Genomic DNA, 102,528 nt, shown 5'->3' with positions numbered 1-102,528 from the left:
GCCAGGTCGTCGGTATCGTCGCCAACCAGCCGCAGTCGCTGGCCGGGGTCCTGGACATCGAGGCGTCCGAGAAGGCCGCGCGCTTCGTCCAGATGTGCGACGCCTTCAACATCCCGATCATCACCCTCCTGGACGTCCCCGGCTTCCTGCCGGGCGTCGACCAGGAGCACGGTGGGATCATCCGCCACGGCGCCAAGCTCCTGTACGCCTACTGCAACGCCACCGTGCCGCGGATCTCGCTGATCCTGCGCAAGGCCTACGGAGGCGCGTACATCGTCATGGACTCCCAGTCCATCGGGGCCGACCTCACCTACGCCTGGCCCACCAACGAGATCGCGGTGATGGGCGCCGAGGGCGCGGCCAACGTCGTCTTCCGCCGCCAGATCGCCGAATCCGACCAGCCCGACATCACGCGTGAGCAACTCGTCAAGGAGTACAAGGCTGAGCTGATGCACCCCTACTACGCGGCCGAGCGCGGCCTCGTCGACGACGTGATCGACCCCGCTGACACCCGCTCCATGCTGATCAGCGGACTCGCGATGCTGCGTGCCAAACATGCCGACCTCCCGGCCCGCAAGCATGGGAACCCGCCGACGTGACCACGACCCTGCCCGAAGCGGGCTCCACCGACCTCGTACGGGTGCTCCGGGGCAACCCCACCCCCGAGGAACTGGCGGCGGTGACCGTCATGCTGGTCACCCTCGCGTCCAGACGGGGCGAAGCGCCACCGGAGCGGCCCCCCGTCGGCGCCGCCTGGCGGCCCGGGATGCCGACGGGCTGTTCCTTCCGGTCCTGGAAGGCACACCGCTGAATGAGCGGCAGACAGTACGAGGAACGGCGCGTGGAATTCCGGATCCTCGGACCGACCGAGTTACTGGTCGACGGAGTGCCGGTCCCGCTGACGGCCCCCAAACTCCGCACGGTGCTCGTGGCGCTGCTCCTCTCCCGCGGCCGCGTCGTCTCGGACGCGTCCCTCAGCGAGCTGCTGTGGGGCCCGTTGCCGCCCGCGACCATGGCGGCGCAGCTCTACACCTACATCTCGCGGCTGCGCCGGAGCTGTGAGCCGGGGCTCGACGTGCTGCGCGGACTGCGCGGCTACCGCCTGGACATCGGGGCGGCCGGATTCGACCTGCACTGCTTCCAGCGCGCTGCCGAACGCGGGCGGCAGAGCCTGCGGGACGGCCGGTACGCGACGGCGGCGGGCCAACTGGCGTCCGCGCTGGCCCTGTGGCGCGGACCGGCCCTCGCGGACGTGACGGAGTCCCTGGCGGTCGCCGAACTGCCGCGCCTGGAGGAGAGCCGCCTGTCCGTCCAGGAGGACCGCATCGAGGCGGACCTGGCGCTGGGCCGCCACGCCTGCGTCCTGACCGAACTGATGGGACTGGTCGCCGAGCATCCCGTACGGGAGTCCCTGCGGGGCCAGTTGATGAAGGCCCTGTACCGCGTCGGCCGGCCGGCCGACGCGCTGCGCGTGTACGAGGAGGGGCGCCGCCTGCTCAAGGGCGAGCTGGGCATCGACCCCGGCGCGGTCCTGCGCGACATCCACCGGGCCGTCCTGCTGGAGAACCTCCCGGAGCCCGTCTCTCGCGCACCGGTGGCGGTGCACGCCCCGGAGGCGAAGGAGCTGCGGCCGGCCGGCGACGCGGTGGTGACGGACGACCTCTGGGGCGGACTCGTGCCCGCCATGCTGCCCATGGACGTCGGGGACTTCACGGGACGGACGGACGAGCTCGCCGAGACGCTGGCGACGCTGCGCGGACAGCGGGACGGCAGAAGAGGCGTCATACTGACCGGGGCGGCGGGCATCGGCAAGTCGGCCCTCGCCATCCACGCCGGCTACGCCTGCCGGTCGGACTTCTCGCAGGGCCAGCTCTACATCGACCTGCGTGAACAGGACGGCGGGCCGAAGGACCCCGTGGACGTGCTCGGCGGCTTTCTGCGGGCGCTGCTCCCCGGCCGCCACGAGCTGCCCGCGACCCTCGACGAACGCGTCCAGCTCTACCGCAGCCTCCTCGCCCAGCGCCGTGTGCTCGTCGTGCTGGACAACGCCTCGGCCGACTGGCAGGTGCGTCCGCTGCTGCCCAGCGGCGACAGCAGTCACGCCGTGGTCACCAGCCGCTGCCCGATGCCTTCTCTGGAGGGGATCCACGCGGTGCGGCTCGGACGTCCGGACGAGCCCGCGGCCCGGGCTCTGCTGGCGGGGGTCGTCGGGGGGCGGCGCGTGGCGGACGAACCGGGGCCGGCCGCCCGGGTCGTGGAACTCTGCGATCGACTGCCGCTGGCTCTGCGGGTCTGCGCCGACCGGCTGAGGAACCACCCGGACTGGCGGGTGGCCGATCTCGTCGACAGGCTGATGTGCGAGGAGAGCCGGCTGGACCTGTTGTGCGAGGGAAGCCTGGACGTCCGGGCCCGGCTCCTTACCAGCGTCATGGAGCTCGACCCTCCGTCGCGTGACGCCTTCCGGGCCCTGTCGCGCGGGGATGCCGCCCCCTTCACGACGGCCGAGGCCGCGGCCCGCCTGGGCGTTTCACCGCGGCGGGCCCAGGTGCTGCTGGACGCGCTGGTCGCGTCCTGGCTGCTGGAGGCCGTTCCGGCGGACGACGGCCGGTCGGTCCACCGGTTTCCTCCCCTGGTGGCGCTCCTCGTCCGCGAGCAGCCCCACCAGGGGTGACGGTACGCCCGGTGTCAGCCGCAGCCGCCCGCGTGCCCCCCGTCGAGGCTCGCGGCCATCACGGCTATGTCGTCCTCCAGCGTGGCGAGCGTGCCGTTGTCGACGGCCTCGATGTACATGGCCAGCAGATTGGCCCAGCGCAGACCCATGTCGCCGCTCAGTGTGGGTCCCTGGAGCTCGTCGACGTTCAGCTGTTGCATGGCCGTGGTCCTCTGATTGTCCATGTTCCCCTCCTGCTCATGCGTCGGCCTGGAACGGCCGTTGTCCACGATGGGGCAGGCCCCTATGCCTTCTCTATATTCATTTCGCCGAATCACGGTCTATGCGCGTCAATTCACCCGAGGAGGATGTATCCGGAAGGTCCTGATGTCGTCGTGCCCGGCGGCCGCGAGCGGAGCGGAGCCTCAAAAAGTTGGATACGGCGTTGAGGGCTCACGCCGGTCTCGCCTTCAATCGCTACTCCATCTATCGGAGGTAGGAAATGAAGCTGGTTCACGTATTGGCTTCCGGCGTGGCCGCGCTCGGGCTGCTGGCGGGCGCGCAGGGCGTCGCCCAGGCCGAGGGTGTTCATTCCGTGCCGAGCTGTGTGGAGGCCGACTGGACTCCGCTGCTCGGCATCCACGTCACCATCACCAACAACTGCTCCACCACTCAGCAGGTGAATGTCCAGTACTCCTTCAACGGCGCACCGTACGTTCCTGACAAGTGTCACACCGTCGCCCCGGGTGCGACGGTCACGACCAGCGAACCGGTGTGGAAGGCCGGCCGGTTCGAGGGCCTCATCCCCTGCTGACGCGTCAGTGACAGGGGTCCGGGACGGCTCGACCGGTCCCGGACCCCTGCTCGGCTACCCCGTTCGCCTCATCCGGGTGCCTCACCCGGATACGCGCTCTCGAACGCCGAGTGGAACAGCGCCGTGACGTCCTGCCCGGTGAGCCCCTCGGCGCGGGCCCGGTCCAGCCAGTCGGCGAGGGCGGTGCGCAACGGGGAGCCGGGGCCGGTCCGGGGCTGGGCCAGGGTGCGGGTGATGAACGTGCCCGCTCCCTGGCGTACCTCGGCGAGGCCCATGCGTTCCAGTTCGCGGTAGGCCTTGAGGGTCGTGTTGGGGTTGACCTTCGTGGTCGCGGCGACCTGGGCCGCGGTGGGCAGCCGGTCGCCCTCCTCCAGCGCGCCCATGCGCAGCGCCTGCTCGACCTGCCGGACGATCTGGAGGTAGGTCGCCACCCCACTGCGCCGGTCGATGCGGAACACGACCACGGACTTCACCTTCCGCTCGATTGCCGACACTTTACGTAGAGGAGGGGGCGGGTGGTCACAGCGGGCGGCGCGAGGTCCACCAGAGGGTGAACGCCGTGAGCAGGGCCGTCCCGGCGAGCAGGATGCCTGACGCGAGCCACTGCATTCCCGCCATCTGGTTGTAGCCGATGTACTCGATCACGTCGTTGACGATGCCGTGCTCCTTGATGCACGCGTCCGTCGCCTTCTCGGTCGCCTCGGCGCAGCGGCCCCAGTTGTACAAGGTGCCGTCGGCGCTGCCGACCCAGCGGTCCACCTCGTACGCGTCGTTGAAGCGCGCGGGAAGTTCGGTGTCCATCGGGTACGTGAACATCTTCGGGGAGCCGAGCCGTACGCGGACCTCGTCCCAGACGAACAGGCTGGTGACCGCGGTGAAGAGGAACGCGCCCACCATGGCCGGGAGCACCCGGCGGGCCAGGGCGCCGATGGTGATGCCGGCGGCGGTGAGGAAGAGCAGGAAGGCGGGCAGGACGGGGCCGGTGTTGTCGAAGATGACGCCGTCGATCCACTCGCTGAGGAAGAGCGAGCGGTGCGGCTTCCACCACCAGGTGAACAGCGCCGAGACCACCAGGCCGGAGACCAGCGCGAGGGTGTAGGCCAGGCCCAGCTTGGCGATCAGCCACTGGCGGCGGGTCACGGACTGGGTCGTGACGAGCTGCGCGGTGCCGCTCTCCTGGTCGCCCGCGATCAGCGGGGCGCCGACGAAGACGGCGAGGATCAGCGGCAGGCCGTTGATGATGCTGGTGATGTATTCGTAGCCGCGGTCGTCGTCCATCGGCCGGCCGGGGTCCTTCTCCGGCCAGCCCTTCGCGTCGAGCAGCTGCACCAACTCGTGGCGCTCGTACAGGATCCAGAGCGCGGTGAGCACCGTGAGGCCGAGGACGCAGGCCAGCGCGATCCGGTGCTGGCGGATCACGAGCCACGGGAGACCGCGCAACAGACGGCGTCCGGAGCCGAGTTCGGAGGGCTTCCCGGGCTTCCGGGGCTTTCCGGGCTTCTCGGTGAGGGTGGTGGTGCTCATGCTGCCTGGGTCCCTTCGGCATCGACGCGGGCGCCCTGGGTGTAGAGCGGGGGCGCGTCCGGGGAGCGGAGATGGGCGAGGAGGACTTCCTCCAGCGAGGGTTCGGCCCTCTCCCAGTCGGCCGGGAGCGGGCCCGTCGGCCGGACCATCGCCTGGAACTGCCGTCCCTGTACGCGGGATTCGACGACGATGTGGCCGGTCAGCTCGGGTGGCAGCGAGCCGTCCCGGGACACCCCGGTGACCAGGGTGTGGGCCGGTACGAGTGCGTCGGCGTCACCGGCCATGCGGATACGGCCCTCGGAGACGACCAGCAGGTAGTCGCACATGTCCTCCAGCTCGGTCAGCATGTGCGAGGACATCACCACCGTGGTGCCGCGCTCGACGGCCTCCGCCATCAGCAGGGTGCTCATCTCGTCCCGGGCCAGCGGGTCGAGGTCCGACATCGGCTCGTCCAGGAGCAGCAGGTCGGGCCGCTTGCCGAAGGCGAGCGCGAAGGCGACCCGGGTGCGCTGGCCGCCGGAGAGCGTGCCGATCCTCGCGTCCGCCGGGACGTTGCCCGCGCGGACGATCCGTTCCGCCGCGGCCGCGTCCCAGCCGGGGTTCAGCTCGGCGCCCATCCGCAGCGTCTCGGCCACGGTGAACCGCTTGAACAGCGGCTTGTCCTGGCCGAGGAACGCGACCTGGGGCAGCACGGCGGGGTCGTCGACCGGTACGCCGAAGACGCGCAGGTCGCCGGTGGTCGGCTGCACCTGCCGGGTCGCCAGCCCGAGCAGGGTGCTCTTGCCGGCTCCGTTCGGGCCGACCAGACCGCAGATGCGGCCGGCCGGGATCCGGAAGGAGCAGTCGCGCAGCGCCCAGCCGCGCCGGTAGTGCTTGCCCAGGCCGCGGGCCTCCAGTGCCCAGTTGCCGGACGTCGCGTTCGGGGTGCTCGTGTCTGCCACGCGCCTCACCTCGGTTCCGTGATCCGTGATCCGTCGATCCGTCATCGTGATTCCATGAATCAATTAATGGAATCATGGAGTTGTGGCGGGATGACTGTCAAGCCGGGGTGGTGGGGTGCGTGTGCCTCCACGGCGTCGGCGTGAGCACGCTCGTGCTCCCTCCGCCCAGGGCTTAGGCTCGCCCCATGGGCAGTCACCCGGAACGTCTTCCGAACCCGACCACCCCGGCCGGCCGCGAGGGGCTCGACGCCGTTCTCGCCCGGCCCGACCGCGCGGTCGTCGCCCTCGACTTCGACGGCACGCTCGCCGACATCGTCCCGGACCCCGAACAGGCCCGCGCCCACCCCGGCACCGTCGAGGCGCTCGCCGCGCTCGCGCCGAAGGTCGCCGCCATCGCCGTGATCACCGGCCGCCCGGCGGGCGTCGCCGTGCGCTACGGCGGCTTCGCGGGCGTCCCCGGTCTGGAGCACCTCGTCGTGCTCGGGCATTACGGGGCCGAGCGCTGGGACGCCGTGACCGGCACGGTCCACGCCCCCGCCGCACATCCGGGCGTTACGGCGGTGCGTGCCGAACTACCCGGCGTACTGCACGAGTTCGGGGCCTGGAACGGCACCTGGATCGAGGAGAAGGGGCAGGCCGTCGCCGTTCACACCCGGCGGGCCCAGGACCCGCAGGCGGCCTTCGAGTCGCTGCGCGGGCCCCTCGGGGAGCTGGCGGCGAAGCACGGGCTGATCGTCGAACCGGGGCGGCTGGTCCTGGAGTTGCGCCCGCCCGGCATGGACAAGGGCGTCGCGCTCGCCGGGTTCGTCGCGGAGCTGGACGCGGAGTCCGTCATCTACGCGGGCGACGACCTCGGGGACCTCGCCGCGTTCGCCGCGGTGGAGAAGCTGCGCAGCGAGGGCCCGGACGGCATCCCCGGTCTCCTGGTGTGCAGCGGCAGTGCCGAAGTCCCCGAACTGGCCGAGCGCGCCGACCTGTCGGTGCCCGGCCCGGCCGCCGTGGTGGACTTCCTGGCGGCTCTGGCCGAGCGGCTGTAAGGCCGCAAGAGGGCCTCACTCCTGCCGCAGCGCCCGGCAGAGGGGGTCTCACTCCTGCCGCAGCGCCTCCAGCTGGTCCAGGAACCACTGCTGCGGCGGGAGCGCGGTCGCCGCCTCCGCCAGGCGCTTCGTGCGGCCCGAGCGCTCGTCCCCGCTCATCGTCAGCGCCTCGTGCAGGGCCTGGGCCGTGCCCGTCACGTCGTACGGGTTCACCACGATCGCGTCATCGCCCAGCTCCTCGTACGCCCCCGCCTCCCGCGACAGCACCAGCGCGCAGCCGTGGTCCGAGACGACGGGGACCTCCTTGGCGACCAGGTTCATGCCGTCGCGGATCGGGTTGACCAGGGCCACGTCCGCCAGCCGGTACGCGGCCAGCGAGCGGGCGAAGTCGTCCTTGACGTGGAGGACGACCGGGGTCCAGCTCTCCGTGCCGTACTCCCCGTTGATCTCCGTGGCCAGCGACTGCACCGCCGCCGTGTAGTCCCGGTAGACCGCGAGGTCCTGGCGGGAGGGGTAGGCGAACGCGATGTGGACGACGCGCTCGCGCCACTCGGGGCGGGTCTCCAGCAGCGTCCGGTACGCGTGCAGGCCCCGCACGATGTTCTTGGACAGCTCCGTGCGGTCCACCCGCACGATCGTCTTCCTGCCCTCGCCCACCTGCTCCCGCAGCGCCGCCATCCGCTCGTCCACATCCGCCTCGTGCGAGCGGCGGCGCAGGAAGTCCGCGTCGGCCCCGAGGCCGTGCACCCCGATCCTGGTGCGGCCCGTGCCGCCGAGGATCTCCGTGCAGCAGCCGATGAACGCGTCCGCCCAGCGCCGGGTCAGGAACGCGGCCCGGTCCGCGCCGAGGATGCCGCGCAGCAGCTGCTCGGCGATGTCGTCGGGCAGCAGCCGGAAGTAGTCCACCGGGGCCCACGGGGTGTGCGAGAAGTGGCCGATCCGCAGGTCCGGGCGCAGTTCGCGGAGCATGCCGGGGACCAGGGCCAGGTGGTAGTCCTGGACCAGGACCGCCGCCCCCGGCCCCGCCTCCTGGGCCAGTGCCTCGGCGAAGGCTTGGTTGTACGTCTCGTACGCGGCCCACTGCCGCCGGAACTCCGTGTCGAAGACCGGCTCGACCGGGGTCTGGTACAGCAGGTGGTGGACGAACCACAGCACGGAGTTCGCGATGCCGTTGTACGCGTCGGCGTGCACCTCGGCGTCGATGTCCAGCATCCGGACGCCCGGCTCGCCGACTCCGCGCCGCACCGCCTCCCGGTCGCCGTCGCCGAGGGCCGCGCAGACCCACAGCTTGTCGTCGACGGCGCTCAGCCCGGAGACGAGACCGCCGCCGCCGCGCTTGGCGTCGAGCGTCCCGTCCTCGCCGAGCGTGTACGTGACCGGGCCGCGGTTGGACGCGACGAGGACCTGGGCGTTCGAGGAAGACGTGTGCTCGGAGACCATGTAGCGGAACCTAGCCCGTTCGGGAAGCCGCCAAACGCCCGTCCGGGGGACCCACCGGTCACGGCCTCAGCCGCGCCCCCTCGCGCCACCCGCTCACGCCGCGTGGCGCTCCGCGTACTCCGCGATCTCCCGCATCGGCGGCCGCTCCTCCGTGTCCACCGCATGGGTGCGCGGCACGAAACCGTCCTCGCCACGCTCGAACTGGGTCAGCGCCGGCCGCACGAGATGGCCCCGGGAGAGCCGCAGCTGGGCCGTGCGGTAGATCGCCGCCGCCATCCGGCCCAGCGCCTGCCCGTCCTGGTGGCGGTGGACGCGTACGCCGACGTCGACCTGGCCCAGCGCGTCCAGGCCCACCGTGTGCAGCGCGTCGACCAGCAGGCCCAGCTCCACTCCGTAACCGACCGGGAACGGCAGCCGCTCCAGCAGGGACCGCCGCACCGCGTACTCGCCGCCCAGCGGCTGGACGAAACCGGCCAGCTGCGGCCAGTGCAGATTGAGCAGCGGGCGTGCCACCAGTTCGGTGACCCGGCCGCCCTGACCTGCTCTGTCGCCGAGGGGGCGGTCGTACATCGCCTTGACGAACTGGACCGTGGGGTCGGTGAGCAGGGGGCCGACCGTGCCCGAGACGAAGTCCGCCGAGAAGTCCTTGAGGTCGGCGTCCACGAAGCAGACGATCTCGCCGCTGGTCACCAGGAGTGACCGCCACAGCACCTCGCCCTTGCCGGGCAGGGCCGGGATCCGGGGCAGGACCGCGTCCCGGTGGACCACGCGCGCGCCCGCCGCCCGGGCCACGGCCGCGGTGGCGTCGGTGGAGCCGGAGTCGATCACCACGAGTTCGTCGACGAGCCGGACCTTCTCCATCAGCTCGCGGCGGATCACCGCCACGATCGCGCCGACCGTGGCCTCCTCGTTCAGCGCGGGCAGCACCACGCTCACGGACGTACGGCGCGGGTCGGCGGCCCGGGCGTCGGTGAGCCGGTTCAGCGGGCGGTCGCCGGACGACCAGGAACGCCTGGTCAGCCAGCGTTCCACCTCTTCGAGCACGGTCGGCACTCCCTGTGTGTGATCCATCTCGCGGTTCGGACGACTATCTCAACGGTCCGGTGCTTCGGTTACAGTCTTGAACAACGCGGATGACCGTCGCATGTCGGGGTCGGACCGCACATAAACGCCTGGATCGAAGATCCAGCGCCATAGAGCTCATCCAGAGGGACTGAGGGAACGGCCCGTTGAAGTCCCGGCAACCCTCCTGCCGACCGCGAGGTCACGGTGGGGAAGGTGCCAATTCCGTCTTGCGGCGAAATGCGTCGCGAGGAAGATGAGGAGAAAGGGCCTCCGCCATCATGGCTGTTCAGACCGTCGCAGGTAATGCCACCACCGCTTCTCCGGACCTGGGTCCCGCCGCGGCGCTTTCCTGCCGCGAGTGCGGCGAGCGATTCGAGCTCGGCCCCCTTTTCGCCTGTGCGTCCTGTTTCGGGCCGCTCGAAGTGGCCTACGACCTGCCCACCGGCTCCCCCGAGGAGCTGCGCAAGCGCATCGAGTCCGGTCCGGACAACATCTGGCGCTACGCCCCGCTGCTGCCCGTCCCCGCCGACGTCGCGGACAAGCCCAATCTGAACCCCGGCTTCACCAAGCTGGTCAAGGCCGACAACCTCGCCCGTGAGCTGGGCGTCACCGGCGGCCTGTACGTGAAGGACGACTCCGGCAACCCGACGCACTCCTTCAAGGACCGCGTCGTCGCGATCGCCGTCGAGGCCGCCCGCGCCTTCGGCTTCACCACCCTCTCCTGCTCCTCCACGGGCAACCTGGCCGGAGCCGTCGGCGCCGCCGCCGCCCGCGCCGGACTGCGCTCCTGCGTGTTCATCCCGCACGACCTGGAGCAGGGCAAGGTCGTCATGGCCGCGGTGTACGGCGGTGAACTGGTCGGCATCGAGGGCAATTACGACGACGTCAACCGCTTCTGCTCCGAGCTCATCGGCGACCCGCTCGGCGAGGGCTGGGGCTTCGTCAACGTCAACCTCCGCCCGTACTACGGTGAGGGCTCCAAGACGCTGGCGTACGAGATCTGCGAGCAGCTCGGCTGGCGGCTGCCCGACCAGATCGTCATCCCGATCGCGTCCGGCTCGCAGCTCACGAAGATCGACAAGGGGCTCCAGGAGCTGATCAAGCTCGGGCTGGTCGAGGACCGGCCGTACAAGATCTTCGGCGCCCAGGCCGAGGGCTGCTCCCCGGTCTCCGCCGCCTTCAAGGGCGGGCACGACGTCGTCCGGCCCCAGAAGCCGAACACCATCGCCAAGTCGCTGGCCATCGGCAACCCGGCCGACGGCCCCTACGTCCTCGACATCGCCCGGCGCACCGGCGGCGCCGTGGAGGACGTCACCGACGAGCAGGTCGTCGACGCGATCAAGCTGCTGGCCCGCACCGAGGGCATCTTCGGCGAGACGGCGGGCGGCGTGACGCTCGGTGTGACGAAGAAGCTCATCGAGGCCGGTGTCATCGACCCGACGCTCACCACCGTCGTCGTCAACACCGGTGACGGCCTCAAGACGCTCGACGCGGTCTCCGCCACCTCGCAGGCCACGGCCACCATCAAGCCGAGCCTGGACGCGTTCCGCGCCGCGGGCCTCGGCACCGCCTGACCACCCAGCACGAACGAAGGAAGAAGGGCACCACCATGAGCGTCAAGGTCCGCATCCCCACCATCCTCCGTACGTACACGGGCGGCCAGGCCGAGGTACCGGCGGAGGGCGCGAAGCTCTCCGAGGTCATCGAGTCCCTGGAGAAGGACCACCCGGGCATCGCGGCCCGCGTCCTGGACGACCAGGGCAAGCTGCGCCGCTTCGTCAACGTGTACGTCAACGACGACGACGTGCGCTTCGAGGGGGGCCTGGACGCGGCCACCCCGGACGGCGCCGGCGTCTCGATCATCCCGGCGGTGGCCGGCGGCTGCTGAACCGCCCGGGCCACTCCCGGCGGCCCCCGCCGGATCCCCACCGCACCTCTGTGTGACCCCTGTTGCCCCCTCCGCGAGAGAAGCGGAGGGGGCAATTCTGCATGGTTGAGCGCGGTACAGTTGGGGAAGCCCCATCCGCTGCCCGTGCCGCCCGCATATGAGAATGCGCCCGGCCCCGATAAGAAGCAGCCAAAGTGCGTGAACCTCTTGCGGCATAAGTGCCCTTTGCCTGGCCCGACTTGCCCGTAAATCTCAGCAAACCCGCATATTCGCGTGTTCCGCCGTGCCCAGAATTCTCGTCCGATTGACCTGTTGCAGAGGGCAGTTGGGCGGATACATTCGGCCGCGGTCGACGCGCTGCGGCGCCGCGCACCCTCTCCTGTCGGAGGGTGAGTCACGACCCGGGGCCGCGAAGTGCGGTCCTGCGCAAGGGCCAGTAATAGGGGAGTTGGGCATGGCTCAGGGCACCGTCAAGTGGTTCAACGCGGAGAAGGGGTACGGCTTCATCGCGGTCGACGGTGGTGCGGATGTTTTCGTCCACTACAGCGCGATCCAGATGGACGGGTACCGCACCCTCGAAGAGGGTCAGCGAGTTGAATTCGAGATCTCGCAGGGCCAGAAGGGGCCCCAGGCCGACATGGTCAAGCTCGCCGTCGGCTGAGCTCGGCGCGGTCGTCCGACGACACCACTCACGCACGTAGGGCCCGACCCCTGGAATTCGCCGATCAGGGGATCGGGCCCTACGCGCGTCCGGAGTGCGAAGCCCTGTGCGCGTCCGGGGCGCGGGCACTGTGCGCGTCCGGGAGCCGGCCGTGCTCCGCGCCCTCGACCGCATGGCGGGCACCGGCGGGAGGCGCTTGCACTCTCGGGGGTCGAGTGCTAATCATTGGCGTTAGCACTCTCCAGGTGAGAGTGACAGAACTTGGACCGGGCCGGTGAGGCCCGCAGGTGTGACGGGGCAAGGAACCGTCACACGCGCAGGCCGTCCGTCGCGGGCGCCTCCCGGTCCGGAGAAATCCACCCCTGTCCGGGAGGACCACTTCACATGGCCAAGATCATCGCGTTCGACGAGGAGGCACGGCGCGGTCTCGAGCGCGGGATGAACCAGCTCGCCGACGCCGTCAAGGTCACCCTCGGCCCCAAGGGCCGTAACGTCGTCCTCGAGAAGAAGTGGGGCGCGCCCACGATCACCAACGATGGTGTTTCCATCGCCAAGGAGATCGAGCTCGAGGACCCGTACGAGAAGATCGGTGCGGAGCTGGTCAAGGAGGTCGCCAAGAAGACGGACGACGTCGCCGGCGACGGTACGACCACCGCCACCGTTCTCGCCCAGGCGCTCGTCCGCGAGGGTCTGCGCAACGTTGCCGCCGGCGCCAACCCGATGGCCCTCAAGCGCGGTATCGAGAAGGCCGTCGAGGCCGTCTCCGCCGCTCTGCTGGAGCAGGCCAAGGACGTGGAGACCAAGGAGCAGATCGCTTCGACCGCCTCCATCTCCGCCGCCGACACCGAGATCGGCGCCAAGATCGCCGAGGCGATGGACAAGGTCGGCAAGGAAGGCGTCATCACCGTCGAGGAGTCCCAGACCTTCGGTCTGGAGCTGGAGCTCACCGAGGGTATGCGCTTCGACAAGGGCTACATCTCGGCGTACTTCGCCACCGACATGGAGCGTATGGAGGCGTCGCTCGACGACCCGTACATCCTGATCGTCAACTCGAAGATCGGCAGCGTCAAGGACCTGATCCCGCTGCTGGAGAAGGTCATGCAGTCGGGCAAGCCCCTGCTGATCATCGCCGAGGACGTCGAGGGCGAGGCGCTCTCCACCCTGGTCGTCAACAAGATCAAGGGCACGTTCAAGTCCGTCGCCGTCAAGGCCCCGGGCTTCGGCGACCGCCGCAAGGCCATGCTCGCGGACATCGCCATCCTCACCGGCGGCACCGTGATCTCCGAGGAGGTCGGTCTCAAGCTGGAGAACGCCGGCCTGGACCTGCTCGGCCGCGCCCGCAAGGTCGTCATCACCAAGGACGAGACGACGATCGTCGACGGCGCCGGTGACAGCGACCAGGTTCAGGGTCGCGTCAACCAGATCCGTGCCGAGATCGAGAACTCCGACTCGGACTACGACCGCGAGAAGCTCCAGGAGCGCCTCGCGAAGCTGGCCGGCGGCGTGGCCGTCATCAAGGCCGGCGCCGCCACCGAGGTGGAGCTCAAGGAGCGCAAGCACCGCATCGAGGACGCGGTGCGCAACGCCAAGGCCGCCGTCGAGGAGGGCATCGTCGCCGGTGGTGGCGTGGCTCTGCTCCAGGCCTCGGCCGTCTTCGAGAAGCTCGACCTCACGGGCGACGAGGCGACCGGCGCCAACGCCGTGAAGCTCGCGCTGGAGGCCCCGCTCAAGCAGATCGCCGTCAACGGTGGTCTCGAGGGTGGCGTCGTCGTGGAGAAGGTCCGCAACCTGGCGGTGGGTCACGGCCTCAACGCCGCGACCGGCGAGTACGTCGACATGATCGCCGAGGGCATTCTCGACCCGGCGAAGGTCACGCGCTCCGCCCTGCAGAACGCCGCGTCCATCGCCGCGCTGTTCCTCACCACCGAGGCCGTCATCGCCGACAAGCCCGAGAAGGCCGGCGCGGCCGCTCCGGGCGGCATGCCGGGCGGTGACATGGACTTCTGATCGGTTCCGGCTCCGCGCCGGTCGATCGAGGTTCCGCGTACGCCGAGTACGTCCAGTACGTCGAGTGCGCAGGTACGTCCCACAGGGGCGGCATCTCCTTCACGGAGGTGCCGCCCCTGTGGCGTGTCCGGGTGTCCGGGTTGCTCGTGCCGTGCCCGGGTTCCTTGGGGCCGGTTCCGGGTTTCTTGGGACAATGGGCGTGACCGGACGGTCGTACGGACACGGGGGGCGGGACGGGCATGAGCGTGAGTGCTACGGGGAGAACGGGCGGCCGAGGGCGGCTCAAGGGGGTCTCGCTCGTCGTGGGCGGGGCCGTGCTGTTCGCGGCGGGGCTGTTCGTCGTGGTGACCGGGACGGGCCTCTCCGGCGTCCTCGGCATGCGGGTGGAGACCTTCGGCCACATCCAATGCCACGACACCCGCGCCGAGAAGGGCCAGACCGTCTGGCACTGCTTCGGCGTGACGCCCGCCCAGCAGCGCGCCAACGACGCCGAGCGCAAGAGGGTGGCCCAGGAGTCGCTGCGCGCCCATGTGGACGGCACGCCCGAGCGGGCGGAGTTCCAGCGCGTCAGGATCCTCTTCGCCGACCACGACGGCCGGACCGACCCCGAAACGATCACCGCGACCCAGGTGTTCGACGACGGACGCTGGTACGCCCACTCCTCGACGCTCGTCGGATACGGCATGATCCCGCTGCTCCTGGGCGCGGGAACGGCGGCCTGGGGCGGCTACCTGCTGCGCCAGAGGTAGCGGCGGGGCGGTTGCGGGGCGTCGCGAGGGCGCTGCGGGGGCGCTGGCGTGGCCGAATGCCTCCTTGCCGTGGCCACGCCCGTACGGCAGCGCGTTTCGGGGCGGTTGTACCGAGGGCGGTGGCGCGGCGGGGTTCCCTGGGGTAAGGCGGGCGCGCGGTCCGCACCGGGGCCCGTTCCGGCCGGTTCGCCGGTTCTCCCGGCGGCTGTTCCCCCTCCTGCCAGCTCACTGCCCGGTCCGGCGACCGCATGCAGCCATTGGTCCAGTCCACGACGGGCCTCGGCGGGAGCGGTGTGCGACTGCACAGGGTGGCCGGTGGTGCGACCGACTCCGGCCGGAAGTGTCCCGGATCGGTCCGCTCCGCAGCTCGCGGCTCGCGCTATCCAGCCAACTTCGCACGGTAAGTCGGAATCATGCGTACCGGTTCGACGGCCGGACATGATGGCTCTGGTGTTCGCATGACGAACACCAGCCGCACGAATAACTCCAGTTATGCATACGTCAGTTGGGCATAACGGCTGTCAACCGCACAGAAGGGAAGGTGTCATGAAGCAGCAGAAGCAGCAGAAGAAGGCTTACGTGAAGCCGTCGTTGTTCCAGCAGGGCGACTTCTCGAAGAAGACCGCCGGCTACTTCGTCGGCTCGTACAAGGAGTACTGGAGCCGGCGGATCATCTGATCCGCCGATCCGTCTCCTGTGCACCGCGTGAGAACTTCCGAAAGGTGAAGATGCCCGGCCAGTTGCGTGACTACTTCGTCGTCCTGCCGGACAGCGCGGCGGGAGCGGCAGCGGCCGGGCAGCTTCCCGTACCGGGAGCGGCTGCCGGGCGGTCCGCCGCGCCGGGCGCCACCGGGTCCGCCCGGGAGGTGGGCGGCACCCTGACCGTCGCCCACCCCTCGGGCCGGCCCTGGATCGTCGCCCGCCCGCTGGTCCGCAAGGTCAGCCATCTCGCCCGGGGCGAGGACGCCCTCGTCCTCATCGGCCCGGACCGCGTCCCCGACGCCGTGCTCGCCGGGATCCTGGAGGGCACCCGCGACCGGACCGGCCTGGAACACCGCCTCGCCCGGCTGCCCGGCCTCTACCACGTGGTCGCCCGGCTGTCCGGGCGGAGCTGGATCCGGGGCACCGCCACCGGACTCCGCCGGATCTACCACGCCCGGCACCCGACGGCCGGAACCATCGCCTCCGACCGTCCCGCCGTCCTGGCCCGCCTGATCGACGCACCCTTGGACGAGAGCGCCCTGGCGCTGCGGCTGCTGGACTTCCTGCCGCACCCCCTGAGCCGCCGCCCCGTGTGGCGGGGCGTCCACGAGACCGGTGCCGGGTACGGCCTGGCCCTGCCCGTCGCAGCACCGGGCACGGCCGCCGTCCCCGGTCCCACGGAGCACCGCTGGTGGGAGCCGCCGCCCGGCGAACTGCCCCTGGCGGACGGGGCCCGCAAGGTCGGGGACGCCGTCGCGGCCTCCGTACGGGCCCATGTCGGCGGCCTGGACCGGATCAGCTGCGAACTCTCCGGCGGGCTGGACTCCACCGCCCTCGCCTTCGCCGCCCGCGACACCGGCCCCGCGTCGCTGTCCCTGCTGACCGTGGCTGCCCGGGACCGTTACAGCGAGGACGAGACCTGGGCGCGCCGAGCGGTCGAGGCGGCAGGCGGCACGGCCGCGACGACCACCCGGACCGACGGGGCCGCGCCGGCCGCCCGGAACCACGGGGCCGCGCCGGCCGCCCGGAACGGCCACGCTGCCCCCGCCCCGGACCACCGTGCCGCCCCCGCCCGTGGCCGCCACCCCGCCCCCGCCCTGGACCACCACGTCGTCCCCGCCGCCGACGCCCCCTACTTCTACGCCGATCTCGCCTCCACCGCAGCCGAGTTGAACGACGAACCGCTCCCCGTCGCCCCCGGCCGGGCCCGCGCGGAACTGCTCCTCGGCCGCGCCCGTGCCACCGGCTCCCGCTACCACCTCACCGGCTACGGCGGCGACGAGATCTTCCTCGGCCTGCCCCACGCCTACCAGGACCTCTTCCACGGCAACCCGTTCACCGCCTGGAGCCACTTCGGCGGCCTGCGCCACCAGCTCGGCTGGCCGCTCCTGCCCACGGTGAAGGCCCTGCTCGACCGTTCGGCGTTCCCCCGGTGGCTCGCCGGGGCGGTCACGGCCGCACCCCAGCCCGTCGCCCGGACCCCGCTGCTCTCCTGGGGCGTACGGCAGTCCCTGCACCCCTGGCTCACCGGGCACGCGACCGCCCTGATCGCCGAGGAGTTCCGGGCCGCCGCCGAGCACGCCGAACCGATCGACCCGTGGCGGGGCCGGCACGTCGACATCGACGGCGTACGGATGGGAGCCCGGCACTTCCAGGCGATGGAGGACATCGGCATGACGATCGGGCTGCCGGTCGCCGCGCCCTTCTACGACGACCGGATCCTGGAGGCGACCCTCGCCGTACGCCTGCCGGAGCGCATCAGCCCCTGGCGCTACAAGCCGCTGCTCGTCGAGGCGATGCGCGGGGTGGTGCCGGACGCGCTGCTGGCCCGGACGACGAAGGACCACATGGCCTCCGACGAGCACCAGGGCCTGCGCGAACACGCCCCGGAGCTGACCGAGTTGTGGACCGGATCCCGCCTCGCCGAACACGGCCTGGTGGACTCGCGCCAGCTGCTCCGGCTGGCGGCCGAACCCTTCTCGCCGGTCCTGGTCGAACACTCCATCAGCTCCACCGTGGCCGGGGAGACCTGGCTCCGCACGGCCGAGAACGCCTGGTCCGCACCCCAGTCGACCCTCTGACGACCACCACCCCCAGCGAGGCATCCCTGTGAAACTCAGAAAAGGCATCGCCGTCACGACCACCGAGTACGGCGGCGTCCTCCTCGACGAGAAGAGCGGCAGCTACTGGCAGTTGAACGACACCAGCGTCATCGTCGTCGAGACCCTCGCGGCGGGCCGTGCCCCCGAGGCCGCCGTCGAGCGGATCGTCGCCGAGTTCGACGTCGAGCGGGCCGAGGCCGAGTCGGACGTCGCGGAGCTGACCCGCCGGCTCGTCGAGGCGAAGATCCTGCGCCCATGACCACCGAGATGACGATGCCCCGCCGGGGCGCTGGAGCGGGCGGGACACGGCTGCGCGCCGCCATCGCCGCCGCGTTCGTCCTGGCCCGGCTCAAGCCCGGCCGGCTCCGCCGGGTGCTGGGCCGGTGCGCCCGGGGCGCGCGCCCGGCCTCGTACGCCGAGACGCTGGAGGTGCTGGAGGCGGTCACCGCCACCAGCCGCCGCTGCGCGAGCCGTTACGGCTGCCTGCCCCGCTCGGTGGCCGTCGCCCTGGCGTGCCGGATGTCCGGCGTCTGGCCCGACTGGTGCGCGGGGGTGTGGGCGACCCCGCCGTTCTCCCCGCACGCCTGGGTGCTGGCGGAAGGACGTACGGTCGGGGAGCAGGCAGAGGCCGCCGATCTGCGTCCTTTGATGGTGGTGACGGTACGCGAGGGGGTTCAGGGTGAGCGCGGTGGCGGGGACGACGGCGGGGGCGGGACAGGCGGATCCGGGCCGGGGCCCGGTCCCGGGACCGGGCAGACCGCCTGAGAGCACGGAACGGCCCGGCCCGGAATCTCCGGACCGGACCCCGCTTGCCCCGGCCGCCCCCTCCACGCCCCCGCCTGCCTCAGGCCCGTCCCCCCTCCGCCTGCTCCTGGCCCGGGTCCGTGCGCACCGGGGCGTCCTGATCCGGGCGGGCCTGCTCTCGCTCGCCGGATCCGGGGCGGGTCTTGCGATGCCGCTGATGGCGAAGCACGCGGTGGACACGTTCGCCGACGGCCGGTCGCCCGTGGCCCCGCTCGTCGTGCTGACCGCGCTCGTGCTGGCCGGGGCCTGCCTGTCCGCATACGGAAGCTTCCTCATGTCCCGCACGGGAGAAGGCGTCGTCCTGCGCGCCCGCGACCAACTCGTGGGCCGCATCATGCGGTTGAAGGTCCCGGCGGTGGACCGGCTGACGCCCGGCGACCTGCAGTCACGGGTCACGAGCGACACGACCCTGCTCCGTACGGTGCTCTCCAGCGGACTCGTCGAATCGTTCAACAGCGTCCTGATGCTGCTGGGCACCATCGCCCTCATGGCGTACATGGACCTGACGCTGCTCGGCGTGACGCTGGTGGTCGTCGTCGGCATCGGGGCCGTGACGTCCCTGCTGATGCCGCGCATCCAGCGGGCGCAGCTCAAGGCGCAGGAGTCCGTGGGCGCGATGGGCGCGGCCCTGGACCGGGTGCTCCAGGCGTTCCGTACGGTCAAGGCGAGCGGGGCGGAGGAGCGGGAGACGGCGGCGGTCGCGGCGGCGGCGCGCCATGCGCACGACCGGGGCGTGTCGGTGGCGAAGTGGGCCTCGGTCACCGAGGTCACGATGACGATGTCGATCCAGCTGGCGTTCCTGGCGGTGCTGGGCGTCGGCGGCGCGCGGGTCGCCTCCGGGGCGCTGGAGATCTCCTCCCTGATCGCGTTCCTGCTGTACCTCTTCTACCTGATGGGCCCGATCGGCGGTCTGGTCGAGGGCTGGACGGGCCTGCAGAGCGGGTTGGCGGCGGTGCGCCGGATCGATGAGGTGGAGTCGCTGCCGGGCGAACCGGCCGAGAAGTCAAGCGAGTTGAAGAGGCAGAGGGGTGGCGGCCCGCTCGGGGTCACCTTCCAGGACGTGACCTTCGGGTACGGGGACGAGCGCGCCCCCGCCCACCAGGGGGTGACGTTCGACGTGCCGGCCGGCGGGATGGTGGCGCTGGTGGGCCCGTCCGGGGCGGGCAAGTCGACGGTGTTCAGCCTGCTGGAACGCTTCTACGACCACGAGGCCGGCACGATCACCGTGGGCGGCCGGGACATCCGCGACTGGCCGCTCGCCGAGCTGCGGGGCTCGCTGGCCTACGTGGAGCAGGACGCGCCGGTGCTGGCCGGGACGCTGCGGGAGAACCTCCTCTTCGCCGCCCCCGACGCCGAGGAGAAGGAGCTGACGGCCGCGGTCGCCCGTACCCGGCTGGACGCCCTGGTCGAGCGGCTGCCCGAGGGTCTGGACACGGCGGTCGGCCACCGGGGCGTCACCCTCTCCGGCGGCGAACGCCAGCGCATCGCCATCGCCCGGGCCCTGCTGCGCCACCCCCGACTGCTCCTCCTCGACGAGGTCACCTCGCAACTGGACGCGGTCAACGAGCAGGCGTTGCGCGATGTGATCCTCGAACTGGCGAAGCAGGCAACGGTGTTGGTGATCGCTCACCGCCTGTCCACCGTCCGGCACGCGGACCGCATCGTGGTCCTTGAGGAGGGCCGGGTCCGCACGGCGGGCACGCACGAGGAGCTGATCGCCGGGGACGAGCTGTACCGCGAGCTGGCGACGACGCAGCTGGCGGCGGACGAGCGGTGAGGGGCCCGGAAGGCGGGGAGCCTGACACGGGCGACGAGTTCGAAGCGTGCGGGGCGGCGGGTCAGCCGGAGTAGTTCTTCAGCTCCTCGCTCTCCAGGGTGATGTCGACCGGACCGGGGAGGGGCACGGTGTCGCCGTACCCGTATGTGGTGCGGTGCCGGTAGCGGCCCTTCTCCGGCTCGCTGTACACGACGAGGGTGTCGTGGTCGCGGTCGATCAGGAGATAGACGGGGATGCTCGCCGCGGCGTATCCGTCCCGCTTCTCCGTGCGATCGCGGGTGTCGGTGTCATGGTCGTGCGACGTCACTTCGACGGTCATGAGGATGTGGTCCGGGCTCGACCACTCACCGTCGCCCGCGAAGCGTCCCGCACGGGCCAGTGTGCCGTCCGGGCGGGCGCGCCCGCTGCGGTACCCGCCGATCCGGAGCCCGCGCTCGCGGTACAGCCGCAGCTCCGGCTGCTGCTGCATGCACTGCATCGCGACCCACATGATGATCTCGTCGTGATCCCCGTCCGGCACGGGCTTGACCTCTAGCTTTCCGTTGATGAGCTCAAGCGTCACGGTCTCGGGGGACGTGCGGGCGAGCTGCTCGAACTCCTCGACGGACATCTGGGCCTGCGGTGCGTGATCGGCGGTGCTGGGGGTCATGGCGTCGCCTCCTCCCCTCCATCGTGCCCTGTCCGGTCTGTGAGCGAGCTGCACAGCCATCGGTATGCCCTTTCGGATCGTCACCCATTTGGTCCAGGTCCTCCGCACGCCAGGGCGCTGCGACTGTGTGTCGCAACTCGATCGCAAATTGTCAACTTCGCAGATGGGGAGGGTAGGTGGGGCGGCGAAACCTGTTGGGGGAAGATCACGGCATGACGCACACAACCCCTTCTCCCGCGAAGCAGTCCCCCGAGCTGTCGTTCCGGCGGGCCGGGGAGAGCGACCTGGCCGAGCTCGTACGTCTCCGGGACGACGCCGCGCGCTGGCAGATCGCACGGGGCATCGACCAGTGGAAGCCCGGGGAGCTGGGCCCGGAGCACTTCGGGGCGCGGTTGCGTGCGGGTGAGGTGTGGATCGCCACGGCGGGTCCCGGCGGGCCGAGCGCCGGGGCCTGGGAGCTGTGGTGGGACGACGAGCCGGCCTGGGGTGTCCAGCCGCCGGTGGCGGGCTACGTCCACCGCCTGATGACCGACCGGACTACCGCCCCGCCCGGAGCCGGGCGCGCGTTGCTGGCGGAGGCCGAGCGCCGGATCGCCGCGTCGGGCCGCCCGCTGTGCCGGCTCGACTGCCTGACGTCGAACACCCGGCTCCGCCGCTACTACGAGGAGGCGGGGTACGTGGTGGTCGGCGAGCAGGCGGGGAAGAACGGCGACGGCGGCCGGACGTACGGGGTCACATTGCTGGAGAAGCGGCTGCGGGAGGGCTGAGACCCGGCCGAACGGGGGGCCGGGAAGGGGCCGAGCGGGGGCTGTGACGACCGTCACCCGCGATTCTTCGTCGGTGGTGTCGACCGGATGCCCGACGGCGGGCGTATACCCGGTGAAGCGAAAGATCCGGGAGCAACTTTTGACCGTCGAGGAGTTCGAAGAGTTCTACGCCCAGGCGGTCGCACGTCTCACCGGCCAGTTGTACGTGATGACCGGCGACCTCCAGGAGGCGCAGGACGTCGTGCAGGAAGCGTTCGTCAAGGCGTGGGTCCGGCGGGGGCGGCTGGAGCGGGACGGGCAGCCCGAGGCGTGGATCCGCACGGTCGCCTGGCGGCTGGCGGTGAGCCGTTGGCGTTTCCGGCGGCGGTCGGCGGACGCCTGGGGCCGGGGGAGCGGTGGGGCGGAGCACGTCGCGCCGCCGGACCCGGACCATGTCGTCCTGGTCGACGCGCTGCGGGAGCTGCCCGCCCAGCAGCGGCGGACGCTGACCCTGCACTACCTGTGCGACCTGACGGTCGAGCAGATCGCCGGGGAGACCGGGCTTTCCAGCAGCACGATCAAGACGCATCTGGTCCGTGGACGGGCGGCACTCGCCCACCGTCTGCGGGACCCCCGGATCGAGGAGGCTCCTGATGTCTGAACCGCGGGATCCGAAGGAGCCGCAGGATCCGCTGCGGTCCCTGTTCCGGGAGGCCGGTGAGTTCGGGCAGGCCCTGACCGCCCCGGACACCGCGGCGGGCATCACCCGGCGCGGCATGCGCGCGCAGCGACGCCGGATGGCCGTGGTCGCGGTGGGGGTCTGCCTGGTCGTCGGCGGGGGCGGCGCGGTCGCGGTGGGCCTGCTGCCGGTACGGCCGCAGCCGGTGGCCCCGGCCACGAGCCCGTCGCCCAGCTACCCGTCGCCCGTACCGTCGGAGGGCCTGCCGACGGAGCCGCCGTCCCCGCCGCCGTCGCCGAGCACCACGATGCCGGGGAGCACGGGGACGGAGGGGCCGTCGGGCCGGACCACCGAGCCGGGCGGACCGCCCACGCCCACGCGTACCAGTACGAGTACGAGGACGACGCCCCCGACGGCTACAGCGACGGCATCGGCGACGGCATCCGCGACGGCTGACGGGGACGCGCCGACGCCCTGACGCCGCCGCGCGGCCCCCGCCCCCCTTCCCCTTCCCCTTTCTTCCCTCTTCCCTCTTTCCCCTCCCCTTCCGTGACCCGGCGGCTTCCCGGGCGATCCGGCGCGCCCCGACGTACCCGCGAGGCACGCCCGAAAGGTGCCTGCGTTGTCCACGCTCTCTCCCGGGCTGCGGCCTCCGCCCGTCCGTCCTGCGGCAGCCGCCGCCGCGCCCGAGCCCCGTGCGGCGCGGTTCCGCCTGAGCCCCGCCGACCGCGGTGTCCTGTGGCTCTACCTCCTCACCCGCATATCCCTCTGGATCACGGCCCACTTCGCGCGCTGGCTGTTCCCTGCCCAGTCCGGCGTACGGGAGGCGGCCCCGGTCCTGGCGCCCTTCCAGCACTGGGACGCGAACCACTACCTCCATATAGCGCGCGACGGCTACTTCCCGGCGGGCGCGGGACCGGGGACGAGCGGCTGGGACAACCGGGAGGCGTTCTTCCCCGGCTACCCCTTCCTGCTCCGCGCCGTGCACACGGTCGTGCCGGACTGGACGGCGGCGGGGCTGCTGATCTCGTTCGTCGCGGGTGCGGTGGCCGTACTGGCTCTGGCCCGGATCGCGCGGGCGTATCTGCCGGAGGAGGGGGCGGGTCACCGTACGGCTGTCCTCTTCCTGCTCTCGCCCTGCGCGGTGTTCCTGGCGGCGGGTTACACGGAGGCGCTGTTCCTCGCGTTCGCCCTGCCCGCCTGGCTCGCGGCGATGAAGCACCGGTGGGCGCTCGCCGCCGTACTGACCACGTTCGGGACGGCGGTACGCGTCTCCGGCTTGTTCCTCGCGGCGGCGATCGGGCTGCTGTTCCTGCTGTCCGCCCGGACGGGGAGGCACTGGCGGTCGGCGGGCTGGACGCTGCTGCCCGCGCTGCCCCCGGCCGCGTACAGCTGGTATCTGCACGCGCACACCGGTGACTGGATGGCGTGGAAGCACGCGCAGGAACGGGGCTGGTACCGCACGTTCCACCCGCCCTGGGAGGCGTGGGCGAACACCTGGACCGGGGCGTTCGGCGGTACGCAGTCGACCGGCTACGCGTTCATGTTCCAGGCGGAGTTGGCGGCGATGGTGGTGGGTCTCGCCCTGGTGGCGCTGCTGGTACGCCGACGCCGCTGGCCGGAAGCGGTGTACGTCGCGCTCAGCCTGTGGGCGCTGGGAACGTCGTACTGGTACACGTCCGTCCCGCGCGCGACGCTGCTGTGGTGGCCGCTGTGGATCGGCCTGGCGGCGCTGAGCCTGCGGCGGCCGTGGTTCAGGACGGCGTACCTGTGCGTGGCGGCACCGGTGACGACGCTCGTCGCGCTGACGTTCCTGACGGGGAGATGGGCGGGGTGAGGCGCGGGCCGGCCGCGCCGGTGGCTGCTGCCGGAGTACGTGTCAGAGCGCGGCCAGCCGTTCCACCAGGAGATCCAGCCGCTCCCCGGCGCCCTCCGGCAGGATCCGCCCCGCCCGGGTCAGGGTGGCCAGCCCGTGCAGGGCCGACCAGAAGAGCTCGGTGAACAGTGCCGGGTGCACTCCTTCCCCGGCGACCTCGCCGAGCGTCTCCAGCAGCGCGGCGAAGGCGTCCTTCAGCGGCTCCGGGGTGTCCTCGCGAGCGAAGGCCAGCCCGCCGTCGAGCTGGAACAGGGCGTCGTAGACCGCCGGGTTCCGCTCGGCGAACTCCAGGTACGCGTGGGCGAGGGCGGCGACCCGGGCGCGCCGGCCGTCCGCTTCGGAGGCGGCGGCCCGCAGCGCCGCGGCCATCTCGGCGGCGCCTTCCAGGGCCACGGCGCCGATGATCTCGCGCTTGCCGCGGAAGTGGCTGTAGAGGACGGGCTGGCTGTACTCGATGCGCTCGGCGAGTCGGCGCGTGGTGACCGCGTCCCAGCCCTGCTGCTCGGCGAGTTCGCGAGCCGTCGCCACGATGAGGCGCTCGCGGTTCGCCCGTTCCCGTTCCTTGCGTTCCTGTACCGACATGCCTCGATCCTAGCATCGCTAGACAATCGAGCGTTGGCAGGTCTAGCGTTGCCTCATCATCTAGCGCCGCTAGATTTCAGGAGGGGTCATCATGCTCGACGCACTTGAGATCGTCACCACCGTGACCGTCGGACTGCTGGTGGGGGTGGAGTTCTCCGTCGCCTTCGTCATCAACCGGATCCTCGACGCGCTCCCCGGCGACAGCGCCCAGCTCGGGCGAAGTCACGGGGGCAGGATGCTGGGGGCGTTGATGCCGTTCTGGTACATCGGCTCACTCACCCTGAGCGCGATCTGGGCCATAGCCGGATGGGGGGAGGGGGGCGTCGGCCTGGTCGTCGCGGCGGGCGCGCTGCTGCTCCTCAGCGTGATCATGTCGCTTCTGCTGCTCGTGCCGATCAACGACCGGGGCAAGACGTGGACCCCGGAGAACCGGCCCGAGGACTGGAAGGAGCAGATGAATCGCTGGGACCGTTACCACTACGTCCGCGTGGCCGTCCTCATCGCCGCCTTCGCGTCGCTGGTCGCGGCTCTCGCCTGAGGCGGGCCCGGCGTCCCGCAGCACGTCCCAGCCCGTCGGGGCCAGGGCGTGCCCCCGGCGCGCCTGCGATGACGTCCGGTGGAGCGCACCGTCACCTGCCTGCGGTTCAGAGTCCGGCGTCGACGAGGACCCCTGCCCCGGCGAGGGCGAAGACGCCTCCGATCACTCTGCACGTGATGACATTGCCGGGCCACGATCGGTAGGCGTAGGACATCGCCTGGAACCGGTCGGCCGCCCCTCGGACGTTGGCGGCCAGGAGCCCCCCGCCCACGAGAGCGACACCACCCCACATCAGATCGAACACCTGGCTGTTCACGACTGCCCGTCCTGCCTTCTCTGAATTCGGCGAGCCTCGGCAACGAGTTCCGGAGGGGGCTGGGGTCCTGCGCACGCGTAGTCGATCAGCAGGTTCCGGTAGGTGGTGTTGGTGAGCGAGGGGGCCAGATCGATCAGGGCCCTCAGGTCGTCGGCCGAGCCGTGAAGGCGTGTCCGGTAGGCGGCGCTCGCCGCGCGCAGGGTGACTTCGCGAGGTTCGTGGTCCAAGCCCTGGTCGACGAGGCTCGCGGCTGCGGCGAAGTCGCCCTGCTCGGCCCGCAGGTCCGCCAGGTCCAGGTAGAGGGACCAGTTGGCAGGATCCAGGCGCAGGGCGCGTTCGAAGGCCGCAGCGGACTGATCCAGGTCGCCCATCGCGCGCCAGATGGCCGCTCGCGCGAGCGCTGTCCACATGACCGGATCGACGGTATCGGCACGGTCGCACAGAGCGAAGGACAGTTCGTACCGGCCGCAGGCCCGGGGCAGCCGGGCCATGGCGGCCAGCGATTCCGGCACGGGGTCCCGTTCGGACACCACGTCGAGGGCACGGAACCAGGGCGCGAAGCGCTCGCGCATCTCGTCGGTGTCCAGGTCGCGGCCGTAGTCCAGCGTCCGCAGACACGCCTCGGCCAGCGCCGCAGCACTCACCGCACCGAGAAACCGCGCATCGCCGAACCAGGGTGCGGCACCCCAGGCGACGTCGGGCCGCACACCCGTGACCGAACCGAGGGCCATCACCGCGTTGTCCATGTCCCCTTCGAGGAACAAGAAGTACGCCTGCGCCGGCACGGCACTCAAGGAGCCGCTCTCTTCGAGGCTCTCCTTAAGGCCGTCCGAGCGGCGGTCCTGCCACAACTCCGCGAGGGCCGCATAGGGCTCCGGAGCCGCCGGCGCAGAGGCGATCGCCCCCACCAGAAGCTCCACGGCGCCCACCGGGTTTCCGCCGCAGTGCGCCATCACACCGGCGAGACCGACTCCCGCCGCCACTGACTGATTCGACATCGCCAGAGAATACCCATGGCCAAAGGTTCCGCCTCGTCGGTCAGGCCTCAGACGGGTTTGAGGAGGGTGCGGAGGTTGGCCATGTGGGTTTTGACGGCGGCGATTTGGGTGGCGTCGGGGGATGTGGTGTTGCTGCCTGTGGTGTGGGTTTGGTGGCAGGGGCGGCAGAGGCCGTCGGGGAGGGCTTCGGGTTGGCCGGGGCGGCCGCAGTCGGTGCATTCGACGAGGAGGCGGCGGGTGGGGGTGGGGGTGTCGGTGGGGGTGTTTGGGGTGGTGGCTGGGAGTTGGGGCGGCAGTTTGTCGATGAGGCGGCGGCGGAGGAGTCCGATGGGGGAGTCGACTTGGGCAGGGAGTCCTGCGGTGAGGGCGTTGGTGAGGTAGTCGGTGGTGACGCCTCGGTCGAGCCATTGGGTGGCGAGGGGTTCGAGGGTGGTGCAGTCGTCGGCGGAGAGTCCCAGGCGATGGTCGTCGCGGCCGAGGCGGGCGAGGGCGAGGTAGGCGGGGGAGGGGGTGGCTTCCCGGGTGGGCGGCGCGGGCTCGGCGGTCGGTGCCTGGTGTGGGGTGCGTTGGTGCGGTACGGGGGCGGGGGCCGAGGGTTCCGCAAGCGCTGCGGGATTTGGTGAGGCGGGTGCTTCCGGCGTGGTGGTGGGTGCTGCGGTCTGGGTGGCGGTTTCGGTGGCGAGGTAGGTGTTCCACCACTCGTTGTCGTGGGCGGTGCGGGACCAGAAGGTGCGGAAGACCCAGCGGGTTTCGTCGCCCGCGCCGACGGAGCAGCGGACGCGCCGCAGGTGCCCGGCGATGGACAAGGCCTTCAGGGCGGTGGAGATGGCCTGCTGCCCGTAGAGCGGGAGCTGTTTGGCGAGCTGCTTCACGCTCATCTCAGCGCCGTCGGGGAGGTGGTCGACGAACCCGGCGACGTAGCGTTCACGAGTCGGGAGCAGGGCGAAGTCATCGCGCGTACGGGGTTGTTGGTCGGGTGCGGAGCGTTTGCCGTAGCCGGGCTTGGCCATCGGGTAGGCAGGCGAGACTGCGGGGACGGGCAGGGCGGAGCTAAAGTGCTGGGTAGCCAATGGATCGTTCTTTCTAGGGTGTCGATCTTGCGGTTAGACCCCGGCCTGGTGTGGCAACACCGCGTCGGGGTCGTTCAGTTCTCGCACCGTAAGCGGCCGTCACGCTCCGCCGCAAGCTGTCACGATTAGTCATACTGGCTCGCCGTGGCGGGGTAGGGAGGTGGGGAGGTTTTCCCAACCCCCCTTCTTCTGCCGCCCGGTTAAAGAAGGAGCTCGAACCTCGGGGCTCGCATCCTGAAGCCCGAGTCACGGCACCCGAGCTTCGGGCCGGAGCCCCGTCCGCGTACCCCCGGAAGAGTGCACCGACCCGTCCCCGAAGCCCGGGTCTCGCAGCTTGAGACCCGAGCTTCGGGGTTCTACGCCTTGCCCTCGCCCAGGGCTGCCCGCAGCCAGTCGAGGCTTCCTTGCGCCAGGAGTTCTTCGGCGAGGCGGTTGGCGGTCTTGGTGACGAGTCGGCCTCGGCTGTTGTCGATCCACCGCTGAGCGTTCTCGTAGCCCTGGGCCTTGTACTCGATGCCTTGCAGCAGGCACTCCAGCTTGTCCGCGTCCCGGGCACATACTGCTTCCGGCGACTCCCTCGCCTCGTACTCCGCAACCAGTTCACGGACCGCCGAGGCCAACGCCGCGGGCATTCCGGCAGTTTGGTCGGCGGTGACCTGCTGGGGGTCGCCGGCGGGGGAGTACTTCTTCCCGAGGTGGTTCACGTCCCCGGTCCGGGTTTCTTGCGTGTCGTGCCAGACGGCGAGGTACGCGGCGCGGGCGGGGTCCGCGCCCTCCAGCTTCGCGATGATCGTGGCGATCAACGCCGTACGCCACGAATGCTCAGCCACGCTCTCCGGATCGCGCACTCCGGCCATCCACCAGCCGGTGCGCCGCGTCTGCTTGAGCGTGCCCGCCTCGTACAGAAAGCGGCCCACCGCGGCCAGGTCGTCGGTCACGACCCTCTCCTCTCACGCCTCGCTGAGGCGGATCGCATACCGGATGCCTTCCAGCTCTCGACGTGTCGGTGTCGACAACTCCCGACTATCCAACATCACGGGAAGGGATGCGCGTAGTTCGTTCCTGACCACGGATCCGGGACGCAGCAGGTGTGGTCGCGCAATGAGGAGAGTCCAGATGGTGTGAACGTTCAAGTCGAAGAACCCGTGGTCCGGGGTCAGGCCTCGCACCAGGTGGCGCATCAGCTTGTCGCCGGGCCACGAGCCCGGGCTTGGATGAGCGATGAAGTCGTCGGAGAGCTGGGCGTGCGGAGTTTCGCCGATCCAGTAGGCCCAATAGTTGAGGTTTGCTGTTTCGCCTGTGTCGTCATCGTCGAGTGCCGTGGTGATGAAGTGCCTCATGCGGTCGCGGTCGCCCTGTCTGGCGGCGACGGCCGCGACGGAGCGGGCGTTGAGCCAGCCTGCCAGCCATCCGTCCGGGCGCTCGATCCGTTGCTGCTGAGCCAGCCAGTCGGAGGTGTCCGAGGCTCTGTCGTACCCAGCCAAATACAGGGACTGGCGGCGCAGCAAGAATTGATTCCTGCCTCGTGATTGCTCAGCGGCTCGGCGCATGCGTGAAAAGAAGAGCTTGCGGTCGGCAACGGGTAATTCCGGCCCTTGCGGCGTGGGACCTCTGCGCGGCCGTGCGGGGGTGGACAAGGCTCGCAAGGGTGTCGGAGTCACCCCGTTGAGTGGCCACGAGAGCAGCTCGACCAGCTCGCGCTGCATAACCCACGCACCGATCGGACTGTCCTCAATGCGGACGTCCTCGTTGAGAACGGACGCCAGCAGTACGTCGGCCTCTGTGGCTCGTTCCAGAGCTACGAGCAGGGCGGGAAGACTTCCCAGGCGCAAGAGCTGATGGCGGTGCACGAGCATCTGCCCGACCGGTACGGCGGTCAAGGGGCGACGGCCCGATTCCCACCCTGCGACGGTGTCGGGCGAAACGCGCAACTGCTCCGCCAGGGTCGTCTGCGTGTGGTTCAACTGCTCGCGGATCAGGCGGAACACGTACCCGGACACTGTGCCGCTGAGGCGTCTCGAAGGCGTGCCCTGACCGTCGGTCAGGGTAGTGCGTGAACCGTTGCCCATGGTGCCCCCCTTTGCCCGTGTGCCGTGGCTGGACACCCGTACCCGCAGTCAGTTCAAGCGGTGACTGCTGCTCCGTACCGTCATGAATGCAGTGACGAACCCGCGACTGAGGGTAGTGGAAGGCGGTTGCCGTGGCGATGACGATCAAGGTGTACGAAGTGGATCGGGAGGGCCGTACTCAGGTCATCCGACCGGAATCCGAGGTGACCCCGCTGAAAGAACCGGAGTATTCGCACGCGTTTCCCGCCTGCAAGTGCCACACCTGCATCGAGGGTATGTCGTGAAGACCATTACCTCGGGGGACACCGCGTACCGGACGTGGCTTGGCCACACCCAGAACTGTCCCACCTGTCGTGCCGGAGTCTCCTGTCCGACAGCTGTGCGGTTTGGCCGCGCTTGGCGGGAGGTGCGGCGCGGATGAGGTGCTACGTGGACAGCGACAAGCATGAATTCCCGGTCGAGGACCAAGCGGGAGCCTGCTGCCCGGACCATGGTGTGACGTTGCTGTGGCGCGGTGATCCGATCACCCCTGCTGAGACAGCCAGAGGGGCGATCCTTCCCTTGGACGGGCTGTCGGCGGGCGCTGATGGGCCGTGCAGCGTTGTGTGCCGTAGTGGGCTGGTGACGGACCTGGCCGAGGTGCACGCTCTGTGCCGTCTGCCGGGGTGTGCCTGCCCGTGCCATGCGGTGATCACTGTTTTCGGGAAGCCGGACGGCCCTGATGTGACTGCCGGGCGGCCCTGTTGACCAGTCAGTTGTATCGATCAGAGGAGAGGGACGATGACCACTACACCGGTACTGGTTGAGGCCGGAAAGCATGGCGGGGCTCCGTCGGACAAGCCGTGGACTCCGCCGCAGGAGCCGAAGCCGTCGCCGGACGGCAGCCGCCCTCAGTGCTTCCCGCAGTCATGAGTACCGCACAGGAGGTTCCTACCTACCCGGACCTCCTGCGGGATCTCGCCGATCGCGGGTTGCTCACCGGTCGTTGGAGGCGGGTGTTCGACGCCGTGCCGCGCAGCCGGTTCGTCCCGGCCGATGTCTGGCGGCAGCTCCCTGACCGGTGTGAGCCGGTGGTGGGGGCGGATGCGTGGCTGGCGCTGGTGAACAGTGATGAGCCGGTGGTGACGCAGCTTGACGACGGGGCCGAGGGCGGGCCTGGTGTGGCGACGTCGTCGAATTCGATGCCGTCGATGGTGGCCCGGATGCTCGGGCTGCTCGACGTCGAGGACGGGCAGCGGGTGTTGGAGATCGGGACCGGGACCGGGTACGTGTCCGCGCTGCTCTGCGAGCGGCTTGGTGATGATCTGGTCCACAGCGTGGAGCTGGATCCGGTCGTGGCCCGGCAGGCGGCCGAGGCGTTGGCCCAGTCCGGATACCGGCCACACCTGCGCGTCGGGGACGGCGAGCAGCCCTGGCCCGGCCTGGGGCTGGTGGACCGGCTGATCGCCACGTGCGCGTTGCGGTACGTCCCGTACACGCTGCTCCGCCAGGTTCGGCCCGGCGGGATCGTCGTGGCCCCGCTGGCCCGCGAGTTCTGGTCGGGCGCACTCGTCCGGCTTCAGGTGCAGGCGGACGGCACCGCGTCCGGCCCGTTCTGCGGCGGGGCCACATACATGCCGATGCGCGCCCACCGCCTGCCCGACCTCCACGATGTCCGCGGGAAGGGGCGGGCCCGGGCAGCCGGCCTGGATCCCGCCCGGCTCCTCGACCTCGGGTTCGCCCTGTACGCCGGGGCTCGGCTGCCTGGCGTACGGCTCATCCACAAAGACACCGACGGAGGTGTTCAGGTGTGGGTGACCCGTGAGGACGGAGCCGCAGCCACGGCCGCCACCGGTGAGGACGTGTGGCAGTACGGGCCCGGGCTCCTGTGGGAGGAGATCGAGCAAGCCTGGTGGGAGTACGAAACGGCCGGGCGGCCCGACGCGGACCAGTTCGGGCTGACCGTCACCGACCGGGGGCAGCAGGTATGGCTCCGCGACCCGAGCGACGTCGTCGGGCCGGGCAGGGGACGGCCTGCGCGCCGGAGCGTCACACGATCCGGGGGACGACCTCGTCGCGCTTGGTCGACCAGTTCGTGACGATCGGCTTGTCCACCGTGGGGGAGTCGGGCAGCTCGACCTCGGCGGGGTTCGGGTCGTCCTCGGCCGTGGCGATGATGACGTGCTCGAACTGCTTGCCGCCTTCGCCCTCCGTGGTCTTGACGTTGATACCCGCGTATGCGACCGAGGTGCCGGACAGCTTGATGGGGTCCTCGCCGCCCTGGCCGACGGGCGAGGCCACGCCGTCGGCGCCCGAACCGAAGGAAACGCTGGGCGTGTTGATGTCCAGGTAGCAGGTGATGCCGGACTTCGCCTTCGCGGTGACGAGGTAGTGGCTGATCGGCTGGGCCTCCCAGGTGACCGTGAAGTCCAGGTCGTTGGTGCCACAGGACTGGCCGTAGCCGCTCTTGTCGCCGCTCGCGGAGTCGCCCTTGTCGCCCCCGGAAGGGGACTCGGTCCTGCCCTTGCCGTCGCCGTTGTCGCCGCTCTCCGTGCCCTTGGTGGGAGTGGGCGAGGATGTGTTCTCGGAGGGGGCCGCGGCACCCGTTTCCGACGGGTCCTCGGGGCCGCAGGCGGTGGTGGCGGCGAGGGCTGTCACGACGGCGGCGGCCAGGACGAGTCGGGTGGAACGGGTGGCGGGACGCGAGCGCATGGTGAACTCCAACGGCGGTCGACTGCGGTGCTCTGTGCTGACATCGACGACGTTAGGGTCGGCTCCATCCCTAAATGATCCTGCGTATGTCCAGGTTCTGTTTCAGCGAATCCGTTCCATAAAGGGGCGCATTTTTTTTGCGCCATATTCCTGGACTGTCGTTGTCAGTCGGCCGTGCAGGACTTCAGGCCTTCTGTCGCCCGTGCGTACTCCTCGGCGTGCGTGCGGGAGTCAGGTACGGCGAGCGCGGTCCGGAACTGCTCGCACGCCTCGTACGGGTGGCCCGCCTCGGCGTAGGTCTCACCCAGTCGGCAACGGATGTGCATCTCCGCCCAGTTGTAGTGCGGCTCGGCGAGCGGGTCGAGCAGTCCGTGCTGGGAGAGCGCATCGCGGTAACGGGAGATGGCGCCCGTCGTGTCACCTGCCGCGGCCTCTGCGGTGCCCAGCCGGGTCAGCGTCAGCGCGTACAACAGCGGGCTTCCGCTCTGCCCGGCAAGGGCGGAGGCGCGGTGGAGCAACTCGCCTGCCTCGCCGTGGTTTCCGAGGTCGATGTGGACATCCGCGATGCAGGCGAGGGTGCGGCTGAGCGTATGGGGCCGGCCTTCGCTCTCGACATGGGAGTAGGAGCGCCGGAAACAGTCCAGCGCCGCGTCGGGGTTCCCTCGGAGCTGGTTGGCCGTGCCGAGGAAGGACAGCGCCGTCGAGGCGAGCCACCTGTCACCGATCTTCTCCGACGAGTCGACCGACGTGGTGAGTTGAGCCATCGCCTCGTCGCCGCGGCCCGTGTTGAGATTGACGGCACCCAGGCCGGCCAGGGCGCGGGCCTCCTCGCGTCGGTCCCCGTTCGCCCGGCTGACCCGCAGCGCCTCGGTGAACCAGGCGTGGCCCTCGGCGTACCGCCCCTGATAGGAGTCGACCATGCCCATGCCGTTCCGCAGAGCCGGGTCCATCCGGCGTTCGGTGGCCCGGTCCGCGCAGGAGAGCGCGGCCTCCAGGGCGACGCGGCACTCGTGATAGCGGCCGCGCCGCAGGAAGTAGTCGCAGAGTGCTTCCGCGATCCAGCAGGCGTGGTCCGGCTCGCCCAGTGCCGCCGCCTGGACGACGACATCGGGCAGCTCACCGCCGACCGTGTCCAGCCAGTTCTCCGCCTCCCGCCAGTCCGTGAACGGCGATCCGAGGGACCGCGGCCCGGTGGGGAACCCGGAAGGCCCCCAGTCGCTGGCGAGGCGGCCCGCGTCCAGGTAGAGGCCGAGCGCGGCTGTGCGTGCCGTCGCCGCCTCCGTGGGCGCGGTCCGGGCGAGCCGCCGCGCGTGGACGCGGACCAGGTCGTGCAGGCGGTAGCGGCCCGGGCGGGTCTGGTGCAGCAGACTCGTGTCGACCAGGCTCTCCAGTGCTTCCTCCGCGTCGGCGGGCGAACACCCGAGCATGGCCGCCACCGTCAGAGGGTCGACCTCGACCGTGGGGGCGAGCCCCAGAGCGCGGAAGCCCCGGCGCAGCCGCTGCGGCAGCTGGTCGTACGAGAGGGTGAAAGCCGCTTCCACACTGCGCTCACCGGCGTTGAGTTCGCCCAGTCGGCCCTCGTCACCGGTCATCCGCTCCACCAGGTGCGCCAGCGTCCACGCGGGACGGGTCTGCAGACGTACTCCGGCGATCTGCAGCGCCAGCGGCAGGCCGTCACACAACCGGGTCAGCTCCCGGGTCGCTTCCGGCTCCTTGTCCGCGCGTGCCGCCCCGGCCAGCTGCCGGAGCAGGGACACCGCGTCGTCGGTTCCCAGGGGCTCCAGGCTGACCCTGCGGTCGACGTCGAGTTCCACCAGCCGCTGCCGGCTGGTGACCAGCACTCTGCTGCCCGGCCCGGCGGGAAGGAGCGGCGCGACGTCCCGGGCGCTCACGGCGTCATCGAGCACCAGGAGGAGCCGCAGGGAACTCGTCGCGGAACGCCACGCCGCGGTGAGCTCGTCGAGGTCGTTCGGCACCTCGCTGTCGGGTGCGCCCAGGGACCGCAGTAACCGTCGCAGGACGCGCTGAGGCGTCAGGCTCCGCCGGGACGTGCTGTGAGCCCGCAGGTCCACGTACAGGCAGCCGTCCGGATGGCCGGTGTGCAGGCGCTGGGCGGCGTGGACGACGAGCGTGGTCTTGCCGACGCCCGCGGGGCCGTCCACCGTGGCGATCGACACGGCGTCGGGCGGGGGCGGCGCGGTCAGCAGGCCGAGTTCCCGTGCACGTCCCGACAGCCGGCCGGTGACGCCCGGCAGGTCGTTCACCGCGCGCCGCGACCGGGCGGGCGGCGGTGGGACCGGACGCGCGGTCGGTGGTGCGGGCGGGCGGCCGAGGAGCCGGACGTCGTCGCGTCGGAGTACCGCTTCGTGGACGCGGCGGAGTTCCTCGCCCGGGTCGACGCCCAGCTCGTCGCGGAGGCGCGCACACACGGACGCGTACGCCTTGAGCGCCTCGCCCTGCCGTTCGACTCCGTACAGAGCACGCATCCGCAGGGCCACGAGCGATTCGTCGAGGGGGTCGGACGCGGTGAGCGCGGTCAGGTCGTCGAGCGCGTCACCGTGGCGTCCGAGCAGCACCAGGCACTCGGCGGTCTCCGCCCGCAGCATGCGTCGCCGGTCCGACAGCCGCTGCCGCTCACCCAGGGCGAACGGACCCGGCAGCCCGGCCAGCGGCTCACCCCGGAACAGGGCGCAGGCAGCGGTGAACCGGGCCAGGGCCGTTGTCAGGTCGCCCGCGGCTCTCGCCCGCCGTGCCGAATCTGCGTGGTCGTCCAACTCCGCCGTATCCAGCAGGACATCGTCGAGGGCGAAACGGTATCCGCCGCCGCTGCCGCGGATCACCGAACCGGCGGGCCCCGCCCCCTCCGGATCGAGTGCCTTGCGCAGCGGGTAGACGTAACTCGGCAGAACGCGCCGACCGGAGTTCGGCGGCTCCGTGCCCCACACCCTGTCGAGCAGTTGCTCATGGCTGACCGGCGTGCCCCCGGCCAGCACCAGGGCCGCCAGTACCGCCTGGCGCCGTACCGGACCGACATCCAGAGGTGTCGGGCCCCGCCAGGCCGCGACGGTCCCGAGGATCTCGACGCGCATCCGCTGAGGGGCTCCCGGCCACCGCGACGCCTCCGTTCCCACGCTCTCCCACCCCGCACATCATCGAAATTTCATCTGCATTGCAGCGTCCGGGTTCATGGTTGGCAAGCCCGAGACCGGCAGGGCAGGCCGGATCCGCACGGAGCGACAGACGTGCGGTCACGGTCGCCCCACCGGGCGACGGACGTTCGCACGACGACGGGGATGCACGGACATGCACGGAAACGCACGGGGGTGCGCGGGGGTGCACGGAGATGACAGGGACTGAACTGCATGGCTGAAACCAAGGGTGTTCTCCTGCCGGCCTATGTACTGGCCGACGAGTCGGGCTCGATGGCACCGTACGAGGAAGACCTGTCCCGTGGCGTGATCTCACTGTGCGAGGGGCTACGGGCGGAGCCGATGGTCGCGGCCAAGCTGTGCCTGGCCGTCTTGGGCTTCTCCGACGACGTGGAGGTACGGCTCGCCGTGGCCGACATGCGCCACGAGACCAGCCTGCCGAAGATCGAGATCCGGGGCCTGACCAACTACCACGCAGTTTTCGACGATCTGTTGGGGCGTATCCCGTCCGACATCCAGTGGCTGCGTGGTGAAGGCTACAAGGTGCATCGCCCGGTGGTGTTCTTCCTCAGTGACGGGCAGCCGACCGACGGGGGGTCCTGGCGGGAGCCGTACGGCCGGCTCGTCGACCGGGCGCGGACGCCGACGGCACCGAACATCGTGGCGTGCGGGATCGGGGACGCCGAAGCCCGCACCATGGTGGAGGTCGCGACGCGGCCGGAGTTCGCCTTCGTGGCCAAGCCCGGTACGGACATCGGGCAGGCGATCGCCGAGTTCTTCCACGCCCTGACCGCGAGTCTGGTCGCCTCGGGGAACGCACTGAACTCGGGCTCCCCGCAACTGGTGGTGAACCGCCCGGACCAGTTCAGCATGGCGATCGACGAGGTCGGCTAGTGGGTACGCACGCCCGTCGCGGCGGGGCCGGAACACCGGCTCCGCCCTCCGTCCCGCCCCCGCCCACCGTGTCTCCGCCTGTCGGGCCACCGTCGGTCACGGCGCCGCCGTCGCCCACCGGGCCACTGTCGGCGACCGCGAGCGCCGCGCCGTGGCAGCGGATCGACGTCGGCGTCGCGGGCCCCGAATTCGAGGCCCAGCCACCGGGGCAGTACGCCTTCGACTTCCCCGACACCGAATGCGACGGCTGGTCGACACCGTCCCTGTGCCTGCGCTTCGCCTCCGTACGCGGCGCGAAGCACCGCTACTACCGGCAGCCCCGCCAGGACGCGGCCCGAGCCGCCGTTCATGAGGCGACCGGCAGCATCGCGTTCGCCGTGGCGGACGGGGTGTCCAGCGCCGCACATGCGGAGTTCGGCGCCGTCGAGGCGTGCCGGGCCGCGGTGGAGCGGATGCTGCACCTGCTGTCGTCGAGCGCGGGTGAACTGGACTTCCGGGATGTGGTGCGGCACGCCGCCGAACGACTGCGGGAGCTTGCCGTGTGGCGCCTGGGCGGCCGAGAGCCCGATACGGATGAGGTGGCATCCCTGTACGCGACGACTTTGGTGGCTGGTGTGGTGTCCCCCGGTCCGGAGGGGGCGACGGTCGAGCTGTGCCGTGTCGGGGATTCGGCGGCCTGGTTGCTGGACCGGGCCGACGGTGCCTACCGGCCGCTGTTCCGTACCAAGACGGGCTCCGACACCGTGGTGGTGTCGAACGAGGTCATCCCGCTTCCTCACGTGCCCGATCCGGTCGAACAGGCCCGTGAGCGGCTGAACTTCGGGCAGCTGCTGCTGGTCGCCACTGATGGCTTCTCGGATCCGCTCGGCGACGGGGACGGGCAGGTCGGCGCTCTCTTCGCCCGCAGTCTGGCCCTGCCGGTGTCGCCGGTGTGGCTCGCCCACCTCCTCGACTTCTCCCGGGAGACCTTCGACGACGACCGCACCCTGCTGGTGATCCGGCCACGCACCGCAGAAGCGGCGCTGTGAGCCCCGCACCCGCGGCGGCCGTCGAATACAGCACGCTCGTTCTGGGCAACCAGCTCGGCCAGGGTGGCCAGGGCACGGTGTACCAGGTCACCAACAAGAAGATCAACAAGACGGCGAGCGGTGGCTGGGACGTCGCCTACAAGGAGTACTCCCCGCCCGTGCTGCCGGAGTTGGACGCCGGGGCACTGGCCGCACAGGTGGATCTGCCCGGCACGCTGAGTGCCGAGGACGGTGCATGGCTGTGCGACCACACGGCCTGGCCGGCGGCCGTCGTCCGGCGCAACGGCCGCCCGTGCGGGCTGCTCATGCGCCTGATCCCCGCACGTTTCCAGTTCACGTTCAAGAGCCTCACCGGCACCGGTACGGCGGTTCGCAAGCCGGCCAACCTGGAGTACCTGCTCAACCCGGACGCGTACGTCGCCGGAATCGGCCTCAGCGTCAGCGAACGCGACCGGGTCCTGCTCCTGGCCGATCTCGCCACCACCCTCGACCGGCTCCACGGCATGGGCATCGCCGTCGGCGATCTCTCCCCCAGGAACCTGCTGTTCACCACCGCCCCGGAGCCCGGGTGCTTCCTCATCGACTGCGACGCCATGCGCCTGCGGGGCGGCACCGCGCTGCCCCAGGCGGAGACGCCCGACTGGCAGCTCCCCGGCGGCGAGGAGAAGGCGACGTGCGCCGGCGACGTCTACAAGTTCGCCCTGCTCGCCGTCCGGCTCTTCGCCCGCGACCAGACCGCCACCGACCCGGTCGCGCTGAGCACGCTCGGCCCGCCGCTGGCCGACCTGGCGCGGGCGAGTCTGCACCGTGACCCCGCCCAGCGGCCCTCGCCCGCGACCTGGGCGGAGCAGCTGACCGCCGCGGCGCCCACGGCATCGGCCGCCCCCGTCGCTCCTGCCGTCCCGGCCGCGTCCACGACGGGCCGGCCCGGCAGGCCGGGACCACCGGGGAACCCGGCCCCGGCGGGACCCGTGAACATGCCTCCGGGCAAGGTCGCCGCCCTGGTCCTGGCCTTCGTGGTGGTGCTGGTCGTCGTCCTCGGAGCGCTCGCGGAAAGCAGCGACGGTCCGTCGACCACGAGCTCCAGGTCCTCCGCGCAGCCGGGTGTCTCCGCCTCACCCTCCGACGGTTGGAGCGACGAACCGTACGAGCCACCCAGCGACGATCCGCTCGCACCGGAGGAGACGGAGGAGCAGAAGGAGTCCGAGGAGCCTGAGAGCCCGTCGGCCTCGCCCGACCCCGTGGCGGACGCCGAGGTGGGCTCCTGCTTCTACGACGAAGGCACGGACACCACCGTGGATCTGCGCGAGGCCGAGTGCGCGACCGGGGCCTTCGAAGTCGTGGACCTCCACCACGGCACCACGGACCTCGACAGCTGCGATGACGTCGAGAACAGCGACCGGAGCATCTCGTCGCCCCGTAACGACCTGGTGATGTGCCTGAGCTTCCTCAGCGCGGACGGCGACGCCTACCACGCGGTCCAGGGGGACTGCGTCTACGGCAGGAAAGCCGGAGCCTGGGACACACAGGCGTGCGAGACGGGCAACTTCAAGGTCCTCGCCGTCTACAACGGGAGCGACACGTCGAAGTGCGACGACTGGCCGCGCTACAACTACTGGAAGAAGATCGACGGTCCCCCCGACGCCGACCGCGACGTCCTTCTGTGCCTGTCGATGAACTACCCCGACGACATCGGCTACGCGGAGATGGACCAGTGCCTCCTCCAACGGGGCAGCGGTGACAGCACGACGCACACCAACACCGGCTCGTGCAGTACCTCCAACATCGTCGTCTCGGGGCGCACCCCGCACTACGGAGCCGCCGCCTTCTGCCGCGACAACGGGTGGACGACCTGGCAGAACCCCAGTTTTCCGGACCTCGCATACACCGTCTGCTTCCGATGGAAGTGACACAGGTGAAAGGAGCTTCTGTGGACGACCGCCATGGACGGACGAGCCGGGGCGGCGCGAACTCGGACCACGCGAGTTCGGGTGGCGCGAGCCTTCCGACCTGGCTGGAGACGCCGCGCGCCGTGCCGCCGCCTCTGAGCCGGCCCGCCGAACCACCCGCGCCCGCCGGCCCTTCGGCGCCCGCCGGGTCTTCCGCGCCCGCGCCCGCACCTGCACCTGCGCTTGCGCCCGCGCCGAGTCGGTCGCAGGGCGGCCGGGCGACGCCGAAGGGCGGAGCGAATGCCACCTGGGCCACCCGGCCGGCCATCCGCCCGGCGGCTCGTCCTGTGGCGGCACCGCCTCCGCCTCCGTACCCGCCACTCGCCGGGCGGACGGTGGTGGGCAGACGTCGCAGCAAGGTCTTCCTGACCCTGGCGACGGGACTCGTCGCCCTGGCGGTCGTGCTGACGGGAGCCTTCTGGCCGGACGGTTCCGGAGGTTCCGACGAGGCGGGCGGCAACGGCGACAGGTCGCGCGAAGGAGCACGGGCCGCCGCGGCCGCCCGGGGCGCGTCCGCCGCCCGGACACTGGACAGCCTGCCGGGCGTGCGGCTGTCGATGGTGTACGCACCGGGGCGCGGCAACCCCGTCACCCGGGCCGAACTGACCGTCACCGCCGAGGGCATGGCGACAGGGACCCTCGACGCACCGGTGACCGGCAGGGCCGCGATGGCCTGGTCCGGTGACCAGCTGTATCTGAAGGGCGACACGGACTTCTGGGCGCAGCAGGGCCCGCACTACGGGAGAGACGTGTCGAGCAGCGGTCACTGGGTGGCCCCGGAGAAGCGTGACGGCTACTACATGCTCAGCAGCTTCGGCGTGAACGCGGGCTCCCTGAACCCGAAGTCGCTGGCAGCGCTGGTGCGGCAGGTCACCGCCGATCCGGCCGTGGTCCAGGAGGCCGCGGGGAGCTTTCAGGGGCGTAAGGCGGTGGCCTACACCGCGCGGGGACGCACCGTGACTCTCGCTGACGACGCGCCGCACCCGCTCGTCGCCTTCGAGGTCAACCCCGCCGACGCCGACCCGATCGAGACCGCCTCCTGGCGCTCCCCGTCGAGCAGCCGGGGAATACGTACGGCCGGGCTGGTGGTAACAGGGACCGGCCGGGCCCCGTCCGATGACGATCGGTTCTACAACCCGTCCGTCGTCGCGCGGCCGGAACCCGTTACGGACGAGGAGGCGACCGCGGTCCGGGCGACAGCCGCCGAAGCGGAGGCCGCGGCCGTGCCGCCCCTGACATCCGCGCAGAAGGTGAGGGAATCCCAGGGACCGGTCTTCACCATCACGAACAACGACGCCTATCTGTGTACGACGAAGCCGTGCTCGTACTCCTTCACGGTGACGAACGACGGCAACAAGCCCGGGGACGCCACCCTGCATGTGAGCTTTCCCGGCATCCCTGACCGAGCCCATCCCCTGGGCACACTGAGCCCCGGGGAGTCCAGGGACGTCAGCGGCACGCGCCCCAACATCGCCGGTCCGGGACAGACCGTGAGACACACGGACTACGCCTGGGTGTACTCGACCGCGGTGTACGGTCCCGACCCCAAGGTCGCCCAGCGGCTGCACGCACGGTCCCTGGAGCCGGACGACGTCTTCGTCGCCACCCCGTTGCAGCCTCGTGTCGCCACGCTCCTGGACCTCATGACGAAGGGCGCGCCCAAGGACGACAAGAGCACCAACGACGCAGCGGTCGAAGTCCTGCGTGACGTCAATTCCCGAGGACATCTGCCCTGGGTGATGACCCTGGCCGCCTCGGGACGCCTTCAGAATCCCGAGGACCTGGCCAAGAACCTCGCCACCACGGACCAGACCGGTGATGCCCGAGTGCTTCAGCAGGTCGCGCACATCATGAAGGCCGACCCGACGGCACGCGTCTGGTACGACGGGGGCTACGAGTCCGACGACGGCGAGACCTACAAGGCCGACTACATCTTCATCAGCGACCGGGGCGGCCAGGAGACCAGGCGCGCCGCGCAGGTGAAGACCGTGGAGTCGTGGCAGCGGCTGTGGAAACGGTTGGGCGATGCCGTCGAACAGCTCAACGGTGAGCACAAGAAGGGCAAGGCGCAGAAGGGGAAGCGACTGCCCGAGAAGGCTCCGCCCGGCTTCGAACGGGTTGCCCAGATCAACCTGGAGCAGTCCGTGGGCGAGGGCTACGGGTACAGCAGGGCTCGACTGGAGCAGTTCCTCAGGTCCAAGAAGTACGCGCAGGCGCGGCACAAGTTCTGCAAGGAGAACGGCGAACTCGGCATCGAACGCCTGGTGATCGTCAACGCGACCGGTACCCACCAATGGACCGACCTGAGCGCGCTCGATGTCCCCTGCCGAAAGGCCGAGCGGTGACCCCCTCCGGGCCACCCCCGCGCCTCGCCGGTCACCGCCCGCGCGACCGGCGACCGCTCCCGCGACTCCACTCATGCGCCGCCACCACCAGGCACACCGCCACCAGGACCACGTTCTTGACGACGTACTGCCCCTCCATGGTCGGCGCGGGTGAGTGGGGTTGCCACATCGCGTCCGGGAGGAGGAAGAGGGTCGAGAACACGCCGCCCATGTGCAGGAAGAACGCGACCAGGGCGGGGCGCAGCAGGCGGCGGCCGGCGATCAGGCCGATGCCGATGGCTGTTTCGAGCGCTGCGAGGGAGAGCAGCAGGACGGTCTCGGGGACGAGACCCAGGGTCATCTTCGTGGCCGCGTCCACGGCCAACTGCTCGGCCGGGCTGGCCGAGGGGAACAGCTTCAGGACGCCGAAGCCGACGAAGACGATGCCGACCGTCGCCCTCAGCAGGGTGAGGGCGTGGACGTCCACCAGCTCGGCGAGGCGTCGAAGGAATCGGAAGCCGGGAGGGCGGTGGGTCCGGTCCAGCTCTCGTTTCCCCACTAGGGATTCAGGGTTTCCGCTGGTCGGGGGCAGGCTCGGTTCTACGGTGTGGCTGCTCATGTGCGATCTCCCGTGATGTCTGTGGGGGTGGGAAAACGTGCATGGGTGGACCCGCGCGGCTCGTCGGGCACCTGGGGCGACGGGGGGATTCGTGGATGGTGCGGGGCGGTGCGCGCCTGGAGGTGGGGGCGGGGGCGAGGGCTGAGCCGGTACGTGATCGACGTGGCCGGATCGCCCTCACTGCTTGGTCTAGACCATACGGACGAGGGCTGGGCGGCCGTCAAGGGGCGTGTCCTGCGGTGCCCGGCGCGAGGGATGCATTCGCGCCATGTTGCTCCAGGCGATGGAAGCGGTTGCCCGCTCGGTCGCCGTGCGAGGGTCCGGGCATGCCCTTCACCGGGCCCGGCGGGGTTTCCCGTCGATCACCGGGCGGGATCGGCTGTCCGGTCGCTCCGGCGCCGCGCCGCTCGTCGCGACCGCCGCTCATGGGTCCGCCTCGCAACTCCGGACTTTCATCCGGCCGAAAGCCGCTAGGCCGAATCCGGGACGAATCGGGAGCCGCGCGGGGGAGAGAGCGGAGGGAGAGAGCAGGGGCGGCGTCGTCACGGAGCGTCCGGCGTTGCCGGACGGGGACGCGGCGGAGCCGGGCACGCCACCGTGTGCTCGGCTCCCTCCGTTACTTCTTCGGTCTCAGCGCGTCAGCGTTTCGAAGCCGACCTCTCCGCAGTACCGCACGGCGAGTCCCTCCGCCTCGGGATCGCTGTTCTCCGTCGCTGCCGCCGTCGCCTCGCCCAGGGTGCGCCCTTGACCGACGGGCTCATCCCGGAGCGGTCGCATGGCGAGAAGGACGTCCTGGGCGGCGGCGCCGACCTCGTCGTACTCGTCCGGATCCGGCGTGTCCTCCTCTGCCGCGTTCCGCGCCTTCTGCCAGCCGCCGAGCTGCGTGCAGAAGTTCTCCCGGCGCTCGGTCAGCCGCTGGTTGTCCTGGCCCTGCGCGGAGGAGCATCCCGTGCCCAGCACCACCAGAGCGACGACGGGAAGTGCCGCCTTGATCAAGCGTGCCACGTCGCCCCCTGTCGAATTCCCACCTGCCACGACGCGAGATCATCGCAGCTGCGGGCCACTTCCGGTACTCGCAGGAGGAGTTGGGCGCGAGGCAGCGGACCGGCCCGGCCTCGGTGCCCGGCGCCGCCCCGGCCGCCTCCCCCCGCTCCAGCCCGCTCCGCCCGCCTCACCCCCGCTCCAGCCCGCCCCGCCCGATCACCTCCGCGTACCACCGCGCGCTGTCCTTCACCGTCCGCCGCTGCGACGCGAAGTCCACGTGCACGATGCCGAACCGCTTGCTGTAGCCGTACGCCCACTCGAAGTTGTCCAGCAGCGACCACAGGAAGTAGCCCCGTACGTCGGCCCCGTCCTCGATCGCCCGGTGTACCGCGCCCAGGTGCCCGTCCAGGTACGCCACCCGCTCCGGGTCGTGCACATCGCCCTCCGGGTCCGCGTAGTCGTCGTACGCCGCCCCGTTCTCCGTCACCAGCACCGGCACGGACGGGAGTTCGTCACGCAGGCGGGTCAGCAGTTCGTACAGGCCGTCCGCGTCCACCGGCCAGTCCATCGCCGTGCGCGGGCCCGCCGCCGGGGTGAACGCCACATGCTGCTCCGCGCCCGCCCAGGGGGACGGGGACTCCGACGTACCCGCCGAAACCACGCTCGGGGAGTAGTAGTTGATGCCCAGCGAGTCGATCGGGGTCGACGCGACCTCCAGGTCGCCGTCCTTCACGAACGACCAGTCCGTCACCGCCGCCGTGTCCGCCACCAGGTCCTCCGGCAGCCGGCCGTGGAAAACCGGGTCCAGGAAGATCCGGTTCGCCACCGCGTCGATCCGGCGCACCGCGTCCCGGTCCGCCTCGGTGTCCGTCAGGGGGCGCAGCGCGTGGAGGTTCAGGGTGAGGGAGATCTCCGCCGTGTCCGGGAGGCGGTCCCGCAGGATCCTCGCGCCCGCGCCGTGTGCGAGGTTCAGGTGGTGCGCCGCCCGCAGGGCCGCCAGATCGCTGGTACGGCCTGGAGCGTGGACCCCGTTCCCGTACCCGAGGAACGCCGCGCACCAGGGCTCGTTGAGCGTCGTCCACGTCGGCACCCGGTCGCCCAGCGCCCCCGCCACCAGGCCCGCGTACTCCGCGAACCGGTGCGCCGTGTCCCGCTCCGGCCAGCCGCCCGCGTCCTCCAGCTCCTGCGGCAGGTCCCAGTGGTAGAGCGTCGCCACCGGTCTGATCCCGGCAGCCAGCAGCTCGTCCACCAGACGGCGGTAGAAGTCCAGGCCGCGTTCCACCGCCGGGCCCCGGCCCGTCGGCTGGACCCGGGGCCAGGAGACCGAGAACCGGTAGTCCGTGACGCCGAGTTCCTTCATCAGGCGTACGTCGTCCGGCATCCGGTGCAGATGGTCGGCGGCGATGTCACCGGTGTCGCCGTTGCGCACCTTGCCGGGCGTCCGGCTGAAGGTGTCCCAGATCGACGGCGTACGGCCGTCCTCGGCGGCCCCGCCCTCGATCTGGTAGGCGGCGGTGGCCGTGCCCCACCGGAATCCGGCCGGGAAGCGGAGCACCGTACCGGACTCGGGTCGGGCGGCCGGGGCGGTCGCCGGGCGGGCTTCATCGACTGCGGTCATGAGACGGACACTCCAGGGTGAGGGGGGACAGAAGGAGAAGCAGGGGGGCGGGCGGTCGTCCGGTCAGCCCTTCACCGCGCCCTGCATGATGCCGCCGACGATCTGCCGGCCCAGCAGGCCGAAGACCAGCAGCACCGGCAGCGTGCCGAGCAGCGTGCCGGCCATGATCACCGACTGGTCGTTGACGTACCCGCCGCCGAGCTGGCGCAGCGCGACCTGCACGGTCGGCTCCTGCGAGGACAGCGCGATGATCGGCCAGAAGAAGTCGTTCCACGCCGTCATGAAGGTGAGCATCCCGAGCACCGCCATCCCCGGCCGTGCGATCGGGATCACGATCGACCAGAAGATGCGCGCGGTGGACGCGCCGTCCACCCGGGCCGCCTCGATCAGCTCGTCCGGCAGCGACTGCACCAGGTACTGGCGCATGAAGAACACACCGAAGGCCGAGACCAGGCCCGGCAGGATCACCGCCTGGAGCTGGTTCACCCACTGGAGCTCGGCGATCAGCATGAAGAGCGGGATCACCCCGAGCTGCGGCGGGATCATCATCGTCCCGATCGTCAGCGTCAGCAGGGCGTTACGGCCCTTGAACTTCAGCTTGGCGAAGGCGAATCCGGCCAGCGTGCAGCACAGGACCGTACCGATCGTGATCGAACCCGACACGATCAGCGAGTTCAGCAGCGCCTTGCCGATGTCCGCCTCTTCGAGGACCTGCTCGAAGTTCTTGATCAGGTTCGGGCCCGGCAGCAGGCTCGGCGGCACCTTCGCCATGTCCGCGTTGGACCGGCTGGCCGTGACGATCGTCCAGTAGAACGGGAACGCCGAGATGAGGAGGGCGAAGCCGAGGATGAGGTAGGAGAGCCAGCCGCCCTTCATCGTGCGGCCCGCGCCTCCCCTGCCGATGCGGCGGGCCGACGGCGGGGCCTGCGGCGGGTCGCCCTTCTCGGGCGTGGTCGGCGGTGCGGCGAGCGCGGTCATCGGCCGGCCTCCTTGCGTGCGCGGCGGCGCGCGATCAGGGCGTTGACCCCGACGAGCACCACGATGAGGACGAACATCACCCAGGCGATGGCCGCGGCCCGGCCCAGGTGGAAGAAGCCCCAGCCCTGCTCGTACATGTACAGGCCGAGCGTCTGGTACTGGTGCGAGATACCGCCCGAGATCGATCCCTCGAACAGCAGCGGCTCACCGAAGAGCTGGGTCGCCCCGATGGTCGAGATGATGACCGTGAAGACGATCGTGGGGCGCAGACCGGGGAGCGTGACGTGGAGGAACTGCCGCCAGCGCGACGCCCCGTCCATCTCCGCCGCCTCGTACAGCTCGTGCGGGATCGACTGCATGCCCGCGAGGTAGATCAGCGCGTTGTAGCCGGTCCACCGCCAGATCACGATCGTCGACACCGCGATCTGCGAGGCCACCGTGCCGGTCTGCCAGTCCACCGGGTCGAAGCCGACCAGGCCGATCACGTAGTTGATCAGCCCGAAGTCCTTGCCGAAGAGCTGCGCGAAGACGAGCGTCGCGGCGGCCACGGAGGTCGCGTACGGGAGCAGGATCGCGGTCCGTATGAAGGTCCGGCCGCGCAGCTTGTAGTTGAGCAGGTGCGCGAGGCCCAGCGCCATCGCGAGCTGCGGGACCGTGGACAGCACGCCGATCGTGAACGTGTTGCGCAGCGAGGTCCAGAAGTACTCGTCGGTGAACAGCGCCGTGTAGTTGGCGATGCCCCGCCACTCCATCTCGCCGCTCGTCTGGAGCTCGACCCGGTAGAGCGAAACGAACGCGGTGTAGAGGAGCGGGAAGAGGCCGAAGGCCAGGAAGAGCGTGAAGAAGGGGGCGATGTAGGCGTACGGGGAGGCCTTGCGCCAGGTGCGCCGGAGCGCGGCGCCCCGGCCGTCGTCGGGGCCGGGCCCGGTTCCGGCGGGGCTGCGGGGCCCGGCCTTCGCGGTGGCGGTGAGGGACACGGTGCGGCCCTTCGGGGTCGGGGGCGGAGATACGCGGTACGTGGAGGGGTACGGGGGTGGGGCCGGGCCACCGTGGTGCGTACCGGTGGACCGGCCCCAGGCAGGAAAGGGAGAGGAGGGGGGGAGGAGCGGGACCGTGCGGACCGGCGGGTCAGCCGGTTACGTGGTCCACGCCGGATCGTGCGGACCGGCGGGTCAGCCGGTTACGTGGTCCACGCCGGATCGTGCGGACCGGCCGGTCAGCCGATCACGTTGTCCACGCCCTTCTTCGCCGTCCCCCACGCCTTCTCCGACGACGTCCCCTTGCGCTCGACCTCGCTCAGCGCGTTCGTGATCTGCTGCATCACGTTCTGGTCGTGCACACCCAGCACCTGGACCGGGGACTCCTTCGCCGCGTCACCGAAGATCTGGCCGATCGGCGCACCGGAGAAGTACTCGTCCTTCGCGCCCGCGATCGTCTCGATGGCGCCCGTCGAGGACGGGAAGTTGCCCTGCTTCTGGAAGACCTTCGCCTGCTGCTCGGGGGCGGTCAGCCACTCGATCAGCTTGTACGCCTCCTCCTTGTGCTTGGCCGCACGCGGGATGGAGAGGTACGAGCCGCCCCAGTTGCCCGCGCCGCCGGGCAGCTTGGCGATGTCCCACTTGCCCTGGCCGCCGTCACCGGCCTGGCCCTTGATGTAGCCGAGCATCCAGGCCGGGCAGGGGATGGTGGCGAAGGAACCGGCGGCGAACGCCTGGTTCCACTGCGGGGACCACTGGTCGAGCTTGGCGCTCAGGCCCGCCTCGGCCGCCTCCACGGAGGTGTCCCAGGCCTCCTTGACCGCCGGGTTCTTGTCGTAGATCAGCTCGCCGGAGGCGTCGTAGTAGCGCTCCTTCTCCTGGCCGATCATGATCCCGTAGAGCGAGCCGACGCTGTCCAGCCAGGCGCTCTTGGCGGGGGCCTTCTTCTTGTACTCCTTGCCCAGCTCCAGGTAGCCGTCCCACGTGGCCCACTTCTCGGCGAGCTCCTCGCGGTCCGTGGGCAGGCCGGCCTCCTTGAAGAGGTCCGTGCGGTAGCACATCGCCTCGGGGCCGACGTCCGTGCCGAGGCCGAGGATCTTGCCGTCCTTGGTGGTCGCCGCCGACCACTTGGCCTCGGCGAACTCGCCCTTGAGCTTGTCGGCCCCGAACTCCTTCAGGTCCTGGAACTTGTCGGACTGCTGCTGGGTGACCGACGCGATCCGGCCCACCTCCACGCCCTGCACGTCCGCCAGGCCCCCGCCGCCCGCGAGCCGGGTCTGAAGCGACTTCCAGTAGTCCGCCTCGTCCTGGGTGTCGCTCTGCTTGATCGTGATGTTCGGGTTGAGCTTCTGGTACTCCTCGTAGAGCCCGGCCTCCTTGAAGCCGAAGGACCCGAAGAGGTCGACGTTGAGCGTGACCTTCCCGCCCGCGCTGTCGGAGGAGTCCGACGAGTCGCTGGATCCACAGGCGGCGAGGAGGGCCCCGGCGAGGACGACCGCGCCGAGGCGGGCGGTGGCTCTCTTGGCGGCTCGGGCGATGGGCATGGGAAGCCTCCCTTGGCTTCGGGATGAACCGAGCGCCTTGAGAGCGCTCTCAAAACCTGCGTCTGGAGCGTCTCCCACCACCCCCGCCCCGTCAAGACTCGAACGCATAACAGCTTGGGGTTACATCCGGCGTCCGCTCAACTGGCGCCCGTGTGCGTTCTCTTGACACTCACGTTTCAGGAGTTTTACGTTCCTTGGCACTTGAGAGCGCTCTCGAACGCGCTCTTCGCCCCCCCATGATCGAGGTGCTGCTCGTGCTGACCTCCCTCTCCGGACTCGTTTCCCGAGTCACCCCCAGACCCGCGGCCGCGACGCTCCTCGCGATCGCCGTGGCCGCCGTGGGCCTGGGTCCCGCCGCTTCCCCCGCTGCCGCCGCCACCATCCCCGCCGGCGCCGGCAGCTACACGGACTCCCGCCCGGCCGGCACCCAGGGGCCGACCACCAACACCGGGGCGCCCGTCACTCCGAAGCTCACCAGCGCCGCCCGGTCCAAGCCGGTCCCGACCAACGACTGGTGGTCCTCGCTGGCCTTCCAGCGCTACGGCGACAACCCGTACAGCACCCCCATGTACGGCCACCCGCTCACGTACCAGGCCAAGGCGTCCGGCCTGGAGGTCGGCTACCCGACCACGCCCGCGATCGTCGGCGACGGCCGCCAGTACGAGTACGCCCACAAGGCCGACCTCACCGTAGGGCTCTCCGGGCTGAACTCGCCCGACACCAAGGCCGACGCCTGGTCCGACTGGACCGTCACGCCCTACTGGGCCGACGGCTCGCGGACCTTCCGGGCCACCATCGGCCACGGCATGCCCTTCGTGTACGCCAAGGGCTCCGGCGGCGACGCCCGCATCACGACCGCCTCCGCGCCCACCGTCTTCTCCGACCAGGGCAACGTCCTCGGCATCACCGTCGCCGGGCACCACTACGCGCTCTTCGCGCCGACCGGCAGCGACTGGAACATCTCCGGTTCCACGATCACCGCCGGGCTCGGCTCCAAGGACTACTTCTCGCTCGCCGTGCTGCCCTCCACGGACGCGCTCGCCACCTACCGCAAGTACGCCTTCAGCTTCGTCACCGGTTCCCAGGTGGCCTGGCAGACCACCGGCGGCAACGTGCGGGCGACCTACAGCCTGACCACCGAGGCCAAGGAGGGCACCGAGCGCGGTACGCTCCAGGCCCTCTACCGCCACCAGTGGCTGCACACCTCGGACGCGCTGACCCCGTACACGTACGTCTCGCCGCGCGGCACGATGAAGGTGCGCGAGTCCGCCACCTTCACCACCAGCCAGAAGAACAACGGCGTCGTGCCCGCGCTGCCCGCCTCCAGCGGCGTCGACAAGGCCCGGCTGACCGGCTACCTCAACGAGGTCGCGAACGCCTCCGACCCGTTCTCCGGGGCCACCGACACCTACTGGACCGGCAAGGCGCTCGGCCGCCTCGCCCAGCTGGTGCCCGTCGCCGACCAGATCGGCCAGACCGCCACCCGCGACAAGCTCCTCGGCCTGATGAAGGGCCGGCTCCAGGAGTGGTTCACGGCGGGCGGGGCCAGTGAGTTCAGCTACGACAAGGACTGGAAGACCCTGACCGGCTACCCGGCCTCGTACGGCAGCGACACCGAGCTCAACGACCACCACTTCCACTACAGCTACTACGTATACGCGGCGGCGATCATCGCCCAGTACGACCAGGCCTGGGCGGCCGACTCGGCCTGGGGCACGATGATCAAGCACCTGATCCGGGACACCGCCAACGCCAGCCGCACCGACTCCGCCTACCCCTTCCTGCGCGGCTTCGACGTCTACGCCGGCCACAGCTGGGCCTCCGGCCACCAGGGCTTCGCGGCGGGCAACAACCAGGAGTCGTCCTCGGAGTCGATCAACCTGAGCGCCGCCCTGGTGCTCTTCGGCTCGGCCACCGGCGACAACGCGCTGCGGGACCTCGGCAGCTACCTGCTGACCACCGAGTCCGAGGCGATCACCCAGTACTGGTTCGACGCCTCGCAGCGGGTCTTCCCCGCCTCCTTCGGCCACGACACGGTCGGCATGGTCTGGGGCAGCGGCGGCGCGTACTCCACCTGGTGGACCGCCAACCCGGAGGAGATCCACGGCATCAACGTCCTCCCGGTGACCGGCGGTTCGCTCCACCTGGCCCGCGAGAAGGCCGCCATCAAGCGGAACATCGCCGAGATGGAGCGCGAGAACGGCGGGCCCGCCCAGGAGTGGCGCGACCTGCTCTGGGAGTTCGAGTCGCTCTCCGACCCGGCGTCCGCGAAGGCCAAGTGGGACGGGGTGAACGGGAACTACACCCCCGAGCAGGGTGAGTCCAAGGCGCACACCTACCACTGGATCAACACCCTCGCGGCGGTGGGCGCCCCCGACATGACCGTCAGCGGCGACATCCCGACCTCCGCCGTCTTCTCCAAGAACGGGACGCGCACCTACACCGCGCACAACCACGGCTCCAGCGCCCGTACGGTGACCTTCTCCGACGGCAAGACCCTGTCCGTGCCCGCCCGTTCGACGGCCACGAGCACGGGGCCCGGCGGCGGTGACCCGGACCCCGACCCGGACCCGGGCAACCCGTCCACCGGCAACACCTTCCGCCTCAAGACCGGCGGCGTCCTCACCACCGCCACCACCGACCCGGCGGGCGCGGACACCATCGCCTCGGCCGACGGCGTCAACCGGGACGGCACCCCGTACCGCCCGACCGTCTACGAGGTGAAGAAGGTCAACGGCAAGGTCGCCGCCGGGGCCGCCACCGCGTTCCGCCTCCGGGTGGACGCGGGCACCAAGGTCGGGCTCGCCCCGCAGGTCCGGGTCAGCTACGACCTGACCGGCGACGGCACGTTCGACCGCACCGAGACCTTCCGCTACTTCGCGACCGACCCGGTCGCCGGCTGGGAGGAGTACACGCAGGCGGTCGGCGCGCAGGCGACCACCGGCAGCCTCGGCGAGCTGAAGAACGGCACGGTCCGGCTGGAGATCTGGAACGCGCTCGGCAACGGCACGTCCCAGGTGCAGACCGGCACGGACGCGGCGGTGCTGCGGATTCCGTACCAGTGACCGATGCCGGTCGACGACCGGTGAGGGTGACGTAGAGCGCGGCGGGTCTCCGGTTCCTCAGGCGGAGGCCCGCCGTACGTTTGCGCGGAACCGGAACCGGAACCGGAACCGGGGCCGGAGCCGGCCCCGGGAGCGGCCTCGCTTCAGGCGGAGGCCCGCCGTACCAGCGTGACCGGGGTGATCACCGACTCCGGAACGTCCCCGCTGCCCGTACGGTCCCGGTCCAGGGCGCGCAGCAGCAGGCGGGCCATCAGCCGCCCCTGCCCCTCGATCTCCTGGCCGACGGTCGTCAGCGGGGGATCGGTCTCCGAGGCCACCGAGTCCATGTCGTCGAACCCCACCAGCGCCACCTGCTCCGGCACCGGGATCCCCCGCTCGCGCAGGACCCGCAGCGCGCCCGAGGCCATCAGGTCGTTGGCGGCGAACACCGCGTCCAGGTCGGGCCGCCTCTCCAGCAGCTCCGCCATCGCCCGGGCCCCGCTCTCCACGGTGAACGCCCCGTCGGCGACGAGCGTCGGGTCCACGTCCAGCAGCACGTCCCGGTAGCCGTCCAGCCGGTCCATCGCGGAGGTCTGGTCGGCGGGCCCGGCGATGTGCGCGATGCGCTCCCGCCCGAGGTCCCGCAGATACTGCACGGCCATCCGCGCCCCGCCCCGGTTGTCCGCGTCGACGTACGGGACGGCCTGGTCGCCCGGGTCGGCGGTCCAGCTGGGCCGCCCGCCGTACACCGCCGGGATGCCCGCCCGCCGGGTGATCGCGGGGACCGGGTCGTCGGTGTGCAGGGAGAACGCGAGCGCCCCGTCGACATGGCCGCCGGCCAGATACCGGGCGATCCGGTCGAAGTCCCCGGGCCCCTCCACGAGCAGCAGGACGAGCTGGGTGTCGTGGGCGGTGAGCTCCTTGCTTATGCCCCGGATCTGCTGGGAGAAGAAGGGGTCCGAGAAGAACCGGGTCTCCGGCTCCGCGATGACCACGGCCACCGCGCCGGTGCGCCGCGTGACGAGGGTCCGCGCCGCGTGGTTCGGGATGTAGCCCAGCTCCTCGACGGCCTTGAGCACCTTGTCCACGAGCGGCTTGCGGACGCCGTCGCCCCCGTTGACGACCCGCGAGGCGGTGGCCCGCGACACCCCCGCGCGTGCGGCGACGGCTTCCAGGGTGGGGCGGGACCCGGGGGACTGCTCGGGCAAGGCGGTCGCTCCTTGTCGACGGGGCGGCGATACGCGGGCGGGTGCGTGCTTCCGCGTCTGCCTCTCGCGTCTGCGTCTGCGCGTACCTGTGCGTGATGCGTGCTCGGTGTCGCCGCCGGATCGTCTACAGCCTAGCGCCGGGCGCCGACAGCGTTGAGAGCGCTCCCAGAGCGGTGGTCGTTACGCTGCTCCGATGACCGGTGACGAGGCGGTACGCGAGGGAGTACGGGCAGGGGCACGGGCGGCACGCCGGCTGGCGGAGCTGGGCGTGTGCGTGCTGGAACCCGGGCTGAGCGATGCGGAGTTCGACCGGATCGAGGCGGAGTACGGCATCGTGTTCGCCCCCGGCCACCGGGCCTTCCTGGCGGCCGGGCTGCCGGTGGACCGGGCGGCGCCCCCGAAGGAGGGCGAGTCCCCGCGGAACCCGTGGCCCGACTGGCGGGACGGCGACCCGGACGTGATCCGGGAGCGGCTGGGGTGGCCGGTGGAGGGGATGCTGTTCTCGGTGGAGCACGGCTGCTGGCTGCCCGGCGGGCGGTGGGGGCCGCGCCCGGCGGACCCGGCGGAGGCCGTCGCGGCGGCACGGGCCGCGCTCGCCACCGTACCGACGCTGATCCCGCTCCACGGGCACCGGTATCTGGCGGCGGGGGAGGGGAAGTCGGTTGCTCCCGGGCGGGTGGTGCTCTCCGTCGTCGGTGCGGACACCATTCACTACGGGCGAGACCTGGTGGAGTGGGTGGAGCGGGAGTTCGGGGATCCGGGCTCGGACAGGGCCTGGCCGGAGCGTGCCGCCGGGGACCGGGTGCCGTTCTGGTCGGACCTGGCGGGCTGAGGGGAGTCCGTCCCGCGCGTGAGGTCCGCGCGTGAGGTTCACGCGTGAGGTTCACGCGTGAGGTTCACGCGTGAGGTTCACGCGTGAGGCGGCGGGGCCGGCCCCTCCTCGGGGTCGGGCCCGCCGCCGTTCGGGGGCGTACGCCGGTCTGCGTCACATGATGCGGTACGTCAGGTAGTACGCGGACAGTTGCTCGTGGTAGCCCGGGTCCTCGGTCTGCCGGTGACGGTCGAACTCCGGGGAGTCCTTGACCTGTTCCTTGGTGAGCTCGACGTGGACCTTCCGGTCCTCCGTGTCGATGCGCTTCACCGTGCCGGCGGGCAGCAGGACGTCCTTGCCGAAGATCCAGCCCCCGATGTCGACGAGCAGATAGGCCGAGCCCACCTCGTCGGAATGCTTGTCGACCTTTCCGATACTTCCGTCGGTCGCCTCGACCGAATAGCCGGTCAGATCGATTCCCGCGGTATGACCGCTCGATGGCTGGTAGCCCCACAGGGAGTCGCTCATTGTGGCTCCTTTCGTGAAGGTCGCCCGGGTCATTCCTTCCGGTGTTTTCCCGGTGCTCTTCCGGCGATCGGACTTCGTGTGCCCGGGGAGGGGCGGCCTACACCCGGCGCGACTACCAGCGGTACCACCGGCCACGTCGGCCACCGCTCGCGGCGGGCCGGACGAAGAACCCTATGAGCCAGAGCACCAGGACGATCACGGCTATCCACCAGAGGGCCTTGACCGCGAATCCGGCACCGAAGAGAAGCAGGGCGAGCAGAAGAACGAGAAGCAGGGGAACCATGATTATCAACCTCCGAAAATTCGGGTTCCCGCTGATGTTTTTCCTACACGCGCTGATTCCTGGGGAATTCATGTCCGCGGACGGGCCGGCGTCGCCGGGCGGCAAGGGCGCGCTGCCTGCGCGCGACCACTCGTTCGTGGGACGCTGTGAGGGAACGGCCGGCGGCCGTGAAACCCCGATCTAGCCTGCTCGGCAAGGCCACGGAAGAAGGGACCCGCGATGACCGCAGCGTTTGTCGAGAACGGCCAGACATCGGATGGGCGCGCGTGGGACTACCTCCTGCAGACATGGCGTGAGCTGGACGTGCCCGAGGGGTGGCGCGCCGAGATCGACGAGGGGCAGATCGTTTTGGTACCGCCGCCGCACGCACACCACAACGGGATCGCCGAGGCGGTACAGAGCCGTCTCTACAGGGGCCTGCCCGATGGGCTGGGGATCTACCAGACCCTCGGCGTCCACATTGCCCCGCTGGGCAAGCTGTACGTCCCCGATCTGGTGGTCATGCCGAGGGTATTGATCACAGACGCCGATCCCGAGACCAGCGACCCGATGGACGCCGCCGAGGCGCTGCTCGTCGTCGAGATCACCTCGCGCGGCAACGCCCGGGAGGAGCGCACCAAGAAGTACCGCGCGTATGCCCGGGCGGGCGTCCCGATGTATCTGCTGATCGACCGGTTCGACACCCGGGGGCCGATGGTCACGCTGTTCACCGAGCCGAACGAGGACGGCACCTTCAAGCTCACGGACGCGGTGCCGTTCGGCAAGCCGCTGACCGTGCCGTCCCCGTTCGACGTACAGCTGCCGACGGAGGAGTTCCCGGGCGCTTCGTGATCCGTCGGGTGCCTACGGGCGGGTGACGACCTTGATGTTGAAGGTGTGGGAGTTCACTCCGCCCGCGATCCCCATGAACAGGAACGCGAAGTGCTCCTGGCCGCGTGCGGTCGTGATGCCGCCGATGTCGAGCTGGGAGGAGGCCGGCCAGCCGAGGTCCGTGAGCAGCCGGCCCGTGGTGGCCTTGGCCTCGGGGTCGTCGCCGGAGAGGAAGACCGTGCCCGGTTCGGTGAGTTCGCCCGGGGCGACCATGGTGGTCGAGTCCATCGTGCAGAGCGTCTTGACGACGGGGGTCAGGGGGAAGGCCTCCTGGATCAGTTCGCCCAGGCTGCTGTTGGGGTGGGTGAGGGCGCTGAAGTCGTCGGAGAGGCCGACCCCGACGTCGATCAGGAGGGTGCCGGCCAGCGCCGGGGCACCGATCGAGCGGAGCAGGTCCACGGAGACGCCGCCGGGCGTCGCGTTGACCAGGACCTCCGCATGGGCGGCTGTCTCGTCGAGGCCCGCGACGGGCAGGCCGAGGTCGGTCCGTTCCTTCGGTTGACGCGATCCGAGGAGTACGTCGTGCCCTGCGGCGCGCCAGCCGTTGGCCAGGGCGCGGGCGACATTTCCGGTGCCGAGCAGTCCGATTCGCATGGGGACGACGCTAGGCGGCGGGATGCCAGGGCGGATCGGGCCGGAGACCGGGGTGGGGCGGCCCTTGAGACGTAGTCCGCAGGACGCGGCCGGCCTCCGCCCCCGGGGGTGGGTGGCGGAGGCCGGCCGCGCTCGGGGGCGGAGGTCAGACCCCCGCCGGGGCCTTCGCCGGGTCGGTGCCGGGGTCCGGGGTGTCCGGGCCGCCCGCGGAAGGGGGCGTCGCGGAAGGGGTCGTGCCGCCCGTCGCCGCGATCGTGGACGGGGCCGGTTCCTGGGAGACGTTGAACTCGGTCAGCAGGTCCTTGCTGAAGCCGAAGAAATACGTGGCCAGGAAGCCGGCGACGTAGCCCACCAGCAGACCGGCCCCGTAGATCGCGATCGTCGAGCCCAGGCCGTGGTTGCCGTCCAGCAGCGGGAACAGGGCCCAGCCGGACGGGCCGATGGCCGTCGAGCCGACCGTGTCGCCGAGCTGGTTGAACAGGCCGACGAAGCCGCCGCCGAACGCCCCGCCCACGCACGCCGTGATGAACGGGCGGCCCAGCGGGAGCGAGACGCCGTAGATCAGCGGTTCTCCGACGCCCAGCAGGCCCGCCGGGAGCGCCGACTTGATGGTGCGGCGGATCGACTCGTTGCGGGGGAGGCGGAAGTAGACCGCCATCGCCGCGCCGACCTGGCCGGCCCCGGCCATCGCCAGGATCGGCAGCAGGACCGTGTAGCCCTGCTGCTCGATGAGGGTCGTGTGGATCGGGATCAGCGCCTGGTGCAGGCCCAGCATGACCAGCGGCAGGAACAGGCCGCCGAGCACGAAGCCCGCGCCCGCGCCGCCGTTGGAGAGCAGCCAGTCGGCGAACGTGCCGATCGCGGAGGAGATCTCCCCGGCCACGAACATCAGGCCGAAGATCGTCACCAGGCCGGAGATCAGCACCGTGAGGGTCGGGGTGACCAGGACGTCCAGCGCCTCCGGCACCCAGCGGCGGCACCACTTCTCCACGTACACCGCGAGGACCGCGGCGCCCAGCGCGCCGAGCACACCGCCCTGGCCGGGCGAGAGGGTCTGGCCGAAGGCGTCGATGTTCGCGACGCCCGGGAAGACGATGATCGCCGCGACCGCACCGCCCAGGATCGGCGTACCGCCGAACTCCTTCGCCGTGTTGTAGCCCACGAACACCGCGATCAGCGCCATGAAGCCCGACGCCATCGCCGCCAGCGCGGGCGTCACGGCGGGCAGCCACTGAAGGTTCACCAGCAGACCGTTCAGGCCCGCGATGATCCCGCAGCCGATCAGTGCCGGGATCAGCGGCACGAAGATGTTGGCGATCTTCCGCAGGAACAGCTTGAAGGGCGTCGCGTTCTTCGCCTTCTGCTGTGCCTTGATCGCCGCGCCCTGTGCCGCCAGATCGTCGGCGGAGACGGCGGCCGGACCACCGGGGTCAGGGGCCGGTGCGGCCTCGCGGGCCTCCTCCACCAGCTGCTCGAACTCCGGGGTGACCCGGGCGACCGTGCCCGGTCCCAGCACGATCTGGTACGTGTCGTCCTCGACGACGCCCATCACGGCGGGCAGGGCCTTCAGCGCCTCGTCGTCGACGAGGGACCTGTCGTGCAGCCCGAGGCGGAGCCGGGTCATGCAGTGGGCGATGGAGGCGACGTTCGCGGCCCCGCCGACGAGCGGCAGGATCGCGGCCGCGGTGGCGCGGTTCTTGTCTTCAGTGGCCATGGTGCTGGGTGCCTTGCTGTGCGGGGGGTGGGGATACCCGGTGGGTCAGGTGGTGCGTACGGCCGCGAGCGCGGCGCGGAGGTGGCCGTCGGACTCGGTGAGGAGCCGGGCGGCGGTGGGGCCGTCGACCTGGCCGAGGATGACCAGGATCGCGTTCTTGACCTCGCCGTCGGTGGCGGCGAGGGCGGCCTCGATCGCGGTGTCGGACGCGCCGGTGGCCAGGGAGACGATGTGCCGGGAGCGGGCCCGCAGCTTCTCGTTGGAAGCGCGGACGTCGACCATGAGATTCCCGTACGTCTTGCCGAGCCGGATCATCGTGACCGTCGAGATCATGTTGAGGACCAGCTTCTGGGCCGTGCCCGCCTTCAGCCGGGTCGAGCCGGTGAGCAGTTCGGGTCCTGTGACGACCTCCAGGCCGTGTTCCGCTGCCGCGGCGAGCGCCGAGTCCGCGTTGCAGGAGAGGCCGATCGTCAGGGCCCCGCGTGCGCGGGCGTGCTCGACCGCGCCGATCGCGTACGGCGTACGGCCGGAGGCGGAGATACCGACCACCGTGTCGTCGGCGGTCAGCTTCAGCGCGTCCAGGTCGGCGGCGGCCAGCTCCTTGCTGTCCTCCGCGCCCTCGACGGCCGTGACCATGGCGGAGGGGCCGCCCGCGATCAGGCCGACGACCTCGGCCGGGTCGGTGTTGAAGGTGGGCGGGCACTCGCTGGCGTCCAGCACCCCGAGGCGGCCCGCCGTGCCCGCGCCCGCGTAGATCAGCCGGCCGCCGCGCGCCATGCGCTCGGCGGTGGCGTCGATGGCCGCGGCGATCTGCGGCAGCCGCTCGGCGACGGCGGCCGGGACCGTGGCGTCCTCGCCGTTCATGATCCGCGCGATCTCCTCGGTGGACAGCCGGTCGATCTCGGCCAGCTCGGGGCGGAACGCCTCGGTGGTGAGCGTGGCCAGCTGGGCACGGAGCTCGCCGTACGTCCCGGAGGCCCCGGGGGTGCCGGTGGCGCCGGGGGTGTCGGTGTTCGCGTCGGTGGTGGAGGTCATGAGGTGCGGCTCAGCTTTCTCGGGGTGCTCGGTCTCGTACGCGTACGGGGGTGGGGCGGCGGGGAGCGGTCAGCGGGTGCGCGGGGTGTGGCGGTGGGCCAGCGCCTCGTAGGAGGCGGCCAGGGCGGGCGCGGCGGTCTCGTACGTCCGCTGCGCGACGCCTATGAACAAGCAGTCCACGACGAGCAGCTGGCTCGTCCGGCTGGACATGGCGGCGGGGCGCAGCTCGCTCTCGCGCGCGGTGGACGTGGTCAGCACATGGTCCGCGTACTGCGACACGGGCCCGTCGGGCCGCCCGGTGATCGCGATCGTCGTCGCCCCGCGGTCGAAGGCGACCCGCAGCGGCTCGATCACGTCACCGGTGGAGCCGGAGTGCGTGATCGCGATGGCCACGTCGCCGGAGCGCAGCTGCACGGCGTTGGTCACCGCGAGGTGCGGGTCCATGTGGGCGTGGGCGATCAGCCCGATCCGGAGCAGCTTCTGCGCCAGGTCCTGGCCGACGAGGGAGGACGCCCCGACGCCGTAGATGTCGATACGGCGGGCGGTCGAGGCGGCGGCGACGGCCGCCCCCAGCTGTACGGTGTCGAGCCCGGCGGCGGTGTCGGCGAGGGTCTGCTGCTCGTCGTAGGCGAGCTTGGCGACCACGTCGGCGATCGGGTCGTCCACCGCGATGTCGGCGGTGACGGCCGGGGCCCGGCCCGACTCCTGGTGCGCGGCGAGACCGGCCAGCGCGAGGCGCAGGTCCCGGTAGCCGGGGTAGCCGAGGAGGCGGGCGGTGCGGACGACAGTGGCTTCACTGGTGCCGGTGCGCTCGGCGAGACCGGTGACGGTGAGGGCGGCGCAGCCGGCCGGGTCGCCCGCCACGGCTTCGGCGACCAGCTGCATCGAGCGGGTCATGGAGGGGGCGAGGGTCCGGACCTTGGCGGCGAGGGCCGCGGGCGCCGGCGGCGAGTCGCTGCTGAAAATTTCCTTCACATCACTGGTCACATCTGAAAGATATTTTCAACCTCCGGGTCCGTCAACCCCCTTTGGTCCCTACCTCTGGCGGGATCTTCAGCGGGGGCTGCAGCGGGATCTTCTGATGAGCCTTCTGCGCGCGGGCGCACAATGGGGACATGGAGTTGAACGCCCTGGAGCAGTCCCTGCACACCGCCCGCGCCCTCGTCATGGCCGACCTGACGGCGGCCGACGTCGCCGAGGCGGACATCGTCTCGCTGGTCGAGGACGCGGTGACGCACCGGCGCTGGTGGGTGGAGCAGTGGCCCGAGGGCGCGGAGTTCGTCGCGGGGCTGGTCGCCCAGGACGTCCAGGACGCGCTGCTGGAGCGGTACGGGCGGTGGCCGCTGTGCCCCGCGTGCTCGCCGGAGGAGGAGCCGCACGCCCTGGACGTCGAGCCGGAACTCGGGCCCGACCCGCACTGGGTCTGCACCAAGGCGGCCGTGGCGGTGGCGCCGGTCGGGGCGCTCGGCGAGGTGCTGCGGCGGTGACGCTCTACATCGACCCGCCCACCTGGCCCGGACACGGCCGCCTCTGGTCGCACCTGGTGAGCGATGTCTCGTTCGAGGAGCTGCACGCCTTCGCCGCCGCGATCGGCTGCCCGCCGCGCGCCTTCGAGCGCGACCACTACGACGTACCGGAGGCGCACTACGCGGACGCGGTGCGGGCCGGGGCCCGGGAGGTCGGCTCGAAGGAGCTGGTCCGGCGGCTCACGGCCGCCGGACTGCGGAGGCCGAAGGGGCGGCCCGCGCCTGCGGGGCGCCCCTCCGGCCCCTGACGAGAGGCCCTAGGAGAGCGCGCCGTCGTAGTCCGGGAGCTTGAAGCCGCGTTCGGCGTGGCCGCCGACGAGGTCGGTGGTGTTGTTCCCGATATTGGCGATGATCTTGTAGCCCTTCGCCTCGATCTCCGCCCGCTGCTCGGTCTTGTAGGCGCTGACCTCCTCGAAGAGGTCGGGCAGGCTGCGGACGCGGAGGCCGTCGACCGGGTAGCCGGCCTTCTTCAGGTTCCAGTCCGTGAGGGAGTGGATGATGCCCGGCCGTGCGGTGACGAAGAAGACGGCCGCACCGCGCGCATCCGCGTAGCGGGCCAGTTCGCGGACGTCGCCGACGGCGGGGGTGGGCAGCTTCCAGAACGGGTGGAAGTGCGTCTCCAGCGCGGTGTTGTCGATGTCCAGGACGATCGCCTGCTTCTCGCTGCCGGCGTTCTCCGTCCGGGCCTCGATCCAGGGGCGAGCCGCGGCGACGACCGCCGCGACGTCCCGCCGCCAGGCGGCGTAGTCGACGTCCGCGGCGAGGGCGGCGGCCGGGGTCGCGGAGGCGGTCACGGGGGCGGGGCGGGCCGGGGCCGTCATCTCCGTCGCTCCGGCCGAGGCGACGGGGATCGCGACCAGGGCGAGCGTCGCGGTCAGCGTCGCGGCGGTGCGCTGGACGGTGGCGCCTGCATGCATGAGGACTCCTGGGTGGGAAACCTGCGATGGCCCGTGCGTCGATCGGACGACGGGTTGTCATGCTCGCGCTCAATAATGAAGGGCAGGTGACCGTCTCACTACTGGTCGGTAGTGACTTTTTCGGCTGCTGTTCGGCGCCCCGACGACTATCGGCCGGGCGGCGGCCGAAAGCGGTCGGGTGGGCCCGGGGCTACGGAGTCACGCGCCCGTCGACGGGACGGAACCGGCTTCCGCCGGACGCCCGGCGCGAGCCGCCGCGCTCTTCGCGATCAGCCGGGAGTGTGACCGCGACCGCGACCCGTCGGTCCCGCCCTCGCCGCCGCCGCGCTGGAGGCGCAGCGCCACGCCCACCGCCGCCAGGGCCAGAGCGGTCATAGCCGCGCCCGCCCAGGCCGTGGAGGCGAAGCCGAAGTCCAGGTCGATCACCGTGCCGCCGAGCCAGGGGCCACTCGTGTTGCCCAGGTTGAACGCGGCCGTCGTGGTGGCCCCGGCCAGCGTCGGGGCGGCCCCGGCAACGTTGAACATCCGGGCGTTCAGCGCGGGGGCCGTGAAGAAGGCGGACAGGCCCAGCAGGAAGGACAGCGCGATCACCGCCGCCTGGCCGGAGGCGAACAGGGCCAGCGCCACCAGGAACACCGTCGACGCCGTGATCCCGCTCAGCAGCACCCCGAAGAGGTGCGCGTCCGCGACCCGGCCGCCGATCATCGTGCCGATCAGCGCACCCACCCCGAACAGGCCGAGGATCCACGGCACCCAGCCCGAGCCGAGGCCCGCCACGTCCGTCAGCAGCGGCGCGAGATAGCTGAACGCGCAGAACACCCCGCCCGCCGCGAGCGCGGTGATCACGATCGCCAGCCAGACCTGCCGGTCCCGGTAGATCGTCAGCTCCCGCTTGAGCTCGGGCTTCTTCTCGGGCAGCGGGATGTGCGGGATACGCGTGACGACGCCGACCAGGGCCACCGCCGAGGCCGCGCCCACCGCCCAGAACGCCGACCGCCAGCCGAGGTGCTCGCCGAGGAACGCCCCCAGCGGCACGCCCAGCACATTGGCGACGGACAGGCCGCCGATCATCACGGCCATCGCCCGCGCTCGCTGGTTCACCGGGACCATCGCGATGGCCACGGCCGCGCCGACCGCCCAGAAACCCGCACAGGCCAGCGCGCTCACGACGCGGGAGGCGAAGAGGACCTCGTACGTCGGAGCCAGCGCACCCGCGATCTGGCCCAGGCCGAACACCGAGATCAGCGCGACGAGGGTGGTGCGGCGCGGCAGCCGCAGCGTGGCGACGGCCAGCAGCGGGGCGCCGACCACCATGCCGATCGCGAACGCGGATATGAGGAGCCCAGCCTGCGGGATCGACACGTTCATGTCGTCGGCGATCGGCGGGAGCAGGCCCGACAGCATGAACTCGCTGGTGCCGAGTGCGAAGACCGAGAGGCCGAGAACGTATACGGCCAGGGGCATGGGTGCGCGGCGGGCGGCAGAGTCGGGCATGACTCGTCCCAACGCCGGGGAACGCTTCCGCATTCCCCGGCGCAGGGGGAGGGCCCGCCCGTTCACACCCCTGTCACACAGGTCACGTGCACACCGGTCACGTGTCACACGGGCAGGGCGTGCAGCTTCTTGCCGTGCAGGGCGTAGACGCGCTTCCCGTCGGTGGCCACCAGCCAGGCGTGGTGGTCGCCGGTCTTGTCGTTGAACGTCCAGCGCAGGGCGCCCGTCTTCGGGTCGAAGGCGTGGACGCCGCCCTGCGGGTCGAGGTCGGTGGCCGCGTAGAGGGTGCCGCCCGCCTTGACGAACTGCCGGGGCACCTGCGCGCTCGCGTCCTTGAGGGCCGTGGACTGCCAGACCTTCTTCCCGGTGGCCGGCTGGAGGGCCCACAGCGTGCGACCGCTGTCCGCGATGTACAGCACGTCCTCCACGAGGCTCGGCTCGCGGAACAGGGAGAACTCCTCGGCCTCCACGGACCACTTCTCGGCCCCGTCGGACAGCGCGAAGGCCTGGAGCCGCTGACCCTGCGGGACGATCACCAGATCCTGGTGGACGACGAACGGCCCGTAGCTCGTCTTCGTCGTCTTCTGCGTCCACACCTGCCTGCCGGTGGCGGTGTCGCGGACCGTCAGGTTGTTCTTGAAGTCGGTGTAGACGAGATGGCGGCCCTGCACGGCGGCGTGGATGCCGTTCTGCTGGGTGCCGAGGTCCCGCTGTTCCTTCCAGGCGACCTTGCCCGTGGTGCTGTTCAGCGCGGCGATCACATTGGTGCGGGACGAGCCGTCGGCCTCCAGGATCTCGGCGATGACGTACACCTGCTCGCCGTCCACCGCGATCGGCCGGGGCTGCCGGTACTCCTTGCCGAGGTGGCTGCGCCAGGTCTCCTTGCCGGACCCCGGTACGTAGCCGATGACGTTGCCGTCGTACGTGCCGCTGGCCAGGTAGAGCGTGCCGTTGCCCAGCAGCAGCGGCGCACCGGGCACCGCACCGCCGGGCAGCGACCACCGCTCCTTGCCGCTCGCGCCGTCGAGCGCGGCCAGCGGATCACCGCTCGCGATCACCACGCCGTCCACGGTCACCAGCTCGTCGTTGTCCCCGTACGTCTGCGCCGGGACGGACTTCGTCCACAGCGGCGCGGGGGCCCCGCCGTCCGAGGGCGCCTTGCCGTTCTCGGGGGACTTGCTGCGCGGCGGCGGGATGCTGCCCTCGCCGCCGGTCTCGAGCTCGTCCTCGCAGCCGGTCAGGCCGGCTCCGAGCACCGCCATCGTGAGACCGCCCCCGGCCAGTCGCAGTATTCGCCGCCGGGAAGTTCTGCCGACCTTCGTGCCGAGTCCCTTGGACATTTCGCCTTACCCCCGAGGAGTTGTATGAGCGGAAAGATGAACGGACTGTCTTTGCAGAGTGTGTGCATCTGCGATGCGAGACGTTAGCGGTCGATGGGCTCCACCGGTCGGGCGAGGGCGTGACCGGGACGACACCGTGAACGAACCGGAACATTCGAGGGGCGGGGCACGTGGTCAGCCCGTGCCGGAGGAGGCCAGCAACTCCAGCTCCGTCGCCAGGTTGTGCCGGGCCCGCGCCTCCCATTCCGCCGCGCCGTACGGCGTACGGAACAACCGGGGCAGGTCGAGGAGTTGCCGCAGCACCGCCGCCCGGCCCGCCCGGAACGCCTCGTCCGGGACGAAGCCGTACTCCTCCCGGACCTGGGCCGCGTACGCCCCGTACTCCTGCGGGCCGCCCGCCAGGACCGCCAGGTCGGCGTCGCACAGCACCTCGCCGTTGCGGTCGCCCTCGGCCGGGTCGTGCGTGATGGTGAGCCGCACCAGCCGGGCGACCTCCTCCGTCACCGCGTCCGGCACACCCGCCTCGGGCAGCGCGCGTTCGGCGAGGGCGGCGCTGCGCTCCTCGTTCTCGCTCCGGTCGGGCCGGTACACCGCGTCGTGGAACCAGGCGGCGAGCCGTACCGCGTGCACGTCGTCGGCGTGACCGGCCAGCGTGTCCACGCGGTCCAGGACCGTGCTCAGGTGGGCGGTCGTGTGGTAGCGGCGCTGCGGTTCGGCCCAGCGGGCGAGGAGGTTCTCGGCGTACGGCAGCGGGTCGGGCCCTTCCGCCCCGGCGCGCGCGGCCACCAGCGTGTCGTGCCAGCGCTCCCGGAGACCGGCTTCGGCGTCGCCGCCGGAGCCGTCGGAGCTGTCCGAGCTGTCGGAACCGTGGGGCGGGTGGGGGCTGTGGTCCGTCATGGGGGCGACTCTAGGACGTACGTGGCCGGTTCATGGCGTACGGGGTCAGGGGAGAGGCGTCAGGGGTGCGGGGGTGTCAGGGGAGGAGCGTCAGGGGTGCGAGGGTTCCGCCCACCGGACCGGCCCTTGTCGCCCGGCCGGGACCCGCCCTACCGTGCGCGCGTGATGATCGATCTCAACGCCGACCTCGGCGAGGGCTTCGGCAACTGGACCCTGACCGACGACGACGCGCTCCTCGCCTGCGTCACGAGCGCCAACGTAGCCTGCGGCTTCCACGCGGGCGACGCCTCCGTGATGCGGCGGGTCTGCGACGCGGCGGCGGCCGGCGGCGTACGGATCGGGGCGCAGGTCTCCTACCGGGACCTGGCCGGGTTCGGGCGGCGGTCGATGGACGTGCCGCCCGCCGAGCTGACCGCCGAGATCGCCTACCAGATAGGAGCGTTGCGGGTCTTCGCCCAAGCCGCCGGATCCACCGTCAGTTACGTCAAACCGCACGGCGCGCTCTACAACCGGGCCGTCTGGGACGACGACCAGGCCGCCGCCGTCGTCGCGGGCGTCCGGCTCGCGGGCGGCGGCCTGGCCGTACTCGGACTGCCCGGATCCCGGCTGCTCGCCCACGCGGCGGAGGCCGGACTGCCCGCCGTGGAAGAGGCCTTCGCCGACCGCGCGTACACCCCGCAGGGCACCCTCGTACCCCGCGGCGAGCCGGGCGCGGTGGTGCACGACGCGGACGACGTCGTACGCCGGAGCGTCGGGATGGCCGTCGAGCGGGCGGTGACCGGGGCGGACGGCAGCCGCATCCCCGTCTCGGCGCGCTCGCTCTGCGTCCACGGGGACACCCCGGGCGCGGCGGCCCTCGCCCGCCGGGTGCGGACCGCCCTGGAGGAAGCGGGCGTCGCGGTACGGGCGTTCGCGTGAGCGGCTCCGGTGGTCCCGGTGGCCTGGGGGAGCTGCGCGTCCTGTCCGCCGGACCGCACGCGCTGGTCGTCGAGCTGGCCGACGGCGAGCACGCCGAGGCCTTCCACGCCGAACTGCTCCGGCGTCGCGAGCGCGGCGAACTCCCCGCCGTACGCGACATCGTCCCGGCCGCCCGCACCGTCCTGCTCGACGGGATCGCGGACCCCACGCCCGGGGCCAGGGGCCGGTTGGCCCGGGAGCTCGCCTCGTGGCGGGTGGAGCCGCTGCGCCGCGAGGGCGGCGAGCCGGTCGAGGTCCCCGTGATCTACGACGGCCCGGACCTCGACGAGGTCGCCGCGCTCTGGGGCGTCGGGGCCGACGAGGTGGCCGCCCTGCACTCCCGTACCGCGTTCCGGGTGGCGTTCTGCGGGTTCGCCCCCGGGTTCGGCTATCTCACCGGGCTGCCCGAGCGGCTGCACGTGCCCCGGCGCACGATCCCGCGCACCCGGGTCCCGGCCGGGGCGGTGGCCCTCGCCGGGCCCTACACGGGGGTGTACCCGCGCCCCTCTCCCGGCGGCTGGCAGCTCGTCGGGCGGATGCCGGACCCGGGGATCCTGTGGGATCCGGGCCGGGAACCGGCGGCGCTGCTGGTGCCGGGGACGCCGGTCAGGTTCGTACCGGTCGAGGCGGGGAAGGCGGCCGCGCTGCCCGCTCCCCGCGCGGGCGACCTCCAGGCTGACAGCCGGGCGGACGCATGATTCCGGTCGCGGGACGCCACCTCCACGTCGTACGTCCCGGAGCCCTGACCACCGTGCAGGACGCGGGCCGCCCCGGCCATGCGCACCTCGGGGTCGGGCGGGCCGGGGCACTGGACGCGCCCGCCGCCCGGCTGGCCAACCGCCTGGTGGGCAACCCGCCGGACGCCGCTGTCCTGGAGACCACCCTCACCGGGTGCGCGGTCCGCCCGGACCGGCCCGTCGTCGCCGTCGTCGGCGGGGCGGGCTGCCGGGTGACGGTCGACGGGCGGCCGGTGGCGTGGGGCGCGCCGGTCCGGGTGCCCGCGGGCGCGGTGCTGGACGCGGGTCCGGCCGGGACCGGGCTCCGGAGCTACCTGGCGTTCGCGGGCGGGCTCGTGCCGGACCCGGTGCTGGGCAGCCGTTCGGCGGACCTCCTCTCGGGGCTCGGGCCCGCCCCGCTGAGCGCGGGCGACGAACTCCCCCTGGGCGAACCGGCGTCGGGCGGCCCGCCGCCGTCCGCCGGCCCAGTGCCCTGGCCGGGCGCCCCCGCCGAACTGGTGCTCCCGGTCCATCCCGGGCCCCGCGACGACTGGTTCACCGAGGCCGCGCTCCGTACGCTCCTCACCGCCGCCTACCGGGTCTCGCCGCACAGCAACCGCATCGGCCTGCGCACGGAGGGCCCGCCGCTGGAGCGGTCCCGTACGGAGGAACTGCCCAGCGAGGGCATGGTGCTGGGCGCGATCCAGGTGCCGCCGGACGGCTGCCCCGTCGTCTTCCTCAACGACCATCCGACGACCGGCGGTTACCCGGTGGTCGGCGTCGTCCCCGAACGGGCCCTCGCCGCGGCGGCCCAGGCGGTGCCGGGGACCCGGCTGCGTTTCGTAGGCGCGTGAGCCGGGCGCGTACCCGTACACGCACAGCAGCGCGGCGGGACCGTGGGGTCCCGCCGCGCTCAGCCTCCAGGGCGGGGGCCTCACGCCCCCTTGAAGGTGCGCAGCCGCAGGGAGTTGCCGACCACGAAGACCGACGAGAAGGCCATCGCGGCCCCGGCGATCATCGGGTTGAGCAGCCCGGCGGCGGCCAGCGGGAGGGCGGCGACGTTGTAGGCGAAGGCCCAGAAGAGGTTGGTGCGGATGGTGGACAGCGTGCGGCGGGAGAGGCGGATCGCGTCGGCGGCGGCGTTGAGGTCGCCGCGGACGAGGGTCAGGTCCCCGGCCTCGATGGCGGCGTCGGTGCCGGTGCCCATCGCGAGCCCCAGATCGGCCTGGGCGAGGGCGGCGGCGTCGTTGACCCCGTCCCCGACCATCGCGACCGAACGGCCCTCGGCCTGAAGGCGCTTGACCACGTCGACCTTGTCCTGCGGCATGACCTCCGCGTACACCTCGTCGATGCCGACCTCGGCCGCGACCGACTCCGCCACGGCCCGGTTGTCGCCGGTGAGGAGGATCGGGGTCAGACCGAGGGCGCGGAGCCGGCGGACGGCCTCGGCGCTCGTGTCCTTCACCGCGTCGGCGACCTCCAGCACCGCCCGCGCCTCACCGTCCCAGGCGACGGCGATCGCCGTGCGCCCGGCGGCCTCCGCGGCCTTCTTCGCCTCGGCGAGAGGAGCGGGCAGACGGATCTCCCACTCGGCCAGGAGCTGTTCGCGCCCGACGAGGACGGCGTGGCCCTCGACGATGCCCTGGACGCCGAGGCCGGGGATGTTGGCGAAGTCCTCGGGGGTGGGGAGGGGGCCGGTGGCGTCGGTCGCGGCGGACGCCACCGCCTGGGCGATGGGGTGCTCGGAGGCGTTCTCCAACGCACCCGCCAGCCGCAGGACTTCGGCCTCGGTGGTGGTGTCGGTGGTGTGGGTGGTCTGGAGGGTCATGCGGCCCGTGGTGACCGTGCCGGTCTTGTCCAGGACGATGGTGTCGGCGCGGCGGGTGGTCTCCAGTACCTCGGGGCCCTTGATGAGGATGCCGAGTTGGGCGCCGCGTCCGGTGCCGACCATGAGGGCGGTGGGGGTGGCGAGGCCGAGGGCGCAGGGGCAGGCGATGATGAGGACGGCGACGGCCGCGGTGAAGGCGGCGGTGAGTCCGGCGCCGTTGCCGAGCCAGTAGCCGAGGGTGCCCAGGGCCAGGGCGATGACGATCGGGACGAAGACGGCGGAGATGCGGTCGGCGAGGCGCTGGGCGGAGGCCTTGCCGTTCTGGGCGTCCTCGACGAGTTTGGCCATGCGGGCGAGCTGGGTGTCGGCGCCGACACGGGTGGCTTCGACGACGAGGCGTCCGCCGGCGTTGAGGGTGGCGCCGGTGACGGTGTCGCCGACCGTGACCTCGACGGGCACGGACTCGCCCGTCAGCATCGAGGCGTCCACGGCGGAGGAGCCCTCGACCACGGTCCCGTCCGTCGCGATCTTCTCCCCGGGACGGACCAGGAAACGGTCCCCGACCTGCAACTCGGAGGTCGGGATCGTCGTCTCGACGCCGTCGCGCAGAACCGTGACCTCCTTCGCCCCCAGCTCCATCAGCGCCTTCAGCGCCGCCCCGGCCTTCCGCTTCGAGCGCGCCTCGAAGTAGCGCCCGGCGAGGATGAACGCCGTCACTCCGGCCGCGGCCTCCAGGTAGATGTTCCCGGCGCCGTCGCTGCGGGCGATGGTGAACTCGAAGGGGTGCGTCATGCCGACCATGCCCGCCGTCCCGAAGAACAGCGCCCACACCGACCACAGGAACGCGGCCGACGTGCCGACGGAGATCAGCGTGTCCATCGTCGCCGCGCCGTGCTTCGCGTTCGTCCAGGCGGCCCGGTGGAACGGCCAGGCGGCATAGGTGACGACCGGCGCGGCGAGCGTCAGGGAGAGCCACTGCCAGTAGTCGAACTGGAGCGCCGGGATCATCGCCATCGCGATCACCGGTACGGCGAGGAGGACGGCGGTGATCAGCCGCTGGCGCAGGGTGGTGAGCCCGTCGTCCTCGGCCGCGCCCTGTTCCGTGTCGCCGCTCCCCGGTGGCGGGGCGGCGGCTTCGGCGGGCGGTGCGGGCGGCCGGGCGGTGTAGCCGGTGGCCTCGACGGTCGCGATCAGATCCTCGACGGACACGTCGGCGCCCGCGAAGGTGACCTTCGCCTTCTCGGTGGCGTAGTTCACGGTGGCTTCGACGCCGTCCATCCGGTTGAGCTTCTTCTCGATACGGGCCGCGCACGAGGCGCAGGTCATCCCGCCGATCGCGAGCTCGACCGCGGTGGTACCGGCCTCGGCCCCGGGGGATCCGGCGGCGGTGGTTGCGGTGGTGGCGGAGTGCGCGGACACGGGGGTCCTCCCTGAAGCCGTCCCAGATACCCCCAGGGGGTATCTCTGTCTCTCCTCATGTATACCCCCCTCCCCTATGAAGTGCAAGGTGGGACGGGAGGGGTGCGTCACTCGTCTGCGGGGCCGGTTCGCGTACCGCCGGGTCCGTGCGTTCAGATAGAGGGCTGCGCCGCCCGCCGACCGCCCGTAGGCTGGCCATTGGACTAGACCTATAGCCGTGTAGGTCAGTAGCCGTGTATCGGACCTGTCGCTGTGTATCGGAGGAATGGGGACCCATGAGCAACCGTGCAGTCCTGGAGGTGATCGCTCTCGACGCGGAGGACGCGGTCGCCGCTCAGGCCGGTGGTGCAGACCGCCTGGAACTGGTCACCGACATGGCCGCCGACGGTCTCACCCCGTCCCGGGAGACCTTCGCGGCGATCAGGTCCGCCGTGGACATCCCGCTGCGCGTGATGCTCAGGACGGCGGACGGCTTCGCCGCCGGTGACATCGACGTCCTGGTCGGCCGGGCCCGCGAGCTGCGGGAGGCGGGGGCCGACGAGTTCGTGTTCGGCTTCCTCGACACGGAGGGCCACGCCGACCTCGTCGCCGTCGAGCGGCTCGTCGCCGAGCTGGACGGCTGCCGGTGGACGTTCCACCGGGCGATCGACCGGGCCACGGACCGGGACGCCCTGCGCAAGCAGCTCGCGGACCTGCCCGGCCTCGACACGTTCCTCACGGCGGGCTCCCCGGACGGGGTGGACGCCGGAATCCCGACCCTCCTGGCCGAGGCGGCCCGGAGCGGCGAGCCGGGATACCAGGCGCAGATCCTGGTCGGCGGCGGCCTCCACCTGCACCACCTGCCCCGGCTGCTGGCGGCGCGGATCGACGCCTTCCACATCGGCGGCGCGGCGCGGCCCGCGGGGTGGTCGGCCCCGGTCGACGCGGCGGCGGTACGGGAGTGGCGCAAGGCGCTGGACGCCTGAGGCCTGACGGGGTGCGGGACTCAGGGACCGGAGAGTCCCGCACCCGGCAGGCCCGCCCCCGGCAGTCCCGCACCCGAGGGCCCTACGCCTGAACCAACGCCTCCGGCAACGGGCCCGCGTGCAGCACGATCAGCCCCGACACCGCACGCGTCAGCGCCACGTACAGCCGCCGCAGCCCGGTCCGCTCGTCCGGCTCGCCGTCCACCACGGCCGCCGGCTCGTCCAGCACCACGTAGTCGTACTCCAGGCCCTTGGCGAGCGTCGCGGGCACCAGCGTCAGCCGGGACGCGGCGGTGGTCTCCTCACCGGGCGACAGGTACGCGTGCCCCGCCGCCTCCAGGGCCGCCCCCAGTACCGGGATCCGGGCGTCGGCGGCGATCAGCCCGATCGACCCCTCGTGCCGGAGCGACTCCTCGCAGGCGGCCACGACGGCCGCGTCCAGCGCCTCCGTCCCGCCCGCCACCTCCCGTACGGCCAACGACCCCGGCGACTCACGCACCGACTCCACCGCGGCCAGGCCCGGCGAGATCGCGGGCAGCAGCCGGGAGGCGTACGCGATGACCTCGCGCGGCACACGGAAACCGGCCGTCAGCTCCTCCACCACCGCGTCCGCCTTGCCCAGGTGGAACAGCGCCTCGCCCCAGCTCTCCGTGGACCACGGGGTCGTTCCCTGCGCGAGGTCGCCGAGGACGGTGGCCGAACCGGTCGAGCAGCGCCGCCCCACCGCCCGGTACTGCATCGGCGACAGGTCCTGCGCCTCGTCGAGGACGACATGGCCGAGCGAGTGCGTACGGGCGACGAGGTCACCGGCCTCGTCGATCAGCACGGCGTCGGCCGCCGACCACTTCGCGGACTTCACACTGCGGGCGGGCTTCGCCCACAGCAGCCGCTTCTGCTCATCCTCGGTCAGCAGCCCTTCCGCGTGCTGGGCCAGGAACTCCGCGTCGGACAGCAGCCGCAGCACGACCTTCGCCGGGTCCACGGCGGGCCAGACCGCCTTGACGGCCGCCTTCACGGCGGGGTTGCGGGCCACGGCGTTCTGCACCCGGTCGTCGGGGGCCTCCCCGGCCTCCTCCATCCGTACGAGGACGGCGTGGGCGATCCGCTGCGGCAGCGCCTCGTGCGCGGCCCCGTACCGCATGTCGCGGGCCAGCAGCTCGTCGACCATCTCCTGGATCTCGTACGCGGGCACCCGCCAGCGCCGGGAGCCGCGCACCACGACGACGGGCTCGACGGGAGCGGTCACATGGGAGCGGATGGCCCGCCGCAGCACCTCGGCCATGCGGGCGTCGCCCTTGACGACGGCGGTGGCCGCCTCGTCCTCGCCGCGGACCTCGACGCCGGTGCGCACCAGGTCGTCGACCGTGGCCTGCTTCACCTCCAGCTCGCCGAGGGCGGGCAGGACCTGCTCGATGTAGTGGAGGAAGGAACGGTTCGGCCCGATGACGAGGGTGCCGGTACGGGCGAGCCGCTCGCGGTGCGCGTACAGCAGGTACGCCACCCGGTGCAGGCCGACGGCGGTCTTCCCGGTGCCGGGCCCGCCCTGCACGCAGACGGTGCCGCCGAGGCCGCTGCGGACGATCTCGTCCTGCTCGGGCTGGATGGTGGCGACGATGTCGCGCATCGGGCCGACGCGGGGCCGCTCGATCTCCGCCTGGAGGAGCCGGCTGGTGTGCTCGGCCTCCGCCGGGTCGGTGAGGTGCTCGTCCTCGTACGCGGTCAGCTCGCCGCCGGTGTAGCCGAAGCGGCGGCGCAGCCCCACGTCCTGGGGGTTCGTGCGGGACGCCTGGTAGTACGGCTGCGAGACCGGCGCACGCCAGTCGATGACCATCGGGTCACCGGCGGCGTCGTGGACGTGCCGGCGGCCGATGTAGAACCGCTCGCCGTCCGCGCCCTCGGCCAGCTCGCCGCCGACGGCGTGCAGATAGTCGAGGCGGCCGAAGAACAGCGGGGTGTGCGAGAGATCGGCGAGCGCCTTGATGCGGTCGTCGATCTGGGACTGGAGCACGGCGGCGTTGACCCAGTTCGCGGTGACATCGCGGATGTCGAGGGCCTGGACGTTCTCGCGCATCCCGCGCAGTGCGGCGCGGGATGCGGCGAGATGGGCACGCTCGTGCGCCAGGGGGTCGGCGGGGTCGGTGGCGCCGGCGGGATCGGTGGTACCGGTGGGATCGGGGGTGGAATCGCTCTCTGCTACGTGCGCGGGCACGGTGTTGCCTCCGGCTCTTCAACGCAGGACGGCGGACCGCGCGCTGAGACCGGCTGAGGCCGGGGCAGGGCGGTCCGCTCGGAAGGTTCGATCGCGTAGGTGTCGGCCGGTTTCCGTCCGGTCGGCGGCGCTCCCGGGGCCGTGGACACGGCGCGGGAGGCGGGCAGACCGGCGATTGTAGCCACAGCTCCGGGCCGGGGCGAAACGGATTTCGGTGCTCCCGGAGGGGGAGAGGGCAGGGATACCCGTAGGGGATGCGCGCGGCCCCAGCGGTACCGGAGGGCTACGAGCCTGGAGTGCGGATTCCGTCTGCGGGCCGACGCGCCCGAACGGGTGACGGGAGCACCATGGATACATGAGCACAGCCACCCTGAACCCACGCACGACCGGCCCCGCGCACGGCGCGACCGCGGTGACCGGTGACCACCGACCCCACCGCGTCGGCGACGCGCTGCGCGCCGTGAAGGTGTTCGTGACCACAGCGTTCGGCGTCGTCGTCCTGGGGGAGTACGCGGAAGAGGCCGGGGTACGGCGGGCCCGCTGAGGCCCCGCCGTACCCGTCCCGTCCCGTCCCGTCCCCTTCCTCAGCTCTCCGCGAGCAGCTCGTCCGCGTCGACGATGCGGTACGCGTACCCCTGCTCGGCCAGGAAGCGCTGGCGGTGCGCCGCGAAGTCCTGGTCGATGGTGTCGCGGGCGACGACCGAGTAGAACCGGGCCTCGTGCCCGTCGGCCTTCGGCCGCAGGACGCGGCCGAGACGCTGCGCCTCCTCCTGGCGGGACCCGAAGGTGCCGGAGACCTGGATGGCGACGGTGGCTTCCGGCAGGTCGATGGAGAAGTTGGCGACCTTGGAGACGACGAGGACGCTGATCTCCCCGTTCCGGAACGCGTCGAAGAGCTTCTCGCGCTGGGCGTTGCTGGTCTCGCCCTTGATGACGGGCGCGTCCAGGTGTTCTCCCAGCTCGTCCAGCTGGTCGATGTACTGCCCGATGACGAGGGTCTGCTCGCCGCGGTGCTTGCGCACCAGCGCCTCGGTCACCTTCCGCTTGGTGGCGGTGGTGGCGCAGAACCGGTACTTCTCCTCCGTCTCGGCGGTCGCGTAGGCGAGCCGCTCGGAGTCGGTGAGGTTGACGCGGACCTCGACGCAGTCGGCGGGCGCGATGTAGCCCTGTGCCTCGATCTCCTTCCAGGGCGCGTCGAACCGCTTGGGCCCGATGAGCGAGAAGACGTCGGACTCCCGCCCGTCCTCCCGGACCAGCGTCGCGGTGAGACCCAGCCGCCGGCGGGCCTGGAGGTCGGCGGTGAACTTGAAGACGGGGGCGGGCAGCAGGTGCACCTCGTCGTAGACGACGAGTCCCCAGTCACGGGAGTCGAAGAGCTCCAGGTGCGGGTAGACGCCCTTCCGCCGGGTGGTCAGCACCTGGTAGGTGGCGATGGTGACCGGCCGGATCTCCTTCTTCGTACCGCTGTACTCGCCGATCTCGTCCTCGGTGAGGGAGGTCCGCTTCACCAGCTCGTGCTTCCACTGCCGGGCGGAGACGGTGTTGGTGACGAGGATCAGCGTGGTGGCCTTGGCCTCGGCCATGGCACCGGCGCCGACCAGGGTCTTCCCGGCCCCGCAGGGCAGCACCACAACGCCCGACCCGCCGTGCCAGAACCCCTCCACGGCCTGCTTCTGGTACGGCCGCAGGGCCCAGCCGTCCTCGGCCAGCTCGATGGGGTGGGCCTCGCCGTCGACGTACCCCGCGAGGTCTTCAGCCGGCCACCCGAGCTTGAGCAGCGTCTGCTTGACCTGCCCGCGCTCGGAGGGGTGCACGGCCACGGTGTCCGGGTCGATCCGGGCGCCGACCAGCGGCTGGACCTTCTTGGACCGGAGGATCTCCTCCAGCACGGGCCGGTCGGTGGTGGTGAGGACCAGCCCGTGCACGGGGTGCTTGGACAGGGTGAGCCGCCCGTACCGCGCCATCGTCTCGGCGATGTCGACCAGGAGCGCGTGCGGCACGGGATACCGGGAGTACTCGACGAGCGCGTCGACGACCTGCTCGGCGTCGTGCCCGGCGGCGCGGGCGTTCCACAGCCCGAGCGGGGTGACCCGGTAGGTGTGGATGTGCTCGGGCGCACGCTCCAGCTCCGCGAACGGCGCGATGGCACGACGGCAGGCCTCGGCCAGGTCGTGGTCGACTTCGAGGAGCAGCGTCTTGTCGCTCTGGACGATGAGGGGTCCGGTCACGCGCTTCGGCCCTTTCTGCGGGGTACGGCCACGGCTGCGGCCAAACGTCCAGTGTGCCGCATCCGGGGGCGGGGCGGGATGGGGCGGAGGTGCCGGGGCCCGGCTCACCTCAGGATGCGCCGCACAGGGCCCGGGTCAGCACCATCAGCCGCCGCCGGGCCTCGGTGTCGTACGCCTGCTCATGGGCCCGGGTGTCGGTGAACTGATCGAAGTAGCGGCCGGTGGTCGTCTCAAGATCCGGATCGAGGATCAGCCGCACCGTCGGCCGTACGCCCTCGTCGACCGTGGTCACCGGGGTCAGGCCGTAGGCGCGGACCCCGCTGGTGTCCATGAGATGGGCGGGGTGGAGCGCGTTGACCGTGACGCCGGTGCCGCCCAGTTCCTCGGCCAGGTCGAAGGTGGCCATGATCAGGGCGAGCTTGCTCCGGCAGTAGGCGCGCAGCCCCTCGTAGTCCCGCTCCAGCATGACGTCGTCGAAGTCGATCGCCTCCTGCCTCATCGAGGCGACGTTGACGATGCGGGCCGGCGCCGAGTCGGTCAGCAGCGGCAGCAGGCCGCGGGCGAGTGCGTAGGGGGCGAGGTGGTTGACCGCGAAGCGCAGTTCGTGTCCCTGCCGGCTGAACCGCCGCACCTGCGGATCGGGCCCGCCGCCGGCGACGGCGTTGTTCACCAGGGCGTCGAGCCGGGGCTCGGACTCACGGATGCGCGCCACGAGGGCGTGTACCTGGTCGAGGTCGGCGAGATCGGCGAGATACGTGCGTACGGTCGCCTCCGGCGCGGCGGCCCGCACCTGGGCCGCGACGGCCTCCAGCCGGGTCCGGTCGCGTCCGTGCAGCAGGACGGTCCGGCCGCGGGCGGCCAGGTCCAGGGCGATGCCGAGGCCCAGGCCTTGTGTGGCTCCGGTGACCAAGGTCGTGTGCTGGTTCATGGCGTTCAGCCTGGCAGCGCCGCACCGGAATACAGGGGAGTGTGCTGACCCTGGTGTTCCCACCACCAGGCAACGGGGCGGCCCCGGTGGATGGGGGGGCTGATGCGAAGAGGCGGCGTGCCGGCAGGGCGCCGGTGCGGGGTCACCGGGCCTCGGCCCCTTCAGGCCCGCGCCGCTGCGGCCCGAACCGCACCGGCACCCCGGGGGAGTACAGCACGCTCATCGGCTCCCCGACGGGCGCGGGCAGCCCTCCCGCCTCCACCAGGTCCTCGTCGCACTCCAGCAGCTCCGCCCGGTGGAGCGGCCACCGGGGATGGACGTTGGGGAGGTAGGCGGTCCGCCCGAAGAGCGAGGTGTGCAGGGCCCAACGGGCGGTCAGGAAGTGCTCCAGCGGGGTGGGTTCGGCGATCGCGTCACCGGGCCGGAGCACGATCCTGCTCCGCGCCCCACGCGGACCGGGCCACCGGCGTCTGCTCGTGTACGTGACGGTGTCGCCGGACCGCTCGATGCCCATCCGGGACCACACGTACGGCAACCGGACCGCGGCCCGCGCCACGAGGACCGGGACGAGCCGCGAGGCGTCCAGGGACCGGAAGACGACAGCGCGCCGCCCGCGTCCGTCCACGGAGTACAGCCGGACGTTGGTCTCGGGAAAGGTCCCCAGATACGGAATCCACGGCAGCCCGAGCACCCCCACCCGATACATCCGGAACGCCACGAGCCCCACGTACGTCGTCGTCCCGTCGAACGTGTCGGGCACCGTGCCCGGCGGCAGCAGCGGCGCCACGTCTGCCGGGTCGACCGCCCAGTGCAGGAACGCCAGATCCAGCCAGGACTGCGTGAGCAGCGGAGGCATCGGCGCGCCGGGCGGACCGGGCGACACGGGCTCGGGGTTCCGATCAGGGAGGGACATGCCCGCAGCATCGCAGACCGCGCGACGCGGACACCGACCGACGGCGGAACCGAATCCCACCGTTCGCGTGCGCGGCTCACGCCCGGCGCCCTACGACTCCAGGTACCTCAGCACCGCCAGGATCCGCCTGCTGTAACCGGTCGTGTGCGTCAGCTCCAGTTTGTGGAAGATCGTGTTGAGGTTCTTCTCCACCGAACTCAGCGAGATGTGGAGCTTGTTCCCGATCGCCGTGTTGGTGTGACCCTGGGCCAGGGCCTCCAGGACACTGCGTTCGCGGGGTGTGAGGCGGGTCAGCGGATCCCCGTGTGCCGAGCGGATGACCAGTTGGCGCACCACCTCGGGATCGATGGCCGCGCCGCCCGCGTGGATGCGTTCCAACGCGTCGAGGAACTCCTCGACCTGGGCGACACGGTCCTTGAGGAGGTAACCGACCCGTTCCGCGCCGGACGCCAGCAGCTGAGCCGCGTAGTTGCGCTCGATGTGCTGGGAGAGCAGCAGTACACCGACGTCCGGCCACCGTTCGCGGATTTCCAGCGCCGCCCGCAGCCCTTCGTCGGTGTGCGTCGGAGGCATCCGGATGTCGAGGACGGCGACGTCGGGCCGCCGCAGGGCCATCGCGTCCGTCAGAGGGCCCGCTTCACCGAACGCGCCCAGGACCTCGTGGCCCTCTTCGGCGAGGAGCCGGACCAGCCCCTCGCGCAGCAGGGTCGAGTCCTCGGCGATCATCAGGCGCATGGCAGCTCCGCGGTGATGGTGGTGGGTCCCCCTTCGGGGCTGTCGACGCGCAGGATGCCGTCCAGCGCGGCGACCCGGCCGTGCAGCCCGCTCAGCCCGCTGCCGGAAGGGTTCGCGCCGCCCCTGCCGTCGTCCCGCACCTGGAGCGAGAGCGTGCTGCCGCGTCGTACCACCCGCACGGAGACCACCGTGGCGCGGGAGTGCTTGGCCGCGTTGTTCACGGACTCCGACACGACGAAGTACGCGGCGGTCTCCACCGGTTGCGGCAGTTCGCCCTCGACGTCGAACTCCGTACGGACGGGGATGCCGCACCGCTCGGACACTCCGCCCAGGGCCTCTTCGAGTCCCAGGCTGTCCAGCGCCGAGGGATAGACACGCCAGGCGACTTCGCGCAGCTCCGCGAGGATGTCCTGGGATTCCTGGTGCGCCTGGCGGACCAGTGCCTCCGCGTGCTCGGGGGTTCCCCGGCCCCGGCGCGCCCTGCCGAGCAGCATGGCGAGTGCCACCACCCGCTGTTGGATCCCGTCGTGCAGATCCCGTTCGATGCGCCGCCGTTCGGCGTCCACGGCCCGGACGACCGCCGCCCTGCTGGCGGCCAGTTCGTGGACGCGCCGCCGCAGCAGCTCCTGTTCGGAGGGGCCGAAGCACTCACGGGCGATCCGGGCGTCCAGCGCGCCGAGCGCGTGCAGCCCCTGGAGGTCCAGGAAGAGCAGGGCTCCACCGAGCACCACCTGCCCGAGCGCCTCTGGCCAGCGGAGGCTTCCCCGGAGCATGCCCCACAGCAGCACACCCGCCAGCACGACGCCGAAGGCCAGCAGGGCGACGACGACACCGCACACCAGCCCCGTCGAGACGCGGAGCGTCAGGTAGCGCAGGATCTTCCGGCCGGACACCTCGTAGCGCCCGGGAAACCGGTCACCGAAGAACACGGACCGGCGGGCCCGCTCCAGCGCCGCCAGCCGGCGGGCTCCGGCCATGAGGACACCGCGAGCCCGGGACCTGGTGAGCGGCCACAGCAGAAGGGCGCCGAGTGCTGTGCCGGCAACGAGGAGGCAGAGGAAGCCGAGCAGGGCCGTGACGCAGCCGAGGAGCGTTCCGATGCTCCGACTCGGCCAGGAGGAGGGTCCGACGGGCGGCCCTTCGTCCTCACCGAGGCCGAACTGGCCGAGGCCGGCCTCGCCGAAGCCGGCCTTGCCCAGCAGACCGGGCAGGTGATGACTGCTGATGTCTGCCGCGTCCCCCCGCACGGGAACCGAGCGTAGTGAGCCTTCGTACGCGAAACAAGATCGCTCAGGTGGCACGGGAGGCGGAGCCGTCGTGGTGGAGAGCCGGTGTCGGGTCATGAAGTGCGGCGGTGCTGGGCCTGGTTGCGGCCGCGCAGCCGTACCGCGACGTACGCGGCGAGGGCGACGGCCACCAGGGCCACCACCGCCTTGGAGAGGAGCCCGACGTAGGTCTCCACGACCTCCCACTGATCCCCCAGCCAGTAACCGGCCAGCACCAGCACGGAGTTCCAGATCAGGCTGCCGAGTGTGGTCAGAAGGACGAACGTCGGCAGAGCCATGCGCTCCACCCCGGCGGGGACCGAGATGAGGCTGCGGAAGATCGGCACCATGCGGCCGAGGAAGACCGCCTTGGTGCCGTGCCTCGCGAACCACTGCTCCGTGCGCTCCAGGTCGGAGGCCTTCACCAGCGGCAACTTCGCCCAGATCGCGTGCATGCGGTCACGGCCGACGAGCATCCCGAGCCAGTACAGGACCACAGCCCCCACGACGGAGCCGAGCGTGGTCCAGAACAGCGCCGAGGCCAGGGTGAGCACCCCCTGCCCGGCGGCGAACCCGGTCAGGGGCAGGATCACCTCGCTCGGCAGCGGCGGGAAGAGGTTCTCCAGGGCGATGGCCAGGCCCGCTCCCGGGCCACCCAGGGTGTCGACGAGATCAGCGGCCCAGCCCGCGATGCCGTCGGCGGGTTCCTGTGCCAAGGACGTGAGGTGCATGTGATCTCCAGGCGCGGGTCGGTCGCCCGGGGCAGACGCCCCGGCCGCCCCTCCACGCTAGGAATCGCGGGCCGACGGAGACACGGGGATGGCCGTACGGTTCCGTGCGGTTCTCCGCGGTGGTCACCCTGCGGAAAACCGCACCTACCCCTCCCCCTCCTCCGCCAGTTCCGCCACCCCCGTGATCCGGTGCAGCGGGTACGTGCGGACCTCGTCGGCCGTGTGGTCGTAGGCCGTGACGAAGCCGCCCTCCACGCGGACCGGGGCGATCACGCGTTGGCTGGCCGCGCCGTCCGCGTTGACGTAGCCGATCCAGACCGTGGAGCCCGTCATCGCGGCCGCCTGGACCGTGGCCAGGGTCTCGGCGGGGGTGGTGCGGGGGAGCGTGCCGGAGGGGGCGGATCCCGTGGCGCCCTCCGGCGGTTCCTTGCGGGCCACCGTGGCGGCCGTGTCGCCCGCGCGGATCGCCCGGACCGCCGCGCCCAGGAGGGTGTCGTCCGGGGTCGGGGGGCCCTCGGGGACGGGGACGGGGGGCGTGCGGGGCGGGGTGCGGCGGGCGCCGGCACGGGTGATCAGGACGTCGCCCTCGGCGGATTCGGCGGCCGGTGCGTACCCCATGTCGCGCAACGCTTCCAGGAGGGAGCCGGGGTCGGCCTGGGCGGCCAGGACCGTGGGGGCCAGGCGGCGCAGGCGCAGGCCCGTGGAGCGGCGGTCGGCCAGGATCTCGTTGAGGACCGCCTCGTCGTCGCAGCGCACGTACGCGGAGGCCGCCCCGATCCGCAGGTGCCCGTGGCGGCGGGCCACGTCGTCGATGAGGTAGCTCAGTGGCTGCGGCACCGGCGTACGGCTGTGCGCGGCCAGGAACGCGTGCAGGTCCGATGCCGCCTGCCCGGCGTCCAGCGCGCGGCGGACGGAACCCGGCGTGAAGCGGTAGACCGTCGCCCCGCCCTTCGACTCCACGTCGGCCAGGACGGAGAGCATGTCCGCCAGCGGGCGTTCCAGCGGGCCCGGGGCCACCGCCGTCAGGTCGGCCTGGAGCAGGACGTGGTCCAGCGGTTCGGGGAGGAGGGGGGAGAGAAGGGCCGCCGCCGTGTCCTCGCCCTCGTCCAGGAGCGCGCGGGTATGTGCCGCCAGCGCGCCCCGGCCCGTGATGCCCAGCAGCTCCGCCTCGTTGATCGTCCACAGGGCCAGGCGGGAGCGGAGGTCCGAGCCCTCCGCCGTCGGTGCCGAACCGCGCAGCGGGCGTTCCCAGCGCAGCCGTCGCAGCAGCGTCTCGGCCTCCGGCGCGGTGCCCGGCGGGAGTTCGGCGAACAGGGCCAGCACCCGGCGGCGTACGTCGGGGGCGGCCGAGCGGTCCAGCTCCGGGCCGAGCGCGGACAGGGCCCGCCCCTTGGCGTCCTGGCCGCCGACCAGGCCCGGGGTCCGGGTGGCGGCGAGCCAGGCGGTGGCCAGGTGCGTCCAGCGGTCCTCGGCGGACAGGTCGAGCCACTCGTCGGACGCGGGCGTCGGAGCGTACCGCTCGTCGGTCTCCCCGTCGGAGGCCAGCAGTCCCGCGCCGTAGGCCAGTTCGATCCAGAACGCGGCGACCGGCTCGGTCACGTCCAGCGCCGCCGCCGCGCGCTTCAGCTCCCGTACGCTCAGGCCGCCCGCGCGCAGGATCGTCGGGCCGCCGCCGTCCCAGAGCTTCAGCAGCTCCTCGACCGTGGACAGCGCCATGAACGCCTGGCCCGCCGCCGCCCTGTCCACAGCCTGTGGATCGCGTTCGGCCGCCGCCGCGACGACCGGGGGGACCGGTTCCGGCAGCCGGTGCGCGCGCCCGGCGCGCAGGTGGAGCGCCGCCTCACGCGGCAGGACCACCGTCCGCGTGGACACCGGCAGGAGCAGTCCCCGGTCCCGCAGCCACTTCACGGGCGGGGTGGGGTTCGGGGTGACCTCCCCGTACGGCGGGCCCCACACCAGCCGGTCCAGCACCGACAGCGCCTCCACCGGGGCCGTGTCCAGCAGCTCCGCCATCCGCGTCCGGTCCGTGAACAGCGCGGACAGCGCGGCCACCGCCGAGACCGGGTCGTGCGTCGCCGGTAGGCCCGTCGCCGCCAGGATCTCCTGGAGGCGGCCCGGCGACATGCCCGCCGTCGCCTCTGCGACCGTGGGGCCCAGGCCCGTGGGGGAGGGGTGCTGCGGGGACGGGGCGAGCAGTTCGCGAGCCGTGCGCACCAGCCGCAGCCGGTCGTCCTCACCCCAGACCAGGGCCTGTTCACGCAGCGTCGCCAGCGCGCCCGGCAGCCCGGCGGTGATCGCCGCGCCCACGTCGTCGCGCTGCTCGCCGTCGTCGAGTCCGTCGCCGGTGAGGAGGGACAGCAGTGTGTCGTACGGGGCCGGGTCCGGCGCCACCGCCAGCGCCTCCGCGGTCTGCAGGGCGAACCGGTCCAGGTGCTCCAGCGCGCGGACGACGGACGCCCGGGTACCGGCCCGCGTGGCGAGCTGCGTGATGTCGTTGGGCACCGGATTGAGGAGGTCGGGGCGGGCACGCAACAGCCCGGCCAGCGATTCGTCGCCCCGGGCGCGCAGGGCTTCGGCGAGCGTGCGCGGTGGTGTGGTCGTCCCCATCCGTCCCACGGTAGCCGCTGGAACGCTACCGTCGGGGCAGGGCCGGGTAGAGGGGACGCACCGCGTGGGGATCGAGAGCGACCAGCTCGTGTACGACTACCTGAGCCGGGTCGGCGACCTGGCTCAGCAGCAACAGCTCTCGTCGGGCGCCCGGATGCGGCTCGTCTCGACGCTGCGGGGGGAGATCGACCGCCGCCGCACCACGGAGGGCGCGGACTCCCCGGCGGCCGTGCGGCGCATCATCGGCAGGCTCGGCAGCCCCGACGAACTGGTCGCCGCGGCGGCGCGGTCCGGCGACGGCACGGTCCCGCTGCCGTCCGCCGGGAGCGGTCCGGGCGGCGGCGAGCCGCAGCGGCGGGGGCTGCCCCGGCCCCGGAGCGGGCTGCTGCGCAAGGAGCCGAGGGAGGCCGGCCGAGCCGGTCCCCCCGCGGACGAGGGGCGGGAGGCCACGGGCCTCCGGAAGCCGAAAGCCGGATTCGGGCGGGGCGCGTCGCGCCGTGATCGCGATGCCGAGGACGTGCCGGAGGGACGGACAGGGGCCGCCGGTGGGGCTGCTGCCGCCGCCGTGCCCCGTCCCGGGCCCGCCCCCGACGACGCCCCCGACGAGGACGTACCGGTCCGGGCCTGGCCCGATCCGTCCGCCCCGCACATGCTCGGCCAGGACCAGCAGGGAGCCGCGGGGGACGCGACCGACTGGTGGCGCCTGGAGCCCGGGCCCTTCGACGAGGGGACCGCCGTCCCAGGGTTCTTCGGCGGCATCGAGGCCCCGGAGCTGCTCGGCAGGCGGCCGAGGCCCGTCGACATGGACAAGAAGGACACGGAGGAGGAAGGCGCCCCGGAGGGCGCGGGCGGCGCGAAGGCCGAGGCCGACGAGGCCGGAAGCGGCGAGAACGGCGCGAACACCGCCGCCCTTCGCCGCGCCCTGCGCCTCGTCAAGCTCCGCCGCCGCAAGCCCGCCCCCGTCGTCGCCGAGCCCGCGGTCGCCGCCCCCGGCCCTCGCGGCGGCTTCGCCCACCCGCTGCTGCTCCTGGCCGCCGTCCTGCTCGTCGCCGGCGTGGTCACCGGTTCCTGGCTGCCGCTGGCGGGCGGCTGGCTCATCGCGTACAGCTCGCGCACCCTCTCCCGTACGGAGGCGAAGTGGGCGGCGCTCGGCCTCCCCGGCGTGGTGGCGGCCGGAGCCCTCGTGTGGGTGTGGGGGCGGATGGAGGGGCGCTGGGGCGAACCGATCCGCGAGGGCGCGATGCGGGACGTCCTGCTGGAGGCCTGGCCGGTGGTCGTCCGCGTCGCCGCCGTCGCCTCCGCGCTCTACCTCGTGTGGCGGGCGCGGCGGCGGGCGTGACCCGCGTCGGAGCGGGCCCCGGGGCTCGTGCTCATGCCGTGCGGCGGACCCCGGCGAGCAGGGCGGCGACCATCCGACGGGCGTCCGTCCGGTCGTAGTCGGGGCCGGTGATGCACAGGTTCCCGATGGCCCGCATCAGCGTGTACGCGGTGACGTCGGGGTGGGTCTCGTCGGCCGCGGTGCAGGCGTCGAGCAGCGTCGCGCAGGCCGGGACCAGCGTGTCGAGCATCAGGCCGTGCAGGTTCTCCAGCCCCGGGTCGCCGGAGCCCAGGGCGGCGCCCAGGCCGTGCTTGGTGACCAGGAACTCCACGAACGCGTCCGCCCAGCGGGTCAGGGCGGTGTACGGGGACGCCGATTCCGCCAGCAGCCGGGGCGCGAGGGCGCTGCACGTGTCGATCTGGTGCCGGTAGACCGCGGTGACCAGGTCCGCCCGGGTCGGGAAGTGGCGGTAGACCGTTCCGACGCCGACACCGGCGCGTTCGGCGATGTCGCGGATCGGCGCCTGGACGCCCTGGTCCACGAAGACCGCGGCCGCGGCCGCCACCACGGCCTCGCGGGTGCGCTGTGCGCGGGCCTGGCGTACTCCGAGCGGTTCCGGCACGGGTCGGTCCTCCTGCACGGGTCCTCCTTCACGAGCTGAGCCCGACCTTACGAGCCGGACTTCACGAGTCCGGCTTCACGGACCCTTCATTGCTCGCGGAACATTGTTCCGCTAATTTGGCGGAACAGCGTTCCGCGAAAGTGTCGCGGCGCGCCCTCCAGAAGAAAGCGTGGCTCCCCCATGTCTGCTCAGCACCCCGGCCGACCGATCGTCGCGGTCAAGCCGATCACCGTCCCCGTCCCCGCCCCCGGTCGGAGCGTGGACCTCCAGGTGAAGGTCACCGCCCCGCTGACCGGCGGGAACCTCCCCGTCATCGTGTTCTCGCACGGCAACGCGTGGTCCATGGACGGCTACGAACCCCTCGTCGACCGGTGGGCCGCCGCAGGGTTCGTCGTCGTACAGCCCACCCACCTGGACTCCCGCCGCAACGGCATCGGGTGGGACGACCCGCGCTTCGCCACGATCTGGCGCGTCCGGATATCCGACCTCCACGCCGTTCTGGACGGCCTGGGCGACATACTCGCCCAGGCGCCCGGCCTGGCGGACCGCGCCGATCTGGACCGGGTCGCGGTCGTCGGCCACTCCTGGGGCGCCCAGACCGTCGGCACGCTCCTCGGCGCCCGGGTGCTCGACGCCGACGGGACACCGGGGGAGGACCTCGCGCACCCCGCGGTCTCGGCCGGTGCTCTGATCGCCGCGACCGGCACGGGCGACTCCCTCACCCCGTTCGCGGTCGAGCACCTTCCGTTCATGCGGCCGGAGTACTCGACGATGACCACGCCGGCCCTGGTCGTGGCGGGCGGCCGGGACCGGTCCCAGCTCTCCACCCGGGGGCCGGAGTGGTTCACCGACGCCTACCGGCTCAGCCCGTCCCCGAAGAGCCTGCTGGCCATCGACGAGGGCGAGCACACCCTGGGCGGTCTCGCCGGGGAGAAGGTCGCGGAGACCACCGACGAGGACCCGGCCCGCGTCGCCCTCGTCGCCGACGCCGTCTCCGCCTACCTCCTCGACGCCCTCGGGGTCGACGCCTCGGGGTGGGCGGCCTTCGAGAAGGCCGCCCGGGACGGCGCCGGCTGGGACGTCACCGGCAAGTGAGCCCGCCGGGGGCGTCCCACGCCCTCACTTCGTCAGGCTCTTGTGGAGTTCGCCGAGGATCTTGTCGGCCGCGGTGTAGCCGATGCCCTGGATCCACAGCTGGTCGTCGACCGCGAAGACCTTGCCGTTCTTCACCGCGTCCATGTTCTTCCACAGGCCGCTGCCGGTGGTCTCCGTCTCCTTGGCCTTCTTCGGGTCGCCGTACGTCGAGTGGAAGACCACGTCCGCGTCCGCGAGGTCGATCTTCTCGGGGCTGACGTCGTAGGAGAAACCGTCCTTGGCCTTGTCGGTGATCGCGGGGCGGCCCAGCCCCACATCGGCCAGGATGGTGGCGATGTAGTTCTTCTTGCCGTAGATGCGGATGTCCGCACCCTCGACGAAGCGGACCATGTTGACCTCGGTCGCGGCGACCTTCTCCTCGCCGCCGAGCGCCTTCGTCACGTCCGCCACATGGTCCGCGTAGCCGTCCGCGACCATCTTCGCCTCGGCCTGCTTGCCGAGGGCTTCGGCGTGGACCTGGAAGTTCTCCTTCCAGGGGTAGCCGGTGTTCTCCGTCATCACGGTCGGCGCGATCTTCGACAGCTCGTCGTACTTGTCGCCGTGCCGGATCTTGCTGGTGAGGATGAGGTCGGGCTTCAGGCCGGCGATGGCCTCCAGGTTCGGGGTCATCATCTGGCCGACGTCCTCGATGCCCGCGACCTGGTCCTTCGGCAAGTAGTTCAGGAAGCCCGACGTGACGTCCGCGTGGGTCGCGCCGACCGGCTTCACGCCGAGGGTGAGGGCCGAGTCGAGTTCGGCGGTGTCCAGGACGACCACCCGCTGGGGCGCCTTCTTCACCTTCACGTCGCCCATCGCCGTCTGCACCGTACGGGTGGCGTCGGAGGCGGGGGCGGAGTCGGAACCGGAGTCGTCGGACGAGCCGCAGGCGGCCAGGGTCAGCGCGGCGACGGTCGTCAGGGACACGGCGGCCAGGGCGCGGGGGCGGAAGCTGCGCAGGGTCATGGTCAGAGGACCTTTCCGGGAGTCGGAGCGGAGGCTGAGGCGGGGCCGGAAGGAGAAGGGGAGGGCGTCGGAGGGGTCCAGGGAGCGCCCGGGACGACGAGCGGCGATCCCGTCACCGGGTCCGGGACGATCACCGCCTCCAGGCCGAAGACCTCGTGGACGAGCTCGGCCGTGACGACGTCCCCGGGTGCGCCTTCCGCCACGATCCGGCCCTCCTTCATGGCGACCAGGCGGTCCGCGTACCGGGCCGCCTGGTTGAGGTCGTGCAGCACGGTGACGACCGTACGGCCCCGGGTGCCGTCCGCGGCAGGTGACGCCAACTGGCGTACCAGGTCCAGGACTTCCACCTGGTGCGCGATGTCCAGATACGTCGTCGGCTCGTCGAGCAGCAGCAGGTCCGTGTCCTGGGCCAGCGCCATCGCGATCCACACGCGCTGACGCTGACCGCCCGACAGCTCGTCCACCGGCCGGTCGGCCAGCGCCGTTACGTCCGTACGGGACATGGCGTCGGTCACCGCCCGCTCGTCCTCGTCCGACCACTGCTGCCACCAGCTCTGGTGCGGCTGGCGGCCCCGCGCGACGAGGTCGGAGACGGTGATCGCCTCGGGGGCCACCGGGGTCTGCGGGAGCAGTCCGATGGACCGGGCGATCTGCTTCGTCGGTATCCGCGCCAGCTCCGTACCGTCCAGCAGGACCGCCCCGCCGCGCGGCTTCAGCAGCCTGCCGAGCGCCCGCAGGGTGGTGGACTTGCCGCAGGCGTTCGGACCGACGATGACGGTGACCTGCCCGTCGGGCACGGTGAGGTCCAGCTCGTGGACCACGGTGCGGTCCTCGTACGCGAGGGCCAGGGAGCGCGCGGCAAGCCTGCCGCCGGTCGTCGGGCTCGGATCCGTGCTCGCGTTCGTGCTTCGGCTCGGGCTCATGCGGTGCCTCCACTGCGGCCACGGTGACCGCGGATGATCAGCCAGATCAGGTACGGGGCGCCGACCGCCGCCGTGAGGACGCCCACGGGCAGTTCGGTGGGCGAGAACAGCTTGCGGGCCAGCAGATCGCCGAGGACGACGATCACCGCGCCCAGCAGCGCCGAGGACAGCAGGGGGATCTGCGCCGTCCGGGTCATCCGGCGGGCGATCTGCGGGGCGAGCAGCGCCACGAAGTCCACCGGGCCCGCCGTGCCCGTCGCCACGGACGCCAGGACCACGCCGAGGGCGACGAGCCCGAGCCGTACGCGCCCCAGGCGTACGCCCAGGCCGGTCGCGGTGTCGTCGTCCATCGTGACGGTGCGCTGCGCGCGGGCCGCCCAGGCGATGGCGGGCAGCAGCACCAGCAGCGTCCAGCCGATCGGGGCGGCCTCCGGCCAGCCGCGCCCGTTCAGCGAACCGGTCATCCAGATCTGCGCCTGCTGGGCGACGAGGTAGTCGCCCTTGGTCAGGAACAGCGTGGTCACCGACCGCAGGGCGACGGCGAAGCCGATACCGATGAGGACGAAGCGGGTGGCGTGCAGGCCGCCGCGCCAGGCGAAGACGTAGACGAGGGCGGCGGCCGCGATGCCACCGATGACGGAGAGGTAGGGAAGGACGGTGTACGAGGTGATGCCGAAGGTCATCGCACCGACCGTGAGCGCGCTCGCGCCCTGGCTGATGCCGATGATGTCGGGGCTGGCCAGCGGGTTGCGGGCGACCGTCTGGATCAGCGCCCCGGCGATGCCGAACGCGGCGCCGACCAGCAGCCCGACGACCATGCGCGGCAGCCGGAGCGTGCCGACGACCAGCTCGGCCGAGGACGGCTGCCCGAGGATCACCTTCACGACCTCGCCGGGCGCGACGAAGCTCTCGCCGACGCAGAGGTAGGCGACGCAGACGGCGGCGAGGAGGACGAGCAGGGCGGCCGCGACGAGGGAGGCCCGCCGGTGCAACAGGAACCGTCCGCGCGGCCCGGCCTTCACGACGGAGTACCCGGCGGGCCGGACCCGTACGGACTTCACGGTCACAGGCGTTTCGCTCGTCATGCCGGCACCGCCTTCCGGCGCACCAGGGCGACCAGGAACGGCACCCCGATCAGCGCCGTCATCACGCCCGCCGGGACCTCGCTCGGCGGGAACACGATCCGGCCGACGACGTCCGAGACGAGCAGCATCACGGGCCCGATCAGCGCGGCCATGGGCAGGACCCAGCGGTGGTCGTTGCCGACGACCGCGCGGGCGATGTGCGGGACGGCGAGGCCGATGAACGCGATCGGCCCGGCGGCGGCGACCCCGACCCCGGTCAGCACGGTCGCCCCGATGCCGCCGACGATCCGGACCGCCGCGACGTTCTGCCCGAGCCCCTTCGCCACGTCCTCGCCGAGCGCGAGTGCGTCCAGGCCGCGGGCGACGGCGAGCACGAGCACCGTCCCGACGAGGAGGAACGGCCACACCTGCCAGGCGACGTCCGCCTCCCGGCCGGCGATCGAACCGACCTGCCAGAAGCGGAACTCGTCCAGCGCGGACGCCTTCGTGGTGAGGATCCCCATCGTCACCGACACCAGCAGCGCGTTGATCGCGGCCCCGCCGAGCGCCAGCTTCACGGGCGTCGCGCCACCGCGGCCCCTCGACGCGATGGCGTAGACGGCGACCGAGGCGACGGCGGCACCGGCGAAGGCGAACCACACGTACCCGGTGAGCGTGTGGACCCCCGCGAACGCGATGGCCATCACCACGGCCACCGACGCGCCCTGGCTGATGCCGAGGATGCCGGGGTCGGCGATGGGGTTACGGGTGATGCCCTGGAGCACCGTGCCCGCGAGGGCCAGCGCCGCGCCGACCATCAGCCCGATGAGCGTGCGCGGTACCCGCATGGTGCGGATCACCTCGGCGGCGTCCGAGTGCCCGCCGTGCAGCAGGGCGTCGAGCACCTCGCCCGGCGGGATGGAGCGCGCGCCCACGGCGAGGCTCAGCAGGACGGCCAGCAGCAGGGCGACGACGGCCGCGGCCGTCGCGGTCGCGCGTCGGGAGAGGCGGGGCGCACGGGGTGCGCGGGGCACACCGGGTGGCGCGGCGGCCCGCACGGGCGCTGACGCTGACATGGGAACCAATCGGGACGGACGCGGAAGCGGAAGGCGAGCGAGCGGTACGGACCTGGCCTGGCCTGTCCTGGCAGGACCGGGCCGGGCCTGGCAGGGCAGGGCCGGGCAGGCCCGGTAAGGCTTGGCTAAGTGCGCGCTTCAGTCTAGGCGGCGCGATTTCGCCGCCGAAGGGGGCCGGTCGGCAGAATGGCAGGCATGACTTCCACGGTTCAGCACCCCGTCCACCGCCCCGTCCAACGCCCCCTGACGGTCGGTTTCGACCTCGACATGACGCTCGTCGACTCCCGCCCCGGCATCGCCGCCGCCTTCCGGGTCCTGGTCGCGGAGACGGGGGTGCCCATCGACATCGACCTGGTGGTGAACCGCCTCGGCCCGCCGCTGGAGACGGAGCTGGCCCACTGGTTCCCGGCGGACGAGGTGCCCGCGGCCGCCGGCCTCTACCGGGCGGCCTACCCCGACCACGCGATAGCCCCGAGCACGGCGCTCGCCGGGGCGCGGGAGTCGGTGGCCGCGGTGCGGGCGCTCGGCGGCCGGGCGATCGTCGTCACGGCCAAGAACGAGGCGCACGCGAAGCTGCACCTGTCGCACCTCGGGATCGAGCCGGACACGGTGATCGGCTCGCTGTGGGCGGAGGCGAAGGGCGAGGCCCTGCGCGAGCAGGGCGCACAGGTGTACGTCGGCGACCACACCGGCGATGTGCGAGGGGCGCGGGTGGCCGGCGCACTGTCGCTCGGAGTGACGACGGGCCCGTGCGACGCGGCGGAGCTGCGGACGGCGGGCGCGGACGTGGTGCTGGCGGACCTGACAGGCTTCCCGGCCTGGCTGGCCGCGTTCGCCGAGGAACAGCCGGCGTAGGGGGAGGCCCGGGAACCTACGAGTTGGCGGCCCGCTTCGGCGAGTTCACCCACGCCGAGCGGACCACGCCCACCCCGGCGATCAGGAACCCGACGCCCATCAGCATGCAGACGCCGTACGCGACCGGAGGGAACGGGTCCGTACCGAGGAACAGGGGGGCGACGGTGACCAGTGTGGCCAGTGCGCCGACGAAAAAGACGATCGCGCCGACCTGAACGAGCCGGTCGCCTGCGCCTGAAGGAGTAGTACTCACGCGACCAGGGTAGTTCCCAGCCCGGAGGAACTCTCCGGCGACGTCTTGTCACCGGCCGGGGGCCCATTAGCCTGGGACCGGGCGGGTCACGGTGACCCGCTGTATTGCTATCCGGTGCTTTCCGGAGCCGTTTTCCGGCTCTCCCGCACACCGACGAGTACGAGGACGAGGACAGACGTGCCCACCGGCAAGGTCAAGTGGTTCAACAGCGAGAAGGGCTTCGGCTTTCTCTCCCGCGACGACGGCGGCGACGTCTTCGTCCACTCGTCGGTACTCCCTGCCGGAGTCGACGCACTCAAGCCCGGCCAGCGCGTGGAATTCGGCGTGGTCGCGGGCCAGCGCGGCGACCAGGCCCTTTCCGTGGTGGTCCTCGACCCCACCCCGTCCGTCGCGGCCGCCCAGCGCCGCAAGCCGGACGAGCTGGCGTCGATCGTGCAGGACCTGACGACGGTCCTGGAGAACATCACGCCGCAGCTGGAGCGGGGCCGCTACCCCGACAAGGCGGCGGGCGCGAAGATCGCGGGCCTGCTGAGAGCGGTCGCCGACCAGCTCGACGTGTAGGTCCTGTCGTACGGGTCAGGCCTGGCTCTCGGCGAGGAGCCGGGTCGACCGGCCCAGGGCCGCGCGCACCGCGCCGCCGCGGGTCAGCGGCGCGCGGTCGACCCCGGCGAAGAGCGTGACGAGCGCGATGTCGGCGGCCACGGCCCGGCCCGTCGTCCGCACGGCCAGCTTCCTGCCGCCGCCGAGCCCCGACTGCTTCGCCGTGAGCGAGACCCCGGGGTCCTCGTCGTCCGCCCGGCGGGTCAGGACGAACCGCTTCCGGCTCACCGCCCGCAGCCGGTAGTGGTCGCCGCCGTACCGGAAGTGCAGCGCGCGGGCCCGGAGCGTCAGGCCGAAGCGGTTGCGCCGCAGATGGACCATGGCGTCGCCGACCCGGAGCGTCGAACCGTTGAGCGTCGGCAGATCGGTGGCCTCGGTGTGGATGCCGCGGGTCTCGAACACCGCTGTGGGTATCGAGGGGCCGCGCACCTCCGAGACCACGCCGCCCGGGGTGTGCTTGAGGGGCAGCGGGGCGGTGAGGACGACCTCGCCGAAGCCCGGCACCGTGCCCCGGAGGCCGGACCGCCGCTCGTGGGTGCGGCCTTCCTTCCAGAACTCCAGGGTGAACGGGCCGATCGCGGTGTGCACAGGGAGAGTCCTTCTGGTTGCTTGCCTGCCCCTCAGGGAAACGCCAGCGCGTCCGGACCCAGGGGCGGGACGAGTCCCTCCGCCGCCGCACGCGTGAGCAGGCCGCGGACCGCCGCGTAGCCGTCCTCGCCGAGGTCGGCGGTGAACTCGTTCACGTACAGCCCGATGTGCTGGTCCGCGACGGCCGGGTCCATCTCCTGGGCGTGCTCCATGACGTACGGCCGGGAGACCTCCGGGTGGTCCCAGGCGAGGCGGACCGAGCTGCGGGCGGCGTCGGCCAGGCGGTGCAGGGTTTCCTCGCCGAGGGAGCGCTTCGCGATGATCGCGCCGAGCGGGATCGGGAGGCCGGTGGTGTCCTCCCAGTGCCGGCCCATGTCGGCCAGGTTGTGGAGCCCGAAGTTCCGGTACGTGAAGCGGGCCTCGTGGATGACCAGGCCGGCGTCCACCTTGCCGTCCCGTACGGCGGGCATGATCTCGTCGAACGGCATCACGACGACCTCGCCGACGCCGCCCGGGACCATTTCCGCCGCCCAGAGCCGGAACAGCAGGTACGCCGTCGAGCGCTCGCTCGGCACCGCGACGGTCCGGCCGGTCAGGTCGAGGCCCAGCTCCTTGCCGAGGACCAGCGGACCGCAGCCCCGGCCCAGCGCCCCGCCGCACGGCAGCAGCGCGTACTCGTCCAGGACCCAGGGCAGGACCGCGTACGACACCTTCAGGACGTCCAGCTCGCCGCGTTCGGCCATGCCGTTGGTGATGTCGATGTCGGCGAAGGTCACGTCCAGCTCGGGTGCGCCGGGGACCCGGCCGTGCGCCCAGGCGTCGAAGACGAAGGTGTCGTTCGGGCAGGGCGAGTAGGCGATCCGGATCGCGTCCCCGGCCGGGCTGCCGCCGACTGCGGTGCCGGTGTCGGTGCCGGTGTCGGATTCTTTGGTCATGCCGGTTCAACCTTCCAGGTTCTCGTGGCTGTTCCAGCCCTCCAGTACGGATGCCGCCGCCCCGAACGCGTCCGTGAGCGCGGCCAGCGCGTCCCCGATGCGCCAGGCGTCCCGGTCCCGGGGGCCGACGGCGTTCGAGACGGCCCGCACCTCCAGTACGGGCACACCGGCCCGGGCGGCGGCCTCCGCGACCCCGAAGCCCTCCATCGCCTCGGCCAGCGCCCCCGGGTGCGCGGCGAGCAGGGCGCCGGCGCGTTCGGCGGTGCCGGTCACGGTGGAGACGGTGAGCACGGAGCCGGTGGCCGCGCCGGTGACGGCCGCGACCTCCCGTACCAGCGCGGGCGGCGGGGCGAAGCGGTCCCGGCCGAAGCCGAGCGCGGTGACCGGCAGGAAGCCCTCGGCGGTCTCCGCCCCCAGATCGGCGGCGACGATGCCGTCCGCCACGACCAGCGAGCCGAGCGGGGTGACGGGGGTGAACGCCCCGCCGATCCCGGCCGAGACGACGAGTCCGTACGGAGATGACTCCGGTGCCCCGGACGCCAGGGCGAACGCGGTGGCCGCCGCCGCGGCGGCCGGGCCCGCCCCGCCCGCCAGGACGTCGAACGCACCGCGGCGGTGCAGCTCGGCCCCCGGCAGCGGCACGCGCTCCTCAACGCCCCCGAGAGAGTCCCCGAACGCACGCGTGACCGCGTCCCGTTCCACCGGGACCGCGGTCACGACGAGCACACGCACGGATGATCAGCCTCAAAGTCGAGGACGGGGAGCAGAGGGGGAGAGAGGACGAGGGGAAGAGAGGAAGTGGGGATCCCGGTGGATCCGGTCAGTCCTTGTCCCTGTTCTTGAACTCGAACTGCCAGACGCCCGTCAGCTTCTTGCCCTTGGTCTCCACGATGGAGACGGTCGTCTTCTCGGCGGTCTGGCCCGTCTGGCTGGCGAGGAACGCGTTGCCGGGGATCGTCCGGTACGTGTTCTTGTACGGCTCCTGCTCGGCCTGCTGGCCGTTGATGAAGAGCGTCCAGCCGTTCTCGGCGATCTCCGGGTCGACGCCGAAGCGGACCTTGTCGTCCATGGAGATCTCGACGACCTTGTCCGCCTTCTTGTTCAGGCAGCCCTGGATCAGCGATTCCTTGATCGCGTCGCCGTCGTTGTAGCAGGCGGCCTCGGTGTTCACCGAGTCGCTGCCGACCGTCACGGTCGCGAGCGGCGTCGGCTTGTCGCAGGCGGACAGGACAAGGAGTCCCGCGGACACGGCACCAAGAGCGACGCCGATTCGACGGCCCTTACCGGAGAAGAACGCAACGGTCATGGGCCGAAGGCTATCGGTCGCCTCCGCTCACGCCACGCGGGGGTGCGGCGTGCCGCGCCGCGCGGCCCCCAGGAGGCCCCGTACGGAGGCGGCCGCCCCGAGCGCCAGGATGCCCGCGGCGACCGACATACCGAGCACCGCGTTGAGCGGCAGGGCGATGCCGATACCGCCGCCGACCACCCAGGCCATCTGGAGCAACGTCTCCGACCGGGCGAACGCCGAGGTGCGGACCTCCTCGGGCACGTCCCGCTGGATCATCGCGTCGAGCGACAGCTTGGACAGGGCCTGGGTGAAGCCCGCGACCGCGCCGAGGGCCGCGACCAGCAGGGTGGAGAAGAACACCGCGGCGAGGACCGCGACGCTCAGCGCGAGCCCCAGCACCGTCGCGATGATCACCTCGGGGCCGCGCGCCCGGAGCCAGGAGCCCACCGCCGTACCGCAGGCGTTGCCGACCCCGGCCGCCACGCCGACGATGCCGAGCGAGACCGCCGCGCTCTGCCCCGCCAGCGGATGCTCGCGCAGCAGGAACGCCAGGAAGAAGATGAGGAAGCCGGAGAGGGCCCGGTGCGCGGCGTTGGCCTGGAGCCCGTGCAGGACGGACCCGCCGACGGACCGCAGACCCGGCGGCCGCTCCCTGGCCGGTTTCTCCCCGTTGCCGGCCTTGCCGCGGCCCCTGCGCAGCCCGGCCCGGGTACTGCCCGTCCGCCCCGACGTCCTGCCGGGGGCGGGCCGGGGGGCGGTCTCGTCGTGGTGCGGGACGATCAGCCGTGCCCGGCGCTCGCCCTTCGCGGAGTCGACCTTGTGCGGCAGGGTGAAGGCGAGGAAGGTCCCCGCCACGAAGATCGCGCAGGCCCCGTAGAGCGGCCAGGCGGAGCCGATCATCTGGAGGCCGGCCCCGATCGGGGCCGCGATCCCGGTGGCCAGCAGACCGGCCAGGGTGACCCGTGAGTTGGCCTTCACCAGGGAGAAATTCGGTGGCAGGAGCCGTGGCACGACCGCGCTGCGCACCACGCCGTACGCCTTCGACGACACCAGGACGCCCAGCGCGGCCGGATACAGCTCCAGACCCCCGGTGGCGACCGCGCCCGACATGGTCAGCGCCAGCAGCGCACGGGCCAGCATCGCGCCCGCCATCGCGGCCCGGCGGCCGTGCGGCAGCCGGTCCAGCAGCGGGCCGATCACCGGGGCGAGGAGGGTGAAGGGGGCCATGGTGATGGCGAGGTAGAGGGCGACGCGCCCGCGCGCCTCGTCGGTGGGCACGGAGAAGAAGACGGTGGAGGCGAGCGCCACCGTGATCATGACGTCGCCCGCGCCGTTGACGGCGTGCAGCTCGATCAGTTTGCCGAGGCCGGATTCCCCCGCGCCGTGGGCGTGCGTCGCCTTGCGGATGGAGCGTGCCGTGCCGGCGAACGGGGCGCGCAGGGCACGGCCCGTCGCCCGTCCCGCCCTGCGGAGCGGGCCGGGGCCGTCGTGCGACCTGGCGGCTGTCACCTCGTCATAGTGCCCCACCCCGGCCGGTTCGAACGGTGATCGGCCACGGACTCGCGCGCGAGGCGGGGGGTGACGCCCTGTCGGGCGAGCGGCGGCGGTGCCGTACGGGGACGTGTGCCGGGTGGCGGTCGCCGGCCGCCGCCGGAACGGATACGGCACGTTTGGGACGGGCAGGTGGGCGCGGGGCGGCGGAGAGGGTAGCGTGCGTAACGCGCCACCGGCGGTTGTTCTTGGCCGCGCGCCTCTCGGCGATCCCGCAGAATGGGTGGCAGAAGGCGCGCCCGAGGCAGGCACAACGGGTGTGGACGTCGACGCGGCCCCCAGGTCCGCTCCGCCCGCACCTGTCTGGCCGAAAACGGCAATCGTGCAGCAGCTGGCGCGCTCGTGAGACTGGCGTATGGAGAGAAGCGAAGACCTGTGAGTGCTGCGACGACCACGCGAAGCCGTACGACCCGTGCGACCCGTACCCCTGTTCCCGACCGCCTGTGCGCCGAGGCGGTCGACCTCGCTCGCTCGGCCGCCGAGGAGGCCGCCGCGCCCGGTGTGGTCGGTGAGCACGTCGGCGTGGTCTCCGAGGGGGACCGGGTCGTCACGCACTACTTCGAGGCCAAGGAGCCCGGCTACCGGGGCTGGCGCTGGGCGGTGACGGTGGCGCGGGCCTCCCGCGCGAAGAACGTCACCCTGGACGAAACGGTGCTGCTGCCGGGGGCGGACGCGCTCCTGGCCCCGGAGTGGGTGCCGTGGAGCGAGCGGCTGCGCCCCGGCGACATGGGCCCCGGGGACCTGCTGCCGACCGAGCCCGAGGACCTGCGCCTGGAGCCGGGCTGGACGGGCGAGGACGAGCCGCCGCCGAACTCCGTGGTCTCCGAGGAGCTGGCGGAGCTCGTCGACTCGGAGGACGCCGAGCTGACGGACCGGCCGGTGGCCGCCACCAGCCGGGGTTCCATCGCCGCGGTGGCCGAGGAGCTGGGTACGCGCCGGGCGCGGGTGCTGTCGCGGTACGGGCTGTACGAGGCGGCCGACCGCTGGGACGAGGCGTTCGGCCCGAAGACGCCGATGGCCCAGGCGGCCCCGGCGACGTGTGTCAGCTGTGCGTTCCTGATCCCGATGGCGGGCTCGCTGAAGCAGGCCTTCGGGGTGTGCGCGAACGAGTTCGGTCCGGCGGACGGGCATGTGGTGTCGCTGGCGTACGGGTGCGGTGGGCACTCGGAGGCCGCGGTGATGCCGAAGCCGGTGCGGCCGGCGGACCACGCGCTGGACACGATGCGGGTGGACGCGTACGCGTTGCGGCCGGAGCGGGGCGAGGGTTCGGTGCCGGCGGAGGCGGACGGCGCGTCGGAGGACCTGGGCCACTCCTGAGGCTCCCGCACGCGACTTCAGCCCGTCCGGCGTTTGAGGACGGAACCCTCGACGTGGTGCCGGGTGCCACCGCAGGGTCCTGCGCACCAAGTGCCTGTTTGGTGGCCGCCGCCCAGGCCAAGGGTTCCGTCCTCAAACGCCGGACGGGCTTGAAGGGCCAGCCGGACGGGCTTGAAAGCCCAGGGCCGCCGGACGGGCAAGGCAATGCCCCGGGACGCTGGTACGGCAGGGGCGGCGCGCGCGGTACCTTCGGGCGCACACTGGGCCGCACAGGCATACGCGGGCCACCCACAACGCGGACGGAGTCGAGAGCGTGAGCATGAAGGCGACCGAGGGGGCCGATCCGTTCGGGACGGCACGGCTGCGGCGCGGCGTGCTCGACGCGTGGGGCGCCGGGCCCGCCCGGTTCCGGGAGGACGCCAACGCCGAGGAGGACCTCGCGCTCGGCGGCTACCGCGACCGCCTCGTCGTCGAGCTGGCCCAGAACGCCGCCGACGCGGCCGCCCGCGCGAAGGTCCCCGGCCGGCTCCGCCTCACCCTGCACCCCGCCGCCCCCGGCGACCCGGACGCCCGCTGCGTGCTGGCCGCCGCCAACACCGGCGCGCCGCTCGACGCGACCGGCGTCGAGTCCCTGAGCACCCTGCGGGCCTCCGCCAAGCGCGAGGGCCACGAGTCCGCGGTGGGGCGCTTCGGCGTCGGGTTCGCCGCCGTGCTCGCGGTCAGCGACGAACCAGCGGTGCTCGGCCGGCACGGCGGCGTCCGCTGGTCGCTGGCCGAGGCGCGCGAGATGGCCCGCCAGGCGGCCGTCGGCTCCCCCGGCCTCGGGGACGAGCTGCGCCGCCGCGACGGGCACGTACCGCTGCTGCGCCTGCCGCTGCCCGCCGAGGGTTCCGCGCCCGAGGGGTACGACACCGTCGTCGTGCTGCCGCTGCGTGACGGCACCGCCGAGGACCTGGTGGCCCGGCTGCTGGCCGCCGTGGACGACGCGCTGCTGCTCACCCTGCCCGGCCTGGACGAGATCGTCATCGAGACCCCGGACGGCACCCGGACCCTGGGCCGGTCGCAGCACGGCCCGTACACGCACGTCGACGACTCCGCGCGCGGCCTGAACCGCTGGCGCACCGTCCTCCACCACGGGCCCATCGAGCCCGCCCTGCTCGCCGACCGGCCGGTCGAGGAGCGGCTGCGTCCGCACTGGTCGGTGACCTGGGCGGTCCCGGTCGACGAGTCCGGCGCCCCGCTCCACCCCCGTACGGCACCGGTCGTGCACGCCCCGACCCCCACCGACGAACCGCTCGGCATCCCCGCCCTGCTCATCGCCTCGCTCCCGCTGGACACCGCCCGCAGGCACCCCGCGCCGGGGCCGCTGACGGACTTCCTGGTGGAGCGGGCAGCCGACGCGTACGCGGAGTTGCTGGGCGACTGGCGGCCCGTGTCGACCGGGACGATCGACCTGGTGCCGGGCCAGCTCGGCAAGGGCGCGCTGGACGGGGCCCTGCGCGGGGCGATCCTGGCCCGGCTGCCGAGGATCGCGTTCCTGGAGCCCGCCGCGCCCCGGGACCCGGAGGCGGAGAACGGCTGGGCGGACGACTGGGACCGGGACCAGGACCGGGACCGGGACCGGGACCGTACGGAGAACACCGCCTCCGGCACCTCCGCCCTGCGGCCCGTCGAGGCCGAGGTCGTCGAGGGCGTCGGGGCCGAGACCGTACGGGTCCTCGCCGAGGTGCTGCCCTGTCTGCTGCCCGCCGGTCTGGAGCGCCGCACCGAACTGCGCACCCTCGGTGTCGCCCGGGTCCCGCTGACCGAGGCGATCGACCGGCTCGCCGGTCTGGAGCGCGACCCCGCCTGGTGGCACCGGCTCTACGACAGCCTCGCGGGCACCGACCCCGACCGGCTCACCGGCCTTCCCGTCCCGCTCGCGGGTGACCCGGAGGACGAGCAGGCCGGTCGCCCGCCGCGCACCACGATCGGCCCGCGCCAGATCCTGCTGCCCCTCCCGGACGCGCTGACCGGCCCGGTCCTCGGCCGCCTCTCCCGGCTCGGCCTGAAGGTCGCCCACCCGGACGCCGCCCACCCGCTGCTGGAGAAGCTGGGTGCGCTGCCCGCCACGCCCCGCGCCGTCCTGACGACCCCTCAAGTCCGCGCGGCCGTCGCCGGATCGCTCGACGCCGGCGAGATCTGGGACGAGGACGCGCTGGATGCCGACGAGCTGGCCGAGACCGTCCTCACCCTCGTGCGCGACGCCGAACTCGCCCCCGGCGACGAGCCCTGGCTCGGTGCGCTCGCGCTCCCCGACGAGGAGGGTGAGCCCGCCCCCGCCGGTGAACTGGTCCTCCCCGGAAGCCCGTTCGCGCAGATCATGCGGGAGGGGGAACTCGCCCTCGTCGACCAGGAGCTGGCCGACCGCTGGGGCGAGGGGCCGCTGACCGCCTGCGGCGTGCTCGCCACCTTCGCCCTCGTACGGGCCACCGACGTCGTCCTCGACCCCGACGAACTGGAGCCCCGCGACAGCGACTTCGCCGAACCCGACGACGCCGGGCTGCTGGACGCCGTCGACGTCTGGTGCGAGGACCTGCTCGACCAACTGCCCGAGACGCCCGTACCGCCGGTCGCCACCGAGATCGTCGCCGTACGGGATCTGGACCTGGTCGACGACGACGCCTGGCCGCAGGCGCTCGCGATGCTGGCCCAGCCGCCGTTGCGCGACGCGCTGACGCAGCCGGTGCGGGTGCTGCTCCCGGACGGCACGACGCAGTCCGTGCGCGCGTACACCGCGTGGTGGCTGCGCGACCACCCCGTGCTGGACGGCCGTCGACCCGCCGGACTCCGCTCGGCGGGCGGTGACCCGCTCCTGGCCGGGCTGTACGACGCGGTGGACGCGACCGGCTTCGACGACGCCCAGGTGCTGCGGGCCCTCGGCGTGCGCACCTCGGTGGCCGCCCTCCTGGACGAGCCCGGCGGCGCGGCCGAACTGCTGGGCCGCCTCGCCGACGAGGACCGCCCCGTCGCCCCCGTACAACTGCACGCGCTCTACACGGCGCTCGCCGAACTCGACCCGGACCAGGTGACGTTGCCGGACGAGCTGCGCGCGGTGGTGGACGGGGAGGTGGTCGTGGCCGACGCGGCGGACGCCGTGATCGCGGACGCCCCGGACGTGCTGCCGCTGACGGAGGGCCTGCCCCTGCTCCCGGTCGCCCCGTCCCGGGCCGCCGAGCTGGCCGACCTGCTCCAGGTGCGACGCCTGGGCGAGACGGTCGAGGCCGACGTCACCAGTGAGGGCGAGGAGCACCGCGTACCGGAGTCGGTCCGCGTCCTGCTCGGACCCGCCACCCCCGACACGTACATCGAGCACCCCGAACTCCGCGCGGGCGGCGTCGAACTGGACTGGCGCCGCGCCCCCGACGGGGTCGTCCACGCGGCCACCCTGGAGGGCGTGGCGGCGGGGCTCGCCTGGGCGGCGGGCCAGTGGCCGCGCCGCTTCGAGGTCGCGGCGCTGCTGGAGGACCCGTCACGTACGGAGGAGCTGGCGCGGGACCGCTGGTTCGACTGACCGCCCGTAGGGAGCGACGCACGGACCAGGCGCTTCACAGAAAAGTCACAGCATCGCACAACCGTTCATGTGATTCGCATGTCTGTTCCTGTGAGCCAACAGGTTCACAGGAACAGACGGGCCCCGCCGGGCCGGCGACGCAAGCGCGCCCCGGGGCCCCATTCTCCACTTGGGGACACATGCGTATTCGTGCCACCGTGGCCGCCGTTTCCGGCGCCCTGGCCCTTTCCGCTCTCGCAGTACCGGCCGCGCAGGCCGAGGACGACCGCTCCTGGTCGGCACCCCAGCCGTTCTCGGACTCCCAGCCCTCGAAGGCGGAGTCCGGCAAGGCGAAGAGCTCGTTCGGCGCCACCGCGAAGGCCGGCGCCGGGCAGATCACCACCGCCGTCCTCAACGGCGGCAAGCCCGCCGTCGCGGGCACCAAGACGCCGCAGACCTACAGCCTGTCGGTTACCGCCAGCGCCCCCTCCGGTGTCTCGGACATCTACGCCTTCGTCTGGAAGGGTTCGTCCATCGACGACCCTGACAGCGTCGGCATCGACCAGAACGAGGAAACCTCGAAGTGCACGGTGGTCAGCGCGACCACCACCACCTGCAAGATGACCGTCACCTTCGACCCGGCGGTCCTGTACAACGAGCTCGCGGGCTCCTGGACCATCGGCGCGGCCGCCCTCACCAACGACGTCGACGTCATCGAGAACTACGCCGTGGCCAAGACCTCGCTCCAGCGCTTCTCGAAGCTGACCGTGAACGCCGGTCCGGAGCCCGTGAAGAAGGGCGGCACCCTCACGGTCACCGGCAGCCTGACCCGAGCCCACTGGGACACCAACACGTACAAGGGCTACACCAACCAGCCCGTGAAGCTCCAGTTCCGGAAGAAGGGGGCCACGAGCTACACGACGGTCAAGACCGTCACCTCCAGCTCCACCGGCTCTCTGAAGACCACCGTCAAGGCGTCGTCCGACGGCTACTGGCGCTACAGCTTCGCCGGTACGTCGACCACCCCGGCCGTCTCGGCCGGCGGTGACTTCGTCGACGTGAAGTAGAACCCGCACACGGAAAGCCCCCGGGAGGATCACCGTCCTCCCGGGGGCTGCCCCATGTCCGCATGTCCGCTGTCCGCGGCCTACACCCCGAAGCGCCGCCCCACCCAGCGCCAGACGAACTCCAGCAGGGCCGCCGCCGCCACCGCGATGCCGACCGCCGTCCACGGCATCGTCGTGCCGACCAGCTTCAGCGCGAAGAAGTCCTGGAGCCACGGCACCACGAGCACGATCAGGAAGCCGAGCCCCATCGCCGCCACCAGGCCGATCCGCCACCAGGTGTACGGGCGGGCGATGATCGCCAGGACCCACATCGCGACCAGGAACAGCGTCAGCGTCGCCGCGCTCGTCTCCGCGTCCAGGGCGCCCTCGCCGGTGTAGTGGTGCCGTGCCACCAGGTACGTGGTGAAGGTGGCCGCAGCCGCGATGACGCCCGAGGGGATCGCGTACCGCATGACCCGGCGTACGAAGTGGGGCTGGGCCCGTTCCTTGTTGGGCGCGAGCGCCAGGAAGAACGCGGGGACGCCGATGGTCAGCGTGGCCAGCAGGGTCAGGTGCCGCGGCAGGAACGGGTACTCCACCTGGGTGCAGACCACCAGGATCGCCAGCAGCACCGAGTAGACCGTCTTGGTCAGGAAGAGCGTCGCGACCCGGGTGATGTTGCCGATCACCCGGCGGCCCTCCGCCACCACCGACGGCAGCGTCGCGAAGCTGTTGTTCAGCAGCACGATCTGCGCCACCGCGCGGGTCGCCTCCGACCCCGAACCCATCGAGACGCCGATGTCGGCGTCCTTGAGGGCCAGCACGTCGTTCACACCGTCGCCGGTCATCGCGACCGTGTGGCCGCGCGACTGGAGGGCCGCGACCATGTCCCGCTTCTGCTGCGGGGTGACCCGGCCGAAGACCGCGTTCTGTTCCATGGCCGTGGCCATCTCGTCCGGGTCGGTGGGCAGCCTGCGGGCGTCGAGGGTGTTCTCCGCGCCCGCCAGGCCCAGCTTCCCGGCGACCGCGCCGACCGAGACCGCGTTGTCGCCGGAGATGACCTTGGTGGCCACGTTCTGGTCGGCGAAGTAGGCGAGCGTGTCGCCCGCGTCCGGCCGCAGCCGCTGCTCCAGGACGACCAGGGCCGTGGGGGCGGCTCCGGCGGCCGCGCCGGGCGCGTCGAGGTCGTCGCCCTGCACCCGGGCCAGCAGCAGCACCCGCAGACCCTGCTCGTTGAGCTGCTCGATCTCGGCGAGGGTCGC

At 71.9% G+C, this 102,528-nt stretch carries 97 protein-coding genes and 1 riboswitch (1 of these 98 only partly in view); of the genes, 44 read left to right on the top strand and 53 right to left on the bottom strand.

All coding sequences use genetic code 11. From position 1 onward, the window contains the following. The 3 genes from IE140_RS06185 to IE140_RS06175 form a co-directional block, all read left to right on the top strand. The coding region (locus IE140_RS06185; RefSeq protein WP_280118037.1) for a carboxyl transferase domain-containing protein at positions 1-599 on the top strand (599 nt) is incomplete at its 5' end. Beyond that, positions 596-811 carry an acyl-CoA carboxylase subunit epsilon gene (locus tag IE140_RS06180; protein ID WP_093444888.1) on the top strand — a complete coding sequence of 72 codons (216 nt, stop codon included), beginning with the start codon at positions 596-598 and terminating at the stop codon, positions 809-811. The genes IE140_RS06185 and IE140_RS06180, both read left to right, overlap by 4 nt. Beyond that, positions 812-2,671 carry an AfsR/SARP family transcriptional regulator gene (locus IE140_RS06175; protein ID WP_093444887.1) on the top strand — a complete coding sequence of 620 codons (1,860 nt, stop codon included), beginning with the start codon at positions 812-814 and terminating at the stop codon, positions 2,669-2,671. 14 nt (positions 2,672-2,685) lie between these two features. Here IE140_RS06175 and IE140_RS06170 read toward each other — a convergent pair whose 3' ends face one another. Beyond that, a complete protein-coding gene (locus tag IE140_RS06170; RefSeq protein ID WP_093444886.1) occupies positions 2,686-2,895 on the bottom strand; it encodes a hypothetical protein in 210 nt (69 codons plus the stop codon). Positions 2,896-3,152: 257 nt separating this feature from the next. Here IE140_RS06170 and IE140_RS06165 point away from each other — a divergent pair, with 257 nt between their 5' ends. After that, positions 3,153-3,464 carry an alpha-amylase inhibitor gene (locus IE140_RS06165; protein ID WP_093444885.1) on the top strand — a complete coding sequence of 104 codons (312 nt, stop codon included), beginning with the start codon at positions 3,153-3,155 and terminating at the stop codon, positions 3,462-3,464. Between the two features lie 68 nt (positions 3,465-3,532). Here IE140_RS06165 and IE140_RS06160 read toward each other — a convergent pair whose 3' ends face one another. The 3 genes from IE140_RS06160 to IE140_RS06150 are packed head-to-tail and all read right to left on the bottom strand — an operon-like array spanning position 3,533 to position 5,929. Beyond that, positions 3,533-3,937, bottom strand: coding sequence for a GntR family transcriptional regulator (locus tag IE140_RS06160; RefSeq protein ID WP_109179550.1), 405 nt, complete (start codon positions 3,935-3,937; stop codon positions 3,533-3,535). A gap of 46 nt (positions 3,938-3,983) precedes the next feature. Next, entirely contained in the window at positions 3,984-4,988 is a 1,005-nt protein-coding gene (locus IE140_RS06155) for an ABC transporter permease (RefSeq protein ID WP_150196983.1), read from the bottom strand. After that, the gene (locus IE140_RS06150; protein ID WP_150196984.1) at positions 4,985-5,929 is read right to left on the bottom strand and encodes an ABC transporter ATP-binding protein; all 945 of its coding nucleotides are present in this window, start codon (positions 5,927-5,929) and stop codon (positions 4,985-4,987) included. The genes IE140_RS06155 and IE140_RS06150 overlap by 4 nt, the downstream gene beginning before the upstream one ends. A gap of 185 nt (positions 5,930-6,114) precedes the next feature. Here IE140_RS06150 and otsB point away from each other — a divergent pair, with 185 nt between their 5' ends. Further along, on the top strand, positions 6,115-6,966 hold the full coding sequence (gene otsB / locus IE140_RS06145; protein WP_150196985.1) for a trehalose-phosphatase: 852 nt from the start codon (positions 6,115-6,117) through the stop codon (positions 6,964-6,966). Positions 6,967-7,014: 48 nt separating this feature from the next. Here the strand turns inward: otsB and IE140_RS06140 are convergent, their stop codons facing one another. Together IE140_RS06140 and IE140_RS06135 are read right to left on the bottom strand one after the other, a co-directional pair. Continuing rightward, on the bottom strand, positions 7,015-8,406 hold the full coding sequence (locus IE140_RS06140; RefSeq protein WP_150196986.1) for an alpha,alpha-trehalose-phosphate synthase (UDP-forming): 1,392 nt from the start codon (positions 8,404-8,406) through the stop codon (positions 7,015-7,017). 93 nt (positions 8,407-8,499) lie between these two features. Further along, complete coding sequence (locus IE140_RS06135; RefSeq protein WP_088576751.1) at positions 8,500-9,450, bottom strand: glucosyl-3-phosphoglycerate synthase; 951 nt, start codon at positions 9,448-9,450, stop codon at positions 8,500-8,502. 153 nt (positions 9,451-9,603) lie between these two features. Continuing rightward, a riboswitch (SAM riboswitch) is annotated at positions 9,604-9,731 on the top strand. A gap of 18 nt (positions 9,732-9,749) precedes the next feature. Here IE140_RS06135 and thrC point away from each other — a divergent pair. The 10 genes from thrC (at position 9,750) to IE140_RS06085 (ending at position 20,161) form a co-directional block, all read left to right on the top strand. Beyond that, positions 9,750-11,045 carry a threonine synthase gene (thrC, locus tag IE140_RS06130; protein ID WP_150196987.1) on the top strand — a complete coding sequence of 432 codons (1,296 nt, stop codon included), beginning with the start codon at positions 9,750-9,752 and terminating at the stop codon, positions 11,043-11,045. A 35-nt stretch (positions 11,046-11,080) separates the two neighbouring features. Continuing rightward, complete coding sequence (locus IE140_RS06125) at positions 11,081-11,359, top strand: MoaD/ThiS family protein (RefSeq protein WP_003967347.1); 279 nt, start codon at positions 11,081-11,083, stop codon at positions 11,357-11,359. A gap of 454 nt (positions 11,360-11,813) precedes the next feature. Continuing rightward, the gene (locus IE140_RS06120) at positions 11,814-12,020 is read left to right on the top strand and encodes a cold-shock protein (RefSeq protein ID WP_003967346.1); all 207 of its coding nucleotides are present in this window, start codon (positions 11,814-11,816) and stop codon (positions 12,018-12,020) included. Positions 12,021-12,404: 384 nt separating this feature from the next. Continuing rightward, on the top strand, positions 12,405-14,027 hold the full coding sequence (gene groL, locus IE140_RS06115; protein ID WP_030119959.1) for a chaperonin GroEL: 1,623 nt from the start codon (positions 12,405-12,407) through the stop codon (positions 14,025-14,027). Between the two features lie 239 nt (positions 14,028-14,266). Next, a complete protein-coding gene (locus IE140_RS06110) occupies positions 14,267-14,776 on the top strand; it encodes a hypothetical protein (RefSeq protein ID WP_229826700.1) in 510 nt (169 codons plus the stop codon). Positions 14,777-15,322: 546 nt separating this feature from the next. Next, a complete protein-coding gene (locus tag IE140_RS06105) occupies positions 15,323-15,454 on the top strand; it encodes a keywimysin-related RiPP (RefSeq protein ID WP_107408810.1) in 132 nt (43 codons plus the stop codon). Between the two features lie 50 nt (positions 15,455-15,504). Further along, positions 15,505-17,559: an asparagine synthase-related protein gene (locus IE140_RS06100; protein ID WP_189460135.1), complete on the top strand. Its 2,055-nt coding sequence runs from the start codon at positions 15,505-15,507 to the stop codon at positions 17,557-17,559. Positions 17,560-17,587: 28 nt separating this feature from the next. After that, positions 17,588-17,839 carry a lasso peptide biosynthesis PqqD family chaperone gene (locus tag IE140_RS06095; protein WP_006126488.1) on the top strand — a complete coding sequence of 84 codons (252 nt, stop codon included), beginning with the start codon at positions 17,588-17,590 and terminating at the stop codon, positions 17,837-17,839. Then, positions 17,836-18,345, top strand: coding sequence for a lasso peptide biosynthesis B2 protein (locus IE140_RS06090; RefSeq protein ID WP_100559440.1), 510 nt, complete (start codon positions 17,836-17,838; stop codon positions 18,343-18,345). The genes IE140_RS06095 and IE140_RS06090 overlap by 4 nt, the downstream gene beginning before the upstream one ends. Next, positions 18,260-20,161, top strand: coding sequence for an ABC transporter ATP-binding protein (locus tag IE140_RS06085; protein WP_189460133.1), 1,902 nt, complete (start codon positions 18,260-18,262; stop codon positions 20,159-20,161). Before IE140_RS06090 ends, IE140_RS06085 begins: the two co-directional genes overlap by 86 nt. A 61-nt stretch (positions 20,162-20,222) precedes the next feature. Here the strand turns inward: IE140_RS06085 and IE140_RS06080 are convergent, their stop codons facing one another. Then, a complete protein-coding gene (locus IE140_RS06080) occupies positions 20,223-20,810 on the bottom strand; it encodes a Uma2 family endonuclease (protein ID WP_093444871.1) in 588 nt (195 codons plus the stop codon). Positions 20,811-21,022: 212 nt separating this feature from the next. Between IE140_RS06080 and IE140_RS06075 the strand changes: the two genes are divergently transcribed. From IE140_RS06075 to IE140_RS06060, 4 genes are all read left to right on the top strand, one after another. Continuing rightward, positions 21,023-21,577 carry a GNAT family N-acetyltransferase gene (locus IE140_RS06075; protein WP_150198490.1) on the top strand — a complete coding sequence of 185 codons (555 nt, stop codon included), beginning with the start codon at positions 21,023-21,025 and terminating at the stop codon, positions 21,575-21,577. 139 nt (positions 21,578-21,716) lie between these two features. Beyond that, on the top strand, positions 21,717-22,217 hold the full coding sequence (locus IE140_RS06070; RefSeq protein WP_032782020.1) for a SigE family RNA polymerase sigma factor: 501 nt from the start codon (positions 21,717-21,719) through the stop codon (positions 22,215-22,217). Beyond that, the gene (locus IE140_RS06065; protein ID WP_150198492.1) at positions 22,210-22,713 is read left to right on the top strand and encodes a hypothetical protein; all 504 of its coding nucleotides are present in this window, start codon (positions 22,210-22,212) and stop codon (positions 22,711-22,713) included. The genes IE140_RS06070 and IE140_RS06065 overlap by 8 nt, the downstream gene beginning before the upstream one ends. A gap of 144 nt (positions 22,714-22,857) precedes the next feature. Beyond that, positions 22,858-24,072, top strand: a complete 1,215-nt coding sequence (locus tag IE140_RS06060; protein WP_189460131.1) for a mannosyltransferase family protein — start codon at positions 22,858-22,860, stop codon at positions 24,070-24,072. Between the two features lie 42 nt (positions 24,073-24,114). Here IE140_RS06060 and IE140_RS06055 read toward each other — a convergent pair whose 3' ends face one another. Continuing rightward, positions 24,115-24,693, bottom strand: coding sequence for a TetR/AcrR family transcriptional regulator (locus IE140_RS06055; RefSeq protein WP_150198533.1), 579 nt, complete (start codon positions 24,691-24,693; stop codon positions 24,115-24,117). 91 nt (positions 24,694-24,784) lie between these two features. On the opposite strand from IE140_RS06055, the gene IE140_RS06050 reads away from it, so the two are divergent. After that, positions 24,785-25,231 carry an anthrone oxygenase family protein gene (locus tag IE140_RS06050; RefSeq protein ID WP_150198536.1) on the top strand — a complete coding sequence of 149 codons (447 nt, stop codon included), beginning with the start codon at positions 24,785-24,787 and terminating at the stop codon, positions 25,229-25,231. A 106-nt stretch (positions 25,232-25,337) separates the two neighbouring features. On the opposite strand, the gene IE140_RS06045 is transcribed toward IE140_RS06050, so the two are convergent. The 5 genes from IE140_RS06045 to IE140_RS06025 all read right to left on the bottom strand — a co-directional run bounded on the left by IE140_RS06045 (position 25,338) and on the right by IE140_RS06025 (position 29,684). After that, the gene (locus IE140_RS06045) at positions 25,338-25,547 is read right to left on the bottom strand and encodes a hypothetical protein (protein WP_150198538.1); all 210 of its coding nucleotides are present in this window, start codon (positions 25,545-25,547) and stop codon (positions 25,338-25,340) included. Next, a complete protein-coding gene (locus IE140_RS06040) occupies positions 25,544-26,545 on the bottom strand; it encodes a tetratricopeptide repeat protein (RefSeq protein WP_229826699.1) in 1,002 nt (333 codons plus the stop codon). Before IE140_RS06040 ends, IE140_RS06045 begins: the two co-directional genes overlap by 4 nt. A 47-nt stretch (positions 26,546-26,592) precedes the next feature. Then, entirely contained in the window at positions 26,593-27,615 is a 1,023-nt protein-coding gene (locus IE140_RS06035; RefSeq protein ID WP_189460129.1) for a MarR family transcriptional regulator, read from the bottom strand. A gap of 356 nt (positions 27,616-27,971) precedes the next feature. After that, the gene (locus IE140_RS06030) at positions 27,972-28,553 is read right to left on the bottom strand and encodes an HD domain-containing protein (protein WP_150197159.1); all 582 of its coding nucleotides are present in this window, start codon (positions 28,551-28,553) and stop codon (positions 27,972-27,974) included. A gap of 12 nt (positions 28,554-28,565) precedes the next feature. After that, on the bottom strand, positions 28,566-29,684 hold the full coding sequence (locus IE140_RS06025; protein WP_150197161.1) for a helix-turn-helix domain-containing protein: 1,119 nt from the start codon (positions 29,682-29,684) through the stop codon (positions 28,566-28,568). Positions 29,685-29,815: 131 nt separating this feature from the next. Here IE140_RS06025 and IE140_RS06020 point away from each other — a divergent pair, with 131 nt between their 5' ends. Both IE140_RS06020 and IE140_RS06015 read left to right on the top strand, forming a co-directional pair. Then, positions 29,816-29,968, top strand: a complete 153-nt coding sequence (locus IE140_RS06020; protein ID WP_167533560.1) for a hypothetical protein — start codon at positions 29,816-29,818, stop codon at positions 29,966-29,968. Positions 29,969-30,592: 624 nt separating this feature from the next. Further along, positions 30,593-31,762: a methyltransferase domain-containing protein gene (locus IE140_RS06015; RefSeq protein WP_150197166.1), complete on the top strand. Its 1,170-nt coding sequence runs from the start codon at positions 30,593-30,595 to the stop codon at positions 31,760-31,762. Here IE140_RS06015 and IE140_RS06010 read toward each other — a convergent pair. Both IE140_RS06010 and IE140_RS06005 read right to left on the bottom strand, forming a co-directional pair. After that, on the bottom strand, positions 31,713-32,375 hold the full coding sequence (locus IE140_RS06010) for a DUF4232 domain-containing protein (RefSeq protein ID WP_167533561.1): 663 nt from the start codon (positions 32,373-32,375) through the stop codon (positions 31,713-31,715). The two genes, IE140_RS06015 and IE140_RS06010, sit on opposite strands and share 50 nt — an antisense overlap. A 164-nt stretch (positions 32,376-32,539) precedes the next feature. Beyond that, the gene (locus IE140_RS06005; RefSeq protein ID WP_167533562.1) at positions 32,540-35,464 is read right to left on the bottom strand and encodes an AfsR/SARP family transcriptional regulator; all 2,925 of its coding nucleotides are present in this window, start codon (positions 35,462-35,464) and stop codon (positions 32,540-32,542) included. Positions 35,465-35,737: 273 nt separating this feature from the next. Between IE140_RS06005 and IE140_RS06000 the strand changes: the two genes are divergently transcribed. From IE140_RS06000 to IE140_RS05985, 4 genes are all read left to right on the top strand, one after another. Further along, positions 35,738-36,418 carry a vWA domain-containing protein gene (locus IE140_RS06000; RefSeq protein ID WP_150197170.1) on the top strand — a complete coding sequence of 227 codons (681 nt, stop codon included), beginning with the start codon at positions 35,738-35,740 and terminating at the stop codon, positions 36,416-36,418. Between the two features lie 68 nt (positions 36,419-36,486). Continuing rightward, a complete protein-coding gene (locus IE140_RS05995) occupies positions 36,487-37,446 on the top strand; it encodes a protein phosphatase 2C domain-containing protein (RefSeq protein WP_150197172.1) in 960 nt (319 codons plus the stop codon). Continuing rightward, on the top strand, positions 37,443-39,356 hold the full coding sequence (locus tag IE140_RS05990) for an LppU/SCO3897 family protein (protein ID WP_150197174.1): 1,914 nt from the start codon (positions 37,443-37,445) through the stop codon (positions 39,354-39,356). Before IE140_RS05995 ends, IE140_RS05990 begins: the two co-directional genes overlap by 4 nt. Before the next feature lie 377 nt (positions 39,357-39,733). Continuing rightward, entirely contained in the window at positions 39,734-41,740 is a 2,007-nt protein-coding gene (locus IE140_RS05985; protein WP_167533563.1) for a hypothetical protein, read from the top strand. 31 nt (positions 41,741-41,771) lie between these two features. Here the strand turns inward: IE140_RS05985 and IE140_RS05980 are convergent, their stop codons facing one another. From IE140_RS05980 to IE140_RS05955, 6 genes are all read right to left on the bottom strand, one after another. Then, on the bottom strand, positions 41,772-42,338 hold the full coding sequence (locus tag IE140_RS05980) for a DoxX family protein (protein ID WP_189460126.1): 567 nt from the start codon (positions 42,336-42,338) through the stop codon (positions 41,772-41,774). A gap of 630 nt (positions 42,339-42,968) precedes the next feature. Next, on the bottom strand, positions 42,969-43,343 hold the full coding sequence (locus IE140_RS05975) for a hypothetical protein (RefSeq protein ID WP_167533564.1): 375 nt from the start codon (positions 43,341-43,343) through the stop codon (positions 42,969-42,971). Positions 43,344-43,509: 166 nt separating this feature from the next. Continuing rightward, positions 43,510-44,940: a GH1 family beta-glucosidase gene (locus tag IE140_RS05970; protein ID WP_093444853.1), complete on the bottom strand. Its 1,431-nt coding sequence runs from the start codon at positions 44,938-44,940 to the stop codon at positions 43,510-43,512. Between the two features lie 63 nt (positions 44,941-45,003). Next, complete coding sequence (locus IE140_RS05965; protein ID WP_150197202.1) at positions 45,004-45,918, bottom strand: carbohydrate ABC transporter permease; 915 nt, start codon at positions 45,916-45,918, stop codon at positions 45,004-45,006. Continuing rightward, positions 45,915-46,895 (bottom strand): carbohydrate ABC transporter permease, encoded by a 981-nt coding sequence (locus tag IE140_RS05960; protein ID WP_032781992.1) that lies wholly within the window; start codon positions 46,893-46,895, stop codon positions 45,915-45,917. Before IE140_RS05960 ends, IE140_RS05965 begins: the two co-directional genes overlap by 4 nt. 239 nt (positions 46,896-47,134) lie before the next feature. After that, positions 47,135-48,439, bottom strand: a complete 1,305-nt coding sequence (locus tag IE140_RS05955) for an ABC transporter substrate-binding protein (protein WP_093444850.1) — start codon at positions 48,437-48,439, stop codon at positions 47,135-47,137. A 236-nt stretch (positions 48,440-48,675) separates the two neighbouring features. On the opposite strand from IE140_RS05955, the gene IE140_RS05950 reads away from it, so the two are divergent. After that, positions 48,676-51,504, top strand: coding sequence for a glycosyl hydrolase (locus IE140_RS05950; RefSeq protein WP_150197218.1), 2,829 nt, complete (start codon positions 48,676-48,678; stop codon positions 51,502-51,504). A gap of 143 nt (positions 51,505-51,647) precedes the next feature. Here the strand turns inward: IE140_RS05950 and IE140_RS05945 are convergent, their stop codons facing one another. Further along, positions 51,648-52,691, bottom strand: a complete 1,044-nt coding sequence (locus IE140_RS05945; protein WP_093444848.1) for a LacI family DNA-binding transcriptional regulator — start codon at positions 52,689-52,691, stop codon at positions 51,648-51,650. Positions 52,692-52,884: 193 nt separating this feature from the next. On the opposite strand from IE140_RS05945, the gene IE140_RS05940 reads away from it, so the two are divergent. Continuing rightward, the gene (locus IE140_RS05940) at positions 52,885-53,523 is read left to right on the top strand and encodes a hypothetical protein (protein WP_150197207.1); all 639 of its coding nucleotides are present in this window, start codon (positions 52,885-52,887) and stop codon (positions 53,521-53,523) included. Between the two features lie 153 nt (positions 53,524-53,676). Here IE140_RS05940 and IE140_RS05935 read toward each other — a convergent pair whose 3' ends face one another. Next, the gene (locus IE140_RS05935) at positions 53,677-54,030 is read right to left on the bottom strand and encodes a PRC-barrel domain-containing protein (protein WP_093812809.1); all 354 of its coding nucleotides are present in this window, start codon (positions 54,028-54,030) and stop codon (positions 53,677-53,679) included. A gap of 112 nt (positions 54,031-54,142) precedes the next feature. Next, a complete protein-coding gene (locus IE140_RS05930) occupies positions 54,143-54,313 on the bottom strand; it encodes a DUF5670 family protein (protein WP_093812823.1) in 171 nt (56 codons plus the stop codon). Between IE140_RS05930 and IE140_RS05925 the strand changes: the two genes are divergently transcribed. Together IE140_RS05925 and IE140_RS05920 are read left to right on the top strand one after the other, a co-directional pair. Then, entirely contained in the window at positions 54,312-54,497 is a 186-nt protein-coding gene (locus IE140_RS05925; protein ID WP_150197209.1) for a hypothetical protein, read from the top strand. The two genes, IE140_RS05930 and IE140_RS05925, sit on opposite strands and share 2 nt — an antisense overlap. A gap of 35 nt (positions 54,498-54,532) precedes the next feature. Next, positions 54,533-55,144, top strand: a complete 612-nt coding sequence (locus IE140_RS05920; protein WP_150197211.1) for a Uma2 family endonuclease — start codon at positions 54,533-54,535, stop codon at positions 55,142-55,144. 12 nt (positions 55,145-55,156) lie between these two features. Here IE140_RS05920 and IE140_RS05915 read toward each other — a convergent pair whose 3' ends face one another. From IE140_RS05915 to IE140_RS05900, 4 genes are all read right to left on the bottom strand, one after another. Beyond that, the gene (locus tag IE140_RS05915) at positions 55,157-55,777 is read right to left on the bottom strand and encodes an NADPH-dependent F420 reductase (RefSeq protein ID WP_093444843.1); all 621 of its coding nucleotides are present in this window, start codon (positions 55,775-55,777) and stop codon (positions 55,157-55,159) included. Positions 55,778-55,922: 145 nt separating this feature from the next. Beyond that, positions 55,923-57,491 (bottom strand): PTS transporter subunit EIIC, encoded by a 1,569-nt coding sequence (locus tag IE140_RS05910; RefSeq protein WP_150197213.1) that lies wholly within the window; start codon positions 57,489-57,491, stop codon positions 55,923-55,925. A gap of 45 nt (positions 57,492-57,536) precedes the next feature. Then, positions 57,537-58,526, bottom strand: coding sequence for an N-acetylmuramic acid 6-phosphate etherase (gene murQ / locus IE140_RS05905; protein WP_100559390.1), 990 nt, complete (start codon positions 58,524-58,526; stop codon positions 57,537-57,539). 69 nt (positions 58,527-58,595) lie between these two features. Continuing rightward, positions 58,596-59,513, bottom strand: coding sequence for a MurR/RpiR family transcriptional regulator (locus tag IE140_RS05900; RefSeq protein WP_030718487.1), 918 nt, complete (start codon positions 59,511-59,513; stop codon positions 58,596-58,598). 128 nt (positions 59,514-59,641) lie between these two features. Between IE140_RS05900 and IE140_RS05895 the strand changes: the two genes are divergently transcribed. After that, positions 59,642-60,013 (top strand): DUF8819 family protein, encoded by a 372-nt coding sequence (locus IE140_RS05895; RefSeq protein WP_093444840.1) that lies wholly within the window; start codon positions 59,642-59,644, stop codon positions 60,011-60,013. After that, positions 60,010-60,300, top strand: a complete 291-nt coding sequence (locus IE140_RS05890; protein ID WP_010055960.1) for a DUF4031 domain-containing protein — start codon at positions 60,010-60,012, stop codon at positions 60,298-60,300. Before IE140_RS05895 ends, IE140_RS05890 begins: the two co-directional genes overlap by 4 nt. Before the next feature lie 9 nt (positions 60,301-60,309). Here the strand turns inward: IE140_RS05890 and IE140_RS05885 are convergent, their stop codons facing one another. The 4 genes from IE140_RS05885 to IE140_RS05870 all read right to left on the bottom strand — a co-directional run bounded on the left by IE140_RS05885 (position 60,310) and on the right by IE140_RS05870 (position 64,700). Continuing rightward, positions 60,310-60,969 carry an HAD family acid phosphatase gene (locus IE140_RS05885; RefSeq protein ID WP_189460124.1) on the bottom strand — a complete coding sequence of 220 codons (660 nt, stop codon included), beginning with the start codon at positions 60,967-60,969 and terminating at the stop codon, positions 60,310-60,312. 198 nt (positions 60,970-61,167) lie between these two features. Continuing rightward, on the bottom strand, positions 61,168-62,433 hold the full coding sequence (locus IE140_RS05880) for a Cmx/CmrA family chloramphenicol efflux MFS transporter (protein ID WP_167533607.1): 1,266 nt from the start codon (positions 62,431-62,433) through the stop codon (positions 61,168-61,170). Positions 62,434-62,567: 134 nt separating this feature from the next. Next, positions 62,568-63,803 (bottom strand): PQQ-binding-like beta-propeller repeat protein, encoded by a 1,236-nt coding sequence (locus tag IE140_RS05875; protein ID WP_150198562.1) that lies wholly within the window; start codon positions 63,801-63,803, stop codon positions 62,568-62,570. Positions 63,804-63,977: 174 nt separating this feature from the next. Continuing rightward, entirely contained in the window at positions 63,978-64,700 is a 723-nt protein-coding gene (locus tag IE140_RS05870) for an HD domain-containing protein (RefSeq protein WP_150198566.1), read from the bottom strand. Positions 64,701-64,865: 165 nt separating this feature from the next. Between IE140_RS05870 and IE140_RS05865 the strand changes: the two genes are divergently transcribed. Genes IE140_RS05865 through IE140_RS05855 form a run of 3 tightly spaced genes read left to right on the top strand, consistent with a single transcriptional unit; the run spans position 64,866 to position 67,227 of the window. Continuing rightward, complete coding sequence (locus IE140_RS05865; protein ID WP_150197310.1) at positions 64,866-65,618, top strand: LamB/YcsF family protein; 753 nt, start codon at positions 64,866-64,868, stop codon at positions 65,616-65,618. Further along, entirely contained in the window at positions 65,615-66,355 is a 741-nt protein-coding gene (locus IE140_RS05860) for a 5-oxoprolinase subunit B family protein (protein WP_189460123.1), read from the top strand. The genes IE140_RS05865 and IE140_RS05860 overlap by 4 nt, the downstream gene beginning before the upstream one ends. Then, positions 66,352-67,227: a 5-oxoprolinase subunit C family protein gene (locus IE140_RS05855; RefSeq protein WP_150197298.1), complete on the top strand. Its 876-nt coding sequence runs from the start codon at positions 66,352-66,354 to the stop codon at positions 67,225-67,227. Before IE140_RS05860 ends, IE140_RS05855 begins: the two co-directional genes overlap by 4 nt. 80 nt (positions 67,228-67,307) lie before the next feature. Here the strand turns inward: IE140_RS05855 and IE140_RS05850 are convergent, their stop codons facing one another. Next, positions 67,308-69,620, bottom strand: a complete 2,313-nt coding sequence (locus tag IE140_RS05850) for a heavy metal translocating P-type ATPase (protein ID WP_189460120.1) — start codon at positions 69,618-69,620, stop codon at positions 67,308-67,310. A 275-nt stretch (positions 69,621-69,895) separates the two neighbouring features. Here IE140_RS05850 and IE140_RS05845 point away from each other — a divergent pair, with 275 nt between their 5' ends. Further along, positions 69,896-70,585: a copper homeostasis protein CutC gene (locus tag IE140_RS05845; RefSeq protein ID WP_032777931.1), complete on the top strand. Its 690-nt coding sequence runs from the start codon at positions 69,896-69,898 to the stop codon at positions 70,583-70,585. An 82-nt stretch (positions 70,586-70,667) separates the two neighbouring features. On the opposite strand, the gene IE140_RS05840 is transcribed toward IE140_RS05845, so the two are convergent. Then, positions 70,668-72,794: a HelD family protein gene (locus IE140_RS05840; protein ID WP_150197300.1), complete on the bottom strand. Its 2,127-nt coding sequence runs from the start codon at positions 72,792-72,794 to the stop codon at positions 70,668-70,670. Between the two features lie 355 nt (positions 72,795-73,149). Here IE140_RS05840 and IE140_RS05835 point away from each other — a divergent pair, with 355 nt between their 5' ends. After that, positions 73,150-73,338, top strand: coding sequence for a hypothetical protein (locus IE140_RS05835; RefSeq protein WP_075264943.1), 189 nt, complete (start codon positions 73,150-73,152; stop codon positions 73,336-73,338). Between the two features lie 40 nt (positions 73,339-73,378). On the opposite strand, the gene IE140_RS05830 is transcribed toward IE140_RS05835, so the two are convergent. The 7 genes from IE140_RS05830 to IE140_RS05800 all read right to left on the bottom strand — a co-directional run bounded on the left by IE140_RS05830 (position 73,379) and on the right by IE140_RS05800 (position 82,201). Continuing rightward, positions 73,379-75,022: a DNA repair helicase XPB gene (locus IE140_RS05830; RefSeq protein WP_093812443.1), complete on the bottom strand. Its 1,644-nt coding sequence runs from the start codon at positions 75,020-75,022 to the stop codon at positions 73,379-73,381. Between the two features lie 109 nt (positions 75,023-75,131). Then, positions 75,132-75,950 (bottom strand): SDR family NAD(P)-dependent oxidoreductase, encoded by an 819-nt coding sequence (locus IE140_RS05825; protein ID WP_150197302.1) that lies wholly within the window; start codon positions 75,948-75,950, stop codon positions 75,132-75,134. Between the two features lie 142 nt (positions 75,951-76,092). Next, positions 76,093-76,863 (bottom strand): YqjF family protein, encoded by a 771-nt coding sequence (locus tag IE140_RS05820; RefSeq protein WP_150197304.1) that lies wholly within the window; start codon positions 76,861-76,863, stop codon positions 76,093-76,095. A gap of 90 nt (positions 76,864-76,953) precedes the next feature. Then, complete coding sequence (locus IE140_RS05815) at positions 76,954-77,598, bottom strand: response regulator transcription factor (RefSeq protein ID WP_167533565.1); 645 nt, start codon at positions 77,596-77,598, stop codon at positions 76,954-76,956. After that, positions 77,589-78,845 carry a sensor histidine kinase gene (locus IE140_RS05810; RefSeq protein ID WP_150197306.1) on the bottom strand — a complete coding sequence of 419 codons (1,257 nt, stop codon included), beginning with the start codon at positions 78,843-78,845 and terminating at the stop codon, positions 77,589-77,591. Before IE140_RS05810 ends, IE140_RS05815 begins: the two co-directional genes overlap by 10 nt. 92 nt (positions 78,846-78,937) lie before the next feature. Further along, positions 78,938-79,594, bottom strand: coding sequence for a DedA family protein (locus IE140_RS05805; RefSeq protein WP_189460118.1), 657 nt, complete (start codon positions 79,592-79,594; stop codon positions 78,938-78,940). A 144-nt stretch (positions 79,595-79,738) separates the two neighbouring features. Next, entirely contained in the window at positions 79,739-82,201 is a 2,463-nt protein-coding gene (locus IE140_RS05800) for a helicase C-terminal domain-containing protein (protein WP_189460116.1), read from the bottom strand. 64 nt (positions 82,202-82,265) lie between these two features. Between IE140_RS05800 and IE140_RS05795 the strand changes: the two genes are divergently transcribed. Next, positions 82,266-83,540, top strand: a complete 1,275-nt coding sequence (locus IE140_RS05795) for a hypothetical protein (protein ID WP_189460114.1) — start codon at positions 82,266-82,268, stop codon at positions 83,538-83,540. A 31-nt stretch (positions 83,541-83,571) separates the two neighbouring features. Here the strand turns inward: IE140_RS05795 and IE140_RS05790 are convergent, their stop codons facing one another. Next, positions 83,572-84,141: a TetR/AcrR family transcriptional regulator gene (locus IE140_RS05790; RefSeq protein ID WP_189460167.1), complete on the bottom strand. Its 570-nt coding sequence runs from the start codon at positions 84,139-84,141 to the stop codon at positions 83,572-83,574. Between the two features lie 180 nt (positions 84,142-84,321). On the opposite strand from IE140_RS05790, the gene IE140_RS05785 reads away from it, so the two are divergent. Beyond that, on the top strand, positions 84,322-85,236 hold the full coding sequence (locus IE140_RS05785; RefSeq protein WP_150195767.1) for an alpha/beta hydrolase family protein: 915 nt from the start codon (positions 84,322-84,324) through the stop codon (positions 85,234-85,236). Positions 85,237-85,260: 24 nt separating this feature from the next. Here IE140_RS05785 and IE140_RS05780 read toward each other — a convergent pair whose 3' ends face one another. Genes IE140_RS05780 through IE140_RS05765 form a run of 4 tightly spaced genes read right to left on the bottom strand, consistent with a single transcriptional unit; the run spans position 85,261 to position 89,301 of the window. Next, positions 85,261-86,238 carry an ABC transporter substrate-binding protein gene (locus IE140_RS05780; protein ID WP_150195765.1) on the bottom strand — a complete coding sequence of 326 codons (978 nt, stop codon included), beginning with the start codon at positions 86,236-86,238 and terminating at the stop codon, positions 85,261-85,263. Between the two features lie 2 nt (positions 86,239-86,240). Then, positions 86,241-87,161, bottom strand: a complete 921-nt coding sequence (locus tag IE140_RS05775; protein WP_150195763.1) for an ABC transporter ATP-binding protein — start codon at positions 87,159-87,161, stop codon at positions 86,241-86,243. Then, the gene (locus tag IE140_RS05770) at positions 87,158-88,246 is read right to left on the bottom strand and encodes a FecCD family ABC transporter permease (RefSeq protein ID WP_150195761.1); all 1,089 of its coding nucleotides are present in this window, start codon (positions 88,244-88,246) and stop codon (positions 87,158-87,160) included. Before IE140_RS05770 ends, IE140_RS05775 begins: the two co-directional genes overlap by 4 nt. After that, positions 88,243-89,301 (bottom strand): FecCD family ABC transporter permease, encoded by a 1,059-nt coding sequence (locus IE140_RS05765; RefSeq protein ID WP_150195759.1) that lies wholly within the window; start codon positions 89,299-89,301, stop codon positions 88,243-88,245. Before IE140_RS05765 ends, IE140_RS05770 begins: the two co-directional genes overlap by 4 nt. Before the next feature lie 195 nt (positions 89,302-89,496). On the opposite strand from IE140_RS05765, the gene IE140_RS05760 reads away from it, so the two are divergent. After that, complete coding sequence (locus IE140_RS05760) at positions 89,497-90,156, top strand: HAD family hydrolase (RefSeq protein WP_093440067.1); 660 nt, start codon at positions 89,497-89,499, stop codon at positions 90,154-90,156. 16 nt (positions 90,157-90,172) lie between these two features. Here IE140_RS05760 and IE140_RS05755 read toward each other — a convergent pair whose 3' ends face one another. Beyond that, positions 90,173-90,409 carry a hypothetical protein gene (locus tag IE140_RS05755; protein WP_006126556.1) on the bottom strand — a complete coding sequence of 79 codons (237 nt, stop codon included), beginning with the start codon at positions 90,407-90,409 and terminating at the stop codon, positions 90,173-90,175. Positions 90,410-90,586: 177 nt separating this feature from the next. On the opposite strand from IE140_RS05755, the gene IE140_RS36495 reads away from it, so the two are divergent. Continuing rightward, complete coding sequence (locus tag IE140_RS36495; RefSeq protein WP_006126557.1) at positions 90,587-90,970, top strand: cold-shock protein; 384 nt, start codon at positions 90,587-90,589, stop codon at positions 90,968-90,970. Between the two features lie 15 nt (positions 90,971-90,985). Here the strand turns inward: IE140_RS36495 and IE140_RS05745 are convergent, their stop codons facing one another. The 5 genes from IE140_RS05745 to IE140_RS05725 all read right to left on the bottom strand — a co-directional run bounded on the left by IE140_RS05745 (position 90,986) and on the right by IE140_RS05725 (position 95,329). Next, positions 90,986-91,597, bottom strand: coding sequence for a hypothetical protein (locus IE140_RS05745; protein WP_093440069.1), 612 nt, complete (start codon positions 91,595-91,597; stop codon positions 90,986-90,988). Between the two features lie 32 nt (positions 91,598-91,629). Then, positions 91,630-92,532, bottom strand: coding sequence for a 1,4-dihydroxy-6-naphtoate synthase (locus IE140_RS05740; RefSeq protein WP_150195757.1), 903 nt, complete (start codon positions 92,530-92,532; stop codon positions 91,630-91,632). Between the two features lie 6 nt (positions 92,533-92,538). After that, positions 92,539-93,264 carry a futalosine hydrolase gene (locus tag IE140_RS05735; RefSeq protein WP_093440072.1) on the bottom strand — a complete coding sequence of 242 codons (726 nt, stop codon included), beginning with the start codon at positions 93,262-93,264 and terminating at the stop codon, positions 92,539-92,541. 88 nt (positions 93,265-93,352) lie between these two features. Next, a complete protein-coding gene (locus tag IE140_RS05730; protein WP_032764318.1) occupies positions 93,353-93,838 on the bottom strand; it encodes a hypothetical protein in 486 nt (161 codons plus the stop codon). 27 nt (positions 93,839-93,865) lie between these two features. Continuing rightward, entirely contained in the window at positions 93,866-95,329 is a 1,464-nt protein-coding gene (locus IE140_RS05725) for an MFS transporter (protein WP_150195755.1), read from the bottom strand. Positions 95,330-95,746: 417 nt separating this feature from the next. Here IE140_RS05725 and IE140_RS05720 point away from each other — a divergent pair, with 417 nt between their 5' ends. The 3 genes from IE140_RS05720 (at position 95,747) to IE140_RS05710 (ending at position 101,287) form a co-directional block, all read left to right on the top strand. Continuing rightward, positions 95,747-96,688: a DUF3027 domain-containing protein gene (locus IE140_RS05720; protein ID WP_371933945.1), complete on the top strand. Its 942-nt coding sequence runs from the start codon at positions 95,747-95,749 to the stop codon at positions 96,686-96,688. Between the two features lie 319 nt (positions 96,689-97,007). Beyond that, positions 97,008-100,241 (top strand): sacsin N-terminal ATP-binding-like domain-containing protein, encoded by a 3,234-nt coding sequence (locus tag IE140_RS05715; RefSeq protein ID WP_150195771.1) that lies wholly within the window; start codon positions 97,008-97,010, stop codon positions 100,239-100,241. Between the two features lie 179 nt (positions 100,242-100,420). Beyond that, positions 100,421-101,287 (top strand): DUF5707 domain-containing protein, encoded by an 867-nt coding sequence (locus tag IE140_RS05710; RefSeq protein WP_093440077.1) that lies wholly within the window; start codon positions 100,421-100,423, stop codon positions 101,285-101,287. An 80-nt stretch (positions 101,288-101,367) separates the two neighbouring features. On the opposite strand, the gene IE140_RS05705 is transcribed toward IE140_RS05710, so the two are convergent. Then, positions 101,368-102,528 carry the 3' portion of an HAD-IC family P-type ATPase gene (locus tag IE140_RS05705; RefSeq protein ID WP_093440080.1) on the bottom strand. 1,311 nt of this gene lie beyond the right edge of the window, so only the last 1,161 of its 2,472 coding nucleotides appear in the window; its start codon lies beyond the right edge, outside the window; the stop codon is at positions 101,368-101,370.

Source organism: Streptomyces parvus, from assembly GCF_014648875.1.
GTDB classification, from domain to species: domain Bacteria; phylum Actinomycetota; class Actinomycetes; order Streptomycetales; family Streptomycetaceae; genus Streptomyces; species Streptomyces parvus.
The sequence above is the reverse complement of the archived record's forward strand: the minus strand, read 5'-3'. Positions and strand labels throughout refer to the sequence as shown.

What these genes read in the sequence shown, in the direction of transcription:
- IE140_RS05970 (WP_093444853.1), bottom strand. Translation starts at nt 44,940, where the DNA reads ATGACCGCAGTCGATGAAGCCCGCCCGGCGACCGCCCCGGCCGCCCGA.
- IE140_RS06165 (WP_093444885.1), top strand. Translation starts at nt 3,153, where the DNA reads ATGAAGCTGGTTCACGTATTGGCTTCCGGCGTGGCCGCGCTCGGGCTG.
- thrC (WP_150196987.1), top strand. Translation starts at nt 9,750, where the DNA reads ATGGCTGTTCAGACCGTCGCAGGTAATGCCACCACCGCTTCTCCGGAC.
- murQ (WP_100559390.1), bottom strand. Translation starts at nt 58,526, where the DNA reads ATGACCTCCACCACCGACGCGAACACCGACACCCCCGGCGCCACCGGC.
- IE140_RS05765 (WP_150195759.1), bottom strand. Translation starts at nt 89,301, where the DNA reads ATGTCAGCGTCAGCGCCCGTGCGGGCCGCCGCGCCACCCGGTGTGCCC.
- IE140_RS05785 (WP_150195767.1), top strand. Translation starts at nt 84,322, where the DNA reads ATGTCTGCTCAGCACCCCGGCCGACCGATCGTCGCGGTCAAGCCGATC.
- IE140_RS05980 (WP_189460126.1), bottom strand. Translation starts at nt 42,338, where the DNA reads ATGAGCAGCCACACCGTAGAACCGAGCCTGCCCCCGACCAGCGGAAAC.
- IE140_RS06170 (WP_093444886.1), bottom strand. Translation starts at nt 2,895, where the DNA reads ATGGACAATCAGAGGACCACGGCCATGCAACAGCTGAACGTCGACGAG.
- IE140_RS05940 (WP_150197207.1), top strand. Translation starts at nt 52,885, where the DNA reads ATGACCGGTGACGAGGCGGTACGCGAGGGAGTACGGGCAGGGGCACGG.
- IE140_RS06040 (WP_229826699.1), bottom strand. Translation starts at nt 26,545, where the DNA reads ATGTCGAATCAGTCAGTGGCGGCGGGAGTCGGTCTCGCCGGTGTGATG.
- IE140_RS05880 (WP_167533607.1), bottom strand. Translation starts at nt 62,433, where the DNA reads ATGCCCCTGGCCGTATACGTTCTCGGCCTCTCGGTCTTCGCACTCGGC.
- IE140_RS05835 (WP_075264943.1), top strand. Translation starts at nt 73,150, where the DNA reads ATGAGCACAGCCACCCTGAACCCACGCACGACCGGCCCCGCGCACGGC.
- IE140_RS06010 (WP_167533561.1), bottom strand. Translation starts at nt 32,375, where the DNA reads ATGCGCTCGCGTCCCGCCACCCGTTCCACCCGACTCGTCCTGGCCGCC.
- IE140_RS06175 (WP_093444887.1), top strand. Translation starts at nt 812, where the DNA reads ATGAGCGGCAGACAGTACGAGGAACGGCGCGTGGAATTCCGGATCCTC.
- IE140_RS05965 (WP_150197202.1), bottom strand. Translation starts at nt 45,918, where the DNA reads ATGACCGCGCTCGCCGCACCGCCGACCACGCCCGAGAAGGGCGACCCG.
- groL (WP_030119959.1), top strand. Translation starts at nt 12,405, where the DNA reads ATGGCCAAGATCATCGCGTTCGACGAGGAGGCACGGCGCGGTCTCGAG.
- IE140_RS06080 (WP_093444871.1), bottom strand. Translation starts at nt 20,810, where the DNA reads ATGACCCCCAGCACCGCCGATCACGCACCGCAGGCCCAGATGTCCGTC.
- IE140_RS06050 (WP_150198536.1), top strand. Translation starts at nt 24,785, where the DNA reads ATGCTCGACGCACTTGAGATCGTCACCACCGTGACCGTCGGACTGCTG.
- IE140_RS05845 (WP_032777931.1), top strand. Translation starts at nt 69,896, where the DNA reads ATGAGCAACCGTGCAGTCCTGGAGGTGATCGCTCTCGACGCGGAGGAC.
- IE140_RS06140 (WP_150196986.1), bottom strand. Translation starts at nt 8,406, where the DNA reads ATGGTCTCCGAGCACACGTCTTCCTCGAACGCCCAGGTCCTCGTCGCG.
- IE140_RS06055 (WP_150198533.1), bottom strand. Translation starts at nt 24,693, where the DNA reads ATGTCGGTACAGGAACGCAAGGAACGGGAACGGGCGAACCGCGAGCGC.
- IE140_RS05740 (WP_150195757.1), bottom strand. Translation starts at nt 92,532, where the DNA reads ATGACCAAAGAATCCGACACCGGCACCGACACCGGCACCGCAGTCGGC.
- IE140_RS06090 (WP_100559440.1), top strand. Translation starts at nt 17,836, where the DNA reads ATGACCACCGAGATGACGATGCCCCGCCGGGGCGCTGGAGCGGGCGGG.
- IE140_RS05925 (WP_150197209.1), top strand. Translation starts at nt 54,312, where the DNA reads ATGATTATCAACCTCCGAAAATTCGGGTTCCCGCTGATGTTTTTCCTA.
- IE140_RS05865 (WP_150197310.1), top strand. Translation starts at nt 64,866, where the DNA reads ATGATCGATCTCAACGCCGACCTCGGCGAGGGCTTCGGCAACTGGACC.
- IE140_RS05920 (WP_150197211.1), top strand. Translation starts at nt 54,533, where the DNA reads ATGACCGCAGCGTTTGTCGAGAACGGCCAGACATCGGATGGGCGCGCG.
- IE140_RS06110 (WP_229826700.1), top strand. Translation starts at nt 14,267, where the DNA reads ATGAGCGTGAGTGCTACGGGGAGAACGGGCGGCCGAGGGCGGCTCAAG.
- IE140_RS05950 (WP_150197218.1), top strand. Translation starts at nt 48,676, where the DNA reads ATGATCGAGGTGCTGCTCGTGCTGACCTCCCTCTCCGGACTCGTTTCC.
- IE140_RS06005 (WP_167533562.1), bottom strand. Translation starts at nt 35,464, where the DNA reads ATGCGCGTCGAGATCCTCGGGACCGTCGCGGCCTGGCGGGGCCCGACA.
- IE140_RS05875 (WP_150198562.1), bottom strand. Translation starts at nt 63,803, where the DNA reads ATGTCCAAGGGACTCGGCACGAAGGTCGGCAGAACTTCCCGGCGGCGA.
- IE140_RS05715 (WP_150195771.1), top strand. Translation starts at nt 97,008, where the DNA reads ATGAAGGCGACCGAGGGGGCCGATCCGTTCGGGACGGCACGGCTGCGG.
- IE140_RS06000 (WP_150197170.1), top strand. Translation starts at nt 35,738, where the DNA reads ATGGCTGAAACCAAGGGTGTTCTCCTGCCGGCCTATGTACTGGCCGAC.
- IE140_RS06105 (WP_107408810.1), top strand. Translation starts at nt 15,323, where the DNA reads ATGAAGCAGCAGAAGCAGCAGAAGAAGGCTTACGTGAAGCCGTCGTTG.
- IE140_RS05770 (WP_150195761.1), bottom strand. Translation starts at nt 88,246, where the DNA reads ATGACGAGCGAAACGCCTGTGACCGTGAAGTCCGTACGGGTCCGGCCC.
- IE140_RS05855 (WP_150197298.1), top strand. Translation starts at nt 66,352, where the DNA reads ATGATTCCGGTCGCGGGACGCCACCTCCACGTCGTACGTCCCGGAGCC.
- IE140_RS05780 (WP_150195765.1), bottom strand. Translation starts at nt 86,238, where the DNA reads ATGACCCTGCGCAGCTTCCGCCCCCGCGCCCTGGCCGCCGTGTCCCTG.
- IE140_RS05915 (WP_093444843.1), bottom strand. Translation starts at nt 55,777, where the DNA reads ATGCGAATCGGACTGCTCGGCACCGGAAATGTCGCCCGCGCCCTGGCC.
- IE140_RS06025 (WP_150197161.1), bottom strand. Translation starts at nt 29,684, where the DNA reads ATGGGCAACGGTTCACGCACTACCCTGACCGACGGTCAGGGCACGCCT.
- IE140_RS05885 (WP_189460124.1), bottom strand. Translation starts at nt 60,969, where the DNA reads ATGCATGCAGGCGCCACCGTCCAGCGCACCGCCGCGACGCTGACCGCG.
- IE140_RS05930 (WP_093812823.1), bottom strand. Translation starts at nt 54,313, where the DNA reads ATGGTTCCCCTGCTTCTCGTTCTTCTGCTCGCCCTGCTTCTCTTCGGT.
- IE140_RS05815 (WP_167533565.1), bottom strand. Translation starts at nt 77,598, where the DNA reads ATGCGCCTGATGATCGCCGAGGACTCGACCCTGCTGCGCGAGGGGCTG.
- IE140_RS05775 (WP_150195763.1), bottom strand. Translation starts at nt 87,161, where the DNA reads ATGAGCCCGAGCCGAAGCACGAACGCGAGCACGGATCCGAGCCCGACG.
- IE140_RS05870 (WP_150198566.1), bottom strand. Translation starts at nt 64,700, where the DNA reads ATGACGGACCACAGCCCCCACCCGCCCCACGGTTCCGACAGCTCGGAC.
- IE140_RS06015 (WP_150197166.1), top strand. Translation starts at nt 30,593, where the DNA reads ATGAGTACCGCACAGGAGGTTCCTACCTACCCGGACCTCCTGCGGGAT.
- IE140_RS05955 (WP_093444850.1), bottom strand. Translation starts at nt 48,439, where the DNA reads ATGCCCATCGCCCGAGCCGCCAAGAGAGCCACCGCCCGCCTCGGCGCG.
- otsB (WP_150196985.1), top strand. Translation starts at nt 6,115, where the DNA reads ATGGGCAGTCACCCGGAACGTCTTCCGAACCCGACCACCCCGGCCGGC.
- IE140_RS05710 (WP_093440077.1), top strand. Translation starts at nt 100,421, where the DNA reads ATGCGTATTCGTGCCACCGTGGCCGCCGTTTCCGGCGCCCTGGCCCTT.
- IE140_RS05825 (WP_150197302.1), bottom strand. Translation starts at nt 75,950, where the DNA reads ATGAACCAGCACACGACCTTGGTCACCGGAGCCACACAAGGCCTGGGC.
- IE140_RS05760 (WP_093440067.1), top strand. Translation starts at nt 89,497, where the DNA reads ATGACTTCCACGGTTCAGCACCCCGTCCACCGCCCCGTCCAACGCCCC.
- IE140_RS06100 (WP_189460135.1), top strand. Translation starts at nt 15,505, where the DNA reads ATGCCCGGCCAGTTGCGTGACTACTTCGTCGTCCTGCCGGACAGCGCG.
- IE140_RS06120 (WP_003967346.1), top strand. Translation starts at nt 11,814, where the DNA reads ATGGCTCAGGGCACCGTCAAGTGGTTCAACGCGGAGAAGGGGTACGGC.
- IE140_RS05935 (WP_093812809.1), bottom strand. Translation starts at nt 54,030, where the DNA reads ATGAGCGACTCCCTGTGGGGCTACCAGCCATCGAGCGGTCATACCGCG.
- IE140_RS05910 (WP_150197213.1), bottom strand. Translation starts at nt 57,491, where the DNA reads ATGGCCACTGAAGACAAGAACCGCGCCACCGCGGCCGCGATCCTGCCG.
- IE140_RS05820 (WP_150197304.1), bottom strand. Translation starts at nt 76,863, where the DNA reads ATGTCCCTCCCTGATCGGAACCCCGAGCCCGTGTCGCCCGGTCCGCCC.
- IE140_RS05800 (WP_189460116.1), bottom strand. Translation starts at nt 82,201, where the DNA reads ATGGGGACGACCACACCACCGCGCACGCTCGCCGAAGCCCTGCGCGCC.
- IE140_RS06075 (WP_150198490.1), top strand. Translation starts at nt 21,023, where the DNA reads ATGACGCACACAACCCCTTCTCCCGCGAAGCAGTCCCCCGAGCTGTCG.
- IE140_RS06125 (WP_003967347.1), top strand. Translation starts at nt 11,081, where the DNA reads ATGAGCGTCAAGGTCCGCATCCCCACCATCCTCCGTACGTACACGGGC.
- IE140_RS06155 (WP_150196983.1), bottom strand. Translation starts at nt 4,988, where the DNA reads ATGAGCACCACCACCCTCACCGAGAAGCCCGGAAAGCCCCGGAAGCCC.
- IE140_RS05730 (WP_032764318.1), bottom strand. Translation starts at nt 93,838, where the DNA reads ATGACCGTTGCGTTCTTCTCCGGTAAGGGCCGTCGAATCGGCGTCGCT.
- IE140_RS05895 (WP_093444840.1), top strand. Translation starts at nt 59,642, where the DNA reads ATGGAGTTGAACGCCCTGGAGCAGTCCCTGCACACCGCCCGCGCCCTC.
- IE140_RS06065 (WP_150198492.1), top strand. Translation starts at nt 22,210, where the DNA reads ATGTCTGAACCGCGGGATCCGAAGGAGCCGCAGGATCCGCTGCGGTCC.
- IE140_RS05805 (WP_189460118.1), bottom strand. Translation starts at nt 79,594, where the DNA reads ATGCACCTCACGTCCTTGGCACAGGAACCCGCCGACGGCATCGCGGGC.